107 protein-coding genes and 3 pseudogenes (1 of these 110 running past the window's edge) are annotated in these 115343 nt (G+C 38.4%); 59 read left to right on the forward strand and 51 right to left on the reverse strand.

Going from position 1 to position 115343, the window contains the following annotated elements; all coding sequences use genetic code 11:
* The first annotated feature begins 197 nt into the window (after positions 1–197).
* Entirely contained in the window at positions 198–716 is a 519-nt protein-coding gene (locus RMB13_RS04940) for an acetyltransferase (RefSeq protein ID WP_311084566.1), read from the forward strand.
* 159 nt (positions 717–875) lie between these two features.
* Here the strand turns inward: RMB13_RS04940 and proP are convergent, their stop codons facing one another.
* Both proP and RMB13_RS04950 read right to left on the reverse strand, forming a co-directional pair.
* Entirely contained in the window at positions 876–2363 is a 1488-nt protein-coding gene (gene proP, locus RMB13_RS04945) for a glycine betaine/L-proline transporter ProP (protein ID WP_311084567.1), read from the reverse strand.
* Positions 2364–2811: 448 nt separating this feature from the next.
* Positions 2812–2930 (reverse strand): annotated as a pseudogene (locus RMB13_RS04950) (ADP-ribose pyrophosphatase); the annotation flags it as partial.
* A 654-nt stretch (positions 2931–3584) separates the two neighbouring features.
* Here RMB13_RS04950 and RMB13_RS04955 point away from each other — a divergent pair.
* Positions 3585–4139 (forward strand): helix-turn-helix domain-containing protein, encoded by a 555-nt coding sequence (locus RMB13_RS04955; protein ID WP_311084568.1) that lies wholly within the window; start codon positions 3585–3587, stop codon positions 4137–4139.
* A 47-nt stretch (positions 4140–4186) separates the two neighbouring features.
* Here RMB13_RS04955 and RMB13_RS04960 read toward each other — a convergent pair whose 3' ends face one another.
* The 4 genes from RMB13_RS04960 to RMB13_RS04975 all read right to left on the reverse strand — a co-directional run bounded on the left by RMB13_RS04960 (position 4187) and on the right by RMB13_RS04975 (position 8824).
* The gene (locus tag RMB13_RS04960; protein ID WP_151743228.1) at positions 4187–5785 is read right to left on the reverse strand and encodes a bifunctional aspartate transaminase/aspartate 4-decarboxylase; all 1599 of its coding nucleotides are present in this window, start codon (positions 5783–5785) and stop codon (positions 4187–4189) included.
* A 56-nt stretch (positions 5786–5841) separates the two neighbouring features.
* Positions 5842–7527 (reverse strand): aspartate-alanine antiporter, encoded by a 1686-nt coding sequence (aspT, locus tag RMB13_RS04965; protein ID WP_311084569.1) that lies wholly within the window; start codon positions 7525–7527, stop codon positions 5842–5844.
* 578 nt (positions 7528–8105) lie between these two features.
* On the reverse strand, positions 8106–8516 hold the full coding sequence (locus RMB13_RS04970; protein WP_311084570.1) for a tautomerase family protein: 411 nt from the start codon (positions 8514–8516) through the stop codon (positions 8106–8108).
* The gene (locus tag RMB13_RS04975) at positions 8507–8824 is read right to left on the reverse strand and encodes a carboxymuconolactone decarboxylase family protein (protein ID WP_311084571.1); all 318 of its coding nucleotides are present in this window, start codon (positions 8822–8824) and stop codon (positions 8507–8509) included. The genes RMB13_RS04970 and RMB13_RS04975 overlap by 10 nt, the downstream gene beginning before the upstream one ends.
* Before the next feature lie 93 nt (positions 8825–8917).
* Between RMB13_RS04975 and RMB13_RS04980 the strand changes: the two genes are divergently transcribed.
* The 5 genes from RMB13_RS04980 (at position 8918) to RMB13_RS05000 (ending at position 13864) form a co-directional block, all read left to right on the forward strand.
* Positions 8918–9802, forward strand: coding sequence for a LysR substrate-binding domain-containing protein (locus RMB13_RS04980; protein ID WP_311084572.1), 885 nt, complete (start codon positions 8918–8920; stop codon positions 9800–9802).
* Positions 9803–10080: 278 nt separating this feature from the next.
* Positions 10081–10689 carry a paraquat-inducible protein A gene (locus RMB13_RS04985; RefSeq protein WP_004643393.1) on the forward strand — a complete coding sequence of 203 codons (609 nt, stop codon included), beginning with the start codon at positions 10081–10083 and terminating at the stop codon, positions 10687–10689.
* Positions 10686–11492 carry a paraquat-inducible protein A gene (locus RMB13_RS04990; RefSeq protein WP_004643392.1) on the forward strand — a complete coding sequence of 269 codons (807 nt, stop codon included), beginning with the start codon at positions 10686–10688 and terminating at the stop codon, positions 11490–11492. The genes RMB13_RS04985 and RMB13_RS04990 overlap by 4 nt, the downstream gene beginning before the upstream one ends.
* 7 nt (positions 11493–11499) lie before the next feature.
* Positions 11500–13167 (forward strand): MlaD family protein, encoded by a 1668-nt coding sequence (locus RMB13_RS04995; protein ID WP_311084573.1) that lies wholly within the window; start codon positions 11500–11502, stop codon positions 13165–13167.
* On the forward strand, positions 13157–13864 hold the full coding sequence (locus RMB13_RS05000) for a PqiC family protein (protein ID WP_311084574.1): 708 nt from the start codon (positions 13157–13159) through the stop codon (positions 13862–13864). Before RMB13_RS04995 ends, RMB13_RS05000 begins: the two co-directional genes overlap by 11 nt.
* Before the next feature lie 59 nt (positions 13865–13923).
* On the opposite strand, the gene uraH is transcribed toward RMB13_RS05000, so the two are convergent.
* Positions 13924–14325, reverse strand: a complete 402-nt coding sequence (gene uraH / locus RMB13_RS05005; RefSeq protein ID WP_000167347.1) for a hydroxyisourate hydrolase — start codon at positions 14323–14325, stop codon at positions 13924–13926.
* An 11-nt stretch (positions 14326–14336) separates the two neighbouring features.
* Entirely contained in the window at positions 14337–14804 is a 468-nt protein-coding gene (locus tag RMB13_RS05010) for a heme-binding protein (protein ID WP_080028307.1), read from the reverse strand.
* 125 nt (positions 14805–14929) lie between these two features.
* Between RMB13_RS05010 and RMB13_RS05015 the strand changes: the two genes are divergently transcribed.
* The 10 genes and pseudogenes from RMB13_RS05015 to RMB13_RS05060 all read left to right on the forward strand — a co-directional run bounded on the left by RMB13_RS05015 (position 14930) and on the right by RMB13_RS05060 (position 25247).
* A complete protein-coding gene (locus RMB13_RS05015; RefSeq protein WP_174748098.1) occupies positions 14930–15601 on the forward strand; it encodes a heavy metal response regulator transcription factor in 672 nt (223 codons plus the stop codon).
* Positions 15598–17001: a heavy metal sensor histidine kinase gene (locus RMB13_RS05020; protein WP_311084575.1), complete on the forward strand. Its 1404-nt coding sequence runs from the start codon at positions 15598–15600 to the stop codon at positions 16999–17001. The genes RMB13_RS05015 and RMB13_RS05020 overlap by 4 nt, the downstream gene beginning before the upstream one ends.
* A 96-nt stretch (positions 17002–17097) precedes the next feature.
* Positions 17098–17661, forward strand: coding sequence for a lipocalin family protein (locus RMB13_RS05025; RefSeq protein ID WP_311084576.1), 564 nt, complete (start codon positions 17098–17100; stop codon positions 17659–17661).
* Between the two features lie 120 nt (positions 17662–17781).
* A complete protein-coding gene (locus RMB13_RS05030; RefSeq protein WP_311084577.1) occupies positions 17782–18753 on the forward strand; it encodes an acyl-CoA desaturase in 972 nt (323 codons plus the stop codon).
* A complete protein-coding gene (locus RMB13_RS05035) occupies positions 18750–20012 on the forward strand; it encodes an FAD-dependent oxidoreductase (protein WP_311084578.1) in 1263 nt (420 codons plus the stop codon). Before RMB13_RS05030 ends, RMB13_RS05035 begins: the two co-directional genes overlap by 4 nt.
* Positions 20013–20034: 22 nt before the next feature.
* Positions 20035–20825: pseudogene (locus tag RMB13_RS05040) on the forward strand (DUF1365 domain-containing protein).
* Entirely contained in the window at positions 20822–22021 is a 1200-nt protein-coding gene (locus tag RMB13_RS05045) for a cyclopropane-fatty-acyl-phospholipid synthase family protein (protein ID WP_080027436.1), read from the forward strand. Before RMB13_RS05040 ends, RMB13_RS05045 begins: the two are co-directional and overlap by 4 nt.
* A gap of 29 nt (positions 22022–22050) precedes the next feature.
* A pseudogene (locus RMB13_RS05050) lies at positions 22051–22831 on the forward strand (DUF1295 domain-containing protein).
* Between the two features lie 8 nt (positions 22832–22839).
* Positions 22840–23889, forward strand: coding sequence for a cyclopropane-fatty-acyl-phospholipid synthase family protein (locus RMB13_RS05055; protein WP_311084579.1), 1050 nt, complete (start codon positions 22840–22842; stop codon positions 23887–23889).
* 29 nt (positions 23890–23918) lie between these two features.
* Positions 23919–25247 carry a HAMP domain-containing sensor histidine kinase gene (locus RMB13_RS05060; RefSeq protein ID WP_311084580.1) on the forward strand — a complete coding sequence of 443 codons (1329 nt, stop codon included), beginning with the start codon at positions 23919–23921 and terminating at the stop codon, positions 25245–25247.
* On the opposite strand, the gene RMB13_RS05065 is transcribed toward RMB13_RS05060, so the two are convergent.
* The 6 genes from RMB13_RS05065 to RMB13_RS05090 form a co-directional block, all read right to left on the reverse strand.
* Entirely contained in the window at positions 25244–25939 is a 696-nt protein-coding gene (locus RMB13_RS05065; protein WP_311084581.1) for a response regulator transcription factor, read from the reverse strand. The genes RMB13_RS05060 and RMB13_RS05065 overlap by 4 nt on opposite strands.
* 17 nt (positions 25940–25956) lie before the next feature.
* A complete protein-coding gene (locus tag RMB13_RS05070; RefSeq protein ID WP_311084582.1) occupies positions 25957–26451 on the reverse strand; it encodes a chalcone isomerase family protein in 495 nt (164 codons plus the stop codon).
* Positions 26418–26990 (reverse strand): nuclear transport factor 2 family protein, encoded by a 573-nt coding sequence (locus tag RMB13_RS05075; protein ID WP_311084583.1) that lies wholly within the window; start codon positions 26988–26990, stop codon positions 26418–26420. Before RMB13_RS05075 ends, RMB13_RS05070 begins: the two co-directional genes overlap by 34 nt.
* A gap of 157 nt (positions 26991–27147) precedes the next feature.
* Positions 27148–27642: a GNAT family N-acetyltransferase gene (locus RMB13_RS05080; protein WP_209733978.1), complete on the reverse strand. Its 495-nt coding sequence runs from the start codon at positions 27640–27642 to the stop codon at positions 27148–27150.
* 10 nt (positions 27643–27652) lie between these two features.
* Positions 27653–28213, reverse strand: a complete 561-nt coding sequence (locus tag RMB13_RS05085; protein ID WP_311084584.1) for a shikimate kinase — start codon at positions 28211–28213, stop codon at positions 27653–27655.
* A 32-nt stretch (positions 28214–28245) separates the two neighbouring features.
* Positions 28246–28899, reverse strand: a complete 654-nt coding sequence (locus RMB13_RS05090) for an NUDIX domain-containing protein (RefSeq protein ID WP_311084585.1) — start codon at positions 28897–28899, stop codon at positions 28246–28248.
* A 143-nt stretch (positions 28900–29042) separates the two neighbouring features.
* Between RMB13_RS05090 and RMB13_RS05095 the strand changes: the two genes are divergently transcribed.
* From RMB13_RS05095 to RMB13_RS05130, 8 genes are all read left to right on the forward strand, one after another.
* Positions 29043–29786 carry an aspartate/glutamate racemase family protein gene (locus RMB13_RS05095; RefSeq protein ID WP_311084586.1) on the forward strand — a complete coding sequence of 248 codons (744 nt, stop codon included), beginning with the start codon at positions 29043–29045 and terminating at the stop codon, positions 29784–29786.
* Between the two features lie 136 nt (positions 29787–29922).
* A complete protein-coding gene (locus RMB13_RS05100; RefSeq protein WP_311084587.1) occupies positions 29923–30909 on the forward strand; it encodes a quinone oxidoreductase in 987 nt (328 codons plus the stop codon).
* 11 nt (positions 30910–30920) lie between these two features.
* The gene (locus RMB13_RS05105) at positions 30921–31769 is read left to right on the forward strand and encodes a TauD/TfdA family dioxygenase (RefSeq protein ID WP_311084588.1); all 849 of its coding nucleotides are present in this window, start codon (positions 30921–30923) and stop codon (positions 31767–31769) included.
* 60 nt (positions 31770–31829) lie between these two features.
* Complete coding sequence (locus RMB13_RS05110; protein ID WP_004643365.1) at positions 31830–32882, forward strand: 3-keto-5-aminohexanoate cleavage protein; 1053 nt, start codon at positions 31830–31832, stop codon at positions 32880–32882.
* 117 nt (positions 32883–32999) lie between these two features.
* Entirely contained in the window at positions 33000–34349 is a 1350-nt protein-coding gene (locus tag RMB13_RS05115) for an MFS transporter (protein WP_311084589.1), read from the forward strand.
* Entirely contained in the window at positions 34346–35002 is a 657-nt protein-coding gene (locus RMB13_RS05120; RefSeq protein WP_311084590.1) for a DsbA family oxidoreductase, read from the forward strand. Before RMB13_RS05115 ends, RMB13_RS05120 begins: the two co-directional genes overlap by 4 nt.
* A gap of 14 nt (positions 35003–35016) precedes the next feature.
* Positions 35017–35325 (forward strand): Rieske 2Fe-2S domain-containing protein, encoded by a 309-nt coding sequence (locus tag RMB13_RS05125; protein ID WP_311084765.1) that lies wholly within the window; start codon positions 35017–35019, stop codon positions 35323–35325.
* Positions 35318–36328, forward strand: a complete 1011-nt coding sequence (locus RMB13_RS05130) for a putative sulfate exporter family transporter (RefSeq protein ID WP_311084591.1) — start codon at positions 35318–35320, stop codon at positions 36326–36328. The genes RMB13_RS05125 and RMB13_RS05130 overlap by 8 nt, the downstream gene beginning before the upstream one ends.
* Before the next feature lie 109 nt (positions 36329–36437).
* On the opposite strand, the gene RMB13_RS05135 is transcribed toward RMB13_RS05130, so the two are convergent.
* Positions 36438–37448 (reverse strand): AraC family transcriptional regulator, encoded by a 1011-nt coding sequence (locus RMB13_RS05135; RefSeq protein WP_311084592.1) that lies wholly within the window; start codon positions 37446–37448, stop codon positions 36438–36440.
* 290 nt (positions 37449–37738) lie between these two features.
* Between RMB13_RS05135 and RMB13_RS05140 the strand changes: the two genes are divergently transcribed.
* From RMB13_RS05140 to RMB13_RS05175, 8 genes are all read left to right on the forward strand, one after another.
* On the forward strand, positions 37739–38344 hold the full coding sequence (locus RMB13_RS05140) for an alpha/beta hydrolase (protein WP_080645524.1): 606 nt from the start codon (positions 37739–37741) through the stop codon (positions 38342–38344).
* A 102-nt stretch (positions 38345–38446) separates the two neighbouring features.
* On the forward strand, positions 38447–40276 hold the full coding sequence (locus RMB13_RS05145) for a DUF1302 domain-containing protein (RefSeq protein ID WP_311084766.1): 1830 nt from the start codon (positions 38447–38449) through the stop codon (positions 40274–40276).
* Between the two features lie 70 nt (positions 40277–40346).
* Positions 40347–40757 (forward strand): PH domain-containing protein, encoded by a 411-nt coding sequence (locus tag RMB13_RS05150; protein WP_311084593.1) that lies wholly within the window; start codon positions 40347–40349, stop codon positions 40755–40757.
* Between the two features lie 70 nt (positions 40758–40827).
* Positions 40828–42201 carry a sorbosone dehydrogenase family protein gene (locus tag RMB13_RS05155; protein ID WP_311084594.1) on the forward strand — a complete coding sequence of 458 codons (1374 nt, stop codon included), beginning with the start codon at positions 40828–40830 and terminating at the stop codon, positions 42199–42201.
* Positions 42202–42378: 177 nt separating this feature from the next.
* The gene (gene salA / locus RMB13_RS05160) at positions 42379–43656 is read left to right on the forward strand and encodes a salicylate 1-monooxygenase (protein ID WP_311084595.1); all 1278 of its coding nucleotides are present in this window, start codon (positions 42379–42381) and stop codon (positions 43654–43656) included.
* A gap of 42 nt (positions 43657–43698) precedes the next feature.
* Positions 43699–45054, forward strand: a complete 1356-nt coding sequence (locus RMB13_RS05165; protein ID WP_311084596.1) for an MFS transporter — start codon at positions 43699–43701, stop codon at positions 45052–45054.
* 90 nt (positions 45055–45144) lie between these two features.
* On the forward strand, positions 45145–46035 hold the full coding sequence (locus tag RMB13_RS05170) for a LysR family transcriptional regulator (protein WP_311084597.1): 891 nt from the start codon (positions 45145–45147) through the stop codon (positions 46033–46035).
* 147 nt (positions 46036–46182) lie between these two features.
* Entirely contained in the window at positions 46183–47334 is a 1152-nt protein-coding gene (locus RMB13_RS05175) for a sterol desaturase family protein (protein ID WP_311084598.1), read from the forward strand.
* 46 nt (positions 47335–47380) lie between these two features.
* Here RMB13_RS05175 and RMB13_RS05180 read toward each other — a convergent pair whose 3' ends face one another.
* Positions 47381–48034 (reverse strand): glutathione S-transferase family protein, encoded by a 654-nt coding sequence (locus RMB13_RS05180; protein ID WP_202724260.1) that lies wholly within the window; start codon positions 48032–48034, stop codon positions 47381–47383.
* Between the two features lie 225 nt (positions 48035–48259).
* The gene (locus RMB13_RS05185) at positions 48260–49462 is read right to left on the reverse strand and encodes an MFS transporter (RefSeq protein WP_311084599.1); all 1203 of its coding nucleotides are present in this window, start codon (positions 49460–49462) and stop codon (positions 48260–48262) included.
* A 134-nt stretch (positions 49463–49596) separates the two neighbouring features.
* Here RMB13_RS05185 and RMB13_RS05190 point away from each other — a divergent pair, with 134 nt between their 5' ends.
* Positions 49597–50169: a TetR/AcrR family transcriptional regulator gene (locus RMB13_RS05190; RefSeq protein WP_151302433.1), complete on the forward strand. Its 573-nt coding sequence runs from the start codon at positions 49597–49599 to the stop codon at positions 50167–50169.
* 446 nt (positions 50170–50615) lie between these two features.
* Positions 50616–51914, forward strand: a complete 1299-nt coding sequence (locus RMB13_RS05195) for a dicarboxylate/amino acid:cation symporter (protein WP_003652519.1) — start codon at positions 50616–50618, stop codon at positions 51912–51914.
* Positions 51915–52081: 167 nt separating this feature from the next.
* Here the strand turns inward: RMB13_RS05195 and RMB13_RS05200 are convergent, their stop codons facing one another.
* From RMB13_RS05200 to RMB13_RS05250, 11 genes are all read right to left on the reverse strand, one after another.
* On the reverse strand, positions 52082–52285 hold the full coding sequence (locus tag RMB13_RS05200) for a hypothetical protein (RefSeq protein WP_003652518.1): 204 nt from the start codon (positions 52283–52285) through the stop codon (positions 52082–52084).
* A gap of 357 nt (positions 52286–52642) precedes the next feature.
* Complete coding sequence (gene gloB, locus RMB13_RS05205; RefSeq protein WP_080027413.1) at positions 52643–53374, reverse strand: hydroxyacylglutathione hydrolase; 732 nt, start codon at positions 53372–53374, stop codon at positions 52643–52645.
* A gap of 159 nt (positions 53375–53533) precedes the next feature.
* Positions 53534–54229: a methionine ABC transporter permease gene (locus tag RMB13_RS05210; RefSeq protein WP_017392060.1), complete on the reverse strand. Its 696-nt coding sequence runs from the start codon at positions 54227–54229 to the stop codon at positions 53534–53536.
* Positions 54226–55251, reverse strand: coding sequence for a methionine ABC transporter ATP-binding protein (locus RMB13_RS05215; RefSeq protein WP_003652515.1), 1026 nt, complete (start codon positions 55249–55251; stop codon positions 54226–54228). Before RMB13_RS05215 ends, RMB13_RS05210 begins: the two co-directional genes overlap by 4 nt.
* Positions 55252–55326: 75 nt before the next feature.
* Complete coding sequence (locus RMB13_RS05220) at positions 55327–56199, reverse strand: MetQ/NlpA family ABC transporter substrate-binding protein (protein WP_005039576.1); 873 nt, start codon at positions 56197–56199, stop codon at positions 55327–55329.
* Between the two features lie 488 nt (positions 56200–56687).
* A complete protein-coding gene (gene purD / locus RMB13_RS05225; RefSeq protein ID WP_311084600.1) occupies positions 56688–57971 on the reverse strand; it encodes a phosphoribosylamine--glycine ligase in 1284 nt (427 codons plus the stop codon).
* A gap of 125 nt (positions 57972–58096) precedes the next feature.
* Entirely contained in the window at positions 58097–59671 is a 1575-nt protein-coding gene (gene purH / locus RMB13_RS05230; RefSeq protein ID WP_035364479.1) for a bifunctional phosphoribosylaminoimidazolecarboxamide formyltransferase/IMP cyclohydrolase, read from the reverse strand.
* A gap of 85 nt (positions 59672–59756) precedes the next feature.
* On the reverse strand, positions 59757–60026 hold the full coding sequence (gene fis, locus RMB13_RS05235; protein ID WP_001086304.1) for a DNA-binding transcriptional regulator Fis: 270 nt from the start codon (positions 60024–60026) through the stop codon (positions 59757–59759).
* A gap of 376 nt (positions 60027–60402) precedes the next feature.
* Positions 60403–61248 carry a zinc-ribbon and DUF3426 domain-containing protein gene (locus RMB13_RS05240; RefSeq protein ID WP_005039578.1) on the reverse strand — a complete coding sequence of 282 codons (846 nt, stop codon included), beginning with the start codon at positions 61246–61248 and terminating at the stop codon, positions 60403–60405.
* A 13-nt stretch (positions 61249–61261) separates the two neighbouring features.
* Complete coding sequence (gene prmA / locus RMB13_RS05245; RefSeq protein WP_311084601.1) at positions 61262–62167, reverse strand: 50S ribosomal protein L11 methyltransferase; 906 nt, start codon at positions 62165–62167, stop codon at positions 61262–61264.
* Positions 62168–62321: 154 nt separating this feature from the next.
* Positions 62322–62552, reverse strand: coding sequence for a hypothetical protein (locus RMB13_RS05250; protein WP_003652499.1), 231 nt, complete (start codon positions 62550–62552; stop codon positions 62322–62324).
* A 231-nt stretch (positions 62553–62783) separates the two neighbouring features.
* Between RMB13_RS05250 and mnmG the strand changes: the two genes are divergently transcribed.
* Positions 62784–64664 (forward strand): tRNA uridine-5-carboxymethylaminomethyl(34) synthesis enzyme MnmG, encoded by a 1881-nt coding sequence (gene mnmG / locus RMB13_RS05255; RefSeq protein WP_017392063.1) that lies wholly within the window; start codon positions 62784–62786, stop codon positions 64662–64664.
* 376 nt (positions 64665–65040) lie between these two features.
* On the opposite strand, the gene RMB13_RS05260 is transcribed toward mnmG, so the two are convergent.
* A complete protein-coding gene (locus tag RMB13_RS05260) occupies positions 65041–66048 on the reverse strand; it encodes a YafY family protein (protein WP_155120898.1) in 1008 nt (335 codons plus the stop codon).
* 227 nt (positions 66049–66275) lie between these two features.
* Here RMB13_RS05260 and RMB13_RS05265 point away from each other — a divergent pair, with 227 nt between their 5' ends.
* The 4 genes from RMB13_RS05265 to RMB13_RS05280 are packed head-to-tail and all read left to right on the forward strand — an operon-like array spanning position 66276 to position 69978.
* Complete coding sequence (locus RMB13_RS05265) at positions 66276–67826, forward strand: circularly permuted type 2 ATP-grasp protein (protein WP_017392065.1); 1551 nt, start codon at positions 66276–66278, stop codon at positions 67824–67826.
* A 22-nt stretch (positions 67827–67848) separates the two neighbouring features.
* Positions 67849–68445, forward strand: coding sequence for an alpha-E domain-containing protein (locus tag RMB13_RS05270; RefSeq protein WP_311084602.1), 597 nt, complete (start codon positions 67849–67851; stop codon positions 68443–68445).
* A gap of 2 nt (positions 68446–68447) precedes the next feature.
* On the forward strand, positions 68448–69227 hold the full coding sequence (locus tag RMB13_RS05275) for a transglutaminase family protein (RefSeq protein WP_017392067.1): 780 nt from the start codon (positions 68448–68450) through the stop codon (positions 69225–69227).
* Positions 69228–69243: 16 nt separating this feature from the next.
* A complete protein-coding gene (locus tag RMB13_RS05280; RefSeq protein ID WP_005039584.1) occupies positions 69244–69978 on the forward strand; it encodes a proteasome-type protease in 735 nt (244 codons plus the stop codon).
* A 59-nt stretch (positions 69979–70037) separates the two neighbouring features.
* Here RMB13_RS05280 and alr read toward each other — a convergent pair whose 3' ends face one another.
* The 12 genes from alr to ppsA form a co-directional block, all read right to left on the reverse strand.
* Complete coding sequence (alr, locus tag RMB13_RS05285) at positions 70038–71108, reverse strand: alanine racemase (RefSeq protein WP_311084603.1); 1071 nt, start codon at positions 71106–71108, stop codon at positions 70038–70040.
* A gap of 32 nt (positions 71109–71140) precedes the next feature.
* Positions 71141–72586: a replicative DNA helicase gene (gene dnaB, locus RMB13_RS05290; RefSeq protein ID WP_005039587.1), complete on the reverse strand. Its 1446-nt coding sequence runs from the start codon at positions 72584–72586 to the stop codon at positions 71141–71143.
* A gap of 198 nt (positions 72587–72784) precedes the next feature.
* Complete coding sequence (rplI, locus tag RMB13_RS05295; protein WP_004700828.1) at positions 72785–73231, reverse strand: 50S ribosomal protein L9; 447 nt, start codon at positions 73229–73231, stop codon at positions 72785–72787.
* A gap of 8 nt (positions 73232–73239) precedes the next feature.
* Positions 73240–73467 (reverse strand): 30S ribosomal protein S18, encoded by a 228-nt coding sequence (rpsR, locus tag RMB13_RS05300; protein ID WP_004791454.1) that lies wholly within the window; start codon positions 73465–73467, stop codon positions 73240–73242.
* A gap of 11 nt (positions 73468–73478) precedes the next feature.
* A complete protein-coding gene (rpsF, locus tag RMB13_RS05305; protein ID WP_003652481.1) occupies positions 73479–73862 on the reverse strand; it encodes a 30S ribosomal protein S6 in 384 nt (127 codons plus the stop codon).
* 184 nt (positions 73863–74046) lie between these two features.
* Positions 74047–74925, reverse strand: a complete 879-nt coding sequence (cyoE, locus tag RMB13_RS05310) for a heme o synthase (RefSeq protein ID WP_005039591.1) — start codon at positions 74923–74925, stop codon at positions 74047–74049.
* Between the two features lie 10 nt (positions 74926–74935).
* Positions 74936–75265: a cytochrome o ubiquinol oxidase subunit IV gene (locus tag RMB13_RS05315; RefSeq protein WP_005039594.1), complete on the reverse strand. Its 330-nt coding sequence runs from the start codon at positions 75263–75265 to the stop codon at positions 74936–74938.
* On the reverse strand, positions 75265–75885 hold the full coding sequence (gene cyoC, locus RMB13_RS05320) for a cytochrome o ubiquinol oxidase subunit III (protein ID WP_004643324.1): 621 nt from the start codon (positions 75883–75885) through the stop codon (positions 75265–75267). The genes RMB13_RS05315 and cyoC overlap by 1 nt, the downstream gene beginning before the upstream one ends.
* A gap of 4 nt (positions 75886–75889) precedes the next feature.
* Positions 75890–77881, reverse strand: a complete 1992-nt coding sequence (gene cyoB / locus RMB13_RS05325) for a cytochrome o ubiquinol oxidase subunit I (protein WP_003652474.1) — start codon at positions 77879–77881, stop codon at positions 75890–75892.
* Between the two features lie 3 nt (positions 77882–77884).
* Positions 77885–78919: a ubiquinol oxidase subunit II gene (gene cyoA, locus RMB13_RS05330; RefSeq protein ID WP_004643323.1), complete on the reverse strand. Its 1035-nt coding sequence runs from the start codon at positions 78917–78919 to the stop codon at positions 77885–77887.
* 316 nt (positions 78920–79235) lie between these two features.
* Positions 79236–79991 carry an RDD family protein gene (locus RMB13_RS05335; RefSeq protein WP_198079875.1) on the reverse strand — a complete coding sequence of 252 codons (756 nt, stop codon included), beginning with the start codon at positions 79989–79991 and terminating at the stop codon, positions 79236–79238.
* A gap of 64 nt (positions 79992–80055) precedes the next feature.
* On the reverse strand, positions 80056–82443 hold the full coding sequence (gene ppsA, locus RMB13_RS05340; RefSeq protein WP_171066174.1) for a phosphoenolpyruvate synthase: 2388 nt from the start codon (positions 82441–82443) through the stop codon (positions 80056–80058).
* Positions 82444–82590: 147 nt separating this feature from the next.
* Between ppsA and RMB13_RS05345 the strand changes: the two genes are divergently transcribed.
* From RMB13_RS05345 to pgaD, 5 genes are all read left to right on the forward strand, one after another.
* Positions 82591–83427, forward strand: a complete 837-nt coding sequence (locus RMB13_RS05345) for a pyruvate, water dikinase regulatory protein (RefSeq protein WP_005039604.1) — start codon at positions 82591–82593, stop codon at positions 83425–83427.
* 383 nt (positions 83428–83810) lie between these two features.
* Positions 83811–86252, forward strand: coding sequence for a poly-beta-1,6 N-acetyl-D-glucosamine export porin PgaA (pgaA, locus tag RMB13_RS05350; RefSeq protein ID WP_311084604.1), 2442 nt, complete (start codon positions 83811–83813; stop codon positions 86250–86252).
* Entirely contained in the window at positions 86252–88078 is a 1827-nt protein-coding gene (gene pgaB / locus RMB13_RS05355; RefSeq protein WP_311084605.1) for a poly-beta-1,6-N-acetyl-D-glucosamine N-deacetylase PgaB, read from the forward strand. The genes pgaA and pgaB overlap by 1 nt, the downstream gene beginning before the upstream one ends.
* Positions 88078–89325: a poly-beta-1,6-N-acetyl-D-glucosamine synthase gene (gene pgaC, locus RMB13_RS05360; protein ID WP_311084606.1), complete on the forward strand. Its 1248-nt coding sequence runs from the start codon at positions 88078–88080 to the stop codon at positions 89323–89325. Before pgaB ends, pgaC begins: the two co-directional genes overlap by 1 nt.
* Positions 89322–89780, forward strand: coding sequence for a poly-beta-1,6-N-acetyl-D-glucosamine biosynthesis protein PgaD (gene pgaD, locus RMB13_RS05365; RefSeq protein WP_005039615.1), 459 nt, complete (start codon positions 89322–89324; stop codon positions 89778–89780). The genes pgaC and pgaD overlap by 4 nt, the downstream gene beginning before the upstream one ends.
* Positions 89781–89818: 38 nt before the next feature.
* Here pgaD and RMB13_RS05370 read toward each other — a convergent pair whose 3' ends face one another.
* The 5 genes from RMB13_RS05370 to RMB13_RS05390 all read right to left on the reverse strand — a co-directional run bounded on the left by RMB13_RS05370 (position 89819) and on the right by RMB13_RS05390 (position 93934).
* Positions 89819–90382: a flavoprotein gene (locus RMB13_RS05370; RefSeq protein ID WP_080027405.1), complete on the reverse strand. Its 564-nt coding sequence runs from the start codon at positions 90380–90382 to the stop codon at positions 89819–89821.
* A gap of 148 nt (positions 90383–90530) precedes the next feature.
* Positions 90531–91535, reverse strand: a complete 1005-nt coding sequence (locus RMB13_RS05375; protein ID WP_311084607.1) for an LLM class flavin-dependent oxidoreductase — start codon at positions 91533–91535, stop codon at positions 90531–90533.
* Positions 91536–91668: 133 nt separating this feature from the next.
* Positions 91669–92178 carry a hypothetical protein gene (locus RMB13_RS05380; RefSeq protein WP_005039624.1) on the reverse strand — a complete coding sequence of 170 codons (510 nt, stop codon included), beginning with the start codon at positions 92176–92178 and terminating at the stop codon, positions 91669–91671.
* A 237-nt stretch (positions 92179–92415) separates the two neighbouring features.
* On the reverse strand, positions 92416–92835 hold the full coding sequence (locus RMB13_RS05385) for a glycine zipper domain-containing protein (protein WP_005039626.1): 420 nt from the start codon (positions 92833–92835) through the stop codon (positions 92416–92418).
* Between the two features lie 196 nt (positions 92836–93031).
* The gene (locus RMB13_RS05390; protein WP_311084608.1) at positions 93032–93934 is read right to left on the reverse strand and encodes a LysR family transcriptional regulator; all 903 of its coding nucleotides are present in this window, start codon (positions 93932–93934) and stop codon (positions 93032–93034) included.
* A 119-nt stretch (positions 93935–94053) separates the two neighbouring features.
* Here RMB13_RS05390 and RMB13_RS05395 point away from each other — a divergent pair, with 119 nt between their 5' ends.
* The 3 genes from RMB13_RS05395 to prmC all read left to right on the forward strand — a co-directional run bounded on the left by RMB13_RS05395 (position 94054) and on the right by prmC (position 97088).
* Entirely contained in the window at positions 94054–94893 is an 840-nt protein-coding gene (locus RMB13_RS05395; protein WP_311084609.1) for a type 1 glutamine amidotransferase domain-containing protein, read from the forward strand.
* Positions 94894–95184: 291 nt separating this feature from the next.
* A complete protein-coding gene (prfA, locus tag RMB13_RS05400) occupies positions 95185–96273 on the forward strand; it encodes a peptide chain release factor 1 (RefSeq protein ID WP_003652455.1) in 1089 nt (362 codons plus the stop codon).
* Positions 96273–97088 carry a peptide chain release factor N(5)-glutamine methyltransferase gene (gene prmC, locus RMB13_RS05405; RefSeq protein ID WP_311084610.1) on the forward strand — a complete coding sequence of 272 codons (816 nt, stop codon included), beginning with the start codon at positions 96273–96275 and terminating at the stop codon, positions 97086–97088. Before prfA ends, prmC begins: the two co-directional genes overlap by 1 nt.
* Positions 97089–97090: 2 nt before the next feature.
* Here prmC and RMB13_RS05410 read toward each other — a convergent pair whose 3' ends face one another.
* The 3 genes from RMB13_RS05410 to RMB13_RS05420 form a co-directional block, all read right to left on the reverse strand.
* The gene (locus RMB13_RS05410) at positions 97091–97930 is read right to left on the reverse strand and encodes an ABC transporter permease (protein ID WP_311084611.1); all 840 of its coding nucleotides are present in this window, start codon (positions 97928–97930) and stop codon (positions 97091–97093) included.
* 3 nt (positions 97931–97933) lie between these two features.
* The gene (locus tag RMB13_RS05415) at positions 97934–98908 is read right to left on the reverse strand and encodes an aliphatic sulfonate ABC transporter substrate-binding protein (protein WP_311084612.1); all 975 of its coding nucleotides are present in this window, start codon (positions 98906–98908) and stop codon (positions 97934–97936) included.
* A 237-nt stretch (positions 98909–99145) separates the two neighbouring features.
* On the reverse strand, positions 99146–100174 hold the full coding sequence (locus RMB13_RS05420; RefSeq protein WP_311084613.1) for an AraC family transcriptional regulator: 1029 nt from the start codon (positions 100172–100174) through the stop codon (positions 99146–99148).
* 169 nt (positions 100175–100343) lie between these two features.
* Here RMB13_RS05420 and RMB13_RS05425 point away from each other — a divergent pair, with 169 nt between their 5' ends.
* Both RMB13_RS05425 and RMB13_RS05430 read left to right on the forward strand, forming a co-directional pair.
* Positions 100344–101114, forward strand: coding sequence for a 3-hydroxyacyl-CoA dehydrogenase (locus tag RMB13_RS05425; RefSeq protein ID WP_311084614.1), 771 nt, complete (start codon positions 100344–100346; stop codon positions 101112–101114).
* Positions 101115–101133: 19 nt separating this feature from the next.
* Complete coding sequence (locus RMB13_RS05430) at positions 101134–102270, forward strand: acyl-CoA dehydrogenase family protein (RefSeq protein ID WP_311084767.1); 1137 nt, start codon at positions 101134–101136, stop codon at positions 102268–102270.
* Positions 102271–102400: 130 nt separating this feature from the next.
* Here RMB13_RS05430 and RMB13_RS05435 read toward each other — a convergent pair whose 3' ends face one another.
* Positions 102401–102979 (reverse strand): flavin reductase family protein, encoded by a 579-nt coding sequence (locus RMB13_RS05435; RefSeq protein ID WP_132069218.1) that lies wholly within the window; start codon positions 102977–102979, stop codon positions 102401–102403.
* A gap of 171 nt (positions 102980–103150) precedes the next feature.
* Here RMB13_RS05435 and RMB13_RS05440 point away from each other — a divergent pair, with 171 nt between their 5' ends.
* From RMB13_RS05440 to RMB13_RS05480, 9 genes are all read left to right on the forward strand, one after another.
* Positions 103151–103927, forward strand: coding sequence for a HesA/MoeB/ThiF family protein (locus tag RMB13_RS05440; protein WP_005039649.1), 777 nt, complete (start codon positions 103151–103153; stop codon positions 103925–103927).
* Between the two features lie 58 nt (positions 103928–103985).
* Positions 103986–105284: an AarF/ABC1/UbiB kinase family protein gene (locus RMB13_RS05445; RefSeq protein WP_004643301.1), complete on the forward strand. Its 1299-nt coding sequence runs from the start codon at positions 103986–103988 to the stop codon at positions 105282–105284.
* A 15-nt stretch (positions 105285–105299) separates the two neighbouring features.
* Positions 105300–105680, forward strand: a complete 381-nt coding sequence (gene folB / locus RMB13_RS05450) for a dihydroneopterin aldolase (protein ID WP_004643300.1) — start codon at positions 105300–105302, stop codon at positions 105678–105680.
* The gene (locus RMB13_RS05455) at positions 105637–106074 is read left to right on the forward strand and encodes a 2-amino-4-hydroxy-6-hydroxymethyldihydropteridine diphosphokinase (RefSeq protein WP_311084615.1); all 438 of its coding nucleotides are present in this window, start codon (positions 105637–105639) and stop codon (positions 106072–106074) included. The genes folB and RMB13_RS05455 overlap by 44 nt, the downstream gene beginning before the upstream one ends.
* 258 nt (positions 106075–106332) lie before the next feature.
* Positions 106333–108042, forward strand: coding sequence for a potassium-transporting ATPase subunit KdpA (gene kdpA / locus RMB13_RS05460; protein WP_311084616.1), 1710 nt, complete (start codon positions 106333–106335; stop codon positions 108040–108042).
* An 8-nt stretch (positions 108043–108050) separates the two neighbouring features.
* Positions 108051–110090: a potassium-transporting ATPase subunit KdpB gene (kdpB, locus tag RMB13_RS05465; RefSeq protein ID WP_311084617.1), complete on the forward strand. Its 2040-nt coding sequence runs from the start codon at positions 108051–108053 to the stop codon at positions 110088–110090.
* Between the two features lie 13 nt (positions 110091–110103).
* On the forward strand, positions 110104–110709 hold the full coding sequence (kdpC, locus tag RMB13_RS05470) for a potassium-transporting ATPase subunit KdpC (protein WP_311084618.1): 606 nt from the start codon (positions 110104–110106) through the stop codon (positions 110707–110709).
* Positions 110710–110747: 38 nt separating this feature from the next.
* Positions 110748–113402, forward strand: coding sequence for a sensor histidine kinase KdpD (locus RMB13_RS05475; RefSeq protein ID WP_311084619.1), 2655 nt, complete (start codon positions 110748–110750; stop codon positions 113400–113402).
* An 11-nt stretch (positions 113403–113413) separates the two neighbouring features.
* On the forward strand, positions 113414–114130 hold the full coding sequence (locus tag RMB13_RS05480; protein ID WP_311084620.1) for a response regulator transcription factor: 717 nt from the start codon (positions 113414–113416) through the stop codon (positions 114128–114130).
* 76 nt (positions 114131–114206) lie between these two features.
* Here the strand turns inward: RMB13_RS05480 and RMB13_RS05485 are convergent, their stop codons facing one another.
* Positions 114207–115343 carry the 3' portion of a glutamine synthetase family protein gene (locus tag RMB13_RS05485; RefSeq protein WP_311084621.1) on the reverse strand. 288 nt of this gene lie beyond the right edge of the window, so the window shows 1137 of its 1425 coding nt (coding positions 289–1425); its start codon lies beyond the right edge, outside the window; its stop codon occupies positions 114207–114209.

Here is a 115343-nt window from a genome sequence, read left to right on the forward strand (position 1 = left end):
CAAAATTACTGATGAAAATGCAGATACTACCCCTGCGGGAGTTTATCAAGACACCGTAACGGTACAAGTCGAATTTTGATTTATTGATCCGTTCGGGATGGAAGATAAAAGCTCAGACAATGGGCTTTTATCTTGAAAAACAATCTACAATGAAATAATTAATTTAGAAATTAGCGTTGAATCAATAAGGATGAAGTATGTTAGTTATGCTTGATAAGCAACAACCTAAACATGCGTTGATTAGCATAGATGTATACGTTCCTTTTTCTATTGAGTTTTCTGAAAATAAGTTGGCTGATATATATTGGCGATGCGGAAATGGAAAAACTTGTTTATTTGAATTAGGATTAAGTAATACTGGTGAAGTAATTAATATTACTCTTGTATCAATAAAATCTAATAACATATTGAAGACTGGCTATAATTTTAAAAATTCATTTCCAGTTGAAAACTTCTTACCTATGTTTGATATCTCAGATTGGAATGTGATATATGAAGATTATTCAAGCATATTTAAAGATGATTTTAATTATGAACTACAATTGGTTGTAGGGTTAGATTATTTAGAGTTAATTTTTTTAAATATTGAAAAATCAATGTATTACTTTAATGGTGAAGGAATATATTTTGGTGTAAACTCTAACAATGAACTATCATCAATACAGTTAACTAATATCTCAAGTGAAGAAATAGAACTTATAAAAAGCAATTTTTAAGGTAGGGGAAAATAAATCTGGGATAACAAAGAACATAATATATAATTTTGCTTTTAAAATTAGCTAACATATTTAATTAAAGTATCTAATTAAATGAAAAACATATTAAAAAAATAGCGACACTAAAGTCGCTACTTTTATGAAAAAACTTTACTTCAATCAGGCTATATCAGGGTGTTTATCTGCAAGCTTTTGACGTTTTTGCTGAAGCTCTTCAATTCTCTGATCAATATTTTCAATTTTTTGCTCAATAGTTTCATGAAATTCTTCAAGTAACTCCTGCGCTTCCTCTATATTATGGGCAATAGGCACGCCACCAATTAAAGGCTTATTGGCTGTTTCCTTCAAATATATTGCAGTAGCAATACCCACCACACCACAAATTATCAAGTAATAGGCCGGAACCATCAGATTATGGGTAGTTTCAACCAGAGTTGCGGTAATAGTTGGGGTTAAACCAGCAATAACGACTGAGAAATTAAAGGCAATACCTAAAGCGCTATAACGGATTTCAGTTGGAAATAGGGCGGGTAAAGTTGATGCCATCACTCCGATAGACATATTGAGGGATAAAGCAAGAATAAGTAAGCCTATAAAAATTTGATAACTTACCCCAGAGTTAAGTAATACAAAAGCAGGATATGCCAAGAAAACAAGGGAAAAGCTTCCAATAAAAATAAATGGGCGGCGACCAAACTTATCACTCAAATAACCAATCACAGGTTGTACAAATAACATCCCAACCATAACGGCAATGATAATAAGTGCACCATGTGCTTCTGAATAGCCTAAGTTATGCGAAAAATAGCTTGGTAAATAAGTTAGCAACATGTAGTAAGTGACGTTAGTGCTGATTACTAGACCAATGCACACCAATAAACTACGCTTATGTTTAACAAAAATTTCTTTGAAACTAAATTTTTGAGGTTTGCTTTTTAGTGCTTGCTGCTCTGCATGCTGTTGATACACAGGGGTTTCTTCAAGGCGGTTTCGTAAATATAAACCGATTATGCCCAGTGGTAGAGCAAGAAAGAAGGGAATACGCCAACCCCACTCGGCAAAGCTTGCTTCCCCCACGGCGTGTGTGATCAAAGCGACGGTTGCAGCACCAAGTACAAAGCCCGCTATCGATCCAAAATCAAGCCAACTTCCCATAAAACCACGTTTTCGGTCTGGAGAATATTCAGCGACAAAAATCGCAGCACCTGAGTATTCACCACCAATGGAGAAGCCTTGTACAATTTTTACAATGAGTAAAAGAATAGGTGCCCATAAACCGATTGTTTCATAAGATGGAATAAGGCCAATACCAAAGGTACTGATGGACATAATAATGATAGTAATGGCAAGAACTTTTTGACGCCCGTATTTATCACCTAAATGTCCAAAGTAAACACCACCTAATGGGCGAAAAATAAAAGGAACTGAAAATGTAGCAAGTGCAGCAATCATTTGCACGCTTGGTGAAGCATTTGGGAAAAATACTTTACCGAGAACGTATGCCACATAACCATAAACACCGAAATCAAACCACTCAATTGCATTACCTAATGCAGCCGCAGTAATCGCTTTTTTGGTTTTTTCGTTCTCGATGATATTGATATCATCAATATCAATAGGTTTTACTTGTTTTTCAGATGTGCGCATATTTAGCCTAAGAATTGAATCTCAGTATTTAAAGTGAACATATACGGTTTTAAATACTGAATTAAAAAATTGCAGAATAAAGAGGCAGAATAACGATGAGTTATTCAAGAAAAGGAAATTAAGAGGTGTCCTCTTAATGATCAATAAGATAGCAAAATATTTTTAATTGTTTGTTTATGTTAAGGTTTTAAATTGTGAAGAAATTGTATGGATAAAGTTACATAACTTTACTTAGTGGTAAAACTGAATTATAGGGCAAAATTTTTATAGAAAAATTGATAAAAGACATGATATTAGCGTAAAAGTTAAGCGCTATTTTTTTGAATTTAAGAGAGCAAATTTTTTACTTTTCATATACAAAATCTCAACTTGCCTTTAATTTGCACCATAATTTCAATGTTGGGGTAACACTCCAAATATAATGAAGTGGGTTTATATTAGGTTTTGATTAATCGCACTTCTTTGCTTCTGGGATTAACTCTAAATAATCAAAAAATTGTTGTATCTGTTCTTCAGTTTTCCGCGCTGTAGAAATAGGAATAATTCATCTTTACCAAGGTAACCGACCTAGGGTGTTTCAATATTTATGTAACGATTGATAAGTATTTTATAAACCTAATTTAACAATAAGTTATTCATTATTTATCCTTACTTTTTAATGATCTATTTTAAAACAAATGTCATTTTGCATGCTTGACTGTAATAGGGTAGAGCACTATCCTTTGCCTGCTGGCCTACATTGCCAGCCGGTTTTAGCAGACCGAGAGCGTATAGCACATCAAAAAAGCAATTTTTTGGTGGCGAACTCGTTCGTCCCCCTTCGTAGCGGTAGGACGGAAGGGGGACGCCTTGTGCGTGCTGGTTCTATATGCCCAGTCTGCTAACCCCCTTTCGTTCTGCCACCATCATTTAGCAGTGATTGGCAGAAATTTTATGCATATAGGAGTTCGCTCATGCGTACTATTTCTTCTTATTTTTTGGCCTTTGCCAAGCTCTCTCTATCCATACCGCTCAACTGGTCTTTAAAACGGTTTAAACATTTATAGGTTTAGCCTTTAGATCGTTACGACTAAAAAATCATATCAACAATAAAGCTTGAGATAGGTTAGCGCATCCTTTGTGTGCAGCTTTCGCATGCCTGTTTTTAGCACTCGTTTTAAGAGTGAAGGCCTTTCTATCTCTTTTATATACAACAAAAAATTATCTTTAAGCAGAATATTTATGCCAAATTTAGAAAATTCATTTAGAGCATTAAGAGTGCTCCACGCAGCAAGAGATCTATTTAATCAACATGGTTTTCATAATGTAGGTGTCGACCGAATTATTGCTGAAGCCAGAATTTCAAAATCCACTTTTTATAATGATTTTCACTCCAAAGAAAAGCTCATCGAGATGTGCCTAACTTTTCAAAAAGATGCATTAAAAGACGAGGTGTTTTCAATTATCCATTCATACCGTGAACTCATGTTGTTCGATAAGCTCAAGAAAATTTTCTATTTACATGCAGATTTAGAGAGCTTTTACCATTTGCCATTTAAAGCCATTTTTGAAATTGAAAAGCTTTATCCAACCGCCTATAAGGTTGTAATTGACTATCGAAATTGGCTAATTAATGAAATTTATAAACTACTTTTAACGTTAAAAATTACGGCATCAATTGAAGATGCGCACCTGTTTTTATTTGTGATTGATGGCGCTATGGTTCAGCTTTTAGGAGAAAATCAGATAGATGACCGAGATAGATTATTAAACTATTTTTTGACTATGGTGTCTTAGGTCTAGCTTATATAAAGTGAGGCTACTAGAGCCTCACTTTATCTAGGTTATTTTCCTTTTTTGGTTTTTAAATACTCTGCATAAGCTTCATCCGCAAAGCGTCTTAAAGAGTCACCAATAGCAGCATATTGATATTCATTTAGGTTAGCTAATGATGCACGGGCAGAAGGGTGCTGGACACCGAAGCCAGAGCCCGGTAATAAAACCACACCTGTTTCATCAGCTACTCTAAATAAAAGTTCGGTCGGATTTTTATTTTTCATTACCCACTCCGCAAATTCATCTCCATAGAGAGTACGTGAGGTATTTTCAAGGTTGACTAGAGTGTAGTAGTCCACAGCATTTGGATCGGTTGGAACATCAACGCCAAGTTGTCGGTAAAGTGCTGCATCACGTTCACGTACAACAGACTTGACTGCTTTTTTATAGCTTTGGCGTGAGTCCATCAGATTAAACAATGCAAATAAAACCATTTGAACTTGCTGTGGTGTAGACAGACCAGCAGTATGGTTTAAAGCAACATTACGGCTATCTGCAACTAAACGATCAATAAATTTAATGCTTGCAGGGTCAGTCGTTAAAGATGAATAGCGCTCTTCAAGTTCTTTCTTCTCTTTTTTCGATAAATTCGCAATTTGTTTATCAAGCACATTGTTATTTGAAAGTGCAATGACACCAAGTCGCCAACCGGTTGCACCGAAGTATTTGGAGAATGAATAAACCAAAATTGTGTTATCTGGACAGATTGCGAAAAGAGATTTGAAGTTATCGGCAAAAGTACCGTAAACGTCATCTGTTAAAATAATTAGATCAGGGCGTTTTTTAACGATATCTTCCAAAATCGCAAGCCCTTCATCACTCATTTTTACAGATGGCGGATTACTTGGATTCACTAAAAAGAATGCTTTAATTGATGGATCTTCTAACTTTCTGAGTTCCGATTCTGGATATTGCCAACCGAGTTTAGGGTCGGCCTCAATGAGTACTTCTTCAAGTTGATAATCATTGAGTTTTGGAATTTCCAGATATGGCGTAAAAATTGGGCTACCAATTGCAATACGGTCACCGTTTTTAATAATTTTATTTTCTTTTAATGAGTTAAAGATATAGGCCATTGCTGCTGTTCCGCCTTCAACCGCAAACAAGTCTAAATCTTTTTTCTGCATGCCTTGTACGCCCATTTCTCGTAAGACGTACTCTTTAATAATCGTTTCACTGACTCTGAGCATTCGGTCTGGCACCGGATAGTTACACCCTAAAATGCCTTCAACCATTTCAAGCAGAAAAAGATCTGGGTCTAAGCCTAACTGATCTCGGACATAAGACACAGCTTTGCCTAAAAAGACGACGCCGGGTTTGTCACGATTTTCCAAAATAAAATTATCAAAACGTGACTGGAGTCCAACGGGGCGAGGGAAGCCACCTAGACCTTCTGGCATGTAAGAAAATGAAAACTCAGATTCAGTCGCCGAAAACAAACCCAATTGAAAGAATGCTCTACGAGGAACGGTTGCGAGAAAGTTTGGATTACCTCGCCCAGCATTTAACATCATTCTGTCAGTTCTGCTTTGAGCTAATTCTATTAAATTATCTTTTAGTTCAAATGGGCTGAGTTTTGCATATTTAGAATAATCGACTTTCCCCATGGGACGTCTCCTTAATTATAGTGAGATGAATAAAATTTCTAATTCAATGTATAAAATCAGGCCAAGCCGATGATGAGTGGTCCGAGTAAGGTCAAGAACACATTTGCCAAGGCATAGGTGATTGCAAAAGGAACAGTCGGAATTGAGTTTCCTGCTTTGTCTAAGATTGCCCCAAATGCAGGGTTTGCACTGCGTGAACCAGATAGCGCACCTGCCATCACTGCAACGTTGTTATAACGCAGAACATAACGTGCAAAGAGCATAGAAAGTAGGAGAGGAACCAGTGTTACCACAACCCCGATCATAAAGAGTGAAAGGCCACTTTCTTTAATGGTTTGAATGGCTTGTAAACCTGATTGTAAGCCGACGGCAGCAACGAATCCTGCAAGTCCTAAATCTTTAAGAAGCTGTGAAGCGGCTAGAGGCATATTGCCATGTACCTGATTTCTGCTTCGTATCCAGCCAAAGAGAAGACCTGATAGTAAAGCTCCGCCACCTGCTCCGAGTGTTAATGGCACATCACCTAAACGAATCACGAAAAGACCAATCACTAAACCGACCACAAGGCCTGCACCATGAAAAATCCAGTCCGTTTTTAAGCTTTCAGGTAAGGCTTTACCAGCCTCTTTCACTAAACGTTCGAGATCGCTTTTTGTACCGTATACAGTGACCACATCACCTTGTCGTAAAAGAGTATCATCGCTTAAAGGTTGTGATTCATCGTTATGTTTAATCGCAAGTACATAAATACCGTGCTTTAAATACGCAGGTGTATTGGCTTTAATGTCTCCTAAAGTACGGTTAAGATATTTGGAATTTCTTAGGATGACATCGCTGGTATCCATAATCATTTCCATACCTTGCGATGACTGTAATTCGCTCCCGATTTGCTCGGCAACTGAAACTACATTGGCACGGCGCCCAACCAGTAATACGACATCATCAGTTTGTAAGGTTAGTTCGGGTGCAACATCAATAAACTGATCTTTACGTTTTAACCGTTCAATCGTAATACTCGGCTGTTTTGCTTCAATTTCCGCAATCGTGTGTCCATCGGCTTGTTTGACTTTATAAATACGGCCAACAATTTCCGGCATCGCTAGTTCTTGACCGGGTGCGAGTTCAAAAGCACCTTTGAGTCGTTCACTTTGAGCTTTTAAAGCATCGTCGTGAATTTCTTTACCCATAAATTTAGGCAAGATATTCACACAAACAATGATCGCTCCCAATGAACCAAAAATGTAGGTCACTGCATAGCCAATCGCGACATTTGCTTGAAGTCTCTGAATTTCAGCCAGTGGTAGATCGAGCCTAGAAATTGCATCTCCAGCAGTACCAATAATGGCAGATTGAGTCATGCCGCCAGCAGCGAGACCCGCAGCCAAGCCTTTATCGAGGTGAAAAATTTTAGCCATCACTAAGACGGTGACTAAACCACAAACCGCCATGAATACTGCTAAAAGAATTTCTTTTATGGACTGTGGCCCCAGCGATTTAAAAAACTGAGGACCACTTTCAAAGCCTACCGCGTAAATGAAGAGGGCAAATAAAATTGCTTTAACGCCGTTATCAACAGGTACGCCAATAAGGCTTAAAACAACTGCGACGAGTAAGGAGCCTGCGACTCCACCAAACTGAAATTTTCCAAATTGAAACTGTCCAATCCAGAAGCCTATTGCGAGTGATAAGAACAATAATATTTCGGGGCTGTGCTTTAAGACACTTTGTAACCATTCAATCATTTTGATCTCACTTTTATTATTAAATCTATCTTTAATATATAAATTTATTTATTTTTCATTTTTTAAAATACTATATGAAAATTACTTAAGCAAACCTTCAAGACTGGTGCTTTTCTTAAATTTAATTATAAAAATAATGTGCTTAAATTGCTTGGGATCCCATGTGTATCAGTAATTCTGAGTGATTAAATCAACTTTTGTTTTTTAATATAAAGTAAAATTTTATTACAATAATATAAAGAATGTCTTGTAATAAATAATGTTGATATTTTATTAATTTATTGATATTAAATAATTTATTATTTTTTTGAATATAATTTTTATGATTGAGTCAAATTGAAAATTAATTTACTTAAAATAATTTTTTTGTTAATTGTGTCTCATAATTATGGTGGTGTCCTAATTGTTACTTATTTCTTTATAATGTTTTTTATTTTAAATAAAATATGAAAAGAGGTTTTTGTCTTTGTGAATATTTAAGTTAATTAAATATTCTCTTTGTCATTAATATTATTAAAATTTTACATATAATGTGATAACCCTAAAAAATAAATAGTTAGGGTTATTTTATTTTGAAATTACGCTATTGGAGCTATTGTTTTCAAATAAAGATCAGCGCGCTGTGCATGATCAAAGCACCAATCTTCTGCACTATTTTGCACAATCACAAACATGACATCTTGTTCTGGAACATCAAAATTCTGTTTAAGCTGTGCTGTAACATGCAGCATTAAATCTGATTTTTGTTGCGCCGTTCGGGGCTTGCCTGAGGTGATATAAAGCAAGATGAACTTTTCAGTACGTGCGGTTTTAACCCAATAATCAGGGTCAACAAAAACCTGTCCTTGCGGTATTTGTTCAAAAATATGAAAACAATCATTTTTAGGCGTATCGAAATAGTTTTCCATACACGTTTCCACAACTTTAGATATTTGCGCTTTTTCTAAATCGGTATATGGATAGCTAGTTGTAAAACGAATCATGGGCATGACCATATCTCCTCTGGCATATGTTCAAGTGCTGAAATAGCGGTGGGCAGTCCTGCATAGAAAGCAAGATGGGTAGTCACCTCAATAATTTGTTCTTTAGAGATCCCTTGGCTTAGGGCATTTTGGATATGCCATTCGAGCTGTGAATAGCGACCCTGTAAAATAAGCGCCGAGATTGTAATGAAACAGCGTGTTTGAGTATCAAGGATGGGTCTTTGCCAGATATCTGCAAACAAATAATCTTTGCCGAGCTCATAAAGTTTGGGAGCGACAGTTTCTAGATTATTAATATCAATTTTTCTAAACATCTTAAAACTCTGCGTTGGGGGATGTTGTAGCGACTATGGCAGTTTGTTATATTTTAAAAAATCAAAACTTTTTGAACCTATGGTTCAGTTTTTATGAATGATTATGCGAAAGTACCCACTAACCTTGACTTAGATGCCTTACGGGCATTTGTAAAAGGTATAGAGCTAGGCAGTTTTTATTTGGCTGCTCAAAACTTATGTCGGTCTCCGGCTGCGATTAGTGCTCAATTAAAAAAATTAGAGCAGCAGACAGGGTGCCAATTATTAAGAAAAAACGGAAGATTGTTAGAGTTAACGCCGAGCGGTGAATTATTATTTAGTCATGCAAAAAGTGTGTTGGCAATGAATGATAGGGTACTTTTACAACTTCACCAGACTCAAGCGACAGGGGTTATTCGCTTTGGATTACAAGAAGATTTTGCTGAAGGTACGCTCCAACAATTAATTGCTCAGTTCATGTTGCAATATCCTAAAGTGCAGTTTCAAATTCAGGTCGATCGAAATCTTAATTTATTAGAAAAAGTACAAAAACAAGAGTTAGATTTAGCGCTTATCTGGCAACAAGATGAAGCCCGTGAAAATTTTTATGAATTGCAGAATGTAGAAACAGAGTGGTTATTTTGTTCTCATCCACACATCCAGCAGATTATTGAAACTGGAACTTCGATTCCATTAGTTGTTTTACAGCAGCCTTGTATTCTAAGACAAATGGCAATTCAGGCGCTTGAAGAGAAGGGCTTGGAATGGCACATTGCCTATGAGTGCAATTCTGTTCAAGCTTTATGGCCTGCGGTACGTGCAGGCATTGGAATTAGTTTAAGATCATTATTTCAAATACCTTCAGATATCAAAATTTTAAAAAGTGCTGAATTGCCTCAACTTAAATCTTTATCGTTTGGGCTTTATTCTAGTTCAAAATTAGAATCTGGTTATATTGTTCAGCAATTTCAAAAATATATTGAACAGCATCTTCAATAATTTTTCTGTCTAAAAAGTTGAATTTAATTAGATAGTCTTTTGTTTAATTTATATTTTCATTTAACTTGGTAGCAAAGAGATTCTCTATAAATTATTTTGGGTAGCAGTAAAATAATCAAAATTTTCATTTTTCTTCTATCTTTCTTAACTTGAATGTTGATATACCAATGCTATAAGTTAAATTTTTGGAATGATATTTGCGTGTTAGGAGTCATTGTTTTAGGTAAAACAAGCTCGTTGAAGGATGTAATACAAATTATAAATTTCAGAGTATCACTATGAAGCTTAAAGAATTAGCAGGTTGTGAGGAGTGCGATACAGTCTATCGTAGAGCTCCGCTTGCTTATGGAAAAAGAGCTTATTGTGTTTGCTGTGGCGCAGAACTCTATCGGCATACCAAACCTTTTTCAACATTGTTAGCTTTGATTTTAACTGCCTTAATTGTATTTATTCTTGCCAATAGCTTTCCCATCGTAAAAATTGAATTACAAGGAAATACTTCCGAGACTACTTTACTGGGGGCAGTCTGGGTGATGTTTCACTTTGATCGGGCATTCGTTGGTGTACTCATCTTAATTACCACTTTTATTGTGCCGCTTTCCTATCTTTTATTGCTTAGCTATGTGCTCGGTACAGTGAGTATATTGAAAAAGAGGCCAACGTTTTTGGTGATGGCCTTACGCACACTTTTCTTTATGAGAGTGTGGGGAATGGTTGAGGTGTTCTTAATCGGAATTTTAGTCACGCTTGTAAAGTTAGTTGGAATGGTCTTGGTGATTCCCGAGATTGCTTTATGGGCATTTGCGATCTTAAGTGTATTGTTGGTCTATATTACTTCTATAAAGGTAAGTGATATATGGAACGAAATTGATAGGTCACTGCCATGAAAACAATAAAAAATGTGACCCAAACAAAAAGCTCGCAACATGGATCGGTACTTAAGCAATATCCAAGAGCCAAAGATCTCTCATTAATTGTGTGTCATTGCTGTGGGGTCGTAAATTCTGCTCAAAATGAAAAAAGACGACGAGATAAAAGCCAAGTTTTACGTTGTATTCGGTGTAATAGCGTACTGCATTCACGTAAACCAGCGAGTTTAAATCGAACCTTTGCTTTGGTAGTTGCTGCAACAATTCTCTATATTCCAGCCAATGTACTTCCAATGACGGTGACTGACTCACTTTTAGGTAGCCAGCAAGATACGATCATGAGTGGGGTAATTTACTTCTGGCAAAGTGGAGACTATCTGGTTTCAGTCGTTATTTTCATGGCCAGTATTTTTATTCCCATGTTGAAGCTGCTGATTTTGTATTTTTTATTATTTGCGGTATATCTACAGAAATCGGCAGGTTGGAAATTTTTACCGGAGCAATGCGTTAAATTATATCGAATTGTCGAGTTTATTGGGCGCTGGTCAATGATTGATGTTTTTGTGGTGGCACTTTTAACAGCCCTCATTCAGATTCAATCGCTTGCTACGATTTTAGCTGGACCGGGTTCGATTGCTTTTGGCGCAGTTGTGGTGTTAACCATGTTCGCATCACTTAGTTTTGACCCACGTATTATTTGGGATAACTTCTATACATCTCAAAATACAAACAAACCGTCTTCTGTTGCTTCTGAAAAAACAACGATTATTCAGGCAGAACATCCGCCGTTGAATAATGATTCTATTAATCCCAGTCAATAAAAGAACAATGAGTATGTCTGAAAATGAAATAACCACTGGTAACTCAGATCATCGCAATGCAGATGTTGAACTGGATAGCATGAATGATTTACCAGAGCCCCAAGAAAAGAAGAGTCGGTGGAAGCCTTTATTAATTTGGCTTATTCCATTGATCGCGCTTTTAATCGCGCTGTCATTAGCTGTAAAAGCGCTATTGTCTCATGGCCCTACAATTGATGTGTCTTTTAGAACGGCTGAAGGGTTAGTCGCTGGTAAAACAACAGTCCGTTATAAACAGGTGGATATTGGTGTAGTACGGCAGATTGATCTTTCAGATGATCGTTCACACATTATTGCCAGAATTGATTTGCGTAAAGGTGCGAGTAACTTTGCAGCAAAAGATTCACGATTTTGGGTCGTGCGACCACGTATTGGGACGGGTGGAGTTTCTGGAATAGACACCTTATTGTCAGGTTCATATATTGAAGTGGATGGCGGAAAATCAGAAGAGGATAAGTTTGAATTTACTGGATTAGAAGTGCCACCGGTCATATCTTCAGATGTTCCCGGAAAAGTATTTTTCTTAAATGCAGATGATCTTGGTTCGTTAGATATAGGTTCTCCAATTTATTATCGTCGAATTAATGTAGGGCAAATTACAGCTTATAAATTGTCCGATGATGGTAAGAATGTTGAACTACAAACGTTTATCCGCGCGCCGTATGACAAGTTTGTAACCACCGATGCACGTTTTTGGCAGGCGAGTGGGATTGATGTGACCTTAAATGCTTCGGGCTTTAATTTAGATACTCAATCGCTGGCAAGTATTGTCGCAGGTGGTATTGCTTTTGGAATTCCTGAAAGCTCTCGTGCTACTACAGCGGCGAATCAGAGTCGCTTTAATCTTTGGGATTCAAAAGGTGATGCATTAAAAGAGCCTGACGGGCAACCTCGTGGTGTGATTATGTATTTTGATCATTCATTACGCGGGCTTACTGTCGGTGCTCCGATTGATTTCATGGGTATTGAAATTGGTAATGTTAAATCAATAAATGCCGAGTTTTATGACCACTATAAACAGATTCGTATGCGTGTTGAGGCAGTCATCTATCCTTCACGAGTTGAAAATGGTCAGGCACTTAACCCGAACAGTGAAATTTTTAAAGATTTTATTGAACATGGATGGCGTGCTCAAATGCGAACAGGGAACCTTCTTACTGGACAAAACTATATTGCTCTAGACAAGTTCCCTAAAGCCAAACCAGCTACGTTACAGATTCTAGGTGATAACCGTGTGGTGATTCCAACTACACCAACCGAATTGAGTGGCTTACAAGCACAAGTTTCTCAGATTGCAGACAAATTAACGAAATTCCCGTTAGTTGAAATTGGGCAAGATGTGCGTAAAACGCTTAACAATATGAACACAGCGATTGAGTCTACCGACAAGTTGGTTAAGCAGTTAGATGGCAAAGTTGCACCTGGTTTACAAGCAACTTTAGACGATGTTCGTAAAACTGTAAGATCATCTGAGTCTATTTTGTCGAGCGATGCGCCGTTGCAACAAGACGTACGTAAAGCATTACAGCAAATGACACGAGCTGCTGCCTCTTTACAGTTAATGTCAGACTATATTGAACAACACCCTGAATCAATTATTCGTGGTAAGACACCAGAGACCGATGATGAAAAATAAAAACCATCTATCTTTTCAACATCCTAACGCAGCCAAATGGCTGCTTGGGAGCGGCCTGTTTTTAACGGCAGTTGCCATGACAGCATGTTCGAGTTCGCCAACGCCAAACTACTATACGCTTACACCTAAAGTCACTCCGGTCACCAGCTCAACTGTGCAGGTGATTGAGGTGTTGCCAGTCGGGATTCCAGACCGATTAGACCGTGCACCTTTGGTGCTCCAAGACAGTAGTGGTAAGTCTACGGTGCTAAACAATGAGCGTTGGACATCGACCATGGGTACGCAATTACGCGATACCTTGTCGGCGGGTTTACAACAAAAGTTAGGGGCAATTGACAGTTATAGCAGTGGGCTTGCCGGGAACAATCAGCCTTTATATCGTGTTTCTACAGACTTTTCTCATTTTGATATTGTAGATCACAGCAATATTAATATTGCTGTGTCTTGGGTGGTGAAGCGTCAAATACCGCCTACTCAATTAGAGTCAGCTAATGCAAAAGTAATCACTAATAGAGGATCTCAGTTAAATTGTCGAATTGCTTTTAAGCAGCCGATTGATCAAAAAGCTAAAAAAATGGAAGCAATTGTGAGTGCGTCAAGTGAGGCGATGACTCAAATTATTAATACGGTTTCTTCTTCAATCGTGGCGCTCGATTCAAACAAAAAATCGGTGATTAGCAATGGGGTTTGTTCGTAAACCAAATCGCTTTGAATTAACCCCTTTATTTGTGCAAAACAGATAAAGAGGTTTTTATTTTAATTACCTCGATAGGTTGAATAGCCATAAGGGCTAAGCAGTAGAGGAATATGGTAGTGATTTACGCTTCCATCCACTTTAAAAATAACGGGTACTTCGGCAAAAAAAGTTTGTTGTTTATTCTTTTTGAACCAGTCTTCAGTTTTAAAAGTAACTTTATAAACACCTTGCTCTAGTTTTTTATTTTCTGGATAGAGCGCAGTAATACGACCATTTGAATCGGTCACTTGCTGGTTGAGTTTAACCCACTGGTTATTGGTGTTTTTTTCTAAAACGACTTCAACTTGAGAAGAAGGCAACCCCGTTTCTAGATTTAACACATGCACACTTAGCGGATTAGTTTGTGCAAATGTAGCTGAAGCTATAAATAAAGAAGATAAAGCAATAAATGATTTAGTCATGATGAAGTTCCTTATGAATGAAAAATGGTTTCAATGGCTTTGCTTGCACATTGATTGTCATTTTGTGCACCGCCAGCACCTGCAACCCCAATCGCTCCGATCACTTGGTTCTCAAAACGGACAGGTACTCCGCCACCTAACAAAAGTAAATTTGCTACCGTGGTTAAATTTTTTGCATCGGGGTTTTGATTACTGTTTTGGCTTAAAACCAAGGTCGATGTTTTGGTAGATAACGCGGTATAGGCTTTTTTCTCGGCAGCCATTAAATTATGCGGACCGACTAACTCATGCCGTTCGGCAGTTAAAGGGTTACCACCGCGGTCAACAACAACCACTGCAATGTTTTGATTTAATTTTTTGCATGCCTCTTTCGCACTGTCCGCTAATAGGTGCGCAGTTTTAAGATCTAACGAATAGACTTGATTCAAAGCAGGGGGCTGTGCAAAAGTACTATTACCCAATAGCACGGCTGTTAGCATCAGCCATTTCAATTTGTTCATGATGATTGCCTCTATGTCGCTTTGAAAATCTTAAACAAATTGAATAATTCCAAGCATGACAATCACATTACAAAGTTGTCATCTTTCAAATGAGTCTCTACAAAATGCGTATCCTTATTATTGAAGACGAGATCAAAATCGCTACTTATTTGGTCAAAGGATTAAAAGAGTCCGGATATCAAGCAGAGTGCGTTCATTTAGGACTTCAAGGTTTGGAAATGCTAAAGAAAGATCAATATGACTTGCTTATTCTTGATGTCATGTTGCCGGACATAGATGGCTGGAGCGTATTACAAGTACTACGCCAGTTCTCCAAAATTCCGGTTATTTTCTTAACAGCAAAAGATCAGGTGATGGATAGAGTCAAAGGGTTGGAGTTAGGTGCAGATGATTACTTGGCTAAACCTTTTTCTTATATTGAATTGTTGGCACGTATTAAAAGTCTGTTAAGAAGACAGCAATATCTGCAAGAAAATGAGCTGTCTATCAGTGATTTAAAAATGGATTTGGTCGGACATAAAGTATGGCGTAATGGCAACTTAATTGAGCTGAGCAAAACCGAATTTAATTTATTGCGCTATCTATTGATCAATAAAGAGCAAATCGTGACGCGCAGACAAATTGGTTCCGAAGTGTGGAATATTAACTTTGACACCGATACCAATTTTATTGATGTGGCAGTACGCCGTTTACGAAGCAAAATTGATGAAGGATATGAATTAAAACTCATTCATACCATCCGTGGCTTGGGCTATAAAATTTCGGTTAGCTTATGAACTTTAAATTTCTGCGTTCTCTTGAAGTCCGTATTACATTACTGGTCACGCTCTGTTCTGCCTTAATTTTATGTTCCGTCGGCTTTATGACCTATTTAGGTATTAACCAAATTTTATTAAAGCAACAAGATAAAGCTTTAGCAGACAGAATTAACCGTTTGGAAATTTTGCTACAAGATAGCGAAAATGTAGAGCAAATCATTGCGCGGCCAAAGCTGTACCAAAACATGCTCGGCAACCAAGACAACTTGTTTCTGCTCATGCATAAAGACAAAACTCTAATTAATATTAATCCGCTCCATATTCAGTTACCTGAGCTTGCACAGCGCGACAGTCTTCAATTTCAAGATTTAGCCAACAACTCATATCCAACACGAATTGCATGGAAAACCATAAAAATTAATAACGAACCTTATCTGCTCATTGCAGGTAAACAATGGTCGGAACGCATCAATATTCTTTTACCTTTTCAAGAAAGTCTCTTGATGTATGTGGTAGGAGGCGTGTTTGCAATCTTTGTGCTTTGCATTTTAGCGTGTCACCTAGGTTTAAGGTCGCTACAACAACTTCGCAAGCAAACTCATTCTATTAACGTAAATCAGCTACAGAAACGATTAAACCTCTCAAAGTCACCTTTAGAAGTTGAGCTGCTTTCAAAAGATATAAATCACATGCTTGAGCGTATTGAAAAGGGTTATACGCAGCTCAACCGTTTTTCTGAGGATATTGCTCATGAGTTCCGTACGCCTTTAAATAATCTGATTGGGCAAACCGAGATTGCTTTAACTGGCGAACGCTCAGTTGAGCAATATAAAGATTTGCTGGTGTCTCATTTGGATGATTACCACAGATTAAAACGTATGATTGATAGCATGCTTTTTTTAGCAAGAGCCGATCAGAAAATGGTTCTTGTAAACAAACAAGAAATAAACGTCCAAGATGTTATAGATGGGCTATGCCAGATTTTTGAATATCAGGCCGAGGAACAAGAGTGTCATTTTAGTTTTAACTTAGAAGCTCAAACCTTATTTGCAGATCCAGAGCTATTTCAAAGAGCAGTCTACAATCTAATTTTAAATGCGCTGGTACACGGTGGTGACAAGCGATCTATTTATATTGCCACTAAGCATAAGATGATTGAGCATACGCAATGGGTAAGCCTGACTGTGGTAACGGGAGGTGTTTCAATTGCTGACCATCAACTTGAGCATCTTTTTGAAAGATTTTACCAATGCCACTCAAGTCGAAGTGATGAGAACCAGACAGGTGGATTAGGGTTATCGATTGTCGCTTCAATTATGGATCTACATCATGGCCTATATCGGGTTTATAACACGCTCGATGGCGTATGTTTTGAGCTTGATTTTCCAATTGCAGATGCCCCAAATAAATACAATTAAATCCTTATTAATGTTCTTTAATTTTTAAAATTCACACTTTGTTCACAGCCCTCTGGCGTATGTTTAAACATATGAAATAAATAGAAGAGGGTAGTTATGAAATTATTATTTGAGTCACTTGTCATCAGCAGCAGTCTTGCAGCGGTTAGCTTAACGCTTCCTTTGAGTACTTACGCAGACACGACCACTAAACCTGTCGCTGTTGAATCTATTGATATTAATAAATACGCAGGTAAGTGGTATGAGATTGCGCATTTACCTATGTTTTTTCAGCGTAATTGTGTAGCCAATACAACTGCTAACTATTCCATTAACGCGGACAAAACCGTTGGTGTTTTAAATAGTTGTACCAACAAAGATGGCAAAATGATTTCATCTGAAGGTGTGGCCTATTCGCAAAATGAGGGCAACAGTAAATTAAAAGTGAGCTTTTTGCCTTCAGGCCTAAGATGGATTCCTTTTACAAAAGGCGATTATTGGGTTTTAAGAGTTGACCAAGATTATCAGGTCGCTTTAGTGGGTGGCCCAAGCCAGAAATATTTATGGATTCTTTCTCGTAGTCCTCAAATTGATGAAGCGACATATCAGTCTTATCTGCAAACCGCAAAAAGCTATGGCTACGATGTTTCTAAACTCGTTAAGACAACACAGCCTAAATAGTGACGTTGCTGGTTATGTAGATTCTTATATTTATCTCGTAATCGTGTGAACTTCACATAAAATTCATTGCGCATTTTCTAAATTAGAACCAAAAGAAATGCTTTAGATCAGGAAGAATCAATGTCTAAATTTTTTCTGCGCTGGATCGATAGCTGGTCAGATTCAGAAAATGCGCAAGTGGGTACTTCTGGCGAATATGTCATTGAAAAGAAAATTCAATGGTTAAGAATAATTCCTTTTATTTTATTGCATATCGCTTGTTTAGCTGTGTTTTGGGTGGGCGTATCTTGGTTTGCAGTTGTCTTCATGCTGGGTTTTTACGTTCTTCGCATGTTTGCAATTACTGCTTTTTTTCACCGCTATCTTTCACATAAAACTTTTCAAACATCACGTATTGTCCAGTTCATTTTTATACTGATCGGAACCATGAGTGCACAGCGTGGACCGTTATGGTGGGCAGCGCATCACCGTTATCACCATCAGTTTACCGACACCGATCAGGACCCGCATTCAGCGAAAGCAGGTTTTTGGTATTCCCATGTAGGCTGGTTTTTGAATGAGCAGAATTTTGCTATTCGAAAAAAAGTAATTAAAGACTGGTTGAAATATCCTGAGCTGATTTGGCTGGACCGATTTAGTTTGCCTATTGTGATTTTTACAGCTTTGGCAATTTATGGTTTTGGTTCGTGGCTTGCGCAACATTTCCCTGAGTTGGGAACTAATGGCTTACAGCTTTTGGTGTGGGGATTTGTGATTTCTACCGTTCTATTAACGCATGCAACCTTATGTATTAACTCACTCGCGCATCGTTATGGTTCACGAGAGTTTAATACCCCAGATGACAGCCGTAATAACTTTTTACTTTCTTTAATTACCTTAGGTGAGGGATGGCACAACAACCATCACTTTTACGCGGGTAGTGTGCGTCAAGGTTTTTATTGGTGGCAGATTGATATCACCTTTTATGTACTCAAACTGATGTCTTTATTTGGTTTGGTATGGGGATTAAAGCCAGTACCAGCGAAGGTTTATCAATATAAAAAGATTAAAGATCTACCGATAGAAAAAATTGAAAATGGGGAAGTGTTATGAAAATTGCCATTGTGGGTTCGGGTATATCGGGACTTTATGCTGCATGGAAATTGTCAAAACAACATCAAGTTACCGTATATGAAAAAAATAACTATTTAGGTGGTCATACTGACACTCATGAGCTAGATATAGAGGGCGCTAAAGTTTCGGTAGATAGTGGTTTTATTGTGTTTAATGACTACAACTATCCCTTATTTACCGACATGCTTAAAAATTTGGGAGTTGAAACTCAAAGCAGCGACATGAGTTTTTCGGTGAATAATCTGGTCAGTGGGCTTCAATATAACCCCTCAAAAAAAAGGTCGCTCTTTGCCCGTCCGCAGAACTTTCTAAACCGTAAATTTCTACAAATGCTCTCAGATTTGCTGCGTTTTTATGATGATAATAAAAATATTGACGTAGCAGATTTTGACCCTAATTTATCTATTGAAGACTATTTAGACCTACACAAATATAGCCATGAGTTCCGTTATGAGCATCTTTATCCGATGTGCGGGGCATTATGGTCTGCTCCGGTTGAGCAGGTAGGTCAGATTCCATATCGATTTGTCGTAAGCTTTTTTCAGCATCACCGCATGCTACAGCTAAAAGAGCGGCCACAATGGCAAACGGTTAAACACGGTTCAGCAAGTTATATACATGCTATTCAACAAAACTGTCCATCCATTGAGTGGAAATTTGCAGAAGTAAAAGGTGTGAGCCGTTCACAAGAAGCCGTGTTTATCGAAACGACTGAAGGGCAAGCCGAATATGACTGGGTGATTTTCGCAAGCCATGCGGACGATAGCCTAAGTTTAATTAAAGATGCTTCATCGCTTGAACGAGAAATACTAAGTCAATTTAGCTATCAAGATAATCACATGGTGGTTCACCGTGACACTTCAATTATGCCTAAAAGCCGTTTGCAGTGGGCAAGTTGGCATGTACATGTAACTCCAACATCGCAAGTTCAAAGCAATGAGTCCGACATACATTATGGTTTTACCTACTGGATGAATAATTTGCAGAATTTACCCTGCAATACTCAAGTTTTTTCTACTTTAAATCCGAATATGAAAATTAAAGCCGAAGACATCTTGGTTGAGCGCCAATATCGTCATCCTGTGTTTGATACAAAAGCGATTCAAACTCAATCTCGTTGGCAAGAAATTAACGGACAAAACAGAACTTCATTTTGTGGAGCGTATTGGGGCTGGGGTTTCCATGAGGATGGTGCCCGCAGTGCAGCACGTGTTGTAGAGCAAATTTTACACTTATAAAAATAGGTAAGGAGCTTTTCAAATGTTATTAAATAAACTTGCTATAGCTCCTACACTTATTCGTCACCGACGCTATAGCCCCAAACAGCATCAATTCACATCGACCTTAAATTACTTGTGGTTCGATCCAGATCAATTAAGTGAGATTGCAAAAGATTGCTCACTTTGGTCAACCAATCATTGGAATGTCTTAGAACTATCCAAAAATGATTTTTTAAATATGTATCACGGGTCTATAAAGGAAAAAGTAGAAAAAGCGATACTGCAAAATAACAACTTACATATTAGGCCAGACTGGCAAATCAGAGTATTGGCTTTACCTCGTTGTTTGGGTTTTCGGTTTAATTCGGTCGTCTTTTATTTTGTTTTAAATAAAGCCGGAAAACCGCTATTTATTCTTAGTGAAATCACCAATACCCCTTGGAATGAACGAAAAGTGTATATACATGACTGTATGAATCAACACTCCCATGTAGGCGGTTATGAAAGTTTTGATTTTAACTTTGAAAAATCATTTCACGTCTCGCCGTTTATGCCCATGCAGTTGACTTACCGCTGGCGATTTAGTTTTTCAGATCAGCAAAATGTCATTCACATGCAGCTCTTTGAAGAGCAAAAACAAGTGTTTGATGCAACTATGCGGTTTGAACTTGTGCCCATCACATTTCCTTCACAGCAGTATCGATATGCTCTTATGAACAGCCTAGCCCCTTTTAAAATGTTGTTTTCAATATATTTAGAGGCATTTAAGTTGTGGCGAAAAAAGTTCCATTTTATCGTCATCCTAAAAAGATCAAGGTAGATAAGACATGATAAAAACATTTCTTTATGGTGAAGATGACTCACTACCGTTACTGCTCAAGAGTCTTCTCAAATTACGTCATGGACAGATCACTTTTCAGGGCGCGTGGAGTGGTACGGTTGGCGAGGTTTCAGACTTACATGCTGTGATTGAAGTTCGCAATCCTTTGCTGATGGATCTCATTTTAAAAAATGGTGTTTTAGGAGCAGCTGAAGGCTATATCCGTGGTGATTGGAGCAGCGAACAACTTGTAGAGTTGGTTCAGATCTTGGCACGTAATCGAGATGTATTAGATCAGTTTAACCAGAATGTTATTGCACAGGCGAGCCAGTTTTTTCTGAAGGGTTGGTATAAAAATAGAAAAAATTCTATAAGCGGGAGCCGTAAAAATATTGCTGAGCACTATGACTTAAGTAATGACTTTTTTAAATTATTTTTAGACCCGTCTTTAATGTATTCGAGTGCTGTTTTTGAAAATGAAAACATGTCACTCGAAGACGCATCTGATTATAAAAAAGAGCTCATCTGTAAAAAGTTAGATTTAAAACCAATGGATCATTTGGTTGAAATTGGAAGTGGGTGGGGTGGTTTTGCAATTTATGCAGCCCAACATTACGGCTGTAGAGTGACCACCATTACCATTTCACAAGCTCAATACGATGAAGCCGTTACTCGTGTAAGTGAAGCTGGGTTGGCACATCGAATTGATGTGCAATTAAAAGACTACCGCTTGCTCGAAGGAAAGTTCGATAAGTTGGTTTCAATTGAAATGGTTGAGGCCGTAGGTGCACAATATTTATCAACATATTTTGATCAGTGCAAAGCGCTGTTAAAACCGAAAGGTTTGGCATTTATTCAAGCCATCACCATTGAAGATTTCCGTTATAAAAAAGCATTAAATACAGTCGATTATATTAAGCGTTATATTTTCCCTGGTAGCTTTATTCCTAGCGTGAGTGTATTGACTCAAACCGCCTCTGAAAGTGGTTTAAGGCTAAAGCATTTAAATGACATCGGTTTAAGTTATGCAAAAACAATTCATCACTGGCGAGCACGGTTTTTAATCGCACGAGAGGAAGTATTGGCTCTGGGATTCGATGAAAACTTCATTCGCATGTGGGATTTCTATTTATGTTATTGCGAGGGTGGTTTTAAAGAAGGCGTGATAAGCAATGTTCACTTGTTGTTTGAAAGTACCAGTTACTAACTCAAACACATCAAGCAAGGAGACTGCTCATGTTTTGGAATTTACTGATTCTAGATTTAATGATCATGTTGCTGAGCTGGCTACTTGCCACAGCAAATGGTCGAGCTGGAATTGTAGATGCCGCATGGAGTTTCTGTCTGGCAGTAAACATTATTGTGTCTTCTTTACTCATTTCAGTTGCTCCAGTTGAAGTGCGACTTTTTGTCGGTATTTTTAGCGGCTTATGGTTTTTAAGATTATTTTGGCACCTGTTAAGACGTTATCAATCTGAACACAAAGAAGATGGTCGTTACGCGAACATGCGTAAGTCGATGGGTAAGTTCCAGCACTTTGGCTTTTTATTATTTTTTATTTTTCAAACGCTTTTGGTGCTTTTGTTCTTTTTTCCGATGTGGACGCTACTCAATGTAGAAGCAATTGAATGGAGTGGTGGATATAAAATCGCTTTAGTGATTGCTGCTGCCATCATGGTGATTGCCTTTATTGGAGAGCAGCTCGCTGATCAGCAGTTATACCGATTTAAATTAAATCCGGAACATCCATGGCAAAACGATGGATCAGGGTTTATGGCGTTATTCACGTCACCCAAATTATTTTTTTGAATGGTTACACTGGTTTGCCTATCCAATCATTGGTTTAGCTGCGGGCCAATATTTATTGTGGATTTATCCGTTACTGATGTGGCTATTTTTATACTACGTCACGGGTATTCCATTTAGTGAAAAACAAGCAATTAAAAGCCGCGGCCAAAATTATCTTGATTATCAACAAAAAACATCAATGTTTATTCCGCGAAAACCCAAAAAATAGGTGCGCATATGGATTTTATTGTTCATCAGTCTTTAAAAATTGTTGAAAGTGGTGTGATTCCAGATCATGCAATTCGGGCAGCAATCCGTGCTTTAAGCAAAAAGCGTTTAATTCAAGAAGGCCGTTATGACCCTGAACAAGGGGCACAGCGCTATATGGATGTGCTTAATATGCTGAAACGGAGCGAAATCGCCGTTGAAACAGACAAAGCAAATGAGCAGCACTATGAATTGCCGACTGAGTTTTTTCAGGCAGTGCTTGGAAAAAGACTCAAATACAGTGCTTGCTATTTTCCTACTAAAACAACAACTTTAGATCAGGCAGAGGAGCTGGCACTTCAGCTTTACTGTGAAAGAGCACAACTTAAAAACGGCCAACATATTCTAGAGCTAGGCTGTGGATGGGGTTCTCTAACATTATGGATGGCAGAAAACTATCCGCGCTCACAGATTACTGCTGTTTCAAACTCTGCAACCCAGAAAAAGCATATTCTTGGGCAAGCAAAGTTGAAGGGTTTGAACAATATTGAAGTGCTCACATGTGATGTGAATGTGCTGGAATTAGACCAAGATCAATTTGATCGGGTTGTATCGGTTGAAATGTTTGAACACGTTCGTAACTATCAACGTCTTTTTGAGAAAATTCAGGGATGGTTGAAGGCAGATGGGCTACTTTGGTGTCATATTTTTTGCCATCGCTTTTTACATTATCCTTTTGAAGTAAAATCAGATTATGATTGGATGTCCAAGTATTTCTTTACTGGCGGTTTAATGCCTGCGACGTCAACTTTTTTGCATTTTCAGGAGCATTTAGAGTTGGCTCAACAGTGGCAGTGGTCGGGTGAGCACTATATGAGAACCGCAAATGCTTGGCTTGATAATATGGATAATCAAGAAGTTGAATTGAAGCCTCTGTTTAAAAAAATCTATGGAAAAGATGCCAATATTTGGTGGCAACGTTGGCGTATTTTCTTCATGGCTTGTGCTGAGCTGTTTGGTTTTGAGCAAGGACAAGAATGGGTCATTGGTCACTTTTTATTTAGAAAGAGAGCATTGTAATTTCTACAGCCTATCCCGGCGATAAAGATATGATAAGAACTCGACATGATGGCAAATCTAGTCATCCATTAGCCAAAATGTTCAATCGATATTATTGGTTGCAGATTGCTCTGATTGCATTATCGATCGTGGTCGGGTTGGCTTGTAGTGCATGGGTCATTAAAGGCTCTTTACTTAAAACCGCTTTAGAGCAGGAAATGGAGCATTACTGGTTACGCATAGAACGTGACCCAAATGCAGATTTACCGGATACGAAAAATTTATATGGATATCGGTGGAATACAGAGATTGCACCTCAACCATTTCGGGGCATGCATTTAGAAAGTGGGGTGCACCGAGTATTCGTTGATGGTAAAGAGCGAATGACAGTTTATGGTGAGCATAATGGTCAACATGTTCTGTTGGTATTTGGCGAGAGCAATGTCAATAAGCTGATCTGGCTATTTGGGCTGGCTCCGCTCATGTTTAGTTTGTCTGTGCTATATAGCTTTTTATGGTGGTCAAATCGAAAAGCCAGACGCTATTTTTCCCCAATTACACGCTTGGCAAATGCTTTGGAAAATATCGATTGGGCACATCAAGATACCCAAGCATCTCCTTTTAAAGATATTAATACCAATGGCAACATGGAAGCAGAATATCTCAAGCAAGCCTTGGAAAAATATCATCAAGTTTTAAGTGATTTTATTCGACGCGAAAGGGAATTTACGGGAGATGTGAGCCATGAGTTGCGTACTCCGCTAACCATTTTGAAAGGTAATGTGCAACTTTGTCAGGCGAGATATGGAGATGATAAAGCCTTGGTTCGTCTTCATAATACGATTGAGGATATGCAGTTATTAGTTGATACCTTACTGGCGATTGCACGTAATACAGTAAAAAGCTTACCGTCTGAGAAGAATTTTTTATCTAGAATTTTGAAGGATCTAGTCGAAAGTTTACAAGCAGTGAGTGAGAGTAAGGGGATACATATTCATATTCAACCCGACCTTTCTGAACAGCCACGCTGGTTATATCCCTCTATGACTAAAATGGTTTTAAGCAATATTTTACGTAATGCGCTGAACTATTCTCAAGGCTCACAAATCGACATTATTCAACAAAAAAACAGCCTAATTATTGCTGATAATGGAATTGGAATTTCTTTACCTAATGATGTGAAAGTACAAGAGCTCAGTGACTCCCAACTTTCTTTAAAAGTTAAAGGCCACGGAATTGGTTTGCAATTGGTGCAAAAGCTTTGCAAACAACTAGGATGGAGAGTGGAGTTGTTTGATCGGCAGTACTATTTAGCTACTCATCCTGAGTTGGACTTAGAACAGGCAACAGGTTTAATTGTTGTGGTCTATTTGAGCTAACTTGCAGAACTTTCTAAAGCAATTTTTAAACCGACGCCTGCTACTGTATGTAATAGCTTAGGGTCAAAAGGTTTATCAACCATTTTTCTTAAGTTATATATGTGACTGCGTAATGCATCACTTTCAGGTTCTTCATCGCCCCATAACTCCATCATCAGTTCTTGTTTGGTCACCACTTTTGGCGACTGACGCATCAAAATTTTTAATAATTTAAATTGAATAGGCGGCAATTCGATATTATTTCCGGCACGAATAACTGTTTGGGTTGCGCTATCAAGAATTAAGTCATGAATCTGAATTTTATGGTGAGTAACTTCGCCAGCTGCTCTTTTAATTAATGCACGAATCCGCATCACTAGTTCGTTAAAATCAAAGGGTTTTACTAAATAATCATCTGTTCCAGCGGTAAAACCTTTAAGTTTGTCATCTAAAGTATCTCTTGCTGTCAGCATAAGGACTGGAATATCAACGGCTTGTTCGGTGCGTAGCCAGTTACATAGGTCATAACCTGAGCCGTCGGGTAAGTTTATATCGAGCAGCAAAAGATGATAATGCTGCGATTTGAGAAAAGTCCGTGCAGCATCTAAATTACGCGCATGATCGATGATATAACCATGCACTTCAAGAAATTCGCAGACGGTTGCTGCAAGTTCAAAATGGTCCTCAACCATGAGGATAAAGTGATTACCCATGAGATTTTATTAAGCCATTAATTTAATAGTTGTTGTTTTAATTTAGCATTAAACGGTTCGCTACCAAACCAGATTTTAAAATATTGATTTGCATTCGGATTGTTTAAAGAACCGAGTAGCTTCTGGTTTAATTTTAGTTCTAGTTTTTGATTTTCATGTTGATAATAGAGACTATAAAGATCTCCACTCTTAATTGGTCTATATAGTTCATTAATATGATTAAGCGGAGATTTTGCATCAAAGCCGCTAACATTCCTCTTCAAAAAGTGGGCTGCTGCGCGTTTAAATGCCCATTCGGGAATATCTCGGTTATAGCTAAAGTCCATTTTGATACTTTGGCTCTGCCAACTTTTTAGGCAATCTTCAGCAAAATAACTGACATTTCCTACTTTTTTACTCGTGACCATTAAAGGTGCTGAACTGCATTTTTTTAGTTCAGCCGCGTTCGCTTGAGATACGATTAAGATTCCTAGAAATATCAAGATTCGACTTTTTTGAAAGGTAATACCCATTTATATACTCCTCCAAATATTGGTAAAGAACGGTAAAGGCCATTCGCCGGATCCCAATAATCTTGCTGGAAAATAATTTGTTGCTGTTCATTAACTTTAATTTGACTCATTCCATAAGAAGCCATGGTTTTTGAACGACCTAACATTTTAAAGTCATAGGTCATGTACCAATGGATATAGGCTGTATCTTCGTGATGAGTTGCACTAATCAGTTTTACAGTGACATTACTTACTCGAGCATTCATGCCTTCAAAATGCTTAATGAGATCTTTTTTCTGAGAGAACTGCGAGAGTGTATCGTTGATATAAAGCTGATCAGCGTAGAGATTGCCAGCATTGCTTATAAAGGAAGGGGTACCAAGCGTATTAAAGGCAGCAACAAAACGATTGCCGATATCTAACGCCTGCTCGTCATTTAATGTTATTCCATTAATTTTTTGTTCAGCTTTAGTATAGTCACCTGAATAGCTAGGCACACTTTTACACGCTGTTAAACCTACCAAGGTAATCAGCCCTAGGGCTGTAGTTATAATTTTCATGTCTATATCCGAGCCAACTTTATAAGATTAAATTAAAGAGCTGGTCGTGAAGTTTGCGTGAATTCTTATGTTTTTAGATTGACGTTTAGAGGCTGTTTTTTAGAAAGGGTTAGATACCATCTCTCTCAAAATATCTTTGAAATAATGCTTTAAAAATTTACAGTTCTTTCCTGAAAAAGATAACATCCATATTCATGTAACTAGATGAATTTGTTTTTTCAAAACCAAGTTTATTTAATAGGTTGTGGGCAGGTAAATTATCTTTTTCTGAAAAAGCGATCACATGCTTAAAGTTTCGATTTTTCATGTCTTCTAGTAACTTAAGTGAAGCTTCAACAATATAGCCTTTATTTCGTTCACTTTTAATAAGTCTAAAACCTAGCTCAGTTTCTGTCTTGCCATCCACCTCACAAGTTTCAAAACCACAATAACCAATAATTTTATGGGTATCTCTTAAGACGATAGCCATTTTGCCAAAATTATGATTTTTATAATGTTCTAAAATTTCTAAAAATCGACGAGTTGCAGCTTCAGTAGACAAGGCACTGTAAGGCGAAAAGGCCATAAAATCTTTGTTTTGAAACATCTCGATCATGATGGGTAAGTCTTTATCGAGAAATGGTTTTAAAATTAAGCGATCTGTCTCTAACATAGTGTTCTTATTAAATGGTTTGAAAAGTATTTTTATCTATAAAAATTTTTTTGTATAGCTCAAATGCTATCTTTGAAGGTTCTTGATTTGTTAAAATCCTTTGGCATTTTAAGTTTATATATAAAGGAAATCTGTTTCTAATTTTCTTTTCTTCATTCCCTGACGAGCAATTTAAATACTCTCTTTGTAGTTGTCTTCTTACAATTTCCTTCACGCAAATTTCAAGCTCGAAAGAAGGTAAAAGTAAAAAGGTCAAAGAACTTTCTTCAATCTGGGTCTTTATCCCCTCATAATTATCCATAAGTTCATTAGGGTAAGTCATAAATCCTGATGAACATACAATTATATTTACAAGATCAGGGTTTAGAATTGTTGTTAAATTTCTATATAACTCAATGTTTTTAATAGCATATTCTTTATAACTATATTTAGTTATAAATTGAGAAATATCTCCTATTTTAAGCATAAAGTGCTCATCCAAATCATAATAAATAGCACCGAAATCTATAGCAAATTGTTTAGCAAGACTTGTTTTTCCAGCTCCACCCGGACCTATGAAATGTATAAGCAAGAGGCAACTTCCTTTATTAATTCAGTCTTATTTCACCAATAAATATAGTTTATGTTTTCACCGGAAATCTGTCTCATAGCTGCGATGAGCAATCTTTCAATTATCTTATCAAGAGCTAGATAATTTGGAGGAAAACTCTCTAACGTAATAACATCGGTACTTATTTCCCATAAGTTTTCTTTAACTCTCATACTCTTTTTTATTTGAATAGAATTTATTTTTTGTTGAAGTAAATCAATACAATCATTTATTGGAGCTTCTACAAATCCTACGATCTCATTATCTTTCGGCTTGAGCTCGGATAAATCAATATTTAAAGGCAATAAAAAGATATGTTGAAATTCATTTGCAATGTAATTTTCTGCTATATGGCAAGCCGTTTGTCGAATTCCAATAGAAATTAATTGATTAAATCTCACATCAATTCCTAATTCTTCTTGGCATTCTCTTATGCCATCTTCAATGGTTTCACCTGCCTCATAGTGGCCGCCTACAGAGATATCAAGAAAACTTTTTCTGTCGAAAGTATAGTTATCAGAATTTTTTAGCTGAAAATAAGCATATTGAGTTGATGGGTTGTATACAAGGCAAGTAAAAACCCTATGCCATAGTCCCAATTGATGCGCTAATTTTTTATTAACAACACCCATGTATTCGTAATTATCATTAAATATATCAATATCCATGTTATTTTTTAATCGACTATAAAGTTTAAGAACATATTTTATGTGGTTTATAAGATAGAAATTAAAAGAAAGCAATTTTATTCTAGCTGCGCTTTACTCATAAGAGATATAGATTACATTTGAATAAATAGGAAGTTTAAATAATGAAAACAATTGGTTTATTAGGCGGCATGAGTTGGGAATCCACAGCGCTTTATTATCAACAAATTAATAAAATGGTTCACGGTAAATTAGGAAAATTGCATTCTGCTAAAGTAATTATTAATAGTGTTGATTTTGAAGAAATCGCAGCGTTGCAAGCGAAAGGGTTCTGGCAAGAAGCTGGTGCATATTTAGCTGAGCAAGCACAAAATTTAGAAAAAGCAGGGGCAGAGTGTATTTTAGTGGGTACCAACACCATGCATAAAATTGCACCGCAGATTGAGGATGCTATTACGGTTCCTTTTATACACATTGCCGATGCGACAGCAAAAGAAATTGTGAGTCAACACATTGGTAAAGTCGCACTCTTGGGGACAGCTTTTACAATGGAGCAAGATTTTTATAAAGCTCGATTACAGGGGCATGGAATTGATGTGATTATTCCAAATGAAGCCGACAGAAAGATAGTACATCGTATTATTTATGAAGAACTTTGTTTAGGTGTAATAAACCCAGATTCAAGACAAAAATACGAGGCTATTGTAGAGGCGCTCATAGCTGAAGGTGCAGAAGGAATTATCTTGGGTTGTACTGAAATTTGTATGTTGATTGGTGAGCTTAAATTCTCGGTTCCTTTATTTGATACGACTACCATTCATGCAAAAGAGGCGGTGAGTTTTAGCTTAAATGAAAATAAAAACTCTAAAAGCGCTAATCTACGCATGACTGCTGCGAATATTCTTTAGCAATATTTCGAAGATCCTTTGTCATTAATCGTTAAGCCTGTGTCGTCAAATGTAAAGTGGCCCATATCCTTCTTATTGTAGTTTTAGTTATTGCTTTTATAGGCACTTAATAAAAAACCAAAATATGGGATAGGACATGACGTTGACGAAAGCTATACGTTTCTATGGAACAGGAACACCTGAAGTAATGCGCTATGAAGATGTAGAAGTAGGAGATCCAAAAGCTGGAGAAGTACGCCTACGTCATGTGGCAGTCGGCCTAAATTATGCCGATACATATTTTCGTAATGGAACCTATCAAATTCCAATGCCTAATGGCATGGGCGTCGAAGCTTCAGGTGTCGTCGAAGCTTTAGGCGAAGGAGTGACTCAGCTCAAAGTAGGTGATCGCGTCACTTATACAGGTTTTTTAAATACCTTAGGTGCATATAGTATCCACCGTCTGATTCCAGCAAATGCTTTAATTAAATTACCCGAAGAAATTTCTTGTGAAACAGCGGCAGCCATGACTATGCGAGGGCTGACCGCTGCTTATCTGATGCGCCGCATTTATGATTTTAAAGCTGGCGATTCAATTTTATTACATGCAGCCGCAGGTGGTGTTGGCCTGATTGTTTCTCAGTGGGCCAAATTACTTGGCTTGATCGTTATTGGTACCACATCTTCAGAAGAAAAAGCTGTCGTAGCGCGAGCTCATGGTTGTGATCATGTCATTAACTACAGCCATGAAAATGTTGGCGAACGTGTACGTGAGTTAACAGGCGGCGTGGGTGTAAACGTCGTTTTCGATAGTGTCGGTCAAGCCACTTTCATGAGTTCATTAGACTCCCTAAAACGCCGTGGTTTGTTGGTCTGCGTAGGTACGGCTTCGGGCCCAATCCCTGCTTTTGATCCGGTATTACTTGCAGTCAAAGGTTCATTGTTTGTGACACGTCCAGCTTTAGCCGATTACATTGCAGATCCTGCTGAGAAAAAAGAACTGGCCAATGAATTATTTGATCATGTTCGACACGGACGAATCAAAATTGAAATTAATCAGCGTTATGAGCTAAAGGATGCCGTGCAAGCTCATCGTGATTTAGAAGCACGCAAAACAATAGGTTCATCAATTTTTGTAATTTGAAGGGATTTCTTATGCAAATTGAACAGTTAACTTGCAATATAGGTGCAGAGTTAAGTGGGGTAAAACTTGCTGATGCTATTTATGATGATGGATTATTCGCTGAAATTCGTACCCAACTACTTAAACATCGTGTTTTGTTCTTGCGAGATCAGCATTTAACCCGTCAGGATCATGTGGCATTTGCAGAAAAATTTGGACAGTTAGAAGATCATCCAGCGGTCGGAAGTCACCCTGACCATCCGGGTTTAGTACAGATTTATAAACATCCAGAAAGTCCAATCGATCGTTATGAAAATGCTTGGCACAGTGATGCAAGCTGGCGCAAGGTTCCACCAATGGGGTGTGTACTACATTGTGTCGAATGCCCACCTGTGGGTGGTGACACCATGTGGACCAATATGGTGATGGCCTATGATTCTTTACCTGAAGATATTAAGGATAAGATTGCTGACTTACGCGCTTACCACAGCATAGAAGCGAGTTTTGGTGCGGCTATGCCACTTGAAAAACGCTTGGACTTAAAAGCAAAGTTTCCTGATGCTGAGCACCCAGTGGTACGTACTCATCCTGAAACGGGCGAGAAAATTTTATACGTCAACGCGTTCACAACCCACTTCAGTAACTATCACACCAAAGAGCGGGTCAGATTCGGACAAGATGCCAATCCGGGTGCAGCGGAACTATTACGCTATTTAATTTCTCAAGCGTATATTCCAGAGTTTCAAGTGCGCTGGCGTTGGAAGCCTAACAGTATTGCAATCTGGGATAACCGCAGTACACAACACTATGCCGTGATGGACTATCCGCCGTGTCATCGAAAAATGGAGCGGGCCGGCATTATTGGTGACGCAACCTATTAAATCTACAGATTAAAAAATTCTATCTGATTGAAAATTCACAAAATATATAAGGAGATGCACATGCAATTCTTTGACGATTCTTTGCACCCAGAAAATATGGAAAAAGTAGTCATTACCGTTGCGCCGTATGGACCGGAATGGATGCCTGAAGACTTTCCCGAAGATATTCCTGTGACCATGGATGAGCAAATACAAAAAGCGGTTGAGTGCTATGAAGCGGGTGCTACGGTGCTACATTTACATGTGCGTGAGCTTGATGGCAAAGGCTCTAAACGTCTATCAAAATTTAATGAGCTCATCGCAGGTGTACGTGAAGCTGTACCTGACATGATTATTCAGGTGGGTGGTTCGATTTCATTTGCACCAGAGAGTGAAGGTGAGGCGGCACTATGGCTAAGTGATGACACCCGACATATGTTGGCTGAACTCACACCAAAGCCCGATCAGGTCACGGTGGCAATTAACACCACACAAATGAATATTATGGAATTGCTCTATCCTGAATATTTAGAAGGAACTTCATTGGCACATCCAGCGACTCAGGCAGCATATGCAGAGATGACCGTGCCAGCTGGTCCGGCATGGGTGGCCGAACATATTAAGCGCTTATGTAAAAATAATATTCAACCGCACTTTCAGTTAACTGGTATGCATGGTCTTGAAACGCTAGAACGTATGGTGCGTAAAGGATTGTACATGGGGCCGTTAAACTTAACTTGGATTGGAATCGGCGGTGGTTTTGATGGTCCAAACCCATTTAATTTCTTTAATTTTATTCATCGCGTACCTGATGGATGTACTTTGACATCCGAATCTCTGCTCAAAAATGTATTGCCTTTTAACACCATGTCGATGGCAATGGGGTTACATGCTCGTGTGGGTAACGAAGATACGATTATTGATCATCACGGACGCCGTTTTTCCTCTGTAGAGCAAATTAAGCAAACCGTTCGGATTGCCCATGAATTAGGTCGTGAAATTGCCTCAGGAAAAGAAGCTCGTGAAATTTATCGTATTGGGGTGCAATACAACAGTATTGAAGAAACCCTAATCGCAAATGGTATGGCACCCAACCGTAAAGCAGGGCAAAAAGGCGTTCCTCAGCGTAACTAATGTGACAAGGTCTAATGGAATTTAGACCTCAATTGTAGTGCAGCTTATTTGCTTTGATTTTAAAGACGCAAGGCTGCACTAGCTAAGTAGAAATTATAAAAAATACAAGGAGGTCGTATGAATGCACATCAGTATTCAGATCAGATGAGTGATGTTGATACGTCAATCAGTATACCTCGTCGTTATGCATGGCTTGTTTTTGCTTTGACATTTGGCTTGCTCATTTCCGATTACATGTCACGGCAAGTATTAAATGCAGTCTTTCCATTGCTCAAAACTGAATGGTTACTCAGTGATAGTCAACTAGGTTTGCTCAGTGGCATTGTCGCCTTAATGGTAGGTTTATTGACTCTGCCGTTATCTTTATTAGCAGACCGTTTTGGACGAGTTAAAAGCTTAGCCATTATGGCGGCATTATGGAGTTTGGCGACTTTAGGATGTGCACTGGCTGAAAACTATGAGCAAATGTTTATTGCTCGTTTTATGGTTGGTGTGGGTGAGGCGGCCTATGGCAGTGTTGGTATCGCAGTGGTTGTTGCTGTTTTCCCAAGGGAAATGCGTGCAACACTTGCTAGTGCTTTTATGGCTGGCGGTGTATTCGGTTCATTTTTGGGTATGGCTCTAGGTGGTGTTCTGGCACAGCACTTTGGCTGGCGTTGGGCTTTTGGTGCTATTGCTTTATTTGGCCTCATTTTAGCTTTTCTATATCCAGTTTTGGTCAAAGAAAAAAGAATAGCTTCTTCACATCAAAATAAAAATCGTAGCAAAACTAGGCACATTCAAAGTCCTTTAAAAACTTTATATTCAAGTCGTTCAGTCATTGCTACTTACATTGGTAGTGGCTTGCAGTTATTTGTCGGTGGAACGGTGATTGTCTGGATGCCGAGTTATCTCAATCGCTATTACGGCATGAGTACCGACAAGGCTGGTGTAATGGCTGCAGTTATTGTGCTGTGTAGTGCGGTGGGCACAATTTTATGCGGCATGTTATGTGATTATTTGGGCCGTAATTGTCCTGATCGCAAAGTTAGTTTAGCTATTACATACTGCTTGGTCAGTTGTGTGCTTTTATTAATTGCTTTTGCTGTGCCTACGGGACGTAGTCAATTACTTCTAATTTGCCTTGGAATGTTTATTACCTTAGGAACCAATGGTCCATCCAGTGCCATGGTGGCCAATCTCACACATAACTCAGTTCATGGTTCCGCTTTTGCAACGCTCACCTTGGCTAATAATTTTCTTGGTTTAGCTCTTGGTCCTTTAGTGGTCGGCAAAGTATCTGATGTGATTGGATTACATAGCGCATTTCAACTGATGCCATTGGTCAGTATTGCAGCCGCAGCCGTATTTTTTTATGCCAAACGCCATTACCACAAAGATATTGCACGCTTTGAGCAGCAAGGAATGACTGAGTTTAAAAATCACTCAAGTAACCAAATACAAAAATGCGGGATGAATAACAAATGATGATTCGGCAATTACACATTGATGTATTTTTTGACTTTATTTGTCCTTGGTGTTTGATCGGAAAACGTCAGTTACTGATCGCTATAAATAGATTTTATCAGCTTCACCCTAGCGTCAAAGTTGTCGTGCATTGGCGAGGTGTTCAGCTCATACCGGACTTGGCAGTTGAGGGTGTACCTTTTCAAACGTTTTATTTGAAAAGATTAGGTAGCTTGACAGCAGTTCGCATGAGACAGGAACAAGTCAATAAAGCCGCAAATAAAGTTGGACTCAAGATCGATTTTGAACAAATTAAACGCATGCCAAACACGGCTAAAGCTCATCGCTTATTTGATAAAGCTTTAAAGATAGGTACTCCTGAGCAGTGTAATACATTGTTAGAACAACTCTTTGCTGCCTATTTTTATGATGGGTTAGATATTGGAAACACCATTACTTTATCCAGAATAGCAAAACAGTGTGGTTTTTCATCTGAACTTATAAAAAGTGCGCTTATTCAAGATCATCAAGATTTTATCTCTGCAAGTACAGGAGGTAATGGCGTGCCTTATTTTATTTTTGATCGGGCTTCTGCCTTAGTGGGCGCGCAATCAGCAGATGCTCTTTATCAAGCGATGCATGAAGCACTTTTGGGGCAAGGAGAGTTGATATGACCAACCGATTTGAAGTGCCTTTTGAGAAAATACCGAATTCAGGTGAGCGGGCTTTTTTTAAAATTGGAGATAAAACTCTCGCATTATTTAACGTTGCGGCTCAGTTTTATGCAATCGATGACAGCTGTCCTCATCAGGGCGCATCGCTATTTAGTGGACGTTTAGAAGGACGAGTGATTCAGTGTTGTGCCCATGGTCTACGCTTTGATTTAACAAATGGCTGTTTAGTTAATTCTGCTCAACTCAAAGTTGCAACCTATCCCGTAGAAGTGATCGAGGACAAGGTATTTATTGTGATCGGTTGTGGGGGAAATCATGAGTAGTTTAGTTTTGAAAAATTTTTCCCAGCGTACAAGAGAATTAGCACCAGGCTTTGTGGTCAGTTCGGTCGTTGCTGCGGCTGCCTGTTTTTTATCAGAGCACTATGGCGCGCCAGTCATGTTATTTGCCTTACTGCTAGGTATGAGTCTAAATTTTTTAGCAGCTGAAAGTAAATGTAAGGTAGGTATCGAATTTACTGCACGTAGTGTACTGCGGATGGGTATTGCCTTACTAGGCATGCGTATAACTTTAGGACAAATTACCGCACTAGGTTGGCAACCTGTTGCGTTAGTCATAACTCTGGTTATTGTAACAATCGCCGTTTCAGTGATCGCTGCTAAAATTTTAGGTTTCCAAAGACTATTTGGTATGTTGACCGGTGGATCAACCGCAATTTGTGGTGCTTCAGCTGCGCTAGCATTGTCAGCTGCCTTTCCGAATCATCCCCAAAAAGAAAAAGCGACCTTGTTTACAGTCATTGGGGTCTCTGCACTTTCAACACTAGCAATGATTGTCTATCCAATGATTGCGAAGTGGTTAGAACTATCGCCACAAGCTGCTGGTGTCTTTCTCGGAGCTACCATTCATGATGTAGCGCAAGTGGTGGGAGCGGGTTATAGCATGTCTACCGAAACAGGTGATACTGCGACTGTAGTTAAGCTTATGCGTGTAGCAATGCTGCTTCCAGTGATTGTTTGTGCGGCAATGATTACCCGCATGCAAGGTGCAGATACAATGGGGGAGCGTCCACCATTACTACCTTGGTTTGCAGTTGGCTTTTTAATACTCGCTTGTATTAACAGTACAGGATGGGTGCCAGTAATGGTTCAAAATGGCATAAACGATTTATCACGCTGGTTTTTAGTCATCGCAATTAGTGCTTTGGGTATGAAAACTCAATTAAAAGAATTGGCATCTGTCGGAATTAAACCGATTCTTCTCATGGTCGGCGAAAGCATATTTTTAGTGGTATTAGTCTTAGCATTAATGCACTTTTGGTTTTAACTTAATTTTAAATCTTTAGAGGAGGTTTTGGGTTATTCACAAAACTTCTTCTTTTATTTAAAGCTGTGTTTGAATCAATTCATCTTCTTTACTCTAAATACACCTGTGCTTAATTCAGTAGCGATTTGTTATGGCTACGCCACATGTTTGGTGACATTCCAAATTGACTAATGAACCAACGAGTAAAAGAGCTCGGCATCGAGTAACCTAAAATATCAGACACTTGAGCAAGTGAATAATTTAGATTTTTTAAATAGCGAAATACGAGATCTTTACGTACTTCATTGATTAAATTACTAAAACTCGTCTGCGCTTCTTCTAATCGACGCTGTAAGGTCCGTACATGAATACCATGTGTTTGAGCCACTTGATCAATCGTAGCGCGGCCCATTGGTAAAAGAAGATAAATACTTTTACGGATATCAAAAATCATGGTCGATTCATTACTATTCTGTAAAATATCTAAATAACGCTGCGCATGGTTGGCCATAGCCAGATTTGCTTGAGGATTTGTTGTATCAAGTTCGGCCGCGGTACAAACAATGCCATTAAAGTCACTTCCAAACTCTAAGGCACAGCCAAAAATCCGTCGATGCAGGGTTAAATCGCTTGGTGGATTATGCGTAAAGTGAACACTTAATGGTCGCCATTTTTGCATCAGTAACGCTGCACAAAAACGATGGGTAATTCCTAAAGCAAGTTCAGTGGCTTGGCGACTATATCCGCAAGTTGTGGTCACAACTTCTTCTCGAATAACCACAGTATCATCAACCTCCTCAATATAAATCTCAAGTGAGTTATTGAGTAAGTTTCTATAACGAACAATCGTTTGTAAGGCATCTCGTAAAGTGTGCTGATAATTTAACAAAAGGCTAATTTCACCAAAATCTGCAATTTCGCGTTGTTCTGCCATATGTAAACCGAAAACATCGCAACTACTCATTTGGGCTGAGTCTTCAAGCAAGGTAATTGCCTTATCTACAGGAATGCGTTGTTTAAGATCATTTAATTGAGCTTGACTAAGCCCAACACGTGATAATAAATGGTAGGGGTTTAGATCTAATTGTTGAGCAACTGCCAAATAATTTTTTAAAGAGGCGGTATGCGCAAGAGGTACCATTTTATTATCTCCTTGTTATTAATCAGCCATATCCCTTACAGCCTATATCTAGTTATAACTAAAATATTCACATTACAAAAGCTTTTATTTAAACGCCTAATCGTGATGTCGATTCAATTTAAACCTGTTCTTTTAATTCACTTGTAATTACAAAAAATATTTTAATTAATTTACTAAATTTTAAAAAGATGTGTCGTCAAATGAAAAGTCCGTGACGCCTTATGTACACCATTAACTGAAATGAGCCTTTATTGTGAATGGAGTTTTATAAAAATTCTTGTGCATCCTAGATGGCAAAGTTCACAGGCGTCAAAATGGAAAAAATACAAACCAGAGCAACAATCTTAATTATTCCGGGGTTACGCGACCACGTTCCCGAGCATTGGCAAACGATTTTAGAGACAAGGCTAGCGAAGGTTCGCTCTGTACCACCTGTACAAACCAATAAACTCAATTGTGAAAATAGAGTTGCTGCGATACAAGCACAACTCGAAAAAATAAACGGGCCTGTCATTTTGGTTGCACACAGCGCGGGTGTTCTGATGACTATACACTGGGCTGCCAAACATCAAAGACCAATTCAAGGTGCTCTACTTGTTGCTCCTCCTGATTTAAACAAAAGTTGGCCTGAAAATTATCCTAGTCCAACTGTACTTCATCAAGAAGGATGGAGTCCTTTACCAGATCAAACACTACCTTTCCCCAGCATTTTGGTTGCAAGTACCAATGACCATTTAGCTCGCTATGAAGCTGTAAGTGAAATGGCAAAAAAGTGGAGTAGCCAACTCGTAAATTTAGGTGAAGTGGGACATTTAAACCCTGCATCAGGCTTTGGTTATTGGCCTCTAGCTGAGCAATTCATTCAACAGTTAGATCAGGTGGAACAACCTGCGTAGTACGAAAAAACATCTGCTTATATAAACCATTTAAAAGCCAATGGATGGCTTTGAGTAATAAGCAATAAATAAGAAAAATCATATTTATAGGGAGATAATATGATGAGGCATTACGTATATTTAAATCAAACAAACCAACATATTTTATATATTCAAAAAATAGGTGTTTCATTAAGTCTGATTTTATTTATGTCTAAAGCGAATGCAGCTAGTTTTGATGTTGATAAAGACTGGAAGTTCGATACAAAAACGACATTAAGTTTAGGTGCCAGTTGGAGTACACAAGATCCATCCGTTTCATTACTTTATCGGCCTGACGCAAACAAAATAGGTAAACAAGGCTCAAGCATTGATGTGAATGGTGATGATGGGCGCATGAATTTTAGTAAATATGATGCCATTTCACAGATCATTAGAGGCATAACAGAAGTTAAGCTAAATGGAAAACAACAAGGTGCAGTCATTAGTACTAAATACTGGTATGACCATGCCTATGAGACAGGAAAAGGAGACTTTAAACCCTTTAATGATTCAGCGTGGCCAAGGCTCGCAAAGTTCAAAGGCATCGATTTATGGAATGCCTATATATGGAAAGATTTTGAACTTAACGATGGAAAAAACATAAATTTAAAATTAGGCAAACAGACTTTAAATTGGGGGAAATCTCAGTTTTTCCAAAACGGTTTAAACTCGGTGAGTGCATTTGATTTTGCTGCAATCAACCGACCAGCTGGTGATGCAAAAGAAAGAATCATTCCAACCGAAATGTTTTCATTTGATACAAGCATTAATAAAAATTTGAAAATAGAAGGTTTCTATCAATTTAAATTTAGGCCTTCAGTTGTTGATGGCAGCGGGACTTTCTTTGAGATTTCAGACTTTGTTCCCGAAAACGCGGGACCAGTTTTGATTGCTGGAGGTGGAGATAAGTTATCTGATACTGCAGTGCGTTTAGGTAGTTATATTCCACGTGCAGAAAGCAGAAAAGCAAAGGACAATGGCCAATATGGTATTGCTTTAAAACAGACATTACCAAGTTTAAATAATGCTGAGTTAGGTATTTACTATGCGAACTACCATAATCGCAATGCAAACTTTGATGGAACGGCTGTAACAGCATCGGGCCCCGAGCATTTTAATACTGCAAGTTATTTTTCTATTTATCCTGAAAATATCAAAATGTTTGGATTAAGTCTGACTGGGAAAGTTGGCACAACAACCGTTTTTAGTGAATTAACCCACAAACCTAATCAACCTTTGCAATTAAACGGTACGGATATTGTCTATGCTCAAGTGTTATCGGAAGGCACACCATTTGCACCGCCGGGGGAAACTGCTGACTTAGGTCAATATATTCAAGGTTATGTACGCTTACCTGTAACACAATTTTCGGTCGGAGCAACTAACAGTATATTTAATATTTTGGGCGCAAATTCGATGACATGGTCTACAGAGTTTGCCTTAAACCATATTGCAGATATTGGTAATCATCGGATTGGCCGGACAGGAGCATTTGGCCGTAGTGAACTTTCAACAGGGGCTTATAATCCTGAAACAGGAACATTTAAATGTACGCCGTATGGTACAGCTCATCTTACAAATGCAGAAATTGATAACTTGAATGAACGCTTTTGTAATAAAAATGGATTTTTTAATGAATGGTCATTTGGTTACCGATTACGTGGCGCATTAAGCTATCAAGATATTTTACCCTCTACAGTGATTACTCCAAGTCTTAGTTTTAGACATGATGTTTATGGTTTTAGTCAAAACTTTCAAGAAGGGCAAATGAGTGTAAGTGCAGCGTTATCTATGACTTATCAGCAAAAATATACAACTGAGATTGCCTATAATAACTTTTTTGGTTCTAATGAGTTTAGTACTATAGATGATCGAGATTTTATATCTTTAACATTTAAAGCTAATTTTTAGTTCAATTATTTTCTTAAAAAAATTATACAAAGACCCGTTATAAATGAAATTTTAGAATGGAGGATAACTTTTGAAATTTAGATCAAAAATTGATTGGTGGCTTTTATTAATATTTATTGTTATCACTGCCATCATTGTTATGAAAATTTATGAAGCAAATCATCATTATTCTTTAGCTTCAAATTTTCCGCATCTCATTATTTATAGTTTAATTATTTTTGTCATTTGGCTTCCAATTTTTAACACTTATTACGTAGTAGAAAACGACACATTAATTATTAAGAGCTTGGTATTCCGATGGAAAATTAATATTAATGATATTACTCAAATAGAACCTACTCATAATCCACTTTCATCTCCAGCGCTCTCATTAGATCGACTCAAAATTTATTATATGAAGAATGGAGAAATTACTTCAGTGATGATTTCACCAAAAGATAAAGAACGTTTTTTTCAAGCCATAAACAAAAGACTCCATTAAAGTTGCTTGTTTAATTGCAAACATAAATTACGCTATTTCCATGACGACAAAAAATAAATGGAGATAAACCATGCTTACACGTTTTTTACTGCCAATTTTCGGCACTACGGTTTTAATTACATTAGCTGGATGTGCTTCATCCTCTCAGTCTCCTATTACCGAGAGCTATGGGCCTGAACCAAAATTGCCTGAGCCTAAATCAAGTTTATTTCCAACCGTAAATATAGCACCAGCAGAAGGCTGGCCGAGTGGTGTTATGCCAACACCGGCAGAAGGTTTGAAGGTAAAAGCATTTGCAAAAGGGCTTGAACACCCACGTTGGCTTTATGTATTACCCAATGGTGATGTATTGGTTGCTGAAACAGATGCCCCCCCTAAACCAGAAGACGGCAAAGGGATTAAGGGTAAAATTATGACTTTCGTGATGAGACGTGCAGGATCATCTCATCCGAGTGCCAATCGTATTAGTTTGCTTCGAGACACTAATGGAGACGGAATTGCTGATCAAAAAACGGTATTTCTCAAAGATTTGAACTCACCGTTTGGTATGGCATTAGTAGGTAATAACTTATATATCGCCAATACGGATGCACTTGTGCGTTTTCCTTATCAAGACAGTGAAACTCAAATTACAGCAAGTGGAACCAAAGTATTGGACTTACCGGGCGGTCCTTTAAATCACCACTGGACCAAAAATGTGATCGCTAACCCAGCAGGGAGTAAGCTGTACATTACTGTTGGTTCTAACAGTAATGTTGCTGAAAATGGTATGGATAAAGAAAAAGGTCGCGCACAAATTATGGAGTTTGATATTGCAAGTGGTCAGTCACGTCCATTTGCAACGGGACTACGTAATCCGAATGGTATGGCTTGGCAACCTCAAAGCGGAAAACTTTGGACGGTTGTTAATGAGCGCGATGAAATTGGCAGTGATTTAGTACCTGACTATATGACTTCGGTTCAAGACGGTGCTTTTTATGGCTGGCCTTATAGCTACTATGGTCAACATGTGGATGTGCGAGTAAAACCACAAAATCCTGAACTGGTCGCACGTGCAATTAAACCTGACTATGCACTAGGTAATCACACAGCCTCTTTAGGTCTTGCATTCTATGCAGCTGAACTCATGCCGCAATTTAGAGGAGGGGCATTGATCGGTCAGCATGGTTCTTGGAACCGTAAACCTCATAGTGGTTATAAAGTCATTTTTGTACCATTTAGAAGTGGTCAACCCTCTGGTCCACCGCAAGATATATTGACAGGATTCCTCAGTGATAAAGGAAAAGCTTATGGGCGCCCTGTAGGTGTGGCAATTGATTTCTCGGGTGCTGTGTTAGTTGCAGATGACGTAGGCAATACGATTTGGCGCGTTTCACCAGTTGCGGAGACGACTTATGAAGCTCCAATGAAACGTGCTATTGGAACCCCGCCAGGCACACCATAAAGTATATTAACGATCATTTATTAGTATGGGCGGTCTTTAAGCTTTATAGAGGCTCGTCCAACTGGCTATTATTTAATTTTTAAATAATTGAACGAAAAAAATACTAATTGGACTTTATAAGCTAACTTCTCAAGAATGAATATGTGAAAACAACAATGATGTTTAAGGATAAAACACATGAATACACATATTCGAATTGCCGTGGTTGGTGGCGGTATTGCTGGTCAGGCATTGGCAAGTAATTTAAGTAAACATGCTCATTTAGATGTCCAAATGTTTGAATCTGCACCTCAGTTTTCTGAAATTGGGGCAGGGATTTCTTTTGGAGCAAATGCAGTCAAAGCGATTGAATTATTAGGTTTAGCCAACGAATATCACGCAATTGCAGATAAGGTATCTGCACCATTTCAAGATGTTTGGTTTCAATGGCGTAATGGTTATACCGATGAATATTTATCTGCATCGGTAGCGACAGGTGTAGGGCAGTCTTCTGTTCATCGTGCAGACTTTCTAGATGCGATTATTCCTCACATGCCTACGCAAAATGTCCACTTTTCTAAACGACTTGAGTCTATTGAAGAACAAGCAGATCAAGTCATTTTACATTTCAATGATGGCAGTAGGCACGAATGTGATTATTTGATTGGGGCTGATGGTATTCGCTCTATTGCTCGCCAATATGTTTTAGCTACACATGCTTTGCCACCTGTTCATCCACGCTTTTCAGGAACTTGGGCATATCGTGGAATCATTTCACATGCTTCATTTAAAGCAGCGCTGCAGCAAATAGATGGCGATACAGATTTAGCAGATATTCCCCAAATGTTATTGGGCAAAGACAAACATATCTTGACGTTCCCAATTCGTAAGGGGGAGCAAATTAATATCGTTGCTTTCTGCTCAAACCGCGAAGATACAGTACTACCAGCCGATACACCATGGACTAAACCTGTCGATAAAGCTCAAATGCTTTCTGATTTTTCAGACTGGAGCGAAAGTTGCCAAACATTACTGGGTTTAATTGAGCAACCCACCATTTGGGCTTTACATGAAATTGAAGAACTATCGACTTATCAAAGTGCCTCGGGTCACGTGATTCTTATGGGTGATGCCGCACATGCCATGTTACCTCACCAAGGGGCTGGAGCAGGGCAAGGTCTCGAAGATGCTTTAATCCTTGCTGCATTACTGGCTGAGAAAAACTTACAGTCGGATCAACTCACCGATGTGTCCTCGATTTATGAAAAGCTCCGTTTAAAACGCGCTTGTCGTGTTCAACAAACCTCTCGTGAGTCTGGCGAAATTTATGAGTGCTATTCAACTCAGTACTCAACGTTTGCAAAAATTGGCGAGCACCTTGAACATCGTTTTGACTGGTTGTGGCAACACGATTTAGAGCAGGATGTTGCAGAGGCACAGCAACAATTAAAACAGCTAGGAATGGCGACTATTTAAATCATGTGATGCTTTATAAACAATTTGCTAAGGAAAGCAATTATGGAAAAACTAAATGCAAATCAATTGATTGATGAAGCAAAATTAACGCCATTGCATTGGCGAGTGATTTTGCTGAGTGCACTTATTATTATTTTTGATGGATATGATCTGGTCATTTACGGTGTTGCATTACCTAAGCTCATGCAGCACTGGCAGTTAGATAGTATGACTGCTGGGCTTTTAGGTAGTGTTGCACTATTTGGCATGATGTTTGGTGCAATGTTGTTTGGAAGTTTAGCGGACAAATTAGAATCTTATGGCTTTAGCCGTAAACGCCTTATTATGTTATGCATCATGATTTTCAGCGGTTTTACTGTGTTATGCGGTCTTGCCGATAGTCCAAAAGCGTTTGCAATATACCGTTTCATTGCGGGTTTAGGTTTAGGCGGTGTAATGCCCAACGTCATTGCCCTAATGACAGAATATGCCCCCAAAAAGTTAAGATCTACCTTAGTTTCACTGATGTTTAGTGGCTACGCCATTGGGGGTATGGGCTCGGCACTTTTAGGCATGTGGTTGGTGCCTAATTTTGGTTGGCAAATTATGTTTATTTTGGCAGGTATTCCGTTGGTTCTATTACCAATTATTTGGAAATATTTACCCGAATCGATTGATTATCTAATTCGTCAGAAGAAGTGGGATGAGGTACGACATTTACTTCAACAGTTGGCTCCTGAACAAAATATAAGTGTCCAGACCAATATTGTTTTACATCAGGAAAACCAACAAGTTGCTGCTCGTCCTTTGGTTGCCTTGTTTACTGAAAATCGTGCCCTAGTCACCATCTTTTTTTGGCTCAGTGTCTTGATGGCTTTACTTATGGTGTATGCCCTAGGTAATTGGATACCAAAGTTAATGGTAGAAGCAGGCTACGATCTATCAACCAGTTTGGTATTTTTACTGGCATTAAATTTAGGGGGAATGCTAGGTGCAATAGGTGGCGGTTTCTTTGCTGATCGTTTTCATCTAGGTAAGGTCATTTGTTCACTATTCTTAGCGGGTGCAATTTCACTTTACTTATTAAGCTACGCGTTACCTATGGTGATTTTATATCTCTGCATTGCTGTTGCAGGTGCAGCTTCTATTGGAGGGCAAATTTTATTACTGGCTTATATGGCGCAGTTTTATCCTTCCCCAATTCGAAGTACCGGCATTGGTATGGCCTTAGGTGTGGGGCGTATTGGCGCTATTCTGGGACCGATTTTATGCGGCTGGCTTTTAAGTTTGCATTTACCAATTGAATATAATTTTATCGCTCTAGCCATTCCTTGTGTGCTGGCAACCTTAAGTGTTATTGCCATAAGTATTTGCAGTCGAACCAAGCGTGTAATGCTAAATTCAAGCATATCTCCATAAGAATTAAGCATTTTTTATCCCGATAAAACAAACTAAACTCTAAACAAAGAAGCTAAAGTCTTTGTTTAGAGTATTTAAAGGATCAGAACCATGGATTTAGGTTTGATTAAAGTTTTTGTCTGTATTTATGAGTCTCGTCATATTAGTAAAGCTGCCGATAAATTAAATTTAAGCCAGCCTTCGGTGACTTATAATTTGAACCGATTACGCCGTCAGTTAAATGATGAGTTATTTACCAGAAGTCGAGGAGGAGTGGAGCCAACAAAAGTTGCACATGAACTTTATCCAATTTTCCATCAAGCGATTTTTAATATTGAATCGGCGATTGCTCAAGCACAGGAATTTCATCCTGAAAACTCGAATAAAACGTTCAGAATTGGACTGTCTGACGCAGGGGAAATTTGTCTTTTGCCTAGCCTTATGGCTTTTTTACAAAAAGCAGCCCCACATATTCAAATTGAAATTGAGGAGATTCAGTCTGCTAAGGTTGAACAGTGGCTCATTGATGGTTTTTTAGATCTGGCTGTCTTTAATAGTACGCAGACAATAATGCCGAAAATAGAAACACGTACTTTATTTGAAGAAAGATATGTATGTATTGCCAGAGCTAACCATCCGAGGCTACAACAGCAACTGACTTTAGAGCAATATTTGCAAGAAGACCATGTTGCCATTAAGTCATCGACAGGGCATATCCAAGTTGAACAATATTTAAAAACAATGGATTTGAAGCGACGTATTCGTTTAGAAGTCCCGCATTTTAGTGTTTTGCAAGGCGTTTTACAGAGTTCAGATATGTTGGTGACATTACCGTCACGAGCAGCTCGACATTATTTCGCTCATGGTAATGTCCAAATGTTTGAATTACCTTTCGCTATGGATTCTTTTAAAGTGAGCTTGAACTGGTTTAATCGTAGTGATGATATTATTGCCAGAAAATGGCTGATTCAATCTGTCGGTCAAATATTTGAAGTTTTATAAAACCATTAATATCTGTGTTGAAAATTATATTTAAAATTCAATTTTCAGGTTAATGGATCTGATCTGAGAAGTTAAAGTTCTTTCCAATTTATTATTAAATTTTGATAGCATTCGCTACATACACAATAAGAACTGTTGATACGAATTATGACCGATCAATTAAGAGCAAAATTTGAAAATTTAGAACTTAATGCGGGTTTAGGGAAAATCAGTGCGTTTATTTCAATGTCACTCAGCTTGCTTTGTTTATTTGGTGCTTTATGTTTTTTATTTCCCAGTGTATTAACGACACCAGAACTTCGTCCTCTTTACGCAAAGCATTATAATCTTTTCTATTATGGCCTGATCACTGGCATTGTGATTAGTGCTGGTTTTGGTGCATTTAGCGCAATTATTCGTCAAAACCGATATGGGTTCTACGGGCTATGTTTTTCACTTGTGGCAGCAGTTTTGGGTTGCGGCGTAATTGAAGCACCCGTTTTACCAAGTGTACCGTTTTATGCAGGTATCGATTATTTTGTACTAACCCTATTCATTTTAGCGTTTGTTTTTATTCCGCTTGAAGGTTTTTTTGCTAAAAATCCTGAACAAAAAATATTAAGAGTCGGTTGGGTGACCGATATGAAATATTTCATGGTCAGCCATGTTGGGATTCAACTATTCAGCTTTTTAACGGTTATGCCAATTCAATATTGGATTACGCACCTGCCTGATAACCCAATTGTGCCTTATGTACAAGCTCAACCAATTTGGCTGCAATTTATTGAGCTACTGATTGTGGTGGATTTTACGGTGTATTGGTTGCACCGTGCTATGCATGAGGTTAATTTCTTATGGCGCTTTCATGCGATTCATCATTCGACAGAATATATGGATTGGTTAGCATCTTCTCGTTTGCATGTCATAGAAGTACTGATGACTCGCTTTATTGCGACTTTACCGATTTTCCTGTTGGGTTTTCATACTTCAGCTGTTTTTGCTTATTTAGTTTTTATTTCATTTCACGCTATTTTTATTCATTCCAATGTACGTTTTCGCTTTCCATATTTACGCTGGATTATTGCAACACCAGAATTCCACCATTGGCATCATTCTTCAGAAAAACCAGCGATTGATAAAAATTATGCTGCTTTTATCCCACTCTATGATGTTATTTTTAAAACGGTCTATATGCCTAAACATTTGGCCAGTGTATATGGAACGGTTGGCTATAAAATCCCAAATAGTTTTGTGAAACAATTTACTTGGCCTTTTAAAAAGTATGTAAAGCGGTTTTTAAAACCTTGGCGTGATCAGTAAACCTTAAGTTTTAGCTTAATAAATCTAGAATGCTTAAATGACATGTTTAAGCATTCTTCTTGGCATCTGCCGCTGCAAAATGAGCCATTTGGTCAGCATACGCTTTTTGAAAAGAAGGACGTATAGTCGCTCTCTGAACATATGCAAGACAATGGGGAAATTCTGTCAACCCATCAAATTTATTCACCAAACGTAATACGTCAGCCATAACAATATCGGCAATAGAAAATGACTGAGCCAGCCATTCGCGCTCTGCAAGAAATGACTCCATATGTTGAAGGCGAGACTGAAGAAAGGCATCAAATTGTTTGTGTGCGGGAGTATCTCTCTGAGCATTAGAAAATCTTAATAAAGCCCAAGGAAGACTCGCCATTTCTACTGAATTAAGTGCTGCAAATAACCATTCTATAACTTCATTACGCTGTTTCGGATCTGTAGGTAAAAGTACACGACTACGTTCACCCAAATAAAATAGGATAGCGCCACTTTCAAAAATTGAAATATCACCATCTGTTAACCAAGGAACTTGCCCAAAAGGTTGGTGAGCAAAATGATCAGCTCCTCTCTCATAAAAAGATACGCTATTTATTTTATAGGGCATTTTTGCCTCTTCTAATGCCCATCTTATCCTTATATCTCTTACAAAACCTCGTGGTAATTCTGGCACCCAATCAAAAGTTGTCAAAATGAAATTATTCATAGTAAATTTCCTTATATTTTATATTGATAACTCAAACATACTTTTGAGCCTTTTACTTATTTTTCATCTAAATTCATCTTGCGAGTGAATCTTGATATTAAAAATAGTCTAACGAATTTGAATAGATATAAATGTAGTAATCAGAAGCTAAATTATTTATTTAAGTATTATTTGTTTTTAATTGTTTAAGTCAGCTTCATTTGAGGCTGACTTTTTAACAAATCATTATTTGCTTTTAATATTTTTAAAAATCATTACAAGGGCAATCAGAGCAAGGCCAATAATTAAACTCATATAAATATTAGCACTGTTCATAAGTCCAATTTTACCCACAAAATAACCTGCAAGAATTGCCGGAATACTAAAAGCCAAATAGCTTTCAACAAAAAATGCAGCCATAAGACCAGCACGTTCTTCTGGTAACGCAAGCGGCATGACTGTGCGAATTGCTCCCATAAAAGCGGTACCAAAACCTACTCCAGTAATAATAGAGCCTAAAAATAAAACCACTGCGCTTGTAAAATTAATCGCTAAAAATAAAACGGTTGCTCCAATAATGATGGATAAGGTACCCGTGAGCAAAATACGAAAATTTGTAGATTTTCTTAGGGTTAATATGCCGGCTGCACCTGAAAGTGCAAGCGCCATAAACATAATCCCGTTTAGCCATGCAGAAGAGGTTTGAAAAATCTTTGCGAGTAAAGAGGGCATAAGTGATAAGAAAAAACCACTGACCATCCAAAGTGCAATGTTAATAGGGCTAATGCTTAATAAAGCACTTCTTGCTTGATGAGGAATAGCCATGTTGGGTTTTAAAGAAGCAAGTGCACCCGATCTTTTTTGTGCAGTTTCAGGATTAAAGAAACTTAAAATGAGTTGAAATGCAAAGAGAACACATAAAAGCTCAAAAACGAGCTGCAAAGGTTGTGATGAAAATTGCAAAATAGTACATGTAATAAAGATGCCAGCTGCCATACCGACCATTGGAGCAATACTATTAATCAAGGAGCCCTGATGTTTGCTGAAATCTAAAATTGCGGCTCCTATGGCAGAAACAGCAAGTCCAGTCGCGATGCCTTGCAGCCCACGAGCAATAAATAGCATAGAAACATCTGAGGCAAAAAGGAAAAAGCTCATTGAAACAATTTGCAGAAAAATCGCTGAAAGAATGACAGGTCGACGTCCAATATAATCAGATAAAGAGCCAATAATGAGTAAAGAGGCAAGTAAGGTAAACGCGTAGGTCGCAAAAATTAAGGTTAATGTAACAGGCGAAAATTGCCATGCTTGCTGATACAAGCGATATAGAGGAGTCGGTGAGCTGGACGCGGCCATAAATGTCATGAGCGTGATCGTGTTTAAGGTCAACGCAACTCTTGAATCTAACTGAAAAACAGATCTAGACCGTTTCGAACTTGAATTGTTCATATAAGATGAATAACATAAAAGCGAATATTTAGCTTTTATACATTATTTTTACACTAAAGCAAATCCTTAGCTTTAGTGTATTTTGTATATACAAATAATATTTTAATTGTTTTTTATTGAAGTAGAGCTGATTAATGGCAAAAGTTGTTACTGGGTTACGACCGGGCGGCCGTAGTGAAAGAATCCAAACTGCGGTACATCAAGCAGTCAAAGAGCTTCAAAAAACATTGGAGCAAAGCCAAATCACCATACCTATGATCGCTCATGAGGCAGGAGTAACGCCTTCAACAATTTATCGCCGTTGGGGAGACATTAATCAGTTATTTTCAGATGTTGCTCTAAATGAACTCAAACCCGAAATGGAGCCAAAAGATTTAGGTTCATTTCAACTTGATGTTACCGCATGGGTCGAACAGTATTTTGAAGAGTATTCTTCTGAAGTGGGACAGGTCTTACTACGTGATGTGTTATATGCAGCAGAATCTTCAAATGCCCGACAATGCGAAACCTTAATTATTCAGCAACTCGATATTATTCAAGCTCGAGCAAGACTACGTCATGAACCAACCATATCGAATCAAGAAATTATCGAAGCAGTCATTGCTCCAATGTTGTTTAGAATCTTATTCACTGACCGCACCTTATGCTTAGACTATGTCCATATTTTATTAGAGCGGTTATTTAAGACTCATTCCAATTTTAATTAATTTATAGCGGCCTATTAGTTTAAATATTTAACAAGAAATAGACGCGTTTTCTCATTAAGAAATTATATATCAGTTTTTCTTATTATTTTTAAAATAAATTTTCATAATTCATAATTTATATGTTTTATATAAAATCATTTATTTAATAAATGGTTGGCTTGAGGTGGATAAAAGAGTATGCATGGTGGGTTTTATTACTATTTATGGTGTAAAATTTTAATATAAATAATAACTTACTTAAAAAATTAACTATTTTTACGATATTTAAAGCTTAAAAATAAAAAGTATTCTATACAATTTAACGCATGATTTTTGAATTTAACATTTTTTAAATTTATGACACAGGGTGTTTTTTATTCTTTACAATGGCTTTTCCTTGTTAAAGCAGCTTGTGGTGCTTGCTTTATATTTTATTTTTTTATCCCCATCGAAAAGGTATTTAGATAATGGATTTCAATACCCTTGACCAAGAAGCAGTACAGAAAAAACAGAAATTTCACCAAATTTTGTATGTACAGGTCATTTTTGCAATTATTTTGGGCATTTTAATTGGTCATTTTTACCCAGAACTTGGCGAAAGTTTAAAACCACTTGGTGATGCATTCATCAAGATCGTTAAAATGATTATCGCTCCCGTCATCTTTTTAACTGTTGTTACAGGCATTGCCAGTATGACAAACATGAGCCGAGTCGGCCGTGTAACTGGTAAAGCTATGCTTTATTTCCTTACCTTCTCAAGCTTGGCACTTGTGGTTGGTATGATTGTGGCAAATATTATCCAACCGGGTAAAGGCCTTAACATTGATCCAGCTACCTTAGTCAACGACAAAGTAAATACTTATGTTGAAAAGGCGCATGCAACAAATATTACCGACTTCTTCATGAATATTATCCCGCAAACATTGGTCAGTCCTCTGGCTGGTGGCGAGATTTTACAGGTGTTATTTGTAGCGGTGCTATTTGGTATTTCTTTGGCTGCTTTGGGTGACCGAGCACGTCCAATTACCGATTTTTTAAATAACTTAACAGCTCCAGTTTTCTACTTAGTTGGTATGTTAATGAAGCTTGCCCCAATCGGTGCTTTTGGTGCAATGGCTTTTACGATCGGTGCGTATGGAATCGAATCAATTGGTAATTTATTACTGTTAATCATGACGTTCTACATTACTGCTGTGTTATTTATTCTAGTAATTTTGGGTGCAGTAGCTCGTTATAACGGTTTTTCAATTATTCATTTAATTCGTTATATCAAAGATGAACTTTGGTTGGTTTTGGGAACAAGTTCTTCTGAAGCAGCTTTGCCATCTTTAATGGACAAAATGCAAAAAGCAGGTTGTGAAAAATCAGTTGTAGGTTTAGTCATTCCAACAGGTTATTCATTTAACCTTGATGGTACAAATATCTATATGACTATGGCGGCTCTGTTCATTGCGCAAGCTTGTAATGTAGATTTATCAATTAGTGAGCAAATCGCATTGCTTTTAGTCGCAATGGTAAGTTCTAAAGGTGCAGCAGGGGTGACTGGTGCAGGTTTTATTACTCTAGCTGCAACTTTATCGGTTGTACCAGCTGTTCCTGTCGCAGGTATGGCTTTAATTCTTGGTATTGACCGCTTTATGTCTGAGTGCCGTGCTTTAACAAATCTAGTGGGTAATGCATGTGCAACAATTGTTGTGGCACGTTGGGATAAGGCTTTAGATAAAGATCTTCTTGATAAAGCATTAAAGAACCCTAAAGCAGATTAACCTTACAAAAAAATCTGTAGCTAAGGGCAATTTGGGAGAATAGCCCAGCTACAGATTTTTTGTTTAATCTCTAAAAATATATTTTTAATTAAGCCATTCTAAAGTTCTGCAACATTACTTATCTTTCAATAAAGACCAGACAGCAATTTAAATCAAGTCGTGAAAAATTATGCTTTTAAGTGATCCTCAAACTCTTCACCTAATTGCATCGCTAATGAATTGCCGGCTAACTCACAGGTTACCAGACCATATTCTTTTTTAAAACTAAAAGTAAAACCTTTCCCGTCAGCGAGATTTTTAACTGAATACCCTAACTTTTCTAACCAAATACGAAACGCAATCAAATTTTTAGCTTTAACAACCTTTTTCACGTGAGAACTCCTTCTATCCGTGGCATTACATCTTATTTATTAATAGGGTTTTAATTAGATTTTTTAAAGGGGAAAAACTTTTTTTTATTTTGCAACTTGTAAAAAAAGTAAGATAAAGAAATAAAAAATTTCATTTTTATGAAATTATGAGTCTATTATGTGACTAAAAAATAATAACTTTTTATTTAAAGAGCTGTTTGTATAATGGTTTTTAAAAATTATAAATTCAATGATATTTTTAAAATAATGAACAAATAAAAAATAGAGTAAATGTAAAAAATAATTACAGGCAGCAGGTAATGAGCAAGAAGATACAGTTCTTAAAAATGAAACTGTATCTTCTTTGAAAGCTTAATTTTAGAAATTATCTTTAAGAGCACGCAGGTGGGCGAAGTCTTCAACACTTTCTGCGCGAAGAAAGGGGTTGGTTGCTAATTCAAGTTCAATCGTGCTTGGTAGGGTGATTAATCTCTGTTTACGTAGCTCACGGACTTCTTCAGCTCGTTCAGATAAGGCATGGTTATGCGGTTCTACCGTTAAGGCAAATTCGGCATTTGAAAGCGTGTATTCATGTGTGCAATAAACTTTTGTGTTGGTCGGTAATGCTGCTAGACGGCTCAGTGAGTGATACATTTGTTCAGCTGTGCCTTCAAATAATCGACCACATCCCATTGCAAATAAGGTATCACCGCAAAATACAGCCTCTAATTCTTCAATAAAATATACAATGTGCCCTAAGGTATGACCTGGGGTTGCAATAATCTCTACTTTTAAATCATTAAATTTTAGATGATCGTCATGTTGTAAGGGGTGGGTAATTCCCGGAATTTTTGTGAGTTCATCACGTGGGCCATACACAGTAATATTTTGGGCAGCAGTTAAATCCGCAACACCACCTATATGGTCTTTGTGCCAATGAGTAAGCCAGATTTGTTTTAAATTTAACTGATTGTTCTGACAAAATTGAGTTACCAGTTCCGCTTCTGTTGGGTCGACTGCAACAGCTTCTTGGGTTTCAGTATCTTCTAAAATCCAGATATAGTTTTGGAGGGCATTCTGCACATCAATAAAATGAATTCTATAACGCATTGTTTTATCCTGAAACTAAATCCAAAGAGTAAATGAATAATGACTAATTCTGATCATACCAGAAAATGGTATTGAGCCATGCTCTCAACTGTCTTTAAGAACAGGGTGATATAAAACAAAAAAGCCCTCTAGGAAGAGAGCTTTTTTTGTATGGATGACTTAACGGAGCTTGGCGAGCCAGTTCCCTAGCGTCTGTACAATCTGTACTAATAGCAATAGGATAATAACTGTTAAAATCACAACGCTAGTATCAAAACGTTGATAACCATAAGAAATCGCTAAATCACCAATACCACCTGCGCCAACTGCGCCAGCCATGGCGGTTGCACCAATAAGACTGATTGTCGCTGTGGTAAGGTTTAAAATGAGTGAACTGCGTGCTTCAGGTAAAATAAAGCGGTAGATAATTTGCCAAGGTGTAGCACCCATCGCTTGAGCAGATTCAATAATTCCTTCATTTACTTCAAGCAATGAAGTTTCAATCAGACGTCCCATATAAGGGCCAACATAAATAGTCAATGGAACAATAGCTGCCCACGTACCAATTGAAGTACCTACTAATAGCTTAGTAAGAGGAATCACTGCAATGAGTAAAATAATAAAAGGAAGAGAGCGTAAAGCATTTACAATTGGATTAAGTAAATGATAAATCACTTTATTGGGTAAAATGCCTTCTGGACGGGTAACTAATAAAATAATTCCCTGAATAAATCCCCAAATGCCGCCAAACAAAAGTGCAAAGAAAACCATATGAAAGGTTTCTTGCAAAGCTGTAACGAACTGATCAATAGAAAGGGAACTGTGCCAGAAAGGTTGAGTAAGTTCAGTTAACCACTGTACGATTAAATCTCTCATACTTGATCTCCTGATTGAACTACACCTACTTCATTTTGTTCCAAAAACTCAATAGCCTGCTTAATGAGCTGAGGATCACCTAAAAGCTGCACAAACATTTGACCAATGACTGTGCCATTAATTTCAGTCATGTTGGCAAATAAAATATTTAAGCTAATATCGAATTTTTTAATCAGTGACTGAATTACAGGCTCTTGAGCAGAACGCCCTAAAAACTGTAAACAGTAAATACTATGATGATGCTGGTTTTCGAGCTGATTTAAAATATTCACAGGCAACTGTTGATGTAAAACAGTTTGAATGAAGTTTTTAGTGGTTGGATGTTGAGGTTTACTAAAGATATCAATCGTTGAACCTTGTTCAATGACTTTACCTGCTTCCATCACAGCCACATGATCACAAATAGTTTCAATGACATCCATTTCATGGGTCACCATAACAATCGTGATTTTTTGCTCTTGATTAATTTTCTTGAGTAGCTCTAAAACTGACTTGGTTGTTTGCGGGTCTAGGGCAGAGGTTGCTTCATCACATAAAAGAATCTTTGGATGATTTGCCAAAGCACGGGCAATACCGACACGTTGCTTTTGTCCGCCAGAAAGTTCATCTGGATAAGCATCTTTTTTATGCTTAAGATCAATGAACTCCAGCAACTCATTTAAGCGCTTTTCACGTTCTACTTTATTGTAATTCAGTAGTCGCATTGGCATTTCGATATTTTCAGCAACCGTCTTGGTTTGTAGCAGATTGAAGTGCTGAAAAATCATTCCAATACTTGCACGTTCCTGACGTAATGAGCGTGCATCCAAAGCGGTGAAATCTTTCTGATTAATAATGATTTGACCTTCTGTTGGTCGCTCAAGTAGGTTGATCAGGCGGATTAAGGTACTTTTACCTGCACCACTATAGCCAATGATGCCAAAAATACTGCCCTCTGGAATCTCTAAATTGATTTGGTCGAGTGCGCGTATGGTTTGACTTTTGAGCTGATAGTGCTTTGAAATGTTTTTAAATTGAATCATATCGTCAGAAGCTATGCTGGAAAGAAAAAACAGGCAAAGAGAATTTGCCTGTTTCACGTTTCCGCTATTATATTACTATTTAGCTTCTGAGAGATAGCTGATTGGTTGATCTACGTCAACTTTTGTTCCACCAAAACGCTCTGTTACATACTTTTTAGCTGCTGCACTGTGATATAGCTGTCCAACTTTTTGCAAAACAGCATCATTTTTACGTGAATCAGCAGTTGCAAGAACGTTGACATTAAGTCGTGTGCTTTGATCAACAGGCTCATAGAAAATAGAATCTTTGAGTACGTTCAAGCCACCTTCCATTGCTAAGGTGTTACCTAATACAACGGCATCAACTTCGTCTTTAATACGTAATGCAGTTGCCATTTGGATTGGTTTGATATCGATCTTTTTACTATTTTCGATGATATCGTTTGGACTGCCTTGAGCCGGGTTAAAATCAGCTTTAAGTTTGATTAAGCCAGCTGTTTGTAATAAAAGTAAAGCACGAGCTTCGTTGGCAGCATCATTTGGGATTGCAATAATTGCACCCTCTGCGAGCTCATCAATTTTTTTGTGTTTACTTGAATAGATACCCATTGGCTCAAGATATGTGGTAGAAACCGGTGCAATTTTATCTTGGTTTGATTTATTAAATGCAACAAGATAAGAATAAGATTGGAAAGCATTCAGATCTACTTCTTTGTTTGCAATGGCTGCATTCATAGAAACATAGTCTGTGAAGTTTTTCACTTCTAACTTTAAGCCAGCAGCTTGGGTTTCTGGCAAAGTTGCGATATAACGCCAAATATCAGCATCTGAACCTGTAGAGGCAATTACTACCGTTTGTAATTGGGAGCTATCATTGTTTTGGTTTGTTTGTGGAGCACTTTCTTGTTTACCACATGCTGCCAATAGTACTACTGACATACTTAAAAAAAGACTGATCAGCTTTTTCATTTAAAAAAGTCCTGATTGAGGAGATATAGAAAAATAAGTATTGATCTATATCCATATGAAATGGGAGGAGTTGGAATTACAACTGGTTTAAACTCTGGTATCTTTTGGTGGGGTTTCATAATTTGCTTGCATATTTTGGCGGTAAGAGAGGGTTACTGTTTGGGGATTAACTGTTTCCCCAAACAGTTAATCCCCAAACAGTAACCAAACGAGTGTTCATAAATTTAGAACATTAAAAACTCTCTACAGTTATAACCTGTAGAGCAAGTCGCTATGAAAATTATTAAAACAGCAGTGTTTATTGACAGTTCCAACGTTATGCTAATCATATCAATAAAAGTGTGCTTGATATAGAGGGCCTCTTTTCTATTTGTTGATATCTTTAGAAATATAATAAAGATTTATACGATTTGCTTATATTGTGGCACATAATAGAAAAGCCTCTATATATAGAGGCTTTTCATTAGAGTTTTAAACTTGTAGAATTTTTAAGCTTTTTCACGTGCAATTGCGCGGTAGCCAATGTCGCTACGATATTGCATACCCGTAAAGTTAACTTGTCCGCATACTTCTAGTGCGTTAATTTGTGCTTCCAAAACGCTGTCGCCTAATGCTGTTACACAAAGAACTCGACCACCAGAAGTCACGATGTGACCATCTTCACGAGTTGCAGTGCCTGCATGGAAAATTTTAGTATCTTCAGGTGATTGTCCGATACCTGAAATTACATCGCCATTGCGTACACTATCAGGATAGCCTTCTGCTGCGAGTACAATACCGATTGACTTGCGTTCATCCCATTCAGCTTCTTTTGGTAAGTTACCAGCAATACCGGCTTCTACCAATTCAACAAGAGATGATTTTAAACGCATCATGATTGGTTGAGTTTCAGGGTCACCAAAACGACAGTTAAACTCGATCACACGTGGTTGACCTTGCTCATCAATCATTAGGCCAGCATATAAGAAACCAGTGTAAACATGTCCGTCAGCAGCCATACCTTCTACGGTTGGGTGCATGATTTCAGACATAACGCGTTCAAAAATGTCAGAAGTTACAACTGGAGCAGGAGAGTATGCACCCATACCGCCAGTGTTAGGACCTTGATCGCCTTCAAAAATACGCTTGTGATCTTGTGAAGTTGCCATTGGTAAAATATTTTTACCATCAATCATACAAATGAAAGAAGCTTCTTCACCTGCAAGGAACTGTTCAATCACAACACGTGAACCAGCATCACCAAATTTGTTGCCTGCAAGCATGTCATCAATTGCTGCAAAAGCTTCTTCGTTGGTCATTGCAACGATTACACCTTTACCAGCAGCAAGGCCATCAGCTTTAATTACAATTGGTGCACCATTTTTTTCAACATAAGCTTTAGCTGCATCTACTTCAGTGAAAACGTCATAGAAAGCAGTCGGAATGTTGTGACGCTTTAAAAAGTGTTTGGCAAATGCTTTTGAGCCTTCAAGCTGTGCCGCATATTGAGTAGGTCCCCAAATTTTTAAACCTGCTTCACGTGCAGCATCTACCACACCATTAACTAATGGTGCTTCTGGACCAACAATAATAAGATCAACATTATTTTCTTTAGCAAAAGCAATAATTGCTGGGTTGTCTAAAATATCAAGCTGAACATTAAGACATTTGTCTTCTGTTGCAGTTCCAGCATTACCTGGTGCAACAAAAACTTGAGTAACATTGGTATCTTGCGCAATTTTCCATGCTAAAGCATGTTCACGACCACCACTACCTAAAACTAAAATATTCATTTTTAATTTGTTCCTTAACTTTAATCCTTTTTCATCCCCCTCTATCCCTCAAGGTGGAGAGTTAGCTCCATTATTGTGGAAAACCCTCCTGAATGAAAGGAGGGTTAGGGAGGACTAAATTTAAATTAGTGGCGGAAGTGGCGCATACCAGTGAAGACCATTGCAATACCAGCTTCATCAGCTGCCGCAATAACTTCCTCATCACGCATAGAGCCACCTGGTTGAATAATGCATTTAATGCCAGCTTTAGCCGCATTATCAATACCGTCACGGAACGGGAAGAATGCATCAGATGCCATTACAGCGCCTTCAACAACCAAACCAGCATGTTCAGCTTTAATGGCAGCAATACGAGCTGAGTTAACACGGCTCATTTGACCTGCACCTACACCAATAGTTTGGCGGTTTTTCGCATAAACAATTGCATTTGATTTTACATATTTCGCAACTTTCCAAGCAAAGATGAGGTCATCAATTTCTTGTTCAGTTGGTGCGCATTTGGTTACTACTTTAAGATCATCTTTAGTAATCATACCTAAGTCTTGATCTTGAACTAATAAACCGCCATTAACGCGTTTGTAGTCAAGTTGTGGTGCACGTGCGTCAATCGCAGGTAATTCGCCACAAACTAAAACACGTACATTTTTCTTAGCGCCAGTAACTTCAAGCACGCCATCAGCAATACTTGGAGCAATGATTACTTCAACGAATTGACGCTCTACAATTGCTTGAGCAGTTGCAACATCTAACTCACGGTTAAATGCAATAATACCGCCGAAAGCAGATTCTGGGTCAGTCGCATAAGCTAAATCGTAAGCAGCTTTAATGCCGTCTAAAGAAACAGCAACACCACAAGGATTAGCGTGTTTTACAATCACACAAGCAGGTTTTGCAAATGATTTCACACATTCAAGTGCAGCATCTGTATCTGCAATGTTGTTATAAGACAATTCTTTGCCTTGTAACTGTTTTGCCGTAGAAACTGACGCTTCTTTTGCATTTGCTTCAACGTAAAATGCAGCAGATTGATGTGGGTTTTCACCGTAACGTAAATCTTGTGCTTTGTTCAATTGAGTATTGAACGTACGAGGGAATAAATCAGCTTCACCTTCGGTCTTACCAACGCGAGCGCCTAGGTAAGAAGCGATCATACCGTCATATTGAGCTGTATGTTCAAATGCTTTAACAGCTAAATCGAAGCGTGTTTCATAAGAAAGTGAACCAGTAGCTTTTAATTCAGTAATAACTGTATCGTAATCTGAAGCATTTACAACAATACCGACAGAAGCGTGGTTTTTAGCAGCAGCACGAACCATTGTTGGACCGCCGATGTCGATATTTTCGATAGCATCAGCAAGTGAACAGTTAGGTTTTGCAACTGTTGCAGCGAATGGATAAAGGTTCACGACAACAAGATCAATCGGATCAATGTTGTGTTCTTCCATTACTGCTTCGTCTAAACCGCGGCGAGCGAGAATACCGCCATGAATTTTTGGATGTAATGTCTTAACACGACCATCCATCATTTCAGGGAAGCCAGTATGTTCAGATACTTCAACCACAGCGATATTATTATCTTTAAGCAACTTGTATGTGCCGCCTGTAGATAATAGTTCTACCCCTAAAGCTGCAAGGTTTTGAGCAAATTCGACAATTCCTGTCTTGTCAGATACAGAAATCAAAGCACGTTTAATAGTCATGATGTTTAATTCAACAATTTCAAGTCTACGGATTAAAACCAATAAGCATAAAAAAATGCCCACGACGTCGTGAGCATTTTATCATTTATTCACTCATCAAACCGTGAGCTTTTAACTTTTTGCGTAAAGTGCCACGGTTGAGTCCAAGAATCTCTGCAGCACGGGTCTGATTACCACGTGTATATTCAAGAACTACAGATAAAAGAGGTTTCTCCATTTCTGCTAGCACCATGTCATATACCTGAGATGGCTGCTCACCTTGCAATTGTGCAAAATAATGACGAACTGCGCGATCCACGTGGATGCGAAGAGCAACATCAGATTGTGCAGTAAAAATAGGAGATTTGCTATTCATGCGAGTTAATCCGAAAATCAAATACTAGCTTGGATAAAGTAGTATATAAATGTGGTCTAAAAATACGGAGTCCTGTTTTAGATCCTAAAACAGTGACTCTAAAACATAAGAACAATTAGCTTGCCATATTTCTTCGTATTGAATAAAAAATAAGCGTAACAATAGTTAAATATTTGTTACAGCTCCCTCAAAAACAAAAAAAGTTAGGCTATGTGCTTAATGTAGAAAAGCACACATGCTTAACAGTATTTTTTTGGATTGAGAGCGAGGAGTATATGAGTCAAAGCTTTCGTGGCGCGTATCATACCATTGTCTAGGAAAAAGTGAGCAAATTAACTGCATTTTTTTTTATTTTTTTTTTCACTTTTTTTACATTTTAGGGGTGGACAATTTCTAATCGATAATTTAGTAGGCTTTTTTTGCTTCTGTTTAGCTCAAATTGGAATCGGAAAGGGGTATTCGAGGGAATGCGCTGAATACCTCGTAAGTTTTCAACAAGATACTGTTGAGGAGTCAATATAATTTCTTCTGTTTTGTTTGACTCTGTTGCGAAACTCAACTTTAAGTTAGGAAGTTCAATGCTTTTATCATTCTGATTAAGCAATATGCCTGAAAATTGCGTATGACTTGTGTCAACTTTGCGGAGTTTTAACTTTTCTATATAAATAAGTTGATATTGTTCAGCTGATTTATTGCAGTGCAGTATTTCACATACATAATTAAATGCATGGCTGACGGTTGGGCTTGCATGCATGAGCTTAGGATTAAACCAAAGAATTTGAAAAGTGAAGACTAAAATTAAAATAAGGTTGGCAGAGCTCCAGAGCGTGTAGTACAGCCAACTATGCTTTTTATTATTGTCTTGTTCTTGTGAAGATGTTTGTTCAGCTAAATTAAGATTTGGTAGAGCGTTAATAGGTTCGTTGTGAAAATAATTTAAGTTGTTGAGATAGGTTAAAAGATCAATATTCGAATTCTCAACTTTTTGATCAAAGATATCTAACACGTGAGAATGTGTCATATATCTATTTTGCATTGAGCCGTTGACTAATGTAGATGAGTTAATCGTAACAGGCTGTTCAATATTAATCAGATGGGTGAGTGCATTAAAGCTCGAATCACATTTAGGGCAACAAACCATACCCTGAGCAACAGTCAATTGAGTAAGGGATACTTTATAGACTGTTAAGCACTTAGGGCAGCGGGTTTGTTTTTCATTCATGAGTTAAAAAATCTCAATTTATTGTTTTACGTTTTCCTGAAATGCGACACCAATTTTCTTCGCGTTTTTCGACATCTAATATATCAAAAAATTCAGAATAAACACTTGAAACATCAGCAACTTGCTCTTCAATTACACCTGCAAGTGCGAATTCACCGTCAGATTTAAGTAAATTTGCAAACTCAGGCGCAAGTGCCATTAATGGACCCGCTAAAATATTTGCAACTAAAACATCTGCCTGTTGAGGTTTAAACTCTTGATCGAATTCTTCAGGAAGGCCTACATATAGTCGATCTAATACGCCATTAAGTTCAGCATTTTGTTTTGTTGCTAAAACAGCCTGAGGGTCAATATCAGTGGCATATACTTTTTTAGCGCCTAATAATAAAGCTGCTACACCTAAAATGCCTGAACCACAACCATAATCAATGACGATCTTATCTTTAACGTCAGTTTTACCTAGCCATTGTAAGCATAAGAAAGTACTTGCGTGGTTACCTGTACCAAACGCAAGACCTGGGTCTAGCTTAATATTCGTTGCATCAGCTTCTGGTGGCTCTAGCCATTCAGGTACGATCCAGAACTTTTCCCCAATTTGAATTGGCTCGTAATAGTCCATCCAAGCGCGTTCCCACACTTGATCTTCAAGTTCTTCATGACGGATAGGAGCGTCTGGAAGTTGAGCTTTTAAGAAAGCTTCTAAAGTGTCGACATCAATAGGGTCTTGTTCGTCTTGTTGATAAATGCCTGTCACAATCACTTTATTCCATAAAGGTGTTTCACCTGGTAATGGTTCAAGTAAAGCCTGATCTTCAGCATCATCCAGAGTTACGCTTACCGCACCTAGAGACATTAAAAGTGTTTCTGTGAACTCAACTTGTGCTTGATCAACGGTAATGTGTATTTGTAACCACTTCACGAAAAGGACCTAAAAATTTTATTTAAAGGCGTATTGTAGCTGACTAGACAGTTTTAAAAAAGAAAGCGGCCCATCTTTAATGGGCCGACTTTAAAAATACTGAGGAGGCTAGCGGCAAATAAATTGCTTCTTCTATACCTCATGTCGAAACAGATTAAGGAGCAGGGGCCTTAAATTGTAACTTACCATTTTCATTTGGTTGGCAAGTACCATTAAAGATTACGCCGTTATGGTTGTAAGCTACCCATTCACCTTGCTGTTTTTTTACACAGACTCGAATTTGTTTTTGCATTTCGGCTTTGCTCATATCAGCAGCATGTGTAAAAGTTACGCCTGAAAAACAAATTAGAGATGCAGTTAAGATTTTTAACATAGTCGTTTTCATTTTGTATTCCTTCTTGTCGCGTTAATTTTAAAGTCATAGAAGTGCTGTACATTTTTTATTCTAAGATGAATTTGTTTTAATAACATTCACTTTGTATTGAGTTCATGAAACAAAATGTCAAATCATGTGGCGTACCGTAAATTATGTGAAGATGATTTTGTAATTATGTACATCAATAAGCAGATAATTTTGCTATAATGTTCCGTCTTTTTTTTCTGGTGTTTTGTACTCATGCACTACCCTAAAGTTTATGATGTTATCGTTATCGGTGGCGGTCACGCAGGTACGGAAGCGGCCCTTGCTGCTGCGCGTATGGGACGACAGACTTTGCTTTTGACCCATAACATTGAGACTTTGGGTCAAATGAGTTGTAACCCAGCAATCGGTGGTATTGGTAAGTCACATTTAGTACGTGAAATTGATGCGCTTGGCGGAGCAATGGCTTTAGCTGCCGATAAAGGTGGTATTCAGTTCCGTATTTTAAATTCACGTAAAGGTGCGGCAGTACGTGCAACACGTGCTCAAGCTGACCGCGTTCGCTATAAAGCTGCCATCCGCGATACTTTGGAAAATCAAGCAAATCTTGATATTTTCCAGCAAGCGGCTGATGACCTGATTGTTGAAGGTGATACAGTTAAAGGTGTTGTTACCCAAATGGGTATTCGCTTTGACGCTAAAACTGTTGTGTTGACTACGGGTACATTCTTGGGTGGTGTAATCCACGTTGGTTTAGAAAAATCAAGCGGTGGTCGTGCAGGTGATCCTCCTTCAATTGCACTTGCTCAGCGTCTACGTGAATTAAAATTACCTGTGGGTCGTTTAAAAACGGGTACACCACCACGTATTGATGCACGTTCGGTTGATTTTTCAGTCATGATTCCACAGCCGGGTGATTTCCCATCTCCGGTTATGTCATTCATGGGTGATGCTTCTATGCACCCTGAACAAGTAAATTGTTATATCACGCATACCAATGAAAAAACCCATGACATTATTCGTGGTGGTTTAGATCGTTCACCAATGTATACCGGCGTTATTGAAGGTGTAGGGCCACGTTACTGCCCATCAATCGAAGATAAAATTCACCGTTTCGCAGATAAAGATTCTCATCAGGTATTCTTGGAACCAGAAGGTTTAGATACACATGAACTTTATCCAAATGGTATTTCGACTTCGCTTCCATTTGATGTTCAGTTCGAGCTGGTTCGTTCTATTCGTGGTATGGAAAATGCCCATATTTTGCGTCCAGGCTATGCGATTGAATACGATTATTTCAATCCGCAAGCTTTGAAATTCACTCTCGAAACTAAAGCTATTAACGGGTTGTATTTTGCTGGCCAAATTAACGGTACAACAGGTTACGAAGAAGCAGGTGCTCAAGGTTTACTTGCTGGCTTAAACGCTGCGCGCCGTGCTTGGGAACAAGAAGAGTGGACACCTAAGCGTGATCAAGCTTACATGGGTGTATTGGTTGATGACCTCATTACTTTAGGTACTAAAGAACCATACCGTATGTTTACCTCACGTGCCGAATATCGTTTGATGTTGCGTGAAGACAATGCAGATCAACGTTTAACGACTGTTGGTCGTGAACTAGGTTTGGTTGATGATGTTCGTTGGGCTGCTTATTGTGAAAAAATGGAAGCGGTTGAGCGTGAAACTTCTCGTTTACAACATTTGTGGGCGGCACCAAATAACCCTATGGGTAAAAAATTCGTTGAGATGACAGGTGCTGACTTAAGTAAAGAATGTAGTGCGATTGATTTGCTTAAACGCCCTAATATTAACTTTGGTCAAATTGCCGAACTTACGGGTTCTGAAGTTTCTGAACAAGTTGGTGAGCAAATCGAGATTGCTGTGAAATACGAAGGTTATATTAACCGTCAGCATGAAGATGTGGCACAGTTAAAGCGTCTTGAAGAAACTAAAATTCCTACTGATTTTAATTATGATGTAGTGTCTGGTTTATCTCGTGAAATTACCCAGAAATTAAAAACGGTTCTTCCAGAAACATTAGCTCAAGCAAGTCGTATTCCTGGTGTTACACCGGCAGCTGTTCAGCTTGTAATGATCACAATTCGTAAAAATAATATGATTAAGAAAACAGCTTAATCTTTTAAATGCAAAAAAGCCCAGTTAAGACTGGGCTTTTTTATTTTCTGTTCAAAAATATATGAAAACTTCCTAAGGAAGAAAATAGATTTCGCTTCCTTTTTTTCTTATTTCACATATTTCAAGCAGCCAGTTATATTAAATTCACGTTCAAACAAGAGGGCTTTAACCATGACAATGAAATCAATTCGCTACAATAGAGATGAAATGGCATGCCAATGCTCATGTTCAAAATAGCGCAAAAGAAAGAGCAGATCAGTTTTGTAGGGGGAGAACACATTGATCTGAAAACAAATATAAATATAAGAGCCAATATAAAATTAAGAAAATTATAATTCAAAATCTAAAGAGAACCTTATGGTTCTCTTTTTTATATCTATTTATTCTCAGTTTCAATTTCTCGTACAGCATTGTGTACTTGTATAGGCTCGATATGCAGTAACTTCTTACCAAAACTACGTAACCACCACACCAGTTGAGATGTAAAAGGTACGGTTGCTGTAACTTCTACGATATTTTCTTCAAGTGGAATTATAGTTTGGTCTTTACTTAACTGACTTTCATAGAAAGTTCTAGCAGTTTGCTCTGTCATGGTTAATGTGAGTTGAATTGACTCAGTTGGCTGCTTGTAGTCCACTCTAAAGCCTAAAGCGCCTGAATCAATATAATGATCAATATCAAAATTGACAGGATGCAGTGCTCGACTATCTAAGACTTTTGCTGATTTAAAACGGTGCAAGGCAAATGTTTGAACTTCAGTTTTGTCATGTCGCGTGCAAATTAAATAAATTACCGCACCTTTTTGTACCAAAGCCAAAGGATTTAAAATATAGGTTTTGTCCTCGCCCTGATTAACTCGTGCCCGATAAATACATTCTATTTGCTTGTCTTGGAGTAGACCTTCATAAATTGCTTGTTGGGCATTTCGGTCCACTACAGGAGGAATAAGGGGTTGGCTTGCTGGTACGATGCGTACTCGGTTAATCCACTGCCTAACATTATTTTGTGTAGAGAGACTGCGTTTAGCCAAATCAAACCAAGGCCCCATCTCATCAAGCAGACTTGGTGGAAGTAAGTGTTTAAGATGCTCCTCAACCATCATAAATGTTACTGCCTGAGAGCTAGTCATGTGCGGTAAGCTCTGAATAGGCGCATCGGATTGCCATCGCCAGCCCTGAGGTACGGCTTTATTGCTTTCAATTGGAAAGCGCTGAGCAATTTGATTTAAATCACGCTGAATTGTCCTTAAACTGATATCAATACCTTCACGTTCAAGCATTTCTTGTAACTCCCGCGTCCCGATCCACTTACCGGTAGGGAGGCGAGATAAAATCTGCCATTGGCGATATAAACTATTTGAAGTTTCTTTTTCTATTACAGACATAAGCGTAATACATCTATATCCAACTGCTTTGGTGTCAACACAATAAAAAATCTTTACACATTTAGCAAGTTTGTCAGATTAGGTTTATAGGTCCTTTTACAATCAATGTTAAGATTTAGAAGAAGAAAGTTATAACAAAGCACCGTAAAAATATTAAAGATATATAAATGGCACTGAAATTGCTTATTTAAAAATGAAATATAGATAAATGATAAGACGAGGTGGTTATGTCAGAACAAGAGCATGAATTACATATAGATAATGATTTTTTTATACAAGAGCAGACAACTACGGCACTCATTAACCCAACCTCTTTTTTAGAACATATTTCCGTACAAACCAACCTATTTGAGCAGCTAAAATCACAGTTTTTTAATGAGATGCTTGATGATGTAACATCAAATGGTGCGGCTTCTAAAAAAATTGAGCAATGGTTGAGTATCCGTACTCTAGATGAATTAAAAGAATTGAATGCTCAAGCGAAGCAACATTTTCTTTATCACGGCATTACTTTTAACGTATATGGTGATAAAGAAGGTGCAGAGCGAACAATTCCTTTTGATTTAATTCCAAGGGTGATTGAAAAAAAACAATGGGAGAAAATAGCTTCGGGCTGTGCGCAGCGTGTTAAAGCATTAAATTACTTTTTAGATGATATTTATCACGGACAACATATTTTAAAAGAACAGCTCATTCCCGAAGAACAAATTATGGGGAATGATGCTTTTCAGCCACATATGCTTAAACATTCTCTGAAAGGTAAAATTTATTCACAAATTAGCGGAATTGATATTATCCGTGATGGCGAGGGAGAATTTTTTGTACTTGAGGATAATTTAAGAACACCTTCTGGTGTCTCTTATATGATCGAAAGCAGAAATATTAGTCAGCAATTGATGCCGGAGCTATGTGCAACCAATAATTTACAGGGAATTGAGCATTATCCAAAACTTTTAAAAGAAATATTGCAGGAAAATTCACCTGCGGACAGGCCTTTTATTGTGGTGTTAACACCTGGTCGCTTTAACAGTGCTTATTATGAGCATGCTTTTTTAGCCCGAGAAATGGATGTGCCATTGGTTACAAATCGGGATTTATTTGTAGAAAGTGACCAAGTTTTTGTTAAAACCATTCGTGGACGTCAAAAAGTAGATGTAATTTATCGCCGTCTAGATGATGATTTTCTAGATCCTTTGGCATTTCGACCAGATAGTGCTCTTGGAGTAGCAGGTCTGATGTCTGCCTATTTGCAAAAAAATGTTGTAATTGCGAATGCACCTGGGACAGGGGTGGCTGATGATAAATCTATTTATCCTTATGTTGATCAAATGATCCAATATTATTTGGGTGAAACGCCAGTTCTAAAAAATGTACCTACTTACCAGTGCCGTAAAGAAGAACATTTAGATTATGTTCTTTCTAATCTTGAGCAATTGGTAGTTAAAGAAGCACAGGGTTCTGGGGGCTATGGCATGTTAATTGGTCCTAAGGCAAGCTCTTGTGAGATTGATGACTTTAGAAAAAAATTGATTGCTACACCCCACATGTATATTGCGCAGCCTACATTGGCTTTATCCGTTGCTCCTACGCTAACAACTGGCGGAGTGGCTGAACGACATATCGATTTACGTCCATTTGTATTAAGTTCACCTTATCGGACAGAGATAGTGCCAGGGGGCTTAACACGTGTAGCTATGCAGGCCGGATCCTTAGTCGTAAATTCTTCACAAGGCGGTGGCATAAAAGATACATGGGTGGTTGAAACATTACATTCCTAATTGTGGGTTAAAGAGGAACTTTATGGTTTTACTCAATTCGAGTGCGCATCAAATATATTGGTTAGGCCGTTATTTAATGCGAGTTAAATTTGCGGTCTATCATTTACCTTTTACAGAAGATGAGAAAGCTACACAATTTGCAGCAGCATTTGGTCTGGATATAGAAAATGCTGAATTACTAAATCACTATATGTTAGACAAGAAGCAAACATTTTCATTACTGAACCAGTTCGTTGTTGCTAAAGATAATATTCAGGAGTTAAGAGGCGTATTGTCATCAAATGCTTATGCAGAATTAAACAATGCTCTCAAGATGATTCAAGCTCAACCTGACGCTGTAAGAATGGTTGTTGGACAATGTACTCAGATAATTGAGGCAGAGCATGACGATGTTTGTTTGTTTTTTCATCTTGGTCAAAAAGTAGAACAATTTGATATAGAACTGCGTTTTGGTCAGGAGTTAACGTCTCTTATTTCTGAACTTGATGTTTTAGTACGAAGACTTGGCAATTTAGATTGGAAAAAAGTAGATCAGCATTGGCAAGTTCTCAAGCAACAACCGACTTGGGATGCTTATTATACTTTTACGCAGCAGTTGGAATATATGTTTGAGGTCTGATTATGAAATTGATGGTTAATCATCAAACGCATTATAGCTATACTGAAACTGCTCGAAATAGCGTACAGTATATTAAAATGATGCCTCAAACATCACCCCATCAACATGTTATGAATTGGGCGATTAGTGTACCGGGTGAAAAAACGATAAAAAGGGATATATTTAATAATGTATGGATGACGGCCAGTCAGCGTTATGAATATCAGCATCTTACATTTATGGCACAAGGTATCATTGAACTTCAAAATAGGGAGCTTGGTTGCGTAGATTTATCTACACCGATAAATTTGTTTTTGCAAATTACAGGAGCTACACGATGTGATCCAGAAATGTTGGACTTTGCCAAAAAAATTGTAACTGTTAAAGACCGACAGCATATTGCATTATTAAGTGAACACATTTTACAACAAATACTCTACCAACCTGATAGTACATCGGTTCAGACGACTGCGACAGAAGCATTTCATGCTGGACAAGGTGTATGTCAGGATCATGCACATGTTTTAATTGCGATGTGTCGTGCGCTACAATTACCAGCACGTTATGTCTCTGGTTATCTATTTAATCAAAATTATCCCCACCTTGCCAGTCACGCTTGGGCGGAAGTATTTTTAGAAAATCAGTGGTATTGTTTTGATGTAAGCAATCAGTTGTTTACACCCAAACATCATATCTATCTTGCAGTTGGTCGTGATTATCTCGATGTTGCACCTATTCGTGGTGTAAGAGAGCAAGGTGGAGTGGAAAACATGATGTCTGTGGTTCAAGTGTTGGCATGTTGAATGTAAAGAGAATGAAATGACCTATTGTTGTGCGCTTAGATTGGAACAAGGTTTAGTGTTTATTAGTGACACGAGAACTAATGCAGGAGTTGATCATATTTCTGTGTTCCGAAAATTGCATACTTTCGGCGTTACTGGAGAGCGTTTCATGGCTTTACAAACAGCAGGTAATTTAGCAACGACACAAGCTGTTATAGGTCATTTGCAAAATGCTCTCACTTTGCAGCAAGAACCTAACTTATATAGTGTCAACACGATGTTTGAGGCGGCTGAACTGATTGGTAAAACCTTAAAAAGTGTTTTAGAGGATATTAGTTCAGACACTCAAGAACAAATGAATTATGCGTGTAGTATTTTAATAGGTGGGCAAATTAAAGGCGGTGAAATGCAGCTTTATAATGTCTATCCGCAAGGTAATTTTATTTGTGCAACTACGGATACACCCTATTTTCAAATAGGAGAAAGCAAATACGGAAAACCTATTTTGGATCGTGCTTTATATTATGCGATGCCGCTAGATGATGCATTACGTTGTAGCCTGATTTCTTTTGATTCAACCTTGCGCTCAAATGTTTCTGTTGGCTTGCCGCTTGATGCATTGGTTTACAATAAAGATAGTTTCATTATTCCGGTGGGTAAGCGAATTACCGAAGATGATCCGTATTTTTCACAAATTAGTAAACAATGGTCTGATACTTTACGCCGTGGTTTGCAAGAATTGCCAAAACCGACTGATGATTACTGGCGATAAAATTTTTAAAAGCTGATAAAAAAATCCAAGCATGCTTGGATTTTTTTATATTTTACTATTTAACTGCTTTTACGAATAGGGCGATTACTTAAGCGACAGAGTAATTCATATCCTATTGTTCCGTTTGCATCGGCGACATCATCAACCAGGCGGTGTGCTCCCCAAAGTTCGACTTGAGAACCTAATTTAACTTGAATAGCTGTAACGTCAATTGCAAGCATATCCATGCTGACTCTGCCGACTACAGGACATAATTGCCCATTAATCGCTACATAATTTTGTTTAATATAAGCTCTCGGATATCCGTCACCATAGCCAATAGAAACTATTGCAATATCCATTTTTTGTTGCGCACAGAAGGTTGAACCATAACCTACATGTTCTCCAGCTTGTATGTGATTCAATGCAATCACTTCTGCTGTAAAGGACATGACTGGTTTTAGGTCAAGATCATGTACTGTTTTATCTGCAAAGGGCGAAGCGCCGTAAAGCATAATGCCTGGGCGAACATAGTCAAAATGTAATTCTGGCCATTTATAAATAGCAGCAGAATTACAGCAAGATGCTAAAACAGGATCACAAGCTTGCTTAACCTGTAAAAATTGTTGTTTTTGTTGCTCGTTGAGTGGATGGTCCACATCTGCATTTGCGAAATGCATCGCTAGTACACAGGTAAAGCCTTCAGATTTTAAAGTTTTAATGACTTCAATAATTTCAGGAACTTTAAATCCTAAACGGTTCATGCCGCTATTAAGCTTAATCCAGACTTTTAAGCCTTGAGCGATGTATTCTTGCTTATGTTTAATTAACCATTCAAACTGCTGTTGATGGTGAATCACACATTCAAATTTTTGCTTAATTGCAATAGGCATTTCATCTTCAGAAAATGCCCCTTCAATTAAAGTAACAGGTTGTTGAAATCCAAGTTCGCGAATTTCTAAACCTTCTTGTAGGCAGGCGACACCAAAGGCATCTGAGGCATTTAAGGCTGCTAAACAGTCTTTGATTCCATGTCCGTAAGCATTAGCTTTCACCATACTTACAATTTTTGAATTTGCTACGAGTTGTTTGACACGGTTTAAATTATATTGAAGCGCATGGCGATCAATATAAACTGTTGCTTGGCGCACCCTCATTTACTCCTTTGGGCTAGAGATAGAGTTTATTCTTCATCATCATATTGGCTGTAATACTCAGGAGAGAGATTACTAAATCGGGTATATTGACCTTCAAAGGCAAGACGAACTGAACCAATTGGGCCGTTACGCTGTTTACCAATAATAATCTCTGCGGTACCGGCTTCTTTCGACTCTTTGTTATAAACCTCATCACGGTAAATAAACATAATCAGGTCGGCATCCTGCTCGATCGCTCCAGATTCACGTAAGTCTGACATTACTGGACGTTTATTTGGTCGGTTTTCTAGACTTCGGTTAAGCTGGGAAAGTGCGATAACAGGGCAGTGCATTTCTTTTGCTAAGGCTTTCAAGCTACGTGAAATTTCTGAAATCTCACCCACACGGTTATCACCCATGCCAGGAACTTTCATGAGCTGTAAATAATCGACCATGATACAGCCGATTTTACCATCATGCATTTTGGCAATGCGTCGAGCACGGGCACGAAGTTCCGTTGGAGGTAGGGCAGATGAGTCATCAATATACAAATGCATTTGTTGAAGCTGCAAAATTGTGCCAGTAACTTTGGTCCATTCATCAGCATCTAAGTTCCCCGAACGTAAATGTCCTTGGTGAACTTTACCCATTGCAGAAATAAGACGCATCGCAATTGAGTCTGCTGGCATCTCCATTGAGAATACCAGAGCGGGTAGCTTGTTATATTGTAGAACGCTTTCAACCAAATTCATGGCGAAAGTGGTTTTACCCATAGATGGACGTGCAGCAACAATAATTAAGTCACCAGCTTGCATACCCGATGTTTTATTATCAAGTTCTAAGAAGCCAGTGGTTAAACCAGTAATATTGCCATCTAGTTTTGAGAGTTCATCAAGTTTACTAATTACATCGGCGGTAACAGAACTAATAGATTTGGGGCCTGCATCTTTTTTATTGTTATTGTGCTGTTCTGCTAAAGAGAAAATACTGGTTTCTGCTAGATCTAGAATCTCACTAACACCTCGACCTTTTGTGTCATAAGCATTTTGTAAAATTTCAGTACTGACTTTAATCATACTACGAAGCGTAGAGAACTCTTTAATTTTGGTGGCATAAGTTTCCAAGTTGTAGAAACTTGATGGTGAATCAGCCATAAGCTGCATTAAATATTCTTCGCCGCCAATGGCATCAAGTAAATTTTGTTTTAAAAGCCAATCGCTAACTAAGACCGCATCATAAGGTGAATTTTCTTGTGCGAGTTTTTCGATTGCACGGTAAATATATTTATGGCGAGTCGCATAGAAATCATTTTCTTTTAACATATCACTAACTTGCTCGAAAGATTCGGCAACTGTCATTAGTGCAGCAAGTACAGCTTGCTCAATGGCTAAATTGTGTGGGGGAGTGCGAAACTCTTTAAGTTGACCTGATTCACTCGTCTTATTTTCTGTTGGAGATGAACGGGTTAAAGAACTGGCATTCGCCTGAGACATAATTAGACCTGATGATAAAGAAAGGTGTACGCAAATAGCCTGTGAGGCCGAGAACTATCTTAAAACAAAATTAAATAAACTACCTAATTAAAAAACCAATTAAACTAAAGAACTGATCAGGAATTAATATATCTTATTTTAAAAATAGGGCACATAAAAAAAGAGCATGCAAAAGCATGCTCTTTTTTTGATGAGAAATTACTCAGATACGATAGTAACGAGAACTTCTGCAACAACATCATGATGCAATTGGATTGCGATGTTGAATTCACCAGTGTGACGAAGCGCGCCATTCGGTAAACGAACTTCTGCACGGTCAACTGTAAGACCAGCATTCGTTAAAGCGTCAGCGATGTCACGAGTACCGATAGAACCGAAGAGTTTACCTTCGTCACCAGCTTTAGCAGTGATAACGATGTTAACTTCATTCAATTGTTCAGCACGTGCTTGAGCAGCAGCTAAAATTTCAGCTTCTTGCTTTTCAAGTTCAGCGCGACGAGCTTCGAAAGCAGCAGTGTTAGCTTCAGTAGCTGCAACTGCTTTACCTTGAGGGATAAGGAAGTTACGGCCGTAACCAGCTTTAACTGATACTTTATCGCCTAATTTACCAAGGTTTTTAATGCGTTGTAATAAGATAACGTCCACAGATCACCTCACTTATGGTTGTCAGTGTACGGAATCAAAGACAAATAGCGAGCTTGTTTGATAGCAAGTGCTAATTGACGTTGATAACGAGCTTTAGTACCAGTGATACGGCTAGGAACAATCTTGCCGTTTTCAGTGATGTACTGTTTTAAAGTGTCGATATCTTTGTAGTCGATGTACACAACATTCTCAGCTGTAAAGCGGCAGAACTTGCGACGACGGTAAAAACGTGCCATTGATGTTCTCCTTATTCAGCTTCGTGAGTAACTTGCTGTGCTTCTTCGCGTTGAGCTTTACGCGCACGCTTTTCTTCAGCACTTTTAGCAAGCAATGACTCTTCAGTGATTGCGTGTTCACGACGGATGATAAGGTTACGAATGATCGCGTCATTATAACGGAATAATTCTTCTAACTCATCAAGTGTAGTTTGACCACACTCAACATTCATAAGAATGTAGTGTGCTTTGTGAATTTTGTTAATTGGGTAAGCCAATTGACGACGGCCCCAATCTTCTAAACGGTGAATTTGACCTTCAGCTTCTTTGATCTGAGAGATATAGCGTTCAACCATACCTACAACTTGATCGCTTTGATCTGGGTGTACTAAAAGTACGATTTCGTAATGACGCATTGTCAGCTCCTTACGGTTTGAACAGCCCCTAATAAATAAAAAATTAGAAGCAAGGAGTCATAACTTAATAAGTTATGTCGCAAAATTTGCGAAGGCTGAATTATAGGTAAAAATTCGACTAAAAACAAATTTTTTGATGAGAAAAGTAAAATTTCTTTACTATAAGGAGGAAATCCTCCCTTATTTAAAAGAGAGGAAGATTTGGAGCAGGGGATTGATAGGTAAAGCTAAAGCTCAAACTTAACAAGGTAATTAATATGACCGAGTAAAGGAAAAAACGTTTAGCCCAAAGTTGGTCATTTTCAGCTTTGAATCCAATAATTGATAAATATAACCAATATGCTGTTAATGCATTAAAGGTTACCAGGAAAAATATATTGGTATAGCCAAAACAATATAAACCATTCAATACGGCTGCAAACAACAGAATATAAATGACACACTCTACTTTCGTGCGATAAATAGAACGTGCAACTGGCAGAATGGGGATTCCCGCATTTTTGTAATCGTCAAAACGATAAATAGCAATTGCCCATGAATGTGGCATTTGCCATAGCGCATAAGCCAAAAACAAAAGTAAGGCGGCTACATCAAAATGATGAGTTACTGCTGTATAACCAATAACAGGAGGACTCGCTCCGGAAATACTACCAATTACGGTTTGATGGATTGAGGTGCGTTTTGTCCACAAACTATAAAAACCGACATAGACAATAAAACCAATTATTGCAAACAAGAAAGCGTAAGCATTTACACCGAACCACAAAATACTAAAACCGATAAATCCCAGAACAAATGCATATATAAGTGCAACAGTAGGAGAGATGGTTTTTTTGACCAATGCACGGTTTTGCGTGCGCTGCATTTTGATATCGATATCTTGGTCTATAACATTATTTACAACACAACCAGAAGCTACAACTAAAGTTGTTCCAAGTAAGGTGAGTAGTAATAATAAGATGTCTATAGAGCCTTGGGCGGCTAAGAAAAAGCCGCCCAAGGTGGTAATGAAATTACCGAAGAGAATTCCTGGTTTAGTCAGGAATAGATATTTTTTCAACATGACAATCAGTTTAGATCATCATATTGTAGTGAAGGTAATTCATAATCCACACAGAACCGATTAAAAGTACAGCGATACATAAGATTGTGTAGATGAATGCAATCATATTCCAGCGTTGTTCAGATGATGTATTCATGTGTAGGAAGTACACAAGCTGTACAAGAACCTGAGCAACAGCAGTGATTGCAATTACTGTAACTAAGATGCCACGACTGAAACCACCAGCCATCACCATCCCGAACGGGATGATGGTGAGGATAACAGAAAGGATAAATCCAACAGTGTATTGCTTAAAGTTACCGTGTGACGCACCTGCAGCATTATGGTCATGACTACTCATTAGAGAACTCCCAGTAAGTAAACGACGCTGAATACACAGATCCAAACGATGTCAAGGAAGTGCCAGAACAAGCTTAAGCAAGCTAGACGACGTGTATTCGGTAATGTCAAACCTTTAGTTTTGATTTGATACATCAAGACCAACATCCACACTAAACCAGAAGTTACGTGGATACCGTGTGTACCAACCAAAGTAAAGAACGATGATAAGAATGCACTGTGAGTTGGACCATGACCTTCATGTACAAGGTGATGGAACTCATAAAGTTCCATTCCAATGAACGTTGCACCAAAAAGGAATGTAATAAATAACCAAGTGATTACTTGATTTACATTCTTTTTATAAGATGCAAGTACAGCAAAACCGAAAGTTACCGATGAAATCAATAAGGCAAATGTTTCAGTTAACACGTAACCTAATGAGTCATGGAACAGGTCATATGCACTTGGAGTTCCTGGTGGAATATGACTGCTTAATACAGCGAACGCAATGAAGAGTGATCCGAAAAGAATCAAGTCACTCATCAAGTATGTCCAGAAACCAAAGACCGTTAAGTCGGTATCATCATGTTCATGATGACCATCGTGGCCGTGGTTGTCGTGATGAAGTACTTCAGCCATTTCCTTAGTCCTTCTTCAAGTGTTTTTCAAGTAAAGCATAGCGTTCGTTTTCAATACGCTCAACTTCAGCAGCCGGAACATAGTAATCAACATTCTTAGTGAATGAGCTTACGATCAAGCTAACAACAGCTGAAACGAATGAAACAACAACAAGCCACCAAATATGCCAGATGAGTGCAAAGCCAAGGATCGTAATGAACATTGCAATGACAAAACCAGCAGCACGATCAGTCGGCATGTGGATGTCTTCATATTTAGTATTACGTGCGTATGCTACACCATTTTCTTTGTCAGTCCAGAAACGGTCAATACCGCTTGCATCTGGTTCATGCGCAAAGTTATAGAACGGAGCAGGGGAAGAAGTCGCCCATTCAAGCGTACGTGCATCCCATGGATCGCCTGTAAGGTCCATGTTGTCTTTGCGTTGTAAGAAACCAACAATGATTTGCATTAAGAAACATGCAATACCAATCGCAACGAGAACAGCACCAAATAATGCAATTGCAAGGTAAGGATCCCATTCTGGGTTGTCATATGTATTCAAACGACGAGTCATACCCATGAAACCAAGGATATAAAGTGGCATGAATGCAAAATAGAAACCGAAGAACCAGAACCAGAACGCAGCTTTACCCCATGCTTCATTGAGCTTCCAACCAAACATTTTTGGCCAGTAGTAAATGATGCCGGCAAACATACCAAACACCACACCACCGATAATTACGTTATGGAAGTGAGCGATCAAGAATAATGAGTTGTGTACAAGGAAGTCCGCAGGTGGAACAGCCATAAGTACACCAGTTAAACCACCGATACCAAATGTTATAAGGAAGCCAAGCGTCCACAACATTGGAGTAGTAAAGGTGATGCGACCTTTATACATGGTGAATAACCAAGAGAAGATTTTCACACCAGTAGGAATCGCAATAACCATGGTCATGATACCGAAGAACGCGTTAACGTTCGCACCAGCACCCATGGTAAAGAAGTGGTGAAGCCATACAACGAACGCAAGAACAGTAATCGCGATAGTTGCATACACCATAGACTTGTAACCGAACAACGCTTTACGAGAGAAGGTTGCAACGATTTCTGAGTATAGACCAAATGCTGGTAATACTAAGATATATACTTCAGGGTGACCCCATGTCCAGATCAAGTTCACATAAAGCATTGGGCTACCGCCAAGCTCATTTGTGAAGAAATGGAAGCCGAAGTAACGGTCTAGAGTTAACATTGCAAGTGTACCTGTTAATACAGGGAACGATGCAATGATTAATACAGCCGTACAAAGTGAAGTCCACGTAAAAATAGGCATATCCATCAATTTCATGCCAGGTGCACGCATTTTGATGATGGTAACGAAGAAGTTAACACCAGATAAAAGCGTACCTAGACCAGAAACCTGAAGTGCCCAGATATAGTAGTCAACACCTACACCAGGAGAATATTGAATGCCAGACAGAGGAGGGTAAGCCATCCAACCAGTCGCAGCAAATTCACCTAATACAAGTGAAAGCATCATCAAACCAGCAGCACCAGCGAATAACCAGAAGCTTAACGAGTTCAATAATGGGAATGCAACGTCACGAGCACCAATCTGTAAAGGTACCGAGATGTTCATCATACCAACAACGAGACCCATTGCTACGAAGAAGATCATGATTACACCGTGTGCGGTGAAGATCTGGTCGTAATGGTCTGGATGTAGATAACCTTCGCCGCCGCCTTTAGCGAGGAAAAGTTGTAGACGCATCATAATTGCATCGGCGAAACCACGCAAAAGCATGACCACAGATACAAGAATGTACATGATACCAATTTTTTTATGGTCTACCGTAATAAACCACTCATTCCACAAATATCCCCATTTTTTGAAATAGGTGATACCGCCAAGCACAACAATTGCACCAAGTGCCATAAGGACCATGGTGACAAGCACGATTGGCTCTGTCGGGATAGAGTCCCAACCCAGTTTACCAAAAATCATATCCATGTCTTATTCCCCTTGAGCAGCGTGTTCAGCTGTTGCATGCGCAGCAGAGTGGTCAACACCATGATAGTTACTCATATAATGGTTGATAATTGTTTCAAACAATTTTGGTTCAACTGAAGAGTAATAAGTCACAGGGTGTGGCTTAGTCGGGAACGGTTTCATAGCTTCAGCTTTAGCAAGCGCTTCTTCGTCACCAGCAGCTTTAGCACGATTTACTAAATGCTCGATTTGGTGCTTAGAACGATCGCCATCACGTAAGGTTGCTAATTCAGCTTGGTCAAGCGTAGTTTTTTGAACTGCTTCTGGATTAATAGTAGAACCATTACCCGCTTTTACAGCTGCTACCCATTCGTTGAATTGTTGCTCTGTAACACTATGCGCCTTGAAACGCATTTGAGAGAAACCATAACCTGAGTAGTTAGAAGAGAAACCACGATATACGCCAGTTTCATTTGCTAACAAATGAAGGTGAGTTTGCATACCTGCCATTGCATAAATCTGGCCGCCTAACTGTGGAATGAAGAATGAGTTCATTGTAAAGTTAGAGGTGATTTTAAAGCTTAACGGAGTTTTTTCAGGGAAACGTACTTCGTTAACTGTTGCAATGTTTTGTTCAGGATAAATGAAGATCCACTTAAACTGTTCAGCAACAACTTGAATAGTTAAAGGAGCTTTATCTGATTCTAAAGGACGGTATGGGTCATACTTGTGGGAACCCCACCAAGTTAACCAAGCTAAAATACCAATAATAATGACAGGGATACCCCATACTACAACTTCAATTGTAGTTGAGTGTGCCCATGTAGGTTTATAGTCTGCATCTTTATTTGACGCGCGATATTTCCAACCAAACCATAATGCCATGATGATTGAAGGAATCACCACAAGTAACATTAAATAGATCGCAGTCATCATAAGGTCACTTTGACCTTGACCAACTGGACCTTTAGAGTTTAGAAGTACCATATCACCACCACACCCAGTCAAAAGTGCGGCAAGCGTTGATAAAGACAATACAGCTAAAATCGTTTGTCTCATTTTACAACCTCGGTGAAGAGTCCCATTCCCTAATTAAATATGGGATAGCGATTAAAGTGTCGCATGATTGAGAACGCTAATCCTTAAATTTAGACTTCTCAATTATATGACACCGCTACGTTGTAGGGCATTATGCCTCATATCGACAAACTAAGCTATACATAAAGTAGCCTGAAATAATTGTTTTAAAACCCGATTTTTTTTGTAGGGTATCTAATCTCTATAGAGCTTTTATTTAAATATCAACTCTCTATAGAAAAAAGGAGGCGGGGTGCCTCCTTTTTTTTTAGACCTTAAATGAATGAGTCATTCGCTATCATTTGATCACTTTTGTTCTTGCAATTTTGTCATGTAGCGCTTGTCGCTTTTGCCCTAATGCAAAAGCATAGTCAATAATTGTACTAATAGGCATAAACAGCAAGTTGAGTATGATGAAAACAATGCTTCTTAATAAGAAGATGCGAGTTAAATTAACTTTACCATTGCTCTCGGCATCTACGATTTTAATTCCAACAATTTTCTTACCTATACTTTGCCCATATTTTGTTAAAAGAAAGGCTTGAATTGCAAGCATGATTACGACGTAAACAAGCATAGAATGCCAAGCTTCAATAGGAATTAAAGTAAAAAGTTGATGTTGTAGCTCTGCTGCTTTAGTTGAAGCAACTTCAGTTGATTGCATTTGTTTTTGCAACTCAAATAATTGCTTATACTGAGATTCATTAAAGAAAAAAGAAGGAATCGCAGCTATTGGTAACCAAAGTAATAAATCAATAATTTTTGCCAAAGCTCGAGATTGAATAGAGGCAAGTTCGTGAATTTTAGGCTCTACACGAATTTGACGAATCGTTTCATTAGGTGAGCTGTTGGTGTTTATGACAGGTGCAGAATAACCGATAGGTTGATATACAAGTTTACCTTGGGTTAATTCTCCTAAAGCTTTCCATTCTGTCATGCCTTCATGCCAAGCTAAATCAGTTAACAAAATTTGTTGGCTAGCCAACATTTGATTTACTTGCTCTAAGGTGTAAGGCCCAGCTTGTTGATTATTACGTGCCAAGTAAATTTGCATAAATAAAAATTCTCTGTTCTAAAGATGAAAAAAGACCCACGGATGGGCCTTTTTTTATAACATATTAGATTTGTTTGATTTTTTCTTCAGCAAGGAAGAACCATGTATCTAAAACTGAGTCTGGGTTAAGAGAAACAGACTCAATACCTTGTTCCATTAACCACTTTGCAAGATCAGGATGATCTGAAGGACCTTGACCACAGATACCTACATATTTACCCGCTTTACGGCAGGCATGGATTGCCATTGAAAGAAGTGCTTTAACTGCTGCATCACGTTCATCGAATAGGTGTGAAACAATACCTGAGTCACGGTCAAGACCTAGTGTTAACTGAGTTAAATCATTCGAACCAATAGAGAAACCATCGAAATGCTCTAGGAATTGTTCAGCTAATAGGGCGTTAGTTGGTAATTCACACATCATGATTACTTTTAAGCCGTTCTCACCACGTCTCAAACCATTTTGTGCTAGTAACTCAATAACGCGTTTTGCTTCAGATACAGTACGTACAAAAGGAATCATGATTTGAATATTGGTTAGACCCATTTCATCACGAGCTTTCTTAAGTGCACGGCATTCTAATTCAAAACAGTCACGGAAGTTATCAGATACATAACGGCTTGCACCGCGGAAGCCGAGCATTGGATTTTCTTCTTCAGGCTCGTATAACTTACCGCCGATCAAGTTTGCATATTCATTTGATTTGAAGTCAGACATACGAACAATAACTGGCTTGTCACCGAATGCAGCAGCAAGAGTCGCAATACCTTCAACCAATTTTTCAACATAGAAATCTACAGGTGAAGCATAACCAGCAGTACGAGTCAGAACTGCAGCACGAGTTTCACGAGGTAGGCTATCAATGTTGAGCAGGGCTTTAGGGTGTACGCCGATCATACGGTTAATAATGAACTCAAGACGAGCAAGACCAATACCTTCATTTGGAATTTGAGCAAAGTCAAACGCGCGGTCAGGGTTACCTACGTTCATCATAATTTTGAACGAAAGCTTAGGCATAGATTCAATTGAATTACGTTGAACTTCGAAATCTAAAGCGCCTTCGTAGATGAAGCCAGTATCACCTTCAGCACAAGAAACAGTTACTTCTTGACCATCAGTCAATACTTCAGTTGCGTTACCACAGCCTACAATAGCGGGTACACCAAGTTCACGTGCAATAATTGCTGCGTGACATGTACGACCACCACGGTTAGTAATAATTGCCGCGGCACGTTTCATTACCGGTTCCCAATCAGGGTCGGTCATATCTGATACAAGAACATCGCCTTCTTGAACTTTGTCCATTTCTTTAATTGAGCTAATGATGCGGACTTTACCAGAACCAATACGTTGACCAATTGAACGACCTTCACAAAGAACAGTACCTCTTTGTTTAAGAAGATAGCGCTCCATTGTGCCTACATTTTGACGACTTTTTACCGTTTCAGGACGAGCTTGAACAATATAAATTTGACCATCATCGCCATCTTTCGCCCATTCGATATCCATTGGCGCACCGTAGTGCTGCTCAATAATAAGCGCTTGTTTAGCTAGTTCTTGTAACTCATGATCATTTAAAGCAAATTGTTGGCGCTCTTGTTTCTCAACATCAACAACGACAACAGATTTACCAGCAGAACCTTCTTCACCATAAATCATTTTCTGGTGTTTTGAACCAAGGTTGCGGCGTAAAACTGAATGTCTACCAGCATTTAATAGTGGTTTAGATAAGTAAAATTCATCTGGGTTAACTGCACCCTGTACAACCATTTCACCTAAACCATAAGATGCGGTAATAAATACAACTTCACGGAAACCAGACTCGGTATCAAGTGTAAACATTACACCCGCAGCGCCAGTTTCAGAACGAACCATACGCTGAACGCCTGCAGAAAGTGCAACGACGTCATGGTCAAAACCTTGATGTACACGGTAAGAAATTGCACGGTCATTATATAAAGAAGCAAATACTTCTTTAATCGCAATAAGAACGTTATCAATACCGCGAATATTCAAGAAAGTTTCTTGCTGACCTGCGAATGAAGCATCTGGTAAATCTTCAGCAGTTGCAGATGAACGAACGGCAACCGCGATTTCTGGATTGCCGTTAGAAAGTGTTGTAAAAGCGGCGCGAATTTCTTGTTCTAGGCTTGCAGTGAGTGGAGTCTCTACAATCCATTGACGAATTTTAGCACCTGTTTCTGCAAGAGCATTTACATCATCAACATTGAGTTGAGCAAGTTCTGCTTGAATTCGAGCGTTAAGACCGCTTTGATCTAAGAACTCACGATAGGCATCAGCAGTAGTTGCAAAACCGCCTGGTACCGATACACCAGCATTTGATAAATGACTGATCATTTCACCCAAAGATGAGTTTTTCCCACCTACGAGTTCGACATCGTGTTTCCCTAATTTTTCTAGACCGATTACGCGCGCTTCCAAAGTTTTCACTCCACTTTTGCAGTATTAATGTCTATCTTGGCATGAAATTATAAAAATAAAGTGCTTAGTTGAGAATTATACTAAGCGACAGTCATGTAAGATCAGTTTACTATAAAGATTATATAGTACTAAGACAAATGTTTAAGGAGAATTTTAATGTCAGAAAGTAAACAATTTAAGCGAAGCGTTTTTTTTATTTCTGATGGAACTGCAATTACTGCAGAGACTCTTGGACATTCGTTATTAGCACAATTTCCCAATGTAGATTTTGATATTCATATCATGCCGTATATTGCAACCGAAGAGGCTGCAATGGAGATTGTAGTCGAGATTAATCGATGTCAAACCAAAGATGGTTGTCTGCCTTTAGTATTTGATACTTTAGTTGATCCGCATGTGCGAGAAATCATTAATACTGCTAAAGCAGTTAATCTTGATGTATTTGAAGGTTTAATCAGTAAATTAGAACAAGAACTAGGTACGCCACCCACCACATTAGTTGGACAGACACATGCCGTGACTGATTCTGAGTCTTATAAGGCCCGTATTGATGCTGTTCATTTTGCGCTTGATAATGATGATGGAGCGCGTACTCGCCATTATGATAAAGCCGATTTAATCTTAATTGGAGTTTCTCGTTCGGGGAAAACGCCGACCTCTATTTACTTATCGCTTCAATTCGGTATCCGTGTTGCAAACTATCCATTAACAGAAGAAGATTTGGATGATAACCGTTTACCTGCAGTACTAAGACCACATCGTAGTAAATTGTTTGGTTTAATGATTGATGCTGAGCGATTAGTTGCGATTCGTAGTGAGCGTAAAGCTAATAGTCGGTATGCAAGTTTTAGTCAATGCCAAATGGAACTTAGAGCAATTGAAGGAATCTATATTTCAGAAGGCATTAAATATTTGAACGTGACTGAAATGTCGATTGAAGAAATTTCAACGCGTGTTTTGCAGATGACAGGATTAAAACGTCGTATTGGTTAATTTAATCAACTGCTTATTTTAACCATTCAATTTATATTATTTATTTATGATTAAATTGAATGGTTTTACATATAAAACACGAGAAAAATAAAAGTTTTAAATATAAAACAAAAAGTTATTAAAACGTTTTTATTGGTTGTCGACCTGTGGAGTTTTATAATCTAATTGTGAAATAAAATAAGAATATTGAAAAGAAATGTATATGTTTGAACAGATTTAAAAATTCTAATTATTTAATTTTACTAAATATTTTAAAAAAACAATCAAAAAAAATCCATAATTTAAAAATGTTAACTAGGTCACACTATTTTGATGTTGTGTGATTATTTATTTATTTTTAATTATACTTTCCCACCTCGATATGGGACTATCCGATTATCAAAATGCTAAAAAAATGTGTTTTTTCATTGGTATACATCTTGCCTCTTAATTTATATGCTGCTCAAGTGGATGAATTGAGAGAGCAGGCTATTCACACTTATAAAACTGGACAAACTCACCAAGCAATATTTCAATTGGATCAATTGCTAAAAACTTATCCGCATGATCAAAAATTGCTAGCTGATTATTTAGTTGTAATGTCAAATGAAAAAAAAGATCTAATAACTTTTTCTCAGCATTTAGCAAATATTAATTCGGTTACTTTTCCACAATATGGACAGTTACCTTTAATACGTAATTTTCGTGATTTTAAACACTTTAAAAATGCGATTGATTGGTCGAATAAATTTAATATTCAAAAAACACTTGATGGGCAGATTTTGTTAGCAGTTTTATACGCTGAAGCTCAGGATGTTGTAAAAGCCAAAGCACAGTTAGCACAAATTAATAGTAAAAATTTGAAAACTGATCAACTTGTGCAAATAGCTTATGCTTATCGTCTTATCAATTTACCTGTAGATGCTTTATCTGCAATTGAACAAGCATATAAGCAACAGCCTAAGTCTTTTGCAGTTTTACAAGAATATAGTTATGACTTAGCGGCTGTGGGGTCTTATAACAAGGCACAGCAGTTATTGCTTGCCAGCGATAAAAATGCAGAAATAGAATCGTTACAACACTGGCTCCAAGTCAGTGAGTTTTCTCAACGTGTGAATAACGCAATTGCTCGCTATAAATATTTAAATCGAGAAGGCATGTCCGATAGTGAAGGCTTTGCTGAACTTGATGCTGTGTTGAAGCAAGGCGAGCAAATGCAGCCTTTGATTCAACCGTCAGACCCTAATTATTTAAGATTCCATTATGACTATATATATGCGTTAGATTTCCGTGGACGTGCTCGTACGGTCCTGGATCAATTTACTAAATTAAATGTACCTTTAGAAAAACTACCTGCCTATATTCGTCATGCAATAGCTGATAGTTATTTAGCTGAAAGACAGCCACAGCAAGCTGAACTTGCCTTTAAAACCTTGCTTACTGAAAAAAACTATCCAGATATGACGGTATATACGGGGCTTTATTATTCTTATATTGAACAAGAAAAATATAAACAAGCTGAACAACTTTTGAATGAAGTGGATCGATTGATTCCTACGTATAAATATAGTCAAGCTAAAGGAGTAGACAAAACAAGTCATCCCGACCGTGATGACTATATTACTTTACAGGGTATGCACTTAGCTTATGCAAATCATCTTGATCAAGCAGAAAAGCATTTTCAAAAACAAGTAGATCTTGCACCTGCTAATGAAGGTCTAATTAATAATCTGGCTCGTGTTGAGCGTTGGAGAGATAAACCTCTACAGTCCAAGCAAACTATTTCTCGTTTAAATGGTTTAACACCTGTTGCCAAAGATACTCGAATTAACCAGATGCAAAATGCTCAGGCTTTATGGGATATTCCAGAATGGCGTAAAAATACTGAAAGTCTTTTGGAATATTACCCTGAAGATGGTGGAGTAATTAAAAGTCGAAAAGAGTTAGATGACCGCAATAGACCGACAATTTCTCACTCAACAACTTGGGGACAAAGTAAGGCAGATAGTAGTAGCGATTCTGTGAGTGGTCAGAATGGTTTAAAAGACCGCGAAATGGAAACTCGTCTTAATAGCCCATGGATCAAAGATAATTATCGTTTATTTGCTTGGCATCAAGATCGTTACGGAGAATACCGTTTTGGCGATGTGCATGACCAACGCTATGGTGTTGGGGCTGAGTGGCAAGCAAATCGTAAGGCATTGTCAGCGATTTTGTCGCAAAGTACAGATGGCGGACAAGCAGGTGTTCGTCTCGATTGGTCGCAATGGTTAAATGACCATTGGCAGTATCAATTGCAATATGACAGCCAAGCTAATATTCCATTACAAGCAATTGATGCTGGTGAAGATGGACAAGCTTACCGTGCTGCTTTGACATGGCAAAAAGATGAGTCACGTCAGATTGGGGCGAGTTATGGCCTAACTGATATTAGTGATGGTAATAAACAACAAGAATTTTCGACTTTTTGGCGCGAACGATTATTTGATACGCCGCACCATATTACCTACGGAACCGTTCGTGGATTTTATGGCAGCAATAGCCAAGATCAGACTGCTTATTTTAGTCCCAGCAACCATTACAGCGCTGAGTTAAATTTAAGTCATGACTGGGTAACTTGGCGAGAATATGAGCGTTCATTTAAACAGCATTTTGAAGCTGGAGTGGGCCTCTATAAACAAGCAGATTACTCGGCTAGACCAACATACTCTCTGCAATATCAGCATCAATGGCAGCTCTCACGGACTTGGCAACTTAATTATGGAATTGGTTGGCAGTATCACCCATACGATGGTCATGATGAACAGCATACCTACGGTATTTTCGGATTTGAAGGGCGTTTTTAATGAATAATATGATGTCAAAAATGTTGAGCTGTGTGTTTGCTTCAACATTATTACCCGTACAATTTTCTCATGCCCGCATTGAAACTGAACTACCAAAAAATCATACGGTTTCTTTAACTTTTCATGATGTGCGAGATGATGTGTTAAAGGAAGGTGACAGAGATGTTTATGCGATTCAGACAAAAAATCTGGCACAGTTTTTAGATTGGCTGAGTCAATCTGACTGGAAGCCGATTCGTTTAAAAGACATTGAGGAAGCTCGTAAGCAAGGTAAAGAATTGCCTCATAATTCTATTCTACTTACTTTTGATGATGGGGCTTTGAGTAGTTATAGCCGAGTATTTCCATTACTTAAGCAATATCAGATTCCGGCAGTTTTTGCTCTTCCGACCAGTTGGATAAATGGCAATACGCAGGCAGGTTATGAAGCCTATGGTCAAGGTAACTTGGTGAACTGGGCTCAAGTTCGTGAAATGCAAGCATCAGGTTTAGCTGAGTTTGCAAGCCATAGTGACGATTTGCATCATGGCATATTGGCCAATCCTCAAGGCAATGAGCAACCTGCTGCGACTTCGTATGCATATTTAAAATCGCAAGCACGTTATGAAACGGATGCAGAATATCAACAACGTATTTTGCAAGATTTGAAAAAATCCTACGCAGTTTTGAAAAAAGAAGTCGGCGTTAATCCTAAAGCAATTATCTGGCCTTATGGCGCCGTGAATGAGCAACTGGAAAAACTGGCGCAGCAGGCAGGTTTTGAGTTTTCTTTCAGTTTGGGTCGTGATGGTATGAATCGGGTGAGTGATTCAACTTTTAAACGAAGCTTGGTTATAAATAACCCTACAGCTGAACAGCTCACTGAAGGCATGTTAAATATTTTAAATTTTGAAGAGTCAGATTTATTTAAACAGCCTCGTCACTTTGTGAGTATGGATTTAAAGCAGTTAGCAGCGCCACAAAACACCCAAACAGATGAAAAATTAGGGCAGTTGTTATCAAAATTATACAGCTTAAAAAACAATGCCTTAATCTTAAAACCTTTGGAAGATAAAGATGGAGATGGGCAATATGATGTTGCTTATTTCCCTACAGATAAAATGCCTGTTCAACAAGATATTTTAAACCGTAGTTTATGGCAGGCTCAAACTCGTGCGGGCCAAGCAGTAATATTAGAGTTACCTGCTTATCCTCAGAAAGATAAACCATTTTTAGCAGTAGATTTGGCAAAAGATATTGCACGTTTAAATAGTAATTTAAGTGGTATTCAGCTTAATGCGGGCACATCTTTAAATTGCGAAATACAAGCAGTAACCGCTCAAGAGAATAGCTGTATTGAACAATCAAAACATCTTGCTCAACTCAGCCAACTTGCCAAAAAAGCTGTAAAGCCTTATTTAAATATGAGTAACCAAGGGCAGTTTATTTTATTGCTTACTCCTGATTTAGATCATGTAGAAAATCTACCAGCACTGTTAAAAACACTTTTATCGCAACATGATTTGGTCAATTTGAAGTTCGACATGATTGGCAAGAAAAAGCAATTTAATCAGGTGTTAGCACTTTTAAATACGCTTAATGAAAAAGATAAGCAAAGAATTATGCTGACTTTAGTGTTGCCAGAAAATGCTTCAAAGACCAATTGGGAAGAAGTACAGCAAGGGCTCTTTTCGATTCAGCGTATAGGGATTCAGAAATTCGGGATTGATGGCTATAGTTTTGAAAAATCAAAAGATGTACATCAGTATTTATATAATCCGGTCAGTCTGAATGCTAGCCCTGTCATGTATCAGCCTTTTGCTGGATTAGTAGAGGGGAAAAAGTAATGAGAGTATTACTCGATATTCTATTTGCTTTTGCCTTTTTATATCCTTTACTCATGGCTTGGACATGGATGGTAGGAGGACTTTGGTTCTTTTTTAAAAGGGAATACCGTGAACAAATGCTTCCCGAACCAACCAGCGAAGGGTGCAGTATCATTATTCCGTGTTTTAACGAAGAAGCTCAGGTACGACAAACCATTCGTTATGCACTGCAAACTAAATATCCTAATTTTGAAGTGATTGCAGTCAATGATGGAAGTAGTGATAGAACAGCTGAAATCCTTGATGAATTGTCAGCGCAAGATTCGCGACTTCGGGTTGTACACTTAGCTGAAAATCAGGGTAAAGCTGTAGCTTTAAGATCGGGAGTACTGGTCAGTAAATACGAATATCTTGTTTGTATTGATGGGGATGCATTGTTACATCCGCATGCTGTACTTTGGTTAATGCAACCATTTATTAACTTCCCGCGAATTGGTGCTGTAACGGGTAATCCACGAATTTTAAACCGATCAAGTATTTTAGGAAAATTACAGGTTGGCGAATTTTCTTCGATTATTGGTTTAATTAAACGTGCGCAGCGTACATATGGTCGTATTTTTACAGTATCTGGTGTGATTGCCGCATTTCGTAAAACAGCGCTCGTTCGAGTCGGGTTTTGGTCTGACGATAAAATTACTGAAGATATTGATATTTCATGGAAGCTACAGCTGGACCATTGGGATATTCAGTATATTCCACAAGCGCTTTGCTATATCTATATGCCCGAGACATTTAAAGGTTTATGGAAACAGCGCCTTCGCTGGGCACAAGGCGGAGTAGAGGTTCTTATAGAATATATTCCACAAATGTTCAAATTGCGCGTACGTCGTATGTGGCCAGTCATGATTGAGGCGCTAGTCAGTATTATCTGGTCTTATGTGATGATTATGATATTCACTCTATTTTTTGTTGGACTGTTTGTTGAGTTACCTCTGCAATGGCAGATCAAAACGCTTATGCCACAGTGGTACGGTGTAATATTAGGCGGAACATGTCTGATACAGTTTTTGGTGAGTTTGTGGATTGATCAGCGCTATGACCGTGGCCGCTTCTTTAGAAACTATTTCTGGGTAATCTGGTACCCGTTATTTTTCTGGCTGCTTACTTTATTTACTAGTGTTGTGGCGGTACCAAAGACTTTATTTAACACTAAAAAACGTGCCCGTTGGGTGAGCCCAGACCGCGGCTTCCGTGGAGATAACCCATGAAACCTGAGGAAAACAAGGATATAGAGACTTTAGATATCCCCGAATATATTGATCAACCTGAATATGTCAAAAATAAAACAGCAAACTATACGTTACAAACCATTGGGTGGATTTGTTTGATGTGGTTGCTTTTCCCATTGGTTTCACTGTTTTTATGGGTTTTTGAAGGGCATCTAATTTATGATTATGTCTGGGTCGATCATTTATCAGAAGTTAAAACCTTACTTCATTTAGCATTACTCATTGGAATTAGCGCGCTTATTTTAATTTTGTGGGCGAGTTATAACTGGATTAGGTTCAGTGGTGAAGACCGTCGGACTAAAGCACCGAATAGTTCTGTTGAATTACTAGCAGCTCAATTTTCGGTTAGTCCCGAGATCTTGAGTGAATTGCAAAAGAAACAACGCATTATTTTGCATTACGATGATCATGGTAATTTGCAAAAATATGAGTAAATGAGAAAAAGCATGGCCTAAAGCCATGCTTTTTATTTTTATGTAGTTATTCTGATAATGATGTCGACGGGTTGTTCTATACCATCCATGCTGTGAATTGATGTATTGGTAACTTTAACAATAGGCCAAGTTTGTAATTTACAGTTAGATTTTTGGAGTGCAGCATAATAACTATCAGATTTAAAAAATACTTTTTTAGTCGTTGCAGTATTGGGTGTTAAAAGGCGCTTAAGCCATGTTTCATTTACTTGAGTCTCAAGAAAACGTAAGGCCAAAAGACTTTTTACACGATTGTTAAATAATCTCCGGTTTTTAATAATGAGTGGATGCGTAATTAACTTGTGTGTGCCCATTTGACTATGGGGCAAAATAAAGTGAGGTGTAATTTGAAATACAGTCACAAATTTTGCTTGTTGGCAGATTTTTTCAAGATGGGTCACAGTATCTTGATTTGTACCAATAATCGCGACAGATGAATGTGAAAAATCAAACTCTTTAATTGAGGTTGACGGAATAACTTGACCAGCAAAGTCTTCAAAATCTTGAGCCGTATTTTGAAAAATTACTGATTTTGAAGCGTTATTTTTAATATTAATACTCATTTTCCAAAAGTCCTTTTGGTTTTTCAATCATGATGTTTTTATCGTTTTAATATAAATAACCAAGCAGGAAGTTGGGGTAAAGTCTTTTCAGATAGATGGTCATCCCATACTCGAAATCAATTCAAGTATGGGAAAATCAAGTCTAGTTTTAATGTTCTGTTTTTACATTCATGAGTTGCGTAAAACTGTCTAGACGCTTCGCTGTGTCGTATATATCACATGTAAAAATAAACTCATCAACATCGTATGTCGCTAAAAGCTTTTGTAAACCAGAGTGAACTGTATCTACAGAGCCAATCTGTGCCATTGCATAGAAGTTTTCAACGGAAAGCTCTTCTGCTGTATTCCATAGTCCCTGCATTGATTCAACTGGTGGTTTCAGCTTTAAGCTTTCGCCACGAATTAAGCCTAATACACGTTGGTATGCACTTGTTGCTAAAAACTGTGCTTCTTCATCAGTCTCTGCTACAACAACAGGTACACCCATAGAAATGTAAGGTTTATCTAAATAAGCAGAAGGCTCAAAGTTCTCTCGGTAGAGCTGAATCGCTTGACCTAACATACGTGGTGCAAAATGTGACGCAAATGAGTAGGGTAGACCAAGTTTTGCAGCCAATTGCGCACTAAAAAGGCTAGATCCAAGTAACCAAACAGGCACATGTGTATTTTGCCCTGGCGTTGCAATAATTTTTTGTCCTGCTTGCGGTACATCAAAATATTTTAGGATTTCGACAACATCTCTTGGAAATTGATCTTCTGTTTCTTGATGCCCACGACGTAAAGCTCGCATGGTGAGTTGATCTGTACCAGGAGCACGGCCTAAACCCAGTTCAATACGATTTGGATATAAAGTAGCAAGTGTTCCAAATTGTTCTGCGACAACTAAAGGAGCATGGTTAGGAAGCATAATTCCGCCTGAACCTAAACGAATATGCTGTGTATGTGCTGCAATAAAACCGAGTAAGACAGCCGTAGCAGAGCTCGCGATTCCATCCATGTTGTGATGTTCTGCAAGCCAGAAACGTTCATAACCTAGTTTCTCTGCATGTTGTGCTAACTCTAATGCGTGACGTAACGAAAATTCGATGGTTTTATCATTACGAATAGGAGCAAGTTCCAAAATTGAAAACTTGGTATCTTGAAGTGATCGCATGCGATATTCTCGAATAAGGGTATATCGAAATACTACGATATATAGGGATTAATGTATATCGTTTTTTTTCGATATTTGGTTTTATCTCTCAATAAAAAAGCACCCGAAGGTGCTCTTTTGATTCATATATGAATTAGCGGTTTTTGTACCAGCCGCGATGTAAACCATTGTCATGACGGCGATGACCACCTTTATAGTAACGACGGTCGCCATCGTCATATCTACGATCATCTCGATCATAACGACTACCACGATCATAGCGATCATTGTAGTCACGATCTTCAGAAACTTTACGACCTAGCGCTGAACCACCCGCAGCACCTACCGCAGCACCGATGTAACCACCATTGGTACCACCCATATTTTTACCGACTGTATAACCAGCACCACCACCTAAAGCACCGCCAATTGCAGCTTCTGTACGATTACGACGATCACTCGCTGCGGCTGCACCACCAGCACCACCTAAAGCCGCACCAATTGTTGCGCCTGTTGTACCACCCATGCTTTTACCAATTGCTGTACCAACCACACTACCTAACGCAGAGGTTGCAGCAACACGCGTACCATTATCTGCATGTGCAACCGTCACCATAGACGATGTTGCAATTAATGCACTAGCTAACCAAATATTCATTTTCATCTTGCAGCTCCATGTCCTTTTTACTGAGAAGGACAGTATTTTTATCTTGAGATAAATGTAATCAAAAATTTCGTGATAATTATGGAGAACCCCAAAGGCGGTACGATAGTTTTGTGTCTGTTTGTATTGTTTGTATTAATCTATGGATAAATCATGAGCAAAAGAGAAAAGATGAATATTTGTTGGTCCTAATAAAAAAGCACCCGAAGGTGCTTAGTGACGTTTCATCAAATTTGATTAGTGATGACGACGGTGTTTTTTCTTCCAATGTTTAGAAGATCTGTCAGCATCGCGGTCTTTAGAAATCTTATTACCTAGAGCAGAACCACCCGCAGCACCTAAAGCAGCGCCAACGTAACCACCATTTGTACCGCCCATGCTTCTACCAACGGTATAACCAGCACCACCACCTAAACCACCGCCAATTGCAGATTCTGTACGGTGACGACGGTCACTTGCAACTGCTGCACCACCAGCACCACCTAAAGCAGCACCAATTGTTGCGCCAGATGTACCACCCATGCTTTTACCAATTGCTGTACCAGCTACACTACCTAAAGCGGAAGCAGCTGCTACATGTGTTGTGTTATCAGCATGCGCTACAGTAACCATAGAAGTTGCTAAAACAGCGCTACATAACCAAGCATTTAATTTCATTTTTTACTCCGTGTCCTTAGCAGCAGGACCCTATATCTTTTGTTACGGCAAATGTAACAAAACACGTTTCTTAAAATATGGAGAACCATCAATTCATTATTGTAGTTTAGTGTCTAGTTTGTATGTTTTCTATTAAAATAGAATGTTTAATACTCATATAGATAAATATGAGTCTCATTTAATTTTAATGAGTGTATTACTGGCGATCTGAACAGAGAAAGTTGATCAAAGCTCTTGTGGCAGAAGACATATGTTTATGTTGTGCGTACAGTAAAGAGAAGGGACGGGTGTGGCCTGCATAAGTCTCGAGTAAAGGTTGTAATTTTCCTTGTCGAATTTTTTCATTAACAATAAAGCTGTAACTCTGACATATCCCTAATCCACTTTCAGCAAGAGATACGACGCCTAAAATATCTTCTTTTACTAGAATCCGATTTGTTGGTGTCCACTGAATTTCTTGATCTACATCTTTAAAGAACCATGGAGTGACCTTACCACTGCTAGGTAATTCAAAGGCAATACATTGGTGATGATTTAATTCTTCCAAGCTTTGAGGAATACCTACGCGCTTTAAATAAGTTGGTGAAGCAACCAGTTGAAGAGGGGCAAGTTCTAGTGGTCTGGCTACAAGAGAGCTATTAGGAAGATGGCCTTGGCGAATGGCTAAATCAAAACCCTCAGCAATTAAATCAACATTTCGGTTAGAGATGCTGACCTCAATTTGAATGTCTGGATATTGCAAAAGAAATTTTTCTAATAACGGTGGTAAGCGATAGTGTCCATAAGTTGTAGGAACGCTTAATTTGATTTTTCCAGAAATTTGCAGTTGTTCACCTTGAACCACACGTTCTGCATGGTCGATTAGCTGAAAGGCGTGCTGCATTTTCTCATAATAAAGTTGACCTGCTTCAGTCAAGCTTAAATGACGAGTGGTCCTTCTAAAAAACTGGATACCCAACTTTTTCTCTAGCCGTGTAATTGTTCTACTAATGACTGAAGGTGTGGTAGACAAATGAATTGCAGTTGCACTAATAGAAAGCTTTTCAGCCACAATTAAAAACACTTCAACATCGGCTAGATGGTCAAATTGACGAGACATTTTGTCCTCAAACGCAAAAAAGATTTGTAAATGTGGTTGTTTTTCTACCTTGCTGGCAAAAATAGAATATATCCATCCTAGTTATAAATCCAGCACAAGGCTGGAATGAAGGTTGAATGATGAAATCTCTAAATAAAATAATGCTTGCAGTAGTTACCGCTTCAGCAGCATTAAGTGCAAATGCTGCTCATGTATTAGTTGTATTGTCTGATGAAGGGCAGTTAGAGCTGAAAAATGGTCATATTTTTAAAACAGGCTTTTATTTAAATGAGTTAATGCAGCCTACAAAAATGCTTTTAGATGCGGGGCACACAGTAACTTTCGCTACACCAAAAGGAAAAGCCCCGACGTTAGATGAGTCATCAAATAGTACGATGTACTTTAATCAAGACGAAAAAGCATTAAAGCAGTACGCAGGCTTATTGCATGACCTTAAGTTAACATCACCTCAAGATTCTCCAGTTTTAAGCCTGTCTCGTATTGAGCAAATTGGTATTGATCAGTTTGATGCTATTTATATTCCAGGTGGACATGCACCTATGCAAGATTTATTAAAAGATAAACAGCTTGGGAAAGTTCTGACAGCTTTTCATAAAGCTAGAAAACCTACAGCTCTGGTTTGCCATGGCCCTATTGCATTGATGTCAACGTTACCGAATGCTTTTGAAGTCGTTCAGCAACTTGAGCAAGGCAAAGCCGTAAAAACTGGAGAGTGGATTTATAAGAACTATCGGATGACTGTGATTAGTAACCAAGAAGAAGAACAAGCGAAGGCTCTGTTAAAAGGTGGTGAAATGAAGTTCTATCCACAAACGGCATTACAGTCAATTGGTGGTAAATATCAAAGTAATACGAATGCTTGGACTCCAAATGTAGTGGTGGATCGTGAACTTATTACAGGACAAAATCCGGCCTCGGCTGTTCTGGTGGGTAAAACATTATTAGAAAAATTAAAATAAATAGACATGGTAAAGAGGTTTTATGAATAAAGCCTCTATTGCCTTATTGGGTAAAAAGGTGACGTATTCTTTTCTATAAAAAAGCTAAATTATAGGCGAGTAAATAAATCTCATCTGAAATCATTATATTTATAAGTTGCTACTTACTGTGAAAGTTGATGAATTGGCTGATTATATATGTCATTTGAGCGGCATAATCTGTAAACTATGCGCTATTTTTACGATTTTGCTTATCTTCTATATTTACATAGCGTTCGATAAGCTTTTTGGACTTTTGAGATATTTCCTCTTATGAAAGCGTCACTCCGTTTACGACTTGATCAACTCTGTGATCGACATGAAGAACTTACCGCGTTGCTTGCAGATGTGGAAGTCATCTCCGATAACAAACGTTTCCGTAAATTGTCTCGTGAACATAGTGATTTATCTGAAATTACCGAAGTTTGGGGCAAATACCGTCAAGCAGAAGAAGATATTGAAACTGCTGAATTAATGAAGTCTGACCCTGACTTTAAAGATATGGCAGAAGAAGAAATTCAAGCGAATAAAGCGTTGCTTGGAGAGTTAGAAAGTCAGCTTAATATTTTGATGATTCCAAAAGATCCAAATGATTCTAATGCAGCTTATTTAGAAATTCGCGCCGGAACGGGTGGTGATGAGGCTGCAATTTTCTCTGGTGATTTATTCCGCATGTACAGTAAATATGCCGAGACACAAAATTGGCGTATAGAAGTACTTTCTGAAAATGAAGGTGAGCATGGCGGCTTTAAGGAAGTCATTTGCCGTGTAGATGGCGATGGTGTGTATGGTCGCCTAAAATTTGAAAGTGGTGCACATCGTGTGCAACGTGTACCTGCAACTGAGTCACAAGGTCGTGTGCATACATCGGCTTGTACAGTTGCGATCTTGCCTGAGATTGATGTTGATACCAACGTTGAGATTAACCCAGCAGATTTGCGTATTGATACTTACCGTGCATCTGGTGCAGGTGGTCAGCACATTAACAAAACGGATTCGGCGGTACGTATTACCCACATTCCAACAGGTACAGTTGTTGAATGCCAAGAAGAACGTTCACAGCATAAAAACAAAGCTAAAGCGATGGCATTGCTCGTGTCACGTTTAGAAAATGCGAAACGTGCGGCGGCGGATGCAGCGACGTCTGAAATGCGTCGTGACTTAGTAGGGTCTGGTGACCGTTCTGAACGTATTCGTACTTATAACTACCCACAAGGTCGTATGACTGATCACCGTATTAACCTAACTTTATATAAGTTAGATGCCATTATGGAAGGTGATTTAACTGAATTGCTCGATAGCTTACATCGTGAATATCAGGCAGATCAGCTTGCAATGCTTGCACAGGAAAATGGCGGCTAATGAACATTGCTCAAGCGCTTGTAATTCGTGGTGAGCCTGACAGTTATGAACGACAGGAAAATGCTTGGTTACTTGAGCATTTTCTAAAAATCAATTCGCTTGAATTAAAGTTTAGACTTGAGCAAGAGTTAACTGTCCAGCAAGAGCAAGACTACTTGGCTGGGCTTGAGCGTATTCAAAAGGGTGAGCCTTTAGCTTATGTAACAGGTTCACAGCCATTTTGGACACTCGACTTAAAAGTGACTTCCGATACTTTAGTGCCACGACCTGATACTGAGGTTTTGGTTGAAACTGTTTTAAATCTAAACTTGCCAAAGAATGCAAATATTGTTGATTTGGGAACGGGGACAGGCGCAATTGCCCTCGCTTTAGCGAGTGAGCGTCCAGATTGGCAAGTAACGGCAACTGATATTTATGCACCTACTTTAGAAGTTGCAAAAGAAAATGCGCAAACCCATGGATTACAACAAGTGAAATTTGCTTGTGGTGTTTGGTTTGATGCTTTAGACAAACAGCAATTTGATTTAATTGTTTCTAATCCGCCGTATATTGACCCTGAAGATGAACACATGCAGGCACTTGCAACAGAACCACGCCGTGCATTGGTAGCAGACTATAAGGGTCTAGCTGATATTGAAATTATTATTACTCAAGGAAAAAACTGGTTAAAACCACAAGGCTGGATTGCACTTGAACATGGTTATGATCAGGGACAGGCTGTTCGAAATATATTTGCTGAGCATGGTTTTAGTGAAATTAAAACCATTCAAGACTACGGCCAAAATGATCGAGTCACTTTGGCATGCTGGATTTAAAGTTATTTTTGTAGCGTATCTCGCCAACGTAATAACCAGTTTTCTATAAGTTTCATTAAGCTATCGGTTAATTTACCCAATAGGGCCAATAAAATAATTGCAATAATGACAATATCAGGGCGGGATGTTTCTCGACCATCACTTAATAAATAACCGATTCCTTGAGTGGCTGCAATCAGTTCAGCTGCAATCATAAACATCCACGATAAGCTTAAGCTGTTGCGTAAACCGGTTAAAATTCCCGGAGATGCTGCCGGCAAAATAATAGATACAATACGCTGAAAAGCATTAAGCCGATAAACTTTCCCAACTTCAATGAGCTTTCTATCTACGTTATGAATTGCTGCAACTGTATTGGTATAGGTTGGAAAAAAAGCGCCGATTGCAATCAGCGTAATTTTAGAACCTTCATCAATTCCCAACCAAAGTAATAACAAAGGAATCCATGCAAGACTTGGAATTGATTTAATTGCTGAAAAAGTTGGTTCCAAATAAGCTTCTGCCTCTTTACTTAATCCAACCCAAATTGCAAAAATTAACCCTAAACCACTTCCTACAATGAAACCTACTAAAACACGCCATGTACTAATATAAATATGGGCAAAAAGATCACTGTGAGCTAAATCCAAAAAAGATTGCCACAAACTACTTGGCACGGGTAGTAAATAAGCATCGACGTAGCCATTTCTGACTAAAAACTCACAACCCACTAAAAAGATTACGGGAATGAGCAGTGCTTTAAACCAACGTGTAAATTTATTGTTTAAATGCTTTTTCTGAGATTTTAAAGCTTGCTGAGCTAAGAAGTGATTTAGCTCAGCTTTGTTAAATGAATTACTCATATATTATTTCACGACTTTTTGAGCAAAACGTGGGTCTAACAACTGGTCAACCACTTGATTGACGTTGGTGCCTTTTCTAACCAAGTCTTCTTCTGTCAAAATTTTCCCCGAACGTTTCAGTGCTTGTGCTTGAGTTGCCGATGGAATGCTTTGATCAAAGTTGGTTCGGCTCAATTGTAGTTTAGCCACAGGTAGGGGAAGTTTTGATTCTTGAGCTAAAAGTGCTGCCACTTTATCAGGATTAGCTTTTGCCCATTGTCGAGCTTGTTCATAGGCTTTAATCACTGCTTCAACCGCTTCAGGACTTTGCTTTGCAAAATCTTCTTTAACACTCAGTACGCTATAGCTGTTAAATCCAACATTACGATAAAGTAATTTGGCACCTGATTGTATTTGAGCCGCAGCCATTAACGGATCAAGCCCAGCCCAAGCATCTACTTGACCACGTTCTAATGCGGTTTTTCCATCTGGGTGTTGTAAATGAACCAGTTGTACATCGCGTTTACTTAGGCCTACTGTGTCTAGTGCCTGTAAGGTAAATAAGAACGGATCTGTGCCTTTGGTTGCTGCAATTTTCTTACCTTTTAAGTCTTTTAGATTTTTGATTGGTGAGTCTTTTGCTACCACAAGAGCGGTCCACTCTGGCTGGCTTTGTACATAAACAGTTTTAATTGGGCTGCCATTCGCTCGACTTAATACAGCTGCTAACCCAGCGGTAGACGCAAAATCGATGCTATTGCTGTTGAGATATTCTAGCGAACGGTTACTGCCTTGGCTAAAAACCCATTTAATTTGAGTATTTGGTAGTGCTTTCTCAAGAAGTTTTTGATCTTTTACGACTAAGCTAGTTGGTGCATAGTAGGCATAATCAAGTTTAAGTGTGGTCGGAACTGCTGCAAAGGCAGATGAAGCAAATACAAACCCCAATGTTGATGCCAACAAAGTCTTCGTTAGAGAAAATTTTGGTTTTAAAGACATAATAAGAATAGAACCAGAATAAATAATAGATCATCCTTCCATGGGTTTGATGACTTACAAACATAGTTATTTTGATTTATAAATCAGATTGAAAGATAAAAGTTTAGATAAAATCATAACTCACTGTTTTTATAGTGATAATTGAGTTTGAAGTAATGTACTTATCTGAAATATTGAATTTAAAAGATATAAATATCATAAGCTTAAGTATTATTTTTTAAGCTTATGATATTTATATTATTGCTTGTGTGAAGTTAAATTATTTCGATAAGCGCCTGGGCTGACGCCAGTCCATTTTTTAAAGGCACGGTGAAACGCGCTTGGATCTTGGAAGCTTAAGTCTTCACTAATATCTTGAATTGAATCGTTGGTTTTACTTAAACGTTCAACAGCAATATCGCAGCGAATTTCATTCTTAATTTGCTGGTAGCTGACGCCTTCATGTTTCAGTCGGCGTTGGACTGTAGCTTCAGAAATATTGAGTTGTTGTGCAACATCTTTAAGTTCGGGCCATTGTGCAGGGTGAAGTTTCAATAAGTGACGACGAATAAGAAGGCTCAGTGCATTTTCATTTTTAAAGCGGACTAAAAGATTTTGCGGAGTTTGCTCTAAGAAATCATGAAGTGCTTTTTTATCTTTTTTAATTTTAATATCTAAATAGTGAGCATCGAATTCAACTTGATTTATCTCAGCATTAAATTTTATGTCTTCACCAAAACGTACTAAATAGTCCTGAATATCTTGGGGTTTAGGGCAGCGTAGCGATATATTATTTAAGCTAATTCGCTGATCTACCAACCAGCACATGAGTCCATGCACCAACATTAAAAAGGTCGCATATGTAAACATACGTTTGGGTTGTTCACGATCACGAATGACCAAATAGGCTTTTTGCTGGTCCCGAATTAATTCACCCTGTAGATCATCTAAAATAAAGTTAAAAAATTTCAAAATATCGTAAAGCGCCTTTTCTAAAGTTTCCGCCGTACTGACAAGTTTAGTAAGTAATTTATAGCTACCTCGACGCATGGGATGACTATCCATACCAAAAAATTCATCGTTCATGGCATTGGCAAGTTCTATCCATAGTTGCGCATAGGTTGTAACAGGCACACGTGCCTTGGGAGACATCAGTAATTCGGCAGGAATTCCCGCCTTATTTAAAATTATTTGAGTATTTAGCCCTTTGGCATAAGCTGCACTTAGTGCTTCATGTACCAGTGCAATCGAAATAGTTCCTTTACTTAAAGAAGATTGGACAACCATGTCAAAGACTCATATTTTCTTCATATATTTCAAGTGAAATACTGCATATGTAAAATTTGGATTGATCAAAAGCTGCAAACATTTTGAGGCTTTTTGAAATTGTATCGGAAAACAACAACTTTTACTCTCACTACTAAGTTTAAAGAACATTTCTATAGGACGTTACATAATGAAAATTCAAGGGAAACATTTCGTGATTACAGGTGGTGGCTCTGGTTTGGGTGCTGCTACAGCTGAGTATTTGGTAAAGCAAGGTGCCTCTGTCACATTGGTAGACATGAATGTAGAAGCAGGTGAACAGCAAGCAAAACAATTAGGATCAAAAGCTGACTTTGTAAAACTGGATGTAACCGATGAGCAAGCTGCTGAACAGTTCTTTAAGGATGTTTTGGTCAAACATGGCAGTTTGCATGGTTTGGTTAACTGTGCGGGGATTGGACCTTCGGCTAAAGTTGTGGGCCGTGAAGGTGTACATGATTTGGCGTTATTTTCAAAAACACTGCAAATTAATGTGACAGGTACATTTAACATGCTGCGCTTTGCAGCAGATGCGATGAGTAAAAATACAGTTGAAGCAGGGGACGAGGGCCGAGGTGTAATTGTAAACACAGCCTCAGTTGCAGCATTTGATGGTCAAATTGGTCAGGCAGCTTATTCAGCATCTAAAGGCGCTATTGTTGCCATGACATTGCCAATTGCTCGTGAGCTTGCGCGACATGGCATTCGAATTATGACGATTGCACCGGGAATTATGGAAACTCCGATGCTTAAAGGTATGCCACAAAATGTTCAGGATGCTTTGGGACAAATGGTGCCATATCCGTCTCGTTTAGGAAAACCCGAAGAGTTTGCTCGTTTAGTTGGGCATATTGCTGAAAATTCATATTTAAATGGTGAAGTCATCCGTTTGGATGGTGCAATTCGTATGGCAGCAAAATAATAAAAATAAGGATGTTGAAATGATTTTAAGTGCTGAACAAAGTATGGTTCAGGAGATGATGCGTGATTATGCGCAAAATCAGTTAAAACCTACAGCTGCTCATCGGGATAAAACCCATGAGTTTCCTGCTCAGGAATTAAAAGATTTAGGTGCTTTGGGGGCAATGGGTATGACCGTTCCAGATGAATGGGGTGGTGCAGGAATGGATTATGTATCTTTAGTGCTCGCAATTGAGGAAATTGCAGCAGGTGATGGTGCCATTTCGACAATTGTAAGTGTTCAAAACTCATTGGTTTGCGGTATTACATTGTCATATGGTTCAGAACAGCAAAAACAGACCTATTTACCAAAATTTGCATCGGGTGAATGGTTAGGATGCTTTTGTTTAACTGAGCCACATGTCGGTTCTGACGCCAGTGCGATTTTATGTAAAGCTGAGCGAGATGGGGACCAGTGGGTACTTAATGGCGTAAAGCAATTTATTACCAGCGGTAAAAATGCTCAAGTAGCTCTGGTGTTTGCAGTAACTGATAAACAAGCGGGCAAAAAAGGGATCTCGTGTTTTCTTGTACCAACCAATACACAAGGTTACTTGGTAACTCGTATTGAAGACAAAATGGGCCAACATGCTTCAGACACAGCAACCATTACCCTCGAAAATTGCTGTATTCCTTTAGAGAATTTGGTAGGTCAAGAAGGCGAAGGTTATAAAATTGCTTTATCAAATTTAGCTGCTGGTCGTATTGGGATTGCTGCTCAATCTGTTGGTATGGCACGAGCTGCTTTTGATGCTGCTGTGCAATATGCAAATGAGCGGAAAGCCTTTGGCGTAGAGTTAGTCCAGCATCAGGCGGTAAGTTTTCGTTTAGCTGATATGGCAACCCAGATTGAAGCGGCACATCAGTTAGTTCTACATGCTGCAACTTTGAAAGATGAGGGATTACCTTGTTTAAAAGAAGCATCAATGGCAAAGCTGTTTGCATCGACCATGGCTGAGCGAGTTTGTTCTGATGCGATCCAGATTCATGGTGGATATGGCTATGTGAGTGATTTTCCGGTAGAGCGAATTTATCGTGATGTTCGGGTGAGCCAGATTTATGAGGGCGCTTCGGATATTCAACGTTTAGTGATTGCTCGTGAAGTCACCCAAGTTTAAGCATTAGATTTTTAAATAATGAAATTCATTGCAAAAAACCGCAATTGTTATGCAGTTTTTTGCAATCGTAATTTTCTGGTTTTAATTCGATTCAATACATTTCGAAAAGATAAAAACTATATTTTTATGTTTAAAGATCAGCTTTAACTTGCTCACCAATTAAATAAAATGTTCCGCCAGCAATATAGTGCAGGCTTCGAAGCTCTTTTGGCGCATCTTGAAAGTACCAATGCCCATCTCGGAAAACACGACTATCTGCCCAAGCACCGACAACAGAACCAATAAATAAATCATGAGCTGACTGATTGTGAGGTTCAGGAATAAGTTTACATACGAGCCATGCGATGCAACCAGATACTAATGGGCTGGTAAGACCTTCTTGATAAAAGAGCTCAACACCACAATGTTCTAGTTTTTGCGGGTCGTCTAATTTGCTAATTGTACCAAGTTGATGGGTCATCTCGAGCTGCGCATAGCAGGGAACTTGTAGGGTGAAATAACCACTTTGTTCAACAAGCTGACGAGTTTTAGTACTTTTGTCGAGAACAACAGTTACTTTGGCAGGAGTGAGTTCTAATGCACATGCCCAAGCGGCTGCCATTACATTTCGGTCATCTCCATGCTGAGCAGATACAAGTACAGTTGGGCCATGATTTAACAAACGATAAGCTTTTTCTAACTCTACAGGTGCAATATATGATTGGGACATATTTAGCCTAAGTAATAAAGAAAATAGATATTTCTATTGTTGCAGAAAGCTTGAAAGAAGTAATGCGGTGGATAAAAGTTTAAAGAATAAAATGCTGTTTTTATTTTATACCTTTCCTAATGCCTGACTTAGTCATAAAATCATTTGGCTTCTAAGTGAAAGGATTAAAGCGTGACCGAGCTTCAAGATATCGATTTTGTAGAGTTAAGTGATGAAGAAATGCATCTCTATAGCCGTCAGATTTTACTTGATGGATGGGATATAGAAGCTCAGGAAAAACTCAAACTTGCCAATGTGCTTATTGTCGGTGCTGGTGGAATAGGTTGTAGTAGTGCAGAACTATTAGCGCGAGCAGGGGTTGGGAAAATTACACTCATTGATGCCGATACTATTGAGATAAGTAATTTACAACGTCAAATTGCATTTGGTCATGAAGATATTGGCCGTTATAAAGCTGAAGTTCTTGCAAAGCGGTTACAGAAAATTAACCCTTATATCTGCGTTGAGTACTACAACGAACGTTTAGATGAACATAACATTGATAGACTTGTTGAACACCAAGATGTGGTATTGGATGGGTGTGATAACTTTACAACACGCTATTTGGTAAATGCCGCTTGTAAGAAGCATCAGGTTGCATTAATTAGTGCTTCTGCAATTGGTTTTCAGGCACAAATGTTTATGGTTGAAGGTGATTCAGCTTGTTACGAATGTTTATTTCCTAAAGAACAGCATAGCAATGAAGGCCTACGTTGTGCGGAATCTGGGGTACTTGCGACTACTCCTGTAATGATAGCGTCATTACAAGCACATCACACTTTGCTCTATTTAGGACTTAATCGTACCCCTTTAAAACAGAAACTGTTGCTTTGGGATGGCTTAAATATGACACAACGCATTGTTAATTTTGATAAAGATGTAAATTGCCCAGTTTGTCAGGCAAGTTAATCAGTAAATGAAATAAAATTTGCTACACTCAACCTGAATGATTTGGTTTTGAAAAAATATGAAAAAAAATATTTTGTTTGATGGGCTACGTTCTGTCGCTCGTATTGGTGAAACAGCAGTGGTTGCCGCCAAAGCTGGGATTAAATACGCAACTGAAAAACCAAGTAATGCCAAACTCATGCGGGAAACCTTTGAATCGCTTGGCTCGACTTACATCAAACTTGGTCAGTTTATTGCGAGCACCCCATCGCTTTTCCCGCGAGAATATGTAGAAGAATTTCAAGGTTGTTTAGACCAGACACCAACACTGCCATTTAGTTATATTCAAGGTGTACTTGACTCTGAGTTTGAAGGGCGCGATTTAAGTCAGATTTTTAGCTATATTGATGAAAAACCATTAGCTTCTGCTTCAATTGCTCAGGTTCATGCAGCTAAACTGACTACAGGCGAAGATGTCGTTATTAAAGTACAAAAGCCGGGTGTAGAAACAATTTTATATACTGACTTAAGTGTCGTGCATTGGGCTGCTAAATTGCTTGAGCGTGCAGTACCTAAAATCAAATTTGCTGCACTTTCTGAAATTGTCGATGAAATCAAAAGTCGTATGGTGCGTGAAGTTGATTTTATTGAAGAAGCACAAAATCTAGATGACTTTATTGAATATTTGAATATTTCTCAAAACCATGCTGTGACTGCACCTAAGGTTTATCACCAATTTTCAACACGCCGTGTTTTGACTATGCAACGTCTATATGGTGTGTCTTTGACAGATTTTAGTGTGGTGAAACAATACGCAAAAGATCCATCACAAGTGCTGATTACTGCAATGAATACATGGTTCGGTAGCCTCATGCTATGTAAGAGTTTCCATGCAGACTTACATGCTGGAAATCTAATGCTGCTCGAAGATGGCCGAATTGGTTTTATTGATTTTGGTATTGTGGGGCAGTTAAAGCCAGAAGTCTGGACAGCGTGTATGGCCTTTATGGATGCATTGCAAAAAACTGATTATAAAGCGATGGCCGAAAACATGCTGAAAATGGGCATGACGCATAACAAAGTTGATGTGGATGTATTGGCACAAGATTTGGAGCGTTTATTTAATGGTGTATTAATGGCAGATCCACAGCAAATTCTGTCTACCAATCCTGCCGATTTAAACGACATTATGATGGATATGGTGGGGGTTGGTGAGCGCCACGGTATTAAATTCCCTCGAGATTTTGCTTTATTATTTAAGCAAATGCTTTATTTCGATCGTTTTATGCGCGTACTCGCACCATATACCGATATTTATGCAGACCAGCGTTTGAAAATGGTTCAAAATATGGAACCTGCTTCGTTGTTAAAGCACTAAGGTCAGTTTAAATTTATGGATGCCATTATTATTGAAGGGTTAAAGGTTGAAACAGTCATTGGTTGTTTCAACTGGGAAAGACAAATCATTCAACCTTTAATGTTGGATTTAACCATCCATAATGATTTGAGCCGGGCTGCACAGTCTGACAAACTTGAAGATACACTCAATTATGCACAGATTTGTGAGTTATCGGCTCAAACTATTCAACAAGCCAAGCCTGAATTAATCGAACATGCAGCACATCTCGTTTTGGAATGTTTGTTCGAAACTTTCCCAACGATTGAAAAAATTACCATTACCATCCGTAAGCCCGCCATCATTGCAGAAGCTAATGCTGTAGGAATTCGTCTTGAACGTACCAGAAATAATTTTTGCGCTCGCTCTAGCGAGTAATTTAGACGCAGAACAACACTTTACTTTTGCTTATACGCAATTGGCAACATTGGGGAAAGTGCAGTTTTCATCGGTTTATCAAATTCCTTGCCGAGATGGCATTGGAGATGATTACTGGAATTCAGCATGTCTATTAAAAAGTTCTTTAAATCCTTCAGAAATCGAAGCTTTCTTAAAAAAACTTGAATCAGACACAGGGCGTATTCGTCCATCACATCATATTTCTTTAGATGTAGATTTGATTGCATGGGGAAGTGATCTAGACCATATGCAATTTAATTCTAAAAAATTACCCTTGGCACTAGATGTAAAAATTCCTTTATATGAATTATGGAATTGTGAAACCTTAAAGTCTGAAGCTATACTTTATCCGGTAGTCAATTTTAAAGTTTAACGTCTTTTACTCTATATTTTACGCAAATTTTACGCGGGCTTTGAGTTCCTCAATAGAGAATTTACGAGCACTTTACCGATACTGAAATTCACTAAATTAGTGTTATTTCAGGACAATAAAGATGCTTATAAATTCTCAAATGCGCATCTTGCATCAGTCTGGCATTGCCTTATGCGGACTTAAAAAAAATGATATTTCTTTATTTCTCCTTATTTCCAGTTTGGCAAGTCAAGCCATGGGACTTAGAGGAGAATAGCCATGTTAGAACTTATACTTGTTTTATTTATTGCTATTTTTCTAGCATGGTGTCTCAGTAAATATTTATCCAAAGTGATGGCAAATCAGCCGATGGTTGGTGATGGATTATTTCGTTGGATTGAAAATCCTGTTTATCGCTTGTTAGGTGTATCTCCACAACAACAAATGAACTGGAAACAATATTCTCTAGCATTTGTTGTTAGCTGTATTTTTCTTGCAGTGGCTATTCTTGCTATTTTTATGACGCAAGCATGGCTACCATTAAATCCTAACCATGTACCAAATATGAATTGGGATTTAGCGCTACACACTGTTATTTCATTTTTAACAAACACCAACCAACAGCATTATTCTGGTCAAGCTCAGTTATCTTATTTGTCGCAAATGACAGGTATTGTGGGCCTGCAAGTCATTACTCCAATGATGGGATTGGCTTTGGTTGTCGCGACTTTAAGAGCGTTCTTTTATCAGCGTCCAAGCCATATTGCAGCCGATGTTACCGAGCAACCAGATCAAATTTTAATTGGTAACTATTGGGCAGATGTAATTCGCCCTACAGTACGCTTTTTGCTTCCACTCTGTTTTGTCTGGTCATTATTGCTCAATAGCCAAGGTGTCCCAGCGACTTTCCAAGGTGGGCCGGAAGTACAGCTTATTGATAAAGCCAACACTGTAGAAACTCAAAAAATTCCTTTGGGACCAGTTGCACCGATGGTGGCTATTAAGCAATTGGGTAGTAACGGTGGTGGATGGTACGGTCCAAATAGTTCTGTGCCTTTAGAAAATCCAACACCACTTTCTAATTTGCTAGAAATGATTGCGATTCTACTCATTCCAATCACAGTAATTTTTATGGTTGGGCATTTTACTCAGCGTAAAAAGTTTGCTTACTTTGTGTTTGGTAGCATGCTTTTTATGTCGATTATTTCAGGTGCAGCAGCCGTCTGGTCTGAAAGTATGTCATCTACAGCATCTCAACTTGCCGTAATGGAAGGTAAAGAGCAACGATTTGGGCCAGCAGCATCAGCGGTTTGGGCAGCTGTTACAACTCAAGTAAATAATGGTTCGGTCAATATGATGCATGATTCTTCTGCGCCACTTACCGGTCTGGTTGAACTCATTAATATGCTGATTAATGCCATTTGGGGCGGCGTAGGCTGTGGTCTGCAGCAGTTCATGATTTATCTGTTACTCGCAGTATTTATTGCCGGTTTAATGACAGGTCGTACCCCTGAGTTGTTTGGGCGCAAGATTGAAGCCGCAGAAATTAAGTTACTCGCGATTATTATCTTGATTCAACCGCTGGTTATTCTTGCCTTTACTGCATTAACCCTCAGCATTCCGAGTCTATCAGGCATCAGCAATCCAGAACCGCATGGTATTAGCCAAGTGTTCTATGAATATGTTTCTGCCTTTGCCAACAACGGTTCAGGTTTTGAAGGCCTTGGAGATAACACCGTATGGTGGAACGTCACTTGTAGTATCGCTCTTCTTTTAGGACGGTTCCCGACATTAATTTTACCATTAATGATTGCTACGCGATTAGCTGCGAAAAGGAAAGCGCCTGAAACAGTAGGAAGCCTCCAAGTTGAAACTCCAACTTTTGCCTTAACGCTGATCACGATTGTGGTGTTGCTTACCTTATTACAATTTATGCCAGTTCTTGTCCTTGGGCCAATTGCCGATCAACTTTTGTTGGTTAAAGGCTAAGGAGGCGAGTGAAAATGAATACACAAACTCATGTAAATAGTCATAAAAAAACCATGGCAGTACCAAATTTTGAAGTTTGGAAAAATGCATTCGTGAAATTGCTACCACAACATGCAATTAAAAATCCTGTGATGGCAATTGTATGGCTTGGTACAGTGGTTACTGCAATTAGTACCATTTTGGGTTACACCACACTGCTATTTGGTTTGGCAGTAACAGCTATCCTGTTCATTACCATTTTATTTGCTAATTATGCTGAAGCTGTTGCAGAGGCTAGAGGTCGTGGTCAGGCATCTTCATTACGTGCAGCAAGAGAAAACTTAACTGCTCGAAGACTCAATTCTTTGACCGACCGTCAAGCGACTCAAGTTGCAGCTACTGAACTTCATTTAAATGATTTTATTGAAGTTCATGCAGGTGAGCTTGTTCCAGCCGATGGTGAAATTGTAGAAGGTTTTGCCACTATTAATGAGTCGGCTGTTACAGGTGAGTCTGCACCCGTATTACGTGAAGCTGGAACTGACCGTTCTGGTGTTATTGGCGGGACCAAAGTACTTACAGATCGTATTATCGTTCAGGTTACTGCTGAGTCTGGCCAAAGTTTCTTGGACCGTATGATTGCTTTGGTTGAAGGTTCAAATCGTCAAAAAACACCGAATGAGATTGCACTTGGCTTCTTGTTAATGGTGATGACACTCACGTTTTTAATTGTCGTGATTAGCTTGCCGTTTATTGCCAATTATTTGCATGTTGAACTCGATCCGGTGGTGCTTGTGGCGCTATTGGTCTGCCTAATCCCAACCACTATTGGGGGCTTATTGCCTGCAATTGGGATTGCAGGGATGAACCGTGCACTCAAAGCCAATGTCTTGGCAAAATCGGGTAAAGCCGTAGAAGTTGCTGGTGATATCGATGTGCTTTTACTCGATAAAACCGGAACCATTACCTATGGCGACCGTCAAGCGACCTCTTTTTATCCTTTAACTTCGATAACCGAGTCTGAGTTGAGAGCTGCTGCTTGGGTAAGTTCGCTTGCAGACCCAACACCAGAAGGAAAATCGATTGTTAAATTAGCAAAAGAGCAAGGGCTAAAACAGCAAGAACCTGAGCAGGCTGAATTTATCTCTTTTAGTGCATCAACCCGAATTTCTGGTGTGAATTTCTCTAATGGTGATCAAATTCGTAAAGGTGCGTTAGATGCCATTTTGAAATTTGTCGATGAAGATTATTCTCAAGATTTAGAGTTAAAAGCGCGTGTTGAACAAGTTGCCAAAAAAGGTGCAACCCCATTGGTTGTGGCAAATCAACATCATGTATTGGGCGTGATTGAACTCTCAGATGTGATTAAACACGGCATTAAAGAACGTTTTGCTCGTTTAAGAGAAATGGGTATCAAAACCGTAATGGTGACGGGTGATAACCCGTTAACTGCTGCTGCGATTGCTGCTGAAGCAGGCGTAGATGACTATATTGCCGAAGCAAAACCAGAGGACAAATTGGCTTGTATTCGTAACGAACAACAACAAGGTCGTTTAGTTGCGATGGTTGGTGATGGAACCAACGATGCACCTGCATTAGCTCAGGCAGATATTGGCTTAGCCATGAATTCTGGTACACAAGCTGCGAAAGAAGCCGGCAATATGGTCGATTTAGACTCAGACCCAACCAAACTACTGGCTGTGGTTGAAATTGGTAAACAGCAGTTGATTACTCGTGGTGCTTTAACAACGTTTTCTTTAGCAAATGATGTGTCGAAATACTTTGCAATTTTGCCTGCATTATTCGCTGCAGCGATTCCACAAATGCAGGTTTTAAATGTGATGCATCTAGCGAGTCCAAGCAGTGCAATTTTATCGGCATTAATCTTTAACGCGATTATTATCCCGTTATTAATTCCAATTGCTCTCCGAGGCGTGAAATTTAAACCTTCAACTGCAACTCAATTATTACGTCGAAATATGTTGATTTATGGTGTGGGTGGTGTGGTTCTACCATTTATTGCCATTAAAGCGATCGATGTGGTGATTGTTCAATTATTTGGTTTGTAATCTGGAGTTTGAAATGAAAACTTATGTACAAAATTCAGAAGTAAATTTGGGTCAGACCTTAAGAGCATCTTTAGGATTATTAATTTTTACTCTAGTGGGGTGCGGTGCTGTTTACAGTGCTATCGCTACTGGCGCCGGGCAGGTTTTATTCAACAATCAGGCGAATGGTAGTTTGATTGAAATAGATCAGAAAGTTGTTGGGTCAACTTTAGTGGCTCAGCCATTTGTCGGGAACGAATATTTTCATCCACGCCCTTCGGCAGCAAATTATGACCCAATGGCAATGGCGGGTACAAACTTAGCTCGTACTAATCCTGAGTTACAAAAGCAAATCGACGCTCAGATACTCGCAGTGAAAAAGCAAGATCAGACAGGCAATACGCCTATTCCGAGTGATTTGGTGACTAGATCTGGCAGCGGTATCGATCCACATATTAGTCCCGACGCCGCTCAGTTACAGGTGGCTCGAGTGGCTCAAGCGCGCCATTTAGATCTTAAAGTTGTGGAAGGGCTATTGCAAAAGCATATTGAACCGATGCAGTTTGGTGTATTAGGACAAGCTCGTGTTAATGTATTAGAGCTCAATATTGCTTTAGATCAATTACAATCTACACATTAACTTAAAAATAAAGTTGTTAGTTTACCGGATGATATCAAGTGCAAAGCAATCGCGAAAATCAGGCTGAGGCCTTATTAAATCATGTCAACAGATATCAAGCCGGTCGACTAACAGTCTTTCTCGGTGCAGCGCCTGGTGTTGGAAAAACCTATGCCATGCTTGCTCGTGCCAAAGAGTTGTTTCAACAAGGTACAGACGTTGTGGTGGGTATTGTTGAAACCCATGGGAGAACAGAAACTCTAAAAATTTTGGAAGGGTTGCCTCAGATTGCTAGAAAGGAAATGCAGTATCAGGGGCATAGTTTAGAAGAAATGGACTTGGATGCTATTTTACTTAGGCATCCCGAAATCGTTTTAGTTGATGAGTTGGCTCATCGAAACATACCAAATAGTCGTCATGAACGCCGTTGGCAAGATGTCAATGAATTACTAGATGCAGGTATTGACGTATTCACCACCATGAATATTCAGCATTTAGAAAGCCTAAATGATGTGGTGTACCAGATTACGGGCATTAGGGTAAGTGAAACTGTACCAGATAGAGTGTTTGATCGTATTCGAGACATTCGTTTAATTGATTTGCCAGTCAGTGAACTCATTGAAAGGCTCCATCAAGGAAAAGTCTATGTGCCCGATCAAGCAAATCTGGCATTACAAGGCTTTTTTAGCATTTCAAATTTAACTGCACTACGTGAACTAGCAATGCAATGCGTTGCAGAACATGTTGATTCAGATTTAAAAGAGAGTTATGCCTCTAAAGGTTTGAAATCTATATCGTTGCAAAATGAATTAATGATTGCGATAGATGGGCAAGGTTCTTCTGAATATTTAGTACGGGCAGGTTGCCGTTTAGCAGAACGTTATGGGGCTGCGTGGACGGTAGTGAATGTTGCTAAAAGTTTGGACTTTGGGCAGAGTTCAGGAAATTCATATAAAAAAGAATATATTGAGATTGATCGTGCATTTGAACTGGCTCGGCAACTCGGTGGTCGCACAGAAGTAATATATGGCCATCAGGTTGCATCTGTTTTAATGGATGCTGCTGTGGATAGGGGAATCTCAAATCTGGTCATTGGCAAAAGTATTTCGCCATGGTGGTTAAAGTTATCTAAGAAAAATTTAGCTCAACAATTATTGAATCAAGAAAACTCAATTGCTTTAACCATTTTGCATCCAGAACAGGGCACCAAAAAGACAACTCAGCTTGAAAAGCCATCATTTTTATCACTAAAAGAAAGTATTTTTGTTCTAGCTGTTACGTGTGCCAGTATTTTTATAGCGCACTTTGCCGAAGTTTTATTAGGTATTGAAGACTTTTCTGTCATTTTCATTATTTCAGTTTTAATTGTTGCCACTAAAACCAGAATGCTCGCTGCGGTAGTGGCCGCTCTCATTTGTTTTTTGGCTTATAACTTTTTCTTTATTGCACCGCGTTTTACTTTTCAGATTTCAGCGCATCAAGGTGTAGTTACCGTTGTTGCTTTTTTTGCAGCAGCTTTAATCGCTGGGCGCTTGGCTTCTCAATTACGTCAGCAGATTTTGTCTTTAAAAGTTGCGAATGCTTACACTACGGTGATGCAAGACTTGGCGCGTAAGCTCTCTAGTGCTGTAAACCTTGAAGAAGTCATGCAAACAGGACGTATGACTTTAGAAACACAACTTCAAACTAAAGTATGGATTTCTATTCAAGATAGAGTGATTTCATCTGACATAGAGCTAAACGACAAAGAAAAAGTGGCAGCAGATTGGTGTTTGAAGCATCAACAACCATGTGGGCGTTTTACCGATACGCTTAGTCAGTCAAACTGGTGGTTTTTACCACTTTTAGAACAAAAAAATAGCCTAGGTATTGTGGGAATTAACTTTAAGGATGAAGTTGTTTCTCTAAATTTTGAGCAAAAGAAACTGACGGAAAGCGTAATTGAATATATTGCCCAGGCAGTACTTCGAACCCAATTGGTTAATGAGCTTGAACAAGCAAAAGTAACCAGTGAAACAGAGCGGTTGCGTTCTGCTTTATTATCTTCGGTATCGCATGATTTACGCTCACCACTTGCTTCTATTATTGGAGCAGCTGATACGCTTGCTCATTTTAAAGCAGATATGTCAGAGCAAGATCAGCAAGATTTACTCGAAACCATTCATTTAGAGGGTGAGCGCTTAGATCGTTATATTCAAAATTTGCTTGATATGACACGTTTGGGCCATGAAGGTCTATCTCTAAAAAGAGACTGGATTGGTATAGATGAATTAATTGGTTCGGCAACCCGCCGTTTAAAGCGTTATAAACCAGATACTCAAGTGCTGGTCGAATTACCTGAACAAACCATTAGTTTGTATGTTCATCCAGCACTGGTAGAACAAGCTATTTTTAATGTTTTAGAAAATGCTGCAAACTTTTCACCTCCAGATGAACCAGTCATGATTCGGGCTTCTCTTTTGTTTGAAGATGAAGTGAAAATAGAAATTGAAGATAGAGGAGCGGGAATTCCTGAAGATGAAAGAAACCGCATTTTCGATATGTTTTATACTATGGAACGTGGAGACCGCGGAAAATTTGGTACAGGTTTAGGACTGACAATTGTGAAAGCGATTATTGGGGCTCATATGGGTACAATAGAAGCATTTTCAGGTCGCCAAAACAAAGGTACTTTAATTCAAATCAAACTACCCATTCATCCAGTAAAAGAATAAGTTGTAAAGTCATGATAAGTTCAGAAACATCGCCTGTAGAAACACGTATTGTGATTATTGATGATGAGCCTCAAATTCGTAAATTTTTAGACATTGCCTTAAGAACACAAAAATACAAAACCACACTTTGTGAGACTGGTTACAAAGGTTTGGAGGCTTTGGCCACACAAGGTGCTGATTTAGTTATTTTAGATTTGGGTTTGCCAGATTTAGACGGTAAAGAAGTGCTTCAAGAGTTACGTAGTTGGTCGAATGTTCCTGTTATTGTGTTATCTGTACGCGCAGATGAATATGAAAAAGTTGCATTACTAGATGCTGGTGCAAATGACTACATGACCAAGCCTTTTAGTGTTCAAGAGTTATTGGCGCGCATACGAGTCATTTTAAGAAACCAACCCATTCAACAAGAAGCTCATGTTTATGACGATGGCTACCTTAAAGTTGATGTCATGCAGCGTTTAGTGTGGATCGAGCAACAGCCAATTACTTTAACTCGAAAAGAGTTTCAACTTTTGACGCTATTAATGCGCTATCAAGGACAACTTTTAACACAGCCACAACTGTTAAAAGAACTATGGGGGCCAACCCATCAGGAAGATACTCACTATTTACGTATTTTAGTGGGCAAGTTGCGCGGTAAACTTAGAGATAATGCAATTCAGCCACGCTATATTGCAACTGAACCAGGTGTTGGATTGCGTTTTTTAGCTAAACAGAAAAATCATTAATTATATATAAAAAAAACCTTAGGGAATTTCTCCCTAAGGTTTTGAAAAGTAGTTTATATCTTTCGGTGTTTCTTATTTATATATCCCAATGTTGTTCTGCTTCAGTCATTTGACTGTAAATATTTTGATATTCAGCCTGTTTAACGGTGTACCAATGTTCTACAAAGTCTGCCCCTAAATATCCTTTTAAAATAAGACTCCCTTTAAATATTTTTAAGGCTTCCGGCTGATTGTTGGCTAATAGAATGTGCTCATCAGGAAATTTTAAAAGATGTGCAGGTTTTGGTAGCGGTAACTTATGAGATAAGCCATAAGATACACCCGCTAAAATCGTAGTTGTAACCAGATAAGGATTACAGTCGGCTCCAGCAACCCGATATTCTAAGCGTTGATTTTTTAAATCTGAGCATGGAATTCGAATTGCAACATTACGATTATTGGTACCCCAATTTGCTTCTAATGGTACATGGTGCCCAATTTTAAAGCGTCTATAAGAATTAATATTGGGCGCTAAAATAGCCATAGATGTAGGCATTAATTCAATTAGGCCACTAATCGCGCTGAGTAATTTGGCCGAAGGTTCATCTTTTTCTACTTCTGAACTAAATACATTTTCATGGTACTGATTGAGCAAGCTCATATGAAAATGCATGCCACTACCAGCCTTTGCCAAGTTGGGCTTCGCCATGAAACAGGCAGTTAAGTCATGCTTTCTTGCGACTTGTTTTACAATTCTTTTTAAAGCATTAATTTGATCGCACAGCTTTAAAATATCATGAGTGTGTTGAAGGTTTAGTTCGTATTGTCCAGGTGATGACTCTGCAACAATAGCGGTAATTTCAATAGATTGTAGTAGGGCGGCTTTTTCAACTTCTTCTAAGACTTGTTGATAGTTATTTGGTGCATCTATGTCAAAACATTGGTTTTCCATACATGTTTCAGTGTGATGATTTGGGGAGAAAAGATAAAACTCCAGTTCAGCAGCCATAACAGGGAAATAATTCTTAGCATGTAACTGATTTAATAATTTTTTTAATATATTGCGTGGTTCATATCGACAATCTGAGCCACCTTCTTCTTGCATTGTGAGGAAAAGCTGGGCATTCAATTCAGGGGATAAGGCACTTGGTTGCAAGCTGCCTAAAATGGGCAGGCAAAGTCTGTCTGGTTCACCAATATATTTTCCTAGGCCTGTCTCTTCAATAACTTTTCC

It is taken from the genome of Acinetobacter sp. V102_4 (assembly GCF_031799005.1).
Taxonomy (GTDB): Bacteria; Pseudomonadota; Gammaproteobacteria; order Pseudomonadales; family Moraxellaceae; genus Acinetobacter; species Acinetobacter calcoaceticus.

What these genes read in the sequence shown, in the direction of transcription:
- RMB13_RS04940 (WP_311084566.1), top strand. Translation starts at nt 198, where the DNA reads ATGTTAGTTATGCTTGATAAGCAACAACCTAAACATGCGTTGATTAGC.
- proP (WP_311084567.1), bottom strand. Translation starts at nt 2,363, where the DNA reads ATGCGCACATCTGAAAAACAAGTAAAACCTATTGATATTGATGATATC.
- RMB13_RS04955 (WP_311084568.1), top strand. Translation starts at nt 3,585, where the DNA reads ATGCCAAATTTAGAAAATTCATTTAGAGCATTAAGAGTGCTCCACGCA.
- RMB13_RS04960 (WP_151743228.1), bottom strand. Translation starts at nt 5,785, where the DNA reads ATGGGGAAAGTCGATTATTCTAAATATGCAAAACTCAGCCCATTTGAA.
- aspT (WP_311084569.1), bottom strand. Translation starts at nt 7,527, where the DNA reads ATGATTGAATGGTTACAAAGTGTCTTAAAGCACAGCCCCGAAATATTA.
- RMB13_RS04970 (WP_311084570.1), bottom strand. Translation starts at nt 8,516, where the DNA reads ATGCCCATGATTCGTTTTACAACTAGCTATCCATATACCGATTTAGAA.
- RMB13_RS04975 (WP_311084571.1), bottom strand. Translation starts at nt 8,824, where the DNA reads ATGTTTAGAAAAATTGATATTAATAATCTAGAAACTGTCGCTCCCAAA.
- RMB13_RS04980 (WP_311084572.1), top strand. Translation starts at nt 8,918, where the DNA reads ATGAATGATTATGCGAAAGTACCCACTAACCTTGACTTAGATGCCTTA.
- RMB13_RS04985 (WP_004643393.1), top strand. Translation starts at nt 10,081, where the DNA reads ATGAAGCTTAAAGAATTAGCAGGTTGTGAGGAGTGCGATACAGTCTAT.
- RMB13_RS04990 (WP_004643392.1), top strand. Translation starts at nt 10,686, where the DNA reads ATGAAAACAATAAAAAATGTGACCCAAACAAAAAGCTCGCAACATGGA.
- RMB13_RS04995 (WP_311084573.1), top strand. Translation starts at nt 11,500, where the DNA reads ATGAGTATGTCTGAAAATGAAATAACCACTGGTAACTCAGATCATCGC.
- RMB13_RS05000 (WP_311084574.1), top strand. Translation starts at nt 13,157, where the DNA reads ATGAAAAATAAAAACCATCTATCTTTTCAACATCCTAACGCAGCCAAA.
- uraH (WP_000167347.1), bottom strand. Translation starts at nt 14,325, where the DNA reads ATGACTAAATCATTTATTGCTTTATCTTCTTTATTTATAGCTTCAGCT.
- RMB13_RS05010 (WP_080028307.1), bottom strand. Translation starts at nt 14,804, where the DNA reads ATGCTAACAGCCGTGCTATTGGGTAATAGTACTTTTGCACAGCCCCCT.
- RMB13_RS05015 (WP_174748098.1), top strand. Translation starts at nt 14,930, where the DNA reads ATGCGTATCCTTATTATTGAAGACGAGATCAAAATCGCTACTTATTTG.
- RMB13_RS05020 (WP_311084575.1), top strand. Translation starts at nt 15,598, where the DNA reads ATGAACTTTAAATTTCTGCGTTCTCTTGAAGTCCGTATTACATTACTG.
- RMB13_RS05025 (WP_311084576.1), top strand. Translation starts at nt 17,098, where the DNA reads ATGAAATTATTATTTGAGTCACTTGTCATCAGCAGCAGTCTTGCAGCG.
- RMB13_RS05030 (WP_311084577.1), top strand. Translation starts at nt 17,782, where the DNA reads ATGTCTAAATTTTTTCTGCGCTGGATCGATAGCTGGTCAGATTCAGAA.
- RMB13_RS05035 (WP_311084578.1), top strand. Translation starts at nt 18,750, where the DNA reads ATGAAAATTGCCATTGTGGGTTCGGGTATATCGGGACTTTATGCTGCA.
- RMB13_RS05045 (WP_080027436.1), top strand. Translation starts at nt 20,822, where the DNA reads ATGATAAAAACATTTCTTTATGGTGAAGATGACTCACTACCGTTACTG.
- RMB13_RS05055 (WP_311084579.1), top strand. Translation starts at nt 22,840, where the DNA reads ATGGATTTTATTGTTCATCAGTCTTTAAAAATTGTTGAAAGTGGTGTG.
- RMB13_RS05060 (WP_311084580.1), top strand. Translation starts at nt 23,919, where the DNA reads ATGATAAGAACTCGACATGATGGCAAATCTAGTCATCCATTAGCCAAA.
- RMB13_RS05065 (WP_311084581.1), bottom strand. Translation starts at nt 25,939, where the DNA reads ATGGGTAATCACTTTATCCTCATGGTTGAGGACCATTTTGAACTTGCA.
- RMB13_RS05070 (WP_311084582.1), bottom strand. Translation starts at nt 26,451, where the DNA reads ATGGGTATTACCTTTCAAAAAAGTCGAATCTTGATATTTCTAGGAATC.
- RMB13_RS05075 (WP_311084583.1), bottom strand. Translation starts at nt 26,990, where the DNA reads ATGAAAATTATAACTACAGCCCTAGGGCTGATTACCTTGGTAGGTTTA.
- RMB13_RS05080 (WP_209733978.1), bottom strand. Translation starts at nt 27,642, where the DNA reads ATGTTAGAGACAGATCGCTTAATTTTAAAACCATTTCTCGATAAAGAC.
- RMB13_RS05090 (WP_311084585.1), bottom strand. Translation starts at nt 28,899, where the DNA reads ATGGATATTGATATATTTAATGATAATTACGAATACATGGGTGTTGTT.
- RMB13_RS05095 (WP_311084586.1), top strand. Translation starts at nt 29,043, where the DNA reads ATGAAAACAATTGGTTTATTAGGCGGCATGAGTTGGGAATCCACAGCG.
- RMB13_RS05100 (WP_311084587.1), top strand. Translation starts at nt 29,923, where the DNA reads ATGACGTTGACGAAAGCTATACGTTTCTATGGAACAGGAACACCTGAA.
- RMB13_RS05105 (WP_311084588.1), top strand. Translation starts at nt 30,921, where the DNA reads ATGCAAATTGAACAGTTAACTTGCAATATAGGTGCAGAGTTAAGTGGG.
- RMB13_RS05110 (WP_004643365.1), top strand. Translation starts at nt 31,830, where the DNA reads ATGCAATTCTTTGACGATTCTTTGCACCCAGAAAATATGGAAAAAGTA.
- RMB13_RS05115 (WP_311084589.1), top strand. Translation starts at nt 33,000, where the DNA reads ATGAATGCACATCAGTATTCAGATCAGATGAGTGATGTTGATACGTCA.
- RMB13_RS05120 (WP_311084590.1), top strand. Translation starts at nt 34,346, where the DNA reads ATGATGATTCGGCAATTACACATTGATGTATTTTTTGACTTTATTTGT.
- RMB13_RS05130 (WP_311084591.1), top strand. Translation starts at nt 35,318, where the DNA reads ATGAGTAGTTTAGTTTTGAAAAATTTTTCCCAGCGTACAAGAGAATTA.
- RMB13_RS05135 (WP_311084592.1), bottom strand. Translation starts at nt 37,448, where the DNA reads ATGGTACCTCTTGCGCATACCGCCTCTTTAAAAAATTATTTGGCAGTT.
- RMB13_RS05140 (WP_080645524.1), top strand. Translation starts at nt 37,739, where the DNA reads ATGGCAAAGTTCACAGGCGTCAAAATGGAAAAAATACAAACCAGAGCA.
- RMB13_RS05145 (WP_311084766.1), top strand. Translation starts at nt 38,447, where the DNA reads ATGAGGCATTACGTATATTTAAATCAAACAAACCAACATATTTTATAT.
- RMB13_RS05155 (WP_311084594.1), top strand. Translation starts at nt 40,828, where the DNA reads ATGCTTACACGTTTTTTACTGCCAATTTTCGGCACTACGGTTTTAATT.
- salA (WP_311084595.1), top strand. Translation starts at nt 42,379, where the DNA reads ATGAATACACATATTCGAATTGCCGTGGTTGGTGGCGGTATTGCTGGT.
- RMB13_RS05165 (WP_311084596.1), top strand. Translation starts at nt 43,699, where the DNA reads ATGGAAAAACTAAATGCAAATCAATTGATTGATGAAGCAAAATTAACG.
- RMB13_RS05170 (WP_311084597.1), top strand. Translation starts at nt 45,145, where the DNA reads ATGGATTTAGGTTTGATTAAAGTTTTTGTCTGTATTTATGAGTCTCGT.
- RMB13_RS05175 (WP_311084598.1), top strand. Translation starts at nt 46,183, where the DNA reads ATGACCGATCAATTAAGAGCAAAATTTGAAAATTTAGAACTTAATGCG.
- RMB13_RS05180 (WP_202724260.1), bottom strand. Translation starts at nt 48,034, where the DNA reads ATGAATAATTTCATTTTGACAACTTTTGATTGGGTGCCAGAATTACCA.
- RMB13_RS05185 (WP_311084599.1), bottom strand. Translation starts at nt 49,462, where the DNA reads ATGAACAATTCAAGTTCGAAACGGTCTAGATCTGTTTTTCAGTTAGAT.
- RMB13_RS05190 (WP_151302433.1), top strand. Translation starts at nt 49,597, where the DNA reads ATGGCAAAAGTTGTTACTGGGTTACGACCGGGCGGCCGTAGTGAAAGA.
- RMB13_RS05195 (WP_003652519.1), top strand. Translation starts at nt 50,616, where the DNA reads ATGGATTTCAATACCCTTGACCAAGAAGCAGTACAGAAAAAACAGAAA.
- gloB (WP_080027413.1), bottom strand. Translation starts at nt 53,374, where the DNA reads ATGCGTTATAGAATTCATTTTATTGATGTGCAGAATGCCCTCCAAAAC.
- RMB13_RS05210 (WP_017392060.1), bottom strand. Translation starts at nt 54,229, where the DNA reads ATGAGAGATTTAATCGTACAGTGGTTAACTGAACTTACTCAACCTTTC.
- RMB13_RS05215 (WP_003652515.1), bottom strand. Translation starts at nt 55,251, where the DNA reads ATGATTCAATTTAAAAACATTTCAAAGCACTATCAGCTCAAAAGTCAA.
- RMB13_RS05220 (WP_005039576.1), bottom strand. Translation starts at nt 56,199, where the DNA reads ATGAAAAAGCTGATCAGTCTTTTTTTAAGTATGTCAGTAGTACTATTG.
- purD (WP_311084600.1), bottom strand. Translation starts at nt 57,971, where the DNA reads ATGAATATTTTAGTTTTAGGTAGTGGTGGTCGTGAACATGCTTTAGCA.
- purH (WP_035364479.1), bottom strand. Translation starts at nt 59,671, where the DNA reads ATGACTATTAAACGTGCTTTGATTTCTGTATCTGACAAGACAGGAATT.
- fis (WP_001086304.1), bottom strand. Translation starts at nt 60,026, where the DNA reads ATGAATAGCAAATCTCCTATTTTTACTGCACAATCTGATGTTGCTCTT.
- RMB13_RS05240 (WP_005039578.1), bottom strand. Translation starts at nt 61,248, where the DNA reads ATGAATGAAAAACAAACCCGCTGCCCTAAGTGCTTAACAGTCTATAAA.
- RMB13_RS05250 (WP_003652499.1), bottom strand. Translation starts at nt 62,552, where the DNA reads ATGAAAACGACTATGTTAAAAATCTTAACTGCATCTCTAATTTGTTTT.
- mnmG (WP_017392063.1), top strand. Translation starts at nt 62,784, where the DNA reads ATGCACTACCCTAAAGTTTATGATGTTATCGTTATCGGTGGCGGTCAC.
- RMB13_RS05260 (WP_155120898.1), bottom strand. Translation starts at nt 66,048, where the DNA reads ATGTCTGTAATAGAAAAAGAAACTTCAAATAGTTTATATCGCCAATGG.
- RMB13_RS05265 (WP_017392065.1), top strand. Translation starts at nt 66,276, where the DNA reads ATGTCAGAACAAGAGCATGAATTACATATAGATAATGATTTTTTTATA.
- RMB13_RS05270 (WP_311084602.1), top strand. Translation starts at nt 67,849, where the DNA reads ATGGTTTTACTCAATTCGAGTGCGCATCAAATATATTGGTTAGGCCGT.
- RMB13_RS05275 (WP_017392067.1), top strand. Translation starts at nt 68,448, where the DNA reads ATGAAATTGATGGTTAATCATCAAACGCATTATAGCTATACTGAAACT.
- RMB13_RS05280 (WP_005039584.1), top strand. Translation starts at nt 69,244, where the DNA reads ATGACCTATTGTTGTGCGCTTAGATTGGAACAAGGTTTAGTGTTTATT.
- dnaB (WP_005039587.1), bottom strand. Translation starts at nt 72,586, where the DNA reads ATGTCTCAGGCGAATGCCAGTTCTTTAACCCGTTCATCTCCAACAGAA.
- rpsR (WP_004791454.1), bottom strand. Translation starts at nt 73,467, where the DNA reads ATGGCACGTTTTTACCGTCGTCGCAAGTTCTGCCGCTTTACAGCTGAG.
- rpsF (WP_003652481.1), bottom strand. Translation starts at nt 73,862, where the DNA reads ATGCGTCATTACGAAATCGTACTTTTAGTACACCCAGATCAAAGCGAT.
- cyoE (WP_005039591.1), bottom strand. Translation starts at nt 74,925, where the DNA reads ATGTTGAAAAAATATCTATTCCTGACTAAACCAGGAATTCTCTTCGGT.
- RMB13_RS05315 (WP_005039594.1), bottom strand. Translation starts at nt 75,265, where the DNA reads ATGAGTAGTCATGACCATAATGCTGCAGGTGCGTCACACGGTAACTTT.
- cyoC (WP_004643324.1), bottom strand. Translation starts at nt 75,885, where the DNA reads ATGGCTGAAGTACTTCATCACGACAACCACGGCCACGATGGTCATCAT.
- cyoB (WP_003652474.1), bottom strand. Translation starts at nt 77,881, where the DNA reads ATGGATATGATTTTTGGTAAACTGGGTTGGGACTCTATCCCGACAGAG.
- cyoA (WP_004643323.1), bottom strand. Translation starts at nt 78,919, where the DNA reads ATGAGACAAACGATTTTAGCTGTATTGTCTTTATCAACGCTTGCCGCA.
- RMB13_RS05335 (WP_198079875.1), bottom strand. Translation starts at nt 79,991, where the DNA reads ATGCAAATTTACTTGGCACGTAATAATCAACAAGCTGGGCCTTACACC.
- RMB13_RS05345 (WP_005039604.1), top strand. Translation starts at nt 82,591, where the DNA reads ATGTCAGAAAGTAAACAATTTAAGCGAAGCGTTTTTTTTATTTCTGAT.
- pgaA (WP_311084604.1), top strand. Translation starts at nt 83,811, where the DNA reads ATGCTAAAAAAATGTGTTTTTTCATTGGTATACATCTTGCCTCTTAAT.
- pgaB (WP_311084605.1), top strand. Translation starts at nt 86,252, where the DNA reads ATGAATAATATGATGTCAAAAATGTTGAGCTGTGTGTTTGCTTCAACA.
- pgaC (WP_311084606.1), top strand. Translation starts at nt 88,078, where the DNA reads ATGAGAGTATTACTCGATATTCTATTTGCTTTTGCCTTTTTATATCCT.
- pgaD (WP_005039615.1), top strand. Translation starts at nt 89,322, where the DNA reads ATGAAACCTGAGGAAAACAAGGATATAGAGACTTTAGATATCCCCGAA.
- RMB13_RS05370 (WP_080027405.1), bottom strand. Translation starts at nt 90,382, where the DNA reads ATGAGTATTAATATTAAAAATAACGCTTCAAAATCAGTAATTTTTCAA.
- RMB13_RS05375 (WP_311084607.1), bottom strand. Translation starts at nt 91,535, where the DNA reads ATGCGATCACTTCAAGATACCAAGTTTTCAATTTTGGAACTTGCTCCT.
- RMB13_RS05380 (WP_005039624.1), bottom strand. Translation starts at nt 92,178, where the DNA reads ATGAAAATGAATATTTGGTTAGCTAGTGCATTAATTGCAACATCGTCT.
- RMB13_RS05385 (WP_005039626.1), bottom strand. Translation starts at nt 92,835, where the DNA reads ATGAAATTAAATGCTTGGTTATGTAGCGCTGTTTTAGCAACTTCTATG.
- RMB13_RS05390 (WP_311084608.1), bottom strand. Translation starts at nt 93,934, where the DNA reads ATGTCTCGTCAATTTGACCATCTAGCCGATGTTGAAGTGTTTTTAATT.
- RMB13_RS05395 (WP_311084609.1), top strand. Translation starts at nt 94,054, where the DNA reads ATGAAATCTCTAAATAAAATAATGCTTGCAGTAGTTACCGCTTCAGCA.
- prfA (WP_003652455.1), top strand. Translation starts at nt 95,185, where the DNA reads ATGAAAGCGTCACTCCGTTTACGACTTGATCAACTCTGTGATCGACAT.
- prmC (WP_311084610.1), top strand. Translation starts at nt 96,273, where the DNA reads ATGAACATTGCTCAAGCGCTTGTAATTCGTGGTGAGCCTGACAGTTAT.
- RMB13_RS05410 (WP_311084611.1), bottom strand. Translation starts at nt 97,930, where the DNA reads ATGAGTAATTCATTTAACAAAGCTGAGCTAAATCACTTCTTAGCTCAG.
- RMB13_RS05415 (WP_311084612.1), bottom strand. Translation starts at nt 98,908, where the DNA reads ATGTCTTTAAAACCAAAATTTTCTCTAACGAAGACTTTGTTGGCATCA.
- RMB13_RS05420 (WP_311084613.1), bottom strand. Translation starts at nt 100,174, where the DNA reads ATGGTTGTCCAATCTTCTTTAAGTAAAGGAACTATTTCGATTGCACTG.
- RMB13_RS05425 (WP_311084614.1), top strand. Translation starts at nt 100,344, where the DNA reads ATGAAAATTCAAGGGAAACATTTCGTGATTACAGGTGGTGGCTCTGGT.
- RMB13_RS05430 (WP_311084767.1), top strand. Translation starts at nt 101,134, where the DNA reads ATGATTTTAAGTGCTGAACAAAGTATGGTTCAGGAGATGATGCGTGAT.
- RMB13_RS05435 (WP_132069218.1), bottom strand. Translation starts at nt 102,979, where the DNA reads ATGTCCCAATCATATATTGCACCTGTAGAGTTAGAAAAAGCTTATCGT.
- RMB13_RS05445 (WP_004643301.1), top strand. Translation starts at nt 103,986, where the DNA reads ATGAAAAAAAATATTTTGTTTGATGGGCTACGTTCTGTCGCTCGTATT.
- folB (WP_004643300.1), top strand. Translation starts at nt 105,300, where the DNA reads ATGGATGCCATTATTATTGAAGGGTTAAAGGTTGAAACAGTCATTGGT.
- kdpA (WP_311084616.1), top strand. Translation starts at nt 106,333, where the DNA reads ATGTTAGAACTTATACTTGTTTTATTTATTGCTATTTTTCTAGCATGG.
- kdpC (WP_311084618.1), top strand. Translation starts at nt 110,104, where the DNA reads ATGAAAACTTATGTACAAAATTCAGAAGTAAATTTGGGTCAGACCTTA.
- RMB13_RS05480 (WP_311084620.1), top strand. Translation starts at nt 113,414, where the DNA reads ATGATAAGTTCAGAAACATCGCCTGTAGAAACACGTATTGTGATTATT.